The sequence below is a fragment of the Arenibacter sp. F20364 genome, from assembly GCF_023015905.1.
Lineage (GTDB): Bacteria > Bacteroidota > Bacteroidia > Flavobacteriales > Flavobacteriaceae > Arenibacter.
Map to the genome: position 1 here is coordinate 1 of NZ_JALKBD010000020.1, position 98,969 is coordinate 98,969.

The following is a 98,969-nucleotide window of genomic DNA, read 5'->3' on the forward strand; positions in this document are numbered from 1 at the left end:
AGTAAGAAACTTCAATATTTTAAAAATTGCAGAAAAGGACAGATAGCAAATTCAAGTCCAAATATTTTGTAGCGAGTATTCGGAATTATTGGACATTACCTGCCAAGGCCTTAACAGGATGACCAAGAACTATTTGTAATAAGACCATTACCATGTTGGAACGCATTAATAATTTCATTGAAATTAAATATCGTTCCCAGCGAAACATAGAAAATCTATTAATGGTAACTCAATTCACTTCTGAATATATTGAACAAAGGTTAAGGAAATGGAATATGCTTTTAGGTACTAGTTACTAACGTCTATAAGTAACATTCTTAAGCGACACCCTAAACCATATTTTAAGATATTAGAAAATAATACAAGGTTACATTAAGCTTAGCAACTTTATTTAAAGGATACAGAGAATAAAATTAGTAGAATAACTACAAAAGCAATTATGAATTTAAAACTATTATTTCGAGATAGGTAAGCCTACTTTTTTATTCAACAATTAATTCTCTTTAAGTTTTCAGGATAATTGCTCTATCGTTTGCATGACCATATTTCTCAACGGCTATTAGTATTTGCATTATCCGCTGCGTAGTTATCCCTTTATCCTTGTAAATTATGTTGACTCATATATTTTGAAGTTGCCAAATACCTAAGTATAATTAAAATTTATATTCAATTAACATTCGCCTGGTTAATGTTATTTCGCCTAATTTTCCTCTTAATATTTATAATCGTTTCCTGTTCATCTCTGGAAAGGCCTGATATCGTTTTTGATAATTTTGACGGATCAGGTTTGAGCTATGATCAAGGTAAACTAGTTTCCAACCTTTGAAGGTTAGTAGAATATATGTCCATTTTAGGTAGCCGGTGGGAACCATACTACATGACAATGTGTTAATTTGGTTATTAATAATAAGTTGTCAGGGTTGCAACAGGAGCAAATGATAAGACCCTAATTTTTAGCGTAGAAAATATTATTCATACCACCAATGGCGAAGTATTTATAGCCATCACCAAGACTAAAACTAAAACCGAAATAAATTGAATGCCGTTCAGATACAACTTCCATCGCAATTTGTGCAATGTCTTATAAGGGATATTAATATTTAGCCTATTTCAGGAATTCGGATTGGATTTAATATGAAGAAAGGTTTAAATTGTAGTCAAAACATCAATTTACCAAAAACTAAATAGCCAGATAAAATGAATTTATTTAACACAAATACCAGGCCTTTGGTACTTATTTACTTACTAGGAATACTGCTGGTCGGTTGCCAAACTGGGCCCAAGAACAGTGAAAAAGAAATTGCCATATCAACGGAAATCCAATTACCAGATCGACCGAATATTTTGTGGTTGGTTACGGAGGATATGGGGTCCTATATTCCCTCTTTTGGTGATTCCACTATTGTAACACCTAATTTAAGTCGCTTGGCCGCAGAAGGTGTAGTATATCCAAACTTGTATTCAACTTCGGGAGTGTGTGCTCCGAGTAGGGCTGCCCTAATTATGGGAATGTACCCTTCCAGTATTGGGGCCAACCATATGCGTACTACCTCGTATACCGAGGTTACCGGCTTGCCCTCCTACGGCGCAGTACCCCCACCGCAAGCACGGATGGTCAGTGAACTGCTGCGGATGAACGGGTATTATTGCTCCAACAATAATAAGGAAGATTATCAATTTGAAGCCCCAAAAACGGGCTGGGACGAAAGTAGTGCCTATGCCCATTGGCGCAATCGTAATGAAAACCAACCCTTCTTTTCTGTATTCAATTTTACGGATACCCACGAGTCGGGACTGTTTGAGCCTTACGGTCTTAGAAAGGCGGAAACAAGGCATTATCATGAAGGGGACAGAACGTACAAATGGGGTTCCGGTCGTTTGACAGAAGAAGAAACCCCGGTGCACTTGTCAAAAGATACCAATTTTGATATTCCCCCATACCTTCCGGATACTCCGAAAGTACGCAGGGACATGTGGAAATTGTATAACAATATAGCCGAGATGGACAAGCAGGTCGGGGCCGTATTAAAGCAATTGGAGGACGATGGCTTATTGGATAATACCATCATCTTTTTCTACGGAGACCATGGTGGACCCTTGCCTAGGGAAAAGCGGTTGATCTACGATTCCGGTCTAAACACCCCTTTGATTATACGTTTCCCCAATAAACAACTTGCCGGAACAAAAGATACCCAACTTCTCAGTTTCGTTGATTTTGCGCCTACACTGCTATCCCTAATCGGAACAGAGCCTTCCCCCTATATGCAAGGACAGGCTTTTTTAGGGCCATATAAGGCCGAAAAAGAGCGCGAGTACATTCATGCTGCAGCAGATCGTTTTGATGGATTTACAGATGCAATCCGTGCCGTGCGCGATGACCGATTTAAGTATATTAGAAATTACAGGCCGGAACAAGGGTATTATTTGCCTGTAGAATATAGGGAAGGTATACCAACCATGCAGGAATTATTGCGTATGCGAGATGAAGGCACATTGGACAGCGTACAGGCACTCTGGTTTAGGGACCACAAAGACCCGGAGGAATTGTATGATTGTACTACCGATCCGTATGAATTGCATAATTTGGCCCAAAACCCTGATTACAGTGGAAAAATGGAAGAATTACGGACCGAAATGGATAGATGGCTAAAGGAAATTGGGGATGTGCCCAACCTTCCGGAGAAGGAATTGATATCCCAGCTTTGGAAGGGGGCCGAAACCCAACCAATAACAGCAGAACCCGTAATAACCTCCGCCAACAATAAAATTACGATTGACTGTGCTACCCAAGGGGCTTCAATAGGGTATAAAATACAAGGTAAGAATAATGCTGCTACTGAAGTATGGACCGCTTATCAAAAACCTTTTGAAATTCCAGAGGGAAGTAAGGTAATCGCCCAAGCTTATAGGATTGGATATGTGCCCAGTGAAACAGTAGAATCAAGCACGGAATAAATTATTAGCTTAAATAGGGTCGACATAATTCTGTATTAAGTTCAACACGAAATTGCAGCACAGTGCAGGATACGTTCTTTTATTCTAAATACTATTTTTAAATGTCTTTTTCATATCTGGTATCTATACTAGTATGAAAAAACGATTGAAACAATGATCGGATTGCCCATTCATACTGCCTTTTGGCCTATGAGGGGTTTACTTATAATACTTAATTAAAGACAATGTCAGTAAAATTGAACACAAATACTTTTGACGCCATTGTGGTGGGAACAGGAATAAGCGGTGGCTGGGCAGTAAAAGAGCTTTGCGAGAATGGTCTCAAAACACTGGTTTTGGAACGTGGAAGAATGGTAAAACACGTCCAAGATTATCCAACCATGAATCTTGATCCTTGGGATCTGCCCAATGCCGGGGAGACTCCTGCTAAAATAAAGGCTGAGTACCCCAAGCAATCACGTTGGGGTTTCGACGAAACAACAAGGCATTTCTTTAATGACGATTCGGAATATGATTATGACGAAGCCAAACGTTTCGATTGGATAAGGGGTACACAGGTAGGTGGCCGTTCCTTGATTTGGGGAAAACAAACCTATCGTTGGTCAGATATGGATTTTGAAGCGAATTCTAAAGACGGTATTGGGGTGGATTGGCCCATACGTTACAAAGATATTGAGCCCTGGTATGCCCATGTTGAAAAACATATAGGGGTTAGTGGCGAGGCGCTAAACCTCCCCCAATTGCCCGATAGCGTGTTTTTGAAGCCGATGGAGTTGAACTGTGTGGAGGAACATTTTAAAAAGGGTATTTCAGAAAATTACGAAGATCGGGTATTGACCATTGGGAGGGTGGCACATATTACCGAAGGCACCAAACCCGGGGCTGGAAGGATTAGCTGTCAGTATAGAAACCGATGCAAGCGAGGCTGCCCTTATGGTGCCTATTTCAGTTCAAATTCGTCTACATTGCCAATAGCGGAAGCTACAGGGAATATGACCATACGGCCCGATTCTATAGTGTGTGAGGTCCTATACGACAAGGATAAAAAGAGAGCTACCGGTGTAAAAGTTATTGATGCCAACACTAAGGAAGTGATGGAGTTTAGGTCGAAAATTGTCTTTCTCTGTGCCTCATCCATGGCTTCCACAGCCATTTTAATGCAATCCAAATCTGAGGTTTTTCCCAACGGCATGGGCAATGCAAGTGGGGAATTGGGCCACAACATTATGGACCATCAACTGGGTGGAGGTGCCAGTGGAAGCATAGACGGATATGACGATAAGTATTACAAAGGAAGAAGACCCAACGGATTCTATATCCCCAGGTTTAGAAATATAAACGGCAATTCCAAAAATTTGGATTTCATTAGGGGATATGGGTATCAGGGTGGTGCCGGCCGCAATGATTTTAGTACGCTCATCCCTGAATATGCCTATGGAAAAGAACTTAAAGAGGTCATGTTTAAACCGGGAGAATGGCGAATTAACCTCGGCGGCTTCGGAGAAGTATTGCCGTATCATGAGAACCAAATGTACCTCAATTATGATAAATTGGACAAATATGGCCTGCCCACTATTGTTTTTGATGCCGAGTTTAAGGAAAACGAAAAGCGCATGAAAAAAGATTGGATAGAACAAGCTCAGGAAATGTTGGAAAATGCCGGATTTAAGGAGGTAAGGCCCAATAACAGAGAATCGTATATGGGCGGAGGAATACATGAGATGGGAACCGCCAGAATGGGCAGGGACCCAAAGACCTCGGTCTTAAATAAATATAACCAAATCCATGAGGTACCCAATGTATATGTTACGGACGGTGCCTGTATGACCTCTGCGGGCTGCCAAAACCCTTCCTTGACCTATATGGCCTTAACGGCAAGAGCGGCGAATCATGCGGTTGCAGAATTGAAGAAAATGAATTTATGATCCCGTGAAAGTGATACCGGAGTCCGTTCCGGTTATAATATCTTACTTCAATTAAAAGATTTCGATACTGTAAATAGAAAAAACCTTTCTTTTTGAGTTAAACAAAAAATGCGGGACCTTGGCCCGCATTTTTCACATAACCGTGTTTATATATTTTAGTTGGTGTAGGGCACTGTGCCGGTCTCATCTACCGGGTATCCCCACTTTTTAATGTATTCCATTCCTGGGAGAAATTCGTCCCCGGTTTCCTTCAATCGATGGGATAGCTGTTTTTCCAATTCGTCCTGCAGTGTGGTATAGCCCTCATTGCCAACAAGGTTGAAGAGTTGGTACGGGTCATTGATATTGTCGAAAAGCAGCCATGGCCCGTTCAAATCCCGTGCATAAGTATATTGTAGGGTCTTTATGGCCCTATACTCGCGGCCTCCATGTTGCACTTTGTTCCATTGTCCAAAGGGTTGTACACAGGCGAGCAGGGTGGCATGTCCTATACTCTCCTTCCCTTCCATATAAGGCCTATAATCCAATCCTTCCACCGTATCGGGGATGGGAATATTACATAGGCTTAAGAGGGTGGGCATAATATCTTCCGAATTCATTAAAGCGTCCCGTTCTCCAGCAGCGATCTTTAATTTTTCAGGAATATAGTAAAGCATGGGCACCCTGGACGATTCTTCGTAGGGTTGCTGCTTTTTATAGGCACCGTGGGAGCCCAAGAGATCCCCGTGATCTGCCGTAAATACAATGATAGTATTTTCAAATTGCCCGGATTCCTTTAGATTTTTGATGACCTTGCCGATCATATCATCCAGTGCCGCTATATGTGCGTAATAACCTGCCAGATCTTTTTTTGCCCTTTCCTGAAGACTATCCGGTACATTTTTGCGGAGTTGGATCTTTTCCGGATCAAATCGGTTCCTGTATTCCAGTGGGGCCGTATGGTATGGCGCATGTGGTGTACCGTAGGAAAGGATCATCATAAACGGATTCTTGGACGACTTGCGTTCCACAATATAATCTATAGCAGCATCGGTCTGTTCAAAGGTATCATAGCCGTCCCAAATTTTTCTGGTGGGGTCATCGTTGTCATAGTAAACGGATTCGTTGTAATTATGGGTACATTCGTTTCCTTTCCAGAATTGAAATCCTTGCCTTCTTTGGCCAGGGGCTACATTCTGTAACCTTCCATGTCCGTCCAAATGCCATTTTCCGATATAGCCGGTATCGTACCCTTCCTTGTTGAACACTTTTGCAATGGTTACCGCATTGGTGTCCAGCTGCACGTCGTTCATAAAGACCCCATGTGTCAATGGACGTTGCCCCGTCAAGAGCGATGCCCTGAATGGGGAACATACGGGCATGCCGGAAACCGCATTCTTAAAATTAACACTTATGGCCGCCAGACTATCCAGATGTGGGGTGTCTACATTGGGATCACCCGCATATCCAGTGGCCTGGGCCCGCCATTGATCGGTTAATAGTACCAGTACGTTAGGCTGGGAGGTATTTTGAGCTTCTACAGTTTTCTTTTCGTTACAGGCTACAACTGTAACAAGGGTGCATACCAAGATCAGCAATTGACGAAAGGTTATTTGAACTTTGTATTTCATGGATATTCTATTTTTAAAATATTCGAATGTATAAAAAAAGATGTTGTTATGGATAATGAGCACACATAGAAGGCCTGAACATATTTAACGACGCTTCCGACTGACCGTACTGCTTTCTAATGGATTCTAAAAAATTAACAGGGCCATAATATATCGTTCATAAAGGGATTCCACCAAAAACTTACCTTACCCCCTTCACCCTAAAGGAATATGTTCCCGAACCAATTTCAAGAATGGTTTCCTGGTCGTTGGATTCCAAAATAGTAACGGATGCCACCTTTGACAATGTTTTATTTCCTTCCTTAATGTTGGATATCTCCGCAGTGGGAATATGAACTTTGGCTGTGGTGTTTACAGGAATTTCGATCTTCATGAGCACTTCCTTCCCCTTCCAATTCCAAGCAGATGATATGGTGCCATTGATACTTTTATAACTCCCATTCATATAAACCATCTCCTTACTAATGGAAGGTTTTATGATAATGTTGCGGTAGCCTGCATCCTCGGTATCTATACCTACGGCATGTTGAAACATCCATTCTGCCACGGAGCCAAAAGCATAGTGACTAAAGGAATTCATATTGGCATTGAGGTCGGAGTTCTCCGCATCGTCTTTGGTATAACTGTTCCATCGCTCCCATATGGAGGTGCTTCCATTTTCTACGGAATATCCCCAACTAGGATATTCTGTCTGCTGGAAAATTTTATAGGAGATATCGTCAAATCCATATTTGGACAGGGCCAACATAACATGTTTTGTCCCCAAGAATCCCGTTGAGAATTTAAATCCGTTTTTCTCTATTTTTTCCGCCAACCTAGCAGCTCCTTTTTGTGCCAGATCCTTGGGGTACAAATCAAAATATAGTGCCAGCGCATAGCTGGTCTGGGTATCTTCGGAAGTGTAACCGTTATCTAAAATATATTTCTGTGTAAAGGCCTTTTTAATATTTTCAAAGAGCTTGCTGTACTTTGCGGCATCTTCGGTTTTCCCCAATGCTTCTGCCATTTCGGCCATCAGTTTTGCATCATATCCGTAAAAGGAAGCGCCAATAAAATCGTGACTGGTCTCTTCGTTGACGGCAAGCCAATCCCCCCAATTATTTCCTCCGCCAGGCCTTAAATAATCGGTGCTGGCATCTTCCTGAAACTCCATGAATTTTTCCATCCCCTTGTACATATATTCCACAATGCGGGTATCGTTATACACCTTGTACATATTGTAAGGAATAATAACGCCTGCATCCATCCAGGCAGGAGCATATTGATTTGGTCTTGAGTACGGAAAAGGCGCGAAGTTGGGATAGGCCCCATACCAGCGTTGGGCATCATCCAAATCGATCAAAAACTTGGTCATAAAGGCTGCTACATCGGCATTATAGGTAGCAGAACGCATGTAGATCTCGGCATCTCCCGTCCATCCCAAACGTTCATCCCTTTGCGGACAATCTGTAGGTATTTCAAAGAAATTGGCACTTTGGGTGGTTTTGATATTTTTGAAAAGCGTATTGTTCATGGCATTGGAAGAACCAAAAGTACTGGCATTGGTCTCTATAGAACTCAAAACGTGGCCCGTAATGGTCTCCAGAGTTGGCTTGCCCGGGAATCCGGTGACTTCAACATATTGAAAGCCGTGATAGGTGAATTTTGGCTTCCATACTTCAAAGCCATCCCCTTTTAATATATAGGTATCGGTGGCCCTTGCCTTTCGTAGGTTTTCGGTCTGTATTTGACCATCGCTTTTTAAGATTTCCCCAAATCGGAGTTGGACTTTTGTGCCCTTGGGACCCTGCACTTTGAGTTCTGCAATACCGGCAATGTTCTTTCCGAGATCAAAGACATAGGTTCCCGGACTTGGCTCCGTCATGGCTATGGGTTTCAATATCTCCGTATTCTTGACCTGTGTTCCCGGATAGGCTTCCAGTTTTCCATTGGGATAGGTGTAGACTTTAGGCTTTTTCCATTGACTATCATCATAGTTGGGTGTATCCCAACCCGTATTTTCCAAGCGGGCGTCATAGGTCTCCCCCATAATGATATCCGCCTCCCGGATGGCTCCTTCGTTTGTTTTCCATGTTTGGTCCGAAGCAATGGTCTCCGTGCTGCCGTCTTCATATTCAATGTGAATTTGCCCCATAAAGGATGGATTTACCCCATAGAACTCCCGTACTTTATCCAACCTTACCAGAAGAGCGTAACCAATATAGCCTGCATACCAACCATCGGCAATAACTGCCCCTATCACGTTCTCACCTTGGTTTAAACTGTCCGTAATATCGAAAGTTTGGTAGTATAATCGTTTGTTGTAGTCCGTCCATCCCGGTAAAAAATCGGCATCCCCCACTTTGTTGCCGTTTAGATGTAGTTCATAGAGTCCTAGGGCCGTAGTATAGGCGGTTGCCTTTTTTATTTTTTTGTTAAGGCTAAAGGATTTTCGCAGGTAGCGCGCAGGTGGCAGGTAGAGACTATCGTATTTATCAGCTTTGTTATAGCCTACATCATGGCCTATGAAAAGGCCCTTCCAATTTAAAAATTTTAAAAGTCCCATTGACCAGTAGGCAGGAGTGCTCCATGTGGATACCCTATCCGATTCGTCCCAAACCCGTACCTTCCAATAATATTTGGTGGCGGACACCAACGGAATTCCTTCATATGCGATTTGATTGGTATGGTTGGAAATCTCCTTCCCGCTATCCCAGATATCCGCCTGGTCCTGTGAAAGTTTTTCCAAGGAGGAAGCCACAGTAATTTGATAGGCCGATTGTGTCCTATTTCGACCTTCTCCTTTTAAAACCCAACTAAATCTGGGTTGGGCAACATCCAGACCCTCAGGATTTTCGTGATATTCCACCCTAGGCTGATGTATGGAAAGGGCTTTTGCATCCCCGTTTTGGGAATAGGAATTGCCCACTGTAAAGAGGATAATAAAAAGGAACGTAAGTCTGGTCTTCATGGATATTCAGCCTTAAAAATTAAAAAAATGGAAATGTGGTCCTATACCACAATATTACCACCCATTCCAAATATACGCATCCTGTACTGTGCTGTTTTAGCCTACTCCAGTAACCAGGCGGGGTTAAATTATGGCTATTTACAGCACGGTACAGGATAGATAGACTATTATCAAATTCTATTTTTACAAATAATAGGATTTATCGACTTTGTGTTAACCCAATTAAAGAAATGAATAACATACTACCATTATTGATTGCATTGCTATATTTACAATTTGGTTTTGGCCAATTACCTCCTGTATTTGGAAAGGAATATGATGACAAGGCCCAACATTCGGAAATGGTCAAGACCTATTTAACGCCCCAAAGGATTGTTTGGCAGTCCGACGATTCAGGGGAATCCATCAAAAATGCAAAAACCCTCTTGAAAAAGGGAAACGGGCAGGTGGCCGTGAATGAGGATAAGCTGTTTAGATTTACAAGTACAGCGGATAAAAAACCTGGAATCCTGCTTGATTATGGCAAAGAGATCCATGGAGGGATAAAAATTTCAGCGGGAATCCGTAAAGACAAAACACCTGTAAAGTTACGTTTGCGATTTGGGGAATCGGTAGGGGAGGCCATGTCCGATATTGGTGGAAAACAAAATGCCACCAATGAGCATTCCCTTCGCGATTTTATTATTGAAGTCCCTTGGTTGGGAAGTGTAGAAGTTGGTGAAACAGGGTTTCGGTTTTTACGTGTCGATGTTGTGGACGCCGGGATAGACCTTCCTATAAAGTCTATCGATGCGGCCTTTGTTTATAGGGATATCCCTTATTTGGGCAGTTTTAAAAGTAATGATGAGCGCTTAAATGAAATCTGGCTTACAGGGGCTTATACCGTACAGCTAAATATGCAGAATTTCCTTTGGGACGGCATCAAGCGCGACCGTTTGGTCTGGGTGGGGGACATGCATCCTGAAGTAATGACCATAAATACCGTATTTGGAAATCATGAAATGGTCAATAAGAGTTTGGACCTGGCCCGTGACCAGCATCCTCTTCCCCAATGGATGAACGGAATTAGTTCGTATTCCATGTGGTGGTTGCTCATCCATAAAAACATCTATGATTATCATGGGGACCTTTCCTATTTAAAAGAACAGGAAACCTATATGATAGCTTTGTTGGACCAACTGGGCACCTTCATTGATAAGGACAATAAGGAGATATTGGATGGGCATCGATTCTTGGACTGGCCTACCAGCGAAAAACCCGAAGCTATACATGCCGGACTTCAGGCCATGATGGTCATGACCTTTGAGGCTGGTTCCGAAATGATGGCAATTATAGGAAGGAACGACCTTAAATTAAAATATGAAAGGGTGGCCAAACAGCTTAAAAAGCATAGGCCAAAGGATAACACGACCAAACAAGCCGCTGCATTGATGGCTATCGCCAATCTACAGGATGCCGATAAAATCAATAAGGAAATACTGACAAAAGATGGTGTACAGCGCATGTCCACATTTTATGGGTATTATATTTTGGAAGCCATGGCCAAGGCAAACGATTTTAATGGCGGACTTAAGGTAATACGTGATTATTGGGGAGGAATGCTGGATTTGGGAGCAACTACCTTTTGGGAAGATTTTGATATACTCGATGTTGCCAATAGTGGTAGGATCGATGAGTTGATCCCTACAACCAATTCTGACATTCATGGCGACTTTGGTGAATACTGTTATGTCGGCTACAGACATAGTCTGTGTCATGGCTGGGCTAGCGGACCTACTTCCTGGCTTAGCCAACATGTTTTAGGTATTAATCTTTTGGAGGGGGGCGAAAAGGTTAAAATTAAACCTCATCTGGGAGACCTTGAATGGGTAAAAGGAAGTTTCCCCACAAAATACGGAGTACTAAAGGTAAGCCATAAGAAAAACTCGGATGGCACCTTGAAAACAGAAGTCGAAGTCCCTGAAGGCTTAAGTATAATTGAATAGACTATGATTAGAAAAGCATTTAAAATGATGGTCTATCCGGATAGGATAGAGGAATATGCCAAAAGACACAATCCAATTTGGAAGGATCTTGAAGAGGTCCTAAAAAAGCACGGTGTGCACAATTACAGTATTTTTTTTGATAGTGAAAGTCACTCGCTTTTTGGTTATGCAGAATTGGAATCGGAAGAAAAATGGAATGCTATAGCCAATACTCAAATTTGTAAGGATTGGTGGGCACATATGGCAGACCTTATGGAGACCAATTCGGATAACAGTCCTGTTTCTATAGACTTGAAGGAGGTTTTTTACCTGCCCTAAACTTTATAACAACATCAATCTAGCAAGGAATACTTTGATGGTGTTGAAAAAGTCACTACCTTAATATTAAACACGGATCAACAAGGCAATTGATGGAAAGGAGGGTTGTTTTTTTCCTCTGTCAGGCTGTGATATAAATGGAGACTTCCAATGTAGACGATACAGGAGTGTTGCCTAAGTAGCCAATTTGTGAGCACTAATTTTAGAACGCTTAATTTTATCCTATGACCAATACAAATCAAAAAAAGACACTTGGGGAGTACATTTTTGACAACCAAGCCGCATTTCCATATTCCACCGGGGAATTGTCCAAACTTATAAATGCCATAAGGCTTGCCGCCAAAATTACTAACCATGAAGTAAACAAAGCGGGCTTGGTAGATATTTTGGGCGATGCCGGTAACACCAATGTTCAAGGAGAGAATCAGCAGAAATTGGATGTCTACGCCAATGACAAATTTATACAGACCCTTATACAACGTGGAATTGTCTGTGGCATCGCCTCGGAGGAAGAGGACGATTTTATTGCGGTAAACAGCATAGACGGCAATAACAGCAACAAGTACGTTGTTTTGATAGACCCCTTGGATGGCTCTTCCAATATTGATGTAAATGCCTCCGTCGGTACCATATTCTCTATCTACAGAAGAGTAACCCCATTGGGGAGCCCGGTGGAATTGAAGGATTTTTTACAGCCGGGCAAGAACCAGGTGGCCGCAGGTTATGTCATGTACGGAACTTCTACCATGTTGGTCTTTACAACAGGTAATGGGGTAAACGGGTTTACCTTAAATCCGGCTCTTGGTACATTCTATCATTCACATCCAAATATGCAATTCCCTGAAACCGGTAAAATATATTCTGTTAACGAAGGCAACTACGTCCATTTTTCCAAGGGAGTAAAGGCCTATATAAAATATTGCCAAAGGGAAGAGGAAGATAGGCCTTATACTTCAAGGTACATAGGTTCCATGGTGGCCGATTTCCATAGAAATTTAATAAAGGGAGGGATCTATATGTATCCTAGGATCGGACCTTTACAAAATGGCAAATTGCGATTGACATACGAGTGTAATCCCATAGCTTTTTTAACAGAACAGGCCAACGGTAAGGCTACTACGGGGACTATAAGGATTATGGATATCGAACCTACCGAACTGCATCAAAGGGAGGCCATTTTTTGCGGTAGCCGGAAAATGGTGGAGAAATTAGAGGAATATATCCGGAACGAAGAATAGCAAATAATATAATATAGAAATCCATAATATTCTAGATCAATTATTTGATAACCATACTTCTACCTATATCCGCGACTTCATTTAGACTACTTTTCGGTCATGCCAAGAGGCATTTGAAAAATAGCGCCAATATGCCCAATTGGACTTCAAATCCTTCCTGAACTTAAAAGATTTGTTATCTTAGGGATTTAGGATTTTAGGTTGCTTCCTATATCCGCTTTTTCAAATTAATTAAAGAATAAATACACTATGAAAATAAACGACTCTTTTGATTCTGGGCTATATCAGGCCAACGATAAACGTTATGATACCATGCAATATCGGCGCTGTGGCAACAGTGGAATTCTTTTACCCTTAATTTCATTGGGGCTTTGGCATAATTTTGGTCATACCGATAACTTGGAGCTGGGCCGAGACCTATTGCGCTGTGCCTTTGATAATGGGATTACCCATTTTGATTTGGCGAATAATTATGGTCCTCCTTATGGCGCTGCCGAAGAGAATTTTGGACGCATTTTTAAAAAGGATTTTCAGCCCTATCGCGATGAGCTTATTATATCAAGTAAAGCTGGTTGGGATATGTGGCCTGGACCCTATGGGAATTTTGGATCCCGCAAATATTTGATAGCCTCTGCAAATCAAAGCCTTAAACGCATGGGGCTGGATTATGTAGACATTTTTTACCATCATAGACCAGATCCCGATACCCCGTTGGAAGAAACCATGGGAGCTTTGCATCATCTAGTTCAAAGTGGTAAGGCACTATACGCAGGTATTTCCCAGTACCCGGCCGAGCTTACGGCCAGCGCCGCAAGAATAATGAAGAAATTAGGTACACCCTTATTGATACATCAACCCCGTTATAATATGTTCGACCGTTGGGTAGAGGATGGCTTGCTGAACGTTTTGGAAGAAAAGGGGATTGGCTCTATTGCTTTCTCGCCCTTGGCACAAGGGGTTCTTACCAAGAAATATTTAAAAGGTATTCCAGAAGATAGTAGGGCGAGTAAAGATGGTCGCTATTTGAAGGAGGACCAAATAACGCCTGAAATTTTGGATAAGGTAGGTCGCCTTAATAAGCTGGCCGAGCAACGTGGTCAAAGTCTTGCCCAAATGGCCATTGCCTGGTTGCTGAAGGACGAACGTATTACTACCGTGCTGGTAGGTGTTAGTCGTACAGAGCAATTGCTGGATAATTTGGAGGCGCTCAAGAATATAAAATTTAGTGGCGCAGAACTAAAGGAGATAGAAAGAATTCTGGGGTAGTAGGGAAGTCTTGTTTATAAGGCACAGTTAAGGTAATTTGCATTGAATGACAAATAATCCATTGCCTTGAAATGTGTAATTAAAGTAGTATTATTTAAAAACAATGAAACAACATATTGTAAAGATTTTGGAGACCCATTATATTACCCATGACGTAAAACGCTTTGTGGTGGAACGGCCTGCAGGCTATGATTTTATTCCTGGACAGGCGACCGAGGTCTCCATTAACTTGCCCAAATGGAAGGACCAATTGCGGCCCTTTACCTTTACCTCTATAATGGAGCACGGCTTTTTGGAATTGATGATCAAGATCTATAATGATCATGAAGGGGTTACCCATAAATTGGGTAAAACCCATGCCGGGGCAGAACTTATTCTTCATGAGGTTTTTGGGGCCATTCAGTATAAGGGGCCTGGTGTTTTTATTGCCGGTGGAGCTGGTATTACACCTTTCATATCTATTTTTAGGCATCTATATACCCATAAGAACCTACATGGCAATAAATTGATTTATTCCAACAAAACGTCCGAAGACGTTATCATGGAAGAAGAATTGCAACAGATGCTCGGTGGTAATTTTATAAAAATATTTACCCGTGAGAATGTGGTGGGCTTTAGGGGAAATAGAATAGATCGCAAATTTCTTATCGACAATATTTCCGACTTTGGGCAGAACTTCTATTTGTGCGGACCCAAAAAGTTTGTACAAAATATTACAGAACTGCTCTTGGATCTTGGCGCCTCAGCTGAGACGGTCATTATTGAAAAGTAAAGGTCGTCAATCTTAATTGATCTAAAGTAATTAAAAGCGGTATTAAAAAAGGTGGTCTGTACAGACCACCTTTTTTGGTTATAAGTTTTGAGCCCATAGGCTTATTGATGTTAAGCAGATCTATGACAAATCAAAACGATCCAAGTTCATCACCTTGGTCCATGCAGCTACAAAATCTTTTACAAACTTATCTCCAGAATCCTCACAGGCATAAACTTCTGCAATGGCACGCAGCTCGGAATTGGATCCAAAAATAAGATCGGCACGGGTACCGGTCCATTGAAGTTCTCCTGTCTTACGACTTCGCCCTTCAAATACATCTTGGGATTCCGAAGTAGCCTTCCAAGTAGTACCTAGATCCAGCAAATTCAGAAAGAAGTCGTTTGTCAAGGCTTCCGGACGTTTGGTGAAAACACCGTGCTGGGAACCGTCATAGTTGGTGTTCATAACACGCATACCACCTAGTAGTACTGTCATCTCGGGAGCTGTTAAAGTCAATAATTGCGCCTTGTCCACAAGCAATTCCTCTGCGGTAACGTCATATTTTTTATTGTGGTAATTTCTAAAACCATCGGCACGTGGTTCAAGAGCTTCAAAGGATTCTACATCAGTTTGCTCCTGGCTAGCATCGGTACGCCCGGGAGAAAAAGGAACCGTTACTTTCTTCGCGGCATTTTTCGCCGCCTCTTCTATAGCAGCGTTCCCTGCCAACACAATAAGGTCTGCCAAAGAAACCTTTTTGTTACCCGATTGGGTAGTGTTGAATTCCTTTTGAATACCACCTAGTTTATCCAAAACCAAAGCCAATTGCTCAGGGTTATTTACCTTCCAGGTTTTTTGTGGCTTAAGACGGATACGTGCCCCGTTGGCACCCCCTCGTTTATCGGATCCCCTAAATGTGGAGGCAGAGGCCCAGGCCGTTGATACCAACTGCGATATCGAAAGACCCGAAGCCAAAATATTGGCTTTTAAGTCCGCTATATCATTTTCATTGATCAGTTCATGGTCAATAGCAGGTACTGGATCTTGCCAAATTAATACTTCTTTGGGTACTTCGGGTCCAAGGTAACGTGATACAGGCCCCATATCCCGGTGTACCAGTTTAAACCAGGCACGTGAATAGGCATCGGCAAACTCTTCCGGGTTTTCCAAAAAGTGCCTCGATATTTTTTCATAAGCAGGATCCATACGCAACGAAAGATCCGTGGTCAACATAAAAGGCGCATGCTTCACATCTGGATTATGGGCATCTGGAACCGTTCCTGCTCCTGCATTGTTTTTAGGTTTCCATTGGTGGGCTCCGGCCGGACTTTTGGTCAATTCCCACTCGTATCCAAATAAATTCTCAAAAAAAGTATGGCTCCATTTCGTGGGTGTATTCGTCCATGCGCCTTCGATGCCACTTGTAATGGTGTCCGCACCGACTCCGGTTCCATAGTTGTTCTTCCATCCCAGACCTTGAGCTTCAATACCTGCGGCGGCAGGCTCCGCTTCTACATATTTATTGGGATTCGCAGCTCCATGGGTTTTACCAAAGGTATGTCCACCGGCAATAAGGGCTACAGTTTCGTAATCGTTCATTGCCATACGGCCAAAGGTATCACGTATGTAATGGGCAGACTCAACAGGATCTGGATTGGCGTTATGACCTTCGGGGTTTACATAGATCAACCCCATGTGGGCAGCACCTAATGGAGTTTCCAATTCCCCGCTTTCGGAATAGCGTTCCTTATTGCCCATCCATTCCGTTTCCGAACCCCAGTAAACGTCTTCTTCCGATTGCCAGATATCCTCACGTCCCCCGGCAAAACCAAACATTTTTAATCCCATGGACTCGTGTGCGCAATTCCCTGCCAAGATCAATAAATCGGCCCATGATAACTTCTTGCCGTATTTCTTTTTTATCGGCCATAACAATAAACGGGCCTTGTCCAGATTGGCGTTGTCCGGCCAACTATTTAAAGGTGCAAAGCGTTGTGATCCGGAGCCAGCGCCTCCGCGACCGTCTTGAATACGGTAGGTTCCTGCACTGTGCCAAGCCATTCGAATAAAGAAGGGGCCATAATGGCCATAATCTGCAGGCCACCAATCTTGACTGGTAGTCATTAATTTGTAAAGGTCATCCTTTACCGCTGCAAGATCTAGTTTTTTAAACTCTTCGGCATAGTCAAAACCTGGATCCATAGGATCTACCAAGGACGAATTTTGACGAAGAATATTCAATTTTAATTGATTGGGCCACCATTCACGGTTGCTGGTACCACCGCCTGCGGCTTGGTGTAATTCACCATTTAAAAAAGGGCATTGAGCGCTTGAATCGTTTACATCCCATACTTTACCTTTCGATGAATCTGAATGTGTTTTATTTTCCATTGTTGATAGTTTAAATAAGTTTCCAATAAGTGTTCTTTAAATTTACAATAATTTTTTCTGATGGATTTGAAATGCTTATCAATAAAACTTATGGATATTAGGGAAAACTTATGGCTCCAATAAAGTGGCTACAATTCTAGGGTTAAATAATAAAACCGGTCATATTTGGATGTATGTTCCCTTTACAAACACCTTTAATCCAAACTTTAGGAATAGTCATTACTCCAGCTCAAAGTGAAAAAGATTCTTCTGAATTTTTTGGGTGGATAAAATTGAAGATTGAGTATTACTGGGATATAGAGGTATCATCTGTCCTTCATTTTTATATGACCAAAAACATATTATCCATTTATCCATCGAAATAAAAGATTTTTTACCTTAGGAATTAAATCATTGTATGTATCACAACAAGCGGTGAACTATAATTCTAACTTGAAAAAATATGATGAGTAGCGATCATTTGGAAATACATGAGACGGCATTTGTAACCTCTGCCTTTCGTGCTACTGATGTAAACTTAAGTGGGGATCATTTTGCCTATTTATGGAATAATCCAAAAGCAGAAAAATGGGCCGAAGAATATTTGACCAAGGTGTCCTCCGAGGAAACATTTACCCACTGTTTAAGGAACAGATATTTTTTGGATAAGATAAAGGAGAATATCATCAAAAATGGAATTGAGGTTTTGATCAATTTTGGGGCTGGTTTTAGTATGTATCCGTTTTTGCTGGACCAAAAAATTATCCACATTGAAATTGATAAACCTGAGATAGTGGCTCACAAAAAATATAAAATAGAACAATGGCAAAATGAGGATTTACTTCCCAATCGGAATATACAGTTTGTAGGAGTTGATTTTAGTAAGGAATTTAAGGAGGGCTTATTGGCAACCATTGATTCTGTTAAGGGCAAAAAAAAGTGCTTTATTCTTATAGAGGGGGTTTTGTTCTTTTTGGATAGGGAGGAAACGGATAGCTTGTTTCAATTATTCAACCTCCTTCAGGATATTGGAGATATTATTGGAAGTGCATCGTTTCAGGATAATTTGAAACAAACTTTGGCTTTTAAAAGGTTACTTAATTTTTTTGGGGAAAAGGTATCCAAAACTAAGGCGAGCGATTATCAAACCATTCAAGATTCGTATTATCGGGAAATATCCGGGTACCGTTTGGTGGATCATCAAGATCATTTTAGCTTATCTAAAACCTATGGTCATGAAATATTGCAGGACAGGGAACTTATTTTAAATGAGAATTTTTACCTCTTGCGAAAATAAAATCTTAATCAATACTATGCGCCAAAGGAATGAATTAAAATTATGTACCTTGACCTAACATCAAACCCAGACCATGACCGGACATGAAAAAACTAAAATTTCCAACTGCCCAAACCATACTAATACTAATCGCCTTATTGGTGACCATATTAACATGGTTTGTTCCGGCCGGAAAGTACGATAGTCTGGCTTACAATGCCCAAAAAAACAGTTTCACCAAAATAAGTATTGGGGAAAGTATAGAATTACCGGCAACGCAAGGAACTTTAGAAGGGCTGGGAATAAAAATTCCAATTGAAAAATTCATCAATGGCGATATTTATAAACCCATTGGCATTCCCAATACCTTTAAGGAGATGGAGGCTCAACCCCAAGGTTTGGCAGACTTGGCCAAATCGCCCATAAAGGGTATAATTGCTGCGGCCGATATCATTTTTTTGATACTTATTATCGGGGGACTAATTGGAATAATGAACCTCACTGGGGCATTCAATGCCGGAATATCCTGGATGGCCAAAGTACTCAAGGGTAGAGAATACATTCTAATTATTGCCGTAACAACACTCATTGCCCTTGGAGGCACTACTTTTGGACTTGCAGAGGAAACTATGGCGTTTTATCCTATTTTAATTCCCGTATTCTTGGCGGCCAAATACGATGCCATGGTCGGTCTTAGTTGTGTGTTTCTAGGTTCCAGTATTGGCACCATGTGCTCTACAGTAAATCCGTTTGCTACCATTATTGCCTCAGATGCGGCAGGAATAAATTGGACAACAGGGCTCAATAACCGTATCATTATGCTGCTCCTATGTACCACCATCACCATAGTTTATATTCTTAGGTACGCCAAACGGGTAAAAGCCGATCCTTCAAAGTCGATTATTTATGATCAAAAAGAGAACATTGAACATCTTTTTGGTTTGGATTCGATGAATACCAATGTAAAATTCACCCATAGACTGCGGTTGATTACCTTGGTATTTTCATCGAGCTTCGTAATCATGATAGTCGGAGTTTCCTTTTTGGATTGGTGGTTTGTGGAAATGACGTCCACATTTCTTGTTGGGGCCATAATCATTGGTATTATTGCGAGAATTAAGGAAAGCGACTTTGTGGACGCCTTCGCCAAGGGAGCGGCCGATTTGCTCAGTGTGGCCTTTATTGTGGGTATAGCAAGGGGGGTAACCATATTGATGGAGGACGGACTTATTAGTGATACCATTTTGTTTTATGCCAGTAACATCACCGAAGACATGCACAAAGGGGTATTTGCCAACGTAATGCTTTTTATTTACGGGGGTTTATCGTTTTTTATGCCATCTTCTTCTGGTATGGCCGTATTGACCATGCCTATTTTTTCTCCTCTGGCAGATACGGTCCATATAGGCAGGGAAATAATTGTCGACACTTACCAATACGGTATGGGCCTATTCCATTTGATCAATCCCACAGGTTTAATCTTGGCAGCATTGGCCATAGTGAAAATAGGATTCAATAGGTGGTTGAGGTTTGTGATTCCCCTGATGTTGATTTTGGTCCTCACTACTATGATTTTTTTGACTGTTTCAGTGTATGTAAATTGAATGCAGAACTAATGGCTTTTTAAGAATAACCTGCGATTATTTACAAGAATTAAGGTCAAATAACTAACTTTAGTAAATGAAAACGGGAAGGCTATGCCTGCTGTTTTATGTGACTCTGTATGACATGTGAAATTATTATTGGCATACACGATCGCAGCAAATAGAAGTGTTGCCAAGGCTTGCCTATGGGTAATAATTACATCAATAAAAATAAAACGGAAATGGAAAAGACAAAAATAATGGTACAAGCTACCATTTCTGAAGGAATGGATAAGGTTTGGGATTATTATAACAATCCGGAACACATCATAAAATGGAATTTTGCTTCGGACGATTGGCACTGTCCATATGCATCCAATGACATGAGGGTAGGTGGAAAATACTCCGCGAGAATGGAAGCTAAGGACGGAAGTTTTGGGTTCGATTTTGAGGCCGTTTATGATGAAGTAGACCCCAACAAACGGTTTACATATACCATGCTGGATGGGAGGCAGGTTGTTGTTGCTTTTTACGAACTAAATCATATGACAACAGTGAAAGTGAACTTTGACGCAGAAACCGAAAACTCCATAGAAATGCAAAAAGAAGGCTGGCAATCCATCCTTGATAACTTTAAAAAATATACAGAGAGTAATTAAAAAATACAATGGCCTATTACCTGATTGGCTATAATAATGACAGTGTTTGAATTCCAATTGTTAGGTCAGAAAAAAGTTGGGTTTTTGCTATAATCACCCTTTAAGGGAAGAAATTCCTAGTAACCATACCGTTGAAAATATGAACGGCAGAAAGTATATTTATGAAATGATCTCAACAGACAATTTTCAGGAATTGGAAACTAACCGACTCCTCCTGCGGAGGTTGGAGGAGAGCGACTGGCCGATGATTCGTTACCTGCGTTCAGATAAGGAGGTAAACAAGTATGTTAATCGTCAGTCTGCTGAAACCAAGGAAAAGGCACTCGCCTTTATCGCTAAGACCAACAAGGGTATAAGCAATGGACAGTTGTACCAATGGTGTATTTCCTTAAAGAATAGCCCTGCAATGATCGGAAATATCTGTTTGTGGAATTTTTCCCAAGATCGTAAAACGGCAGAAATGGGGTATGACCTCAGTCCCGAATTTCACAGTAGGGGAATAATGGACGAGGCTATGAAAGCAGTGCTGAATTTTGGATTCAACCAATTGAATCTGGGGCTAATTGAAGCCTTTACCAGCAAACGAAATGAGAGCTCCAAAAAATTACTGCTTAGAAATAATTTTGAATGGAATGCTGGCCGAAACGACCCTGATGATCTGGACAATCTTATTTATGAGCTTAATAGACCACTGTAATTCTTAGCGCTTCAGTAGGAGTTGTTGCATTTCTTATTGTATATATTTAGGAAACTACAAACCCTAATGTTAATTCAACTCAAAAGATTTTATATCTTACAGAGATAATAGGGACAGTTCTAGAAACGAAATCCTTTAAAACCATATCCAATGCAGTACTCAAGAAATTCATTTATAAAAACCCTTGGACTAGGTGGTATATTGGCCACCAGTTCCATTTTGTCGGCTAGTCCTCTCAAAAGTATTTTAGGGGAAAGTCGTTTAGGAGAGGAAGCTAGAAGCCTTACGTTGGGATTGGCATCCTATTCCACGCGGAAATTCAGTTTGGATGAAACACTGGCCATGGCCCAAGCCCTAAACCTGGAGCAGATTGCCTTAAAGAGCATGCACATGCCACTGGAGGCAAGTGATAAGGAGATTGCCAAGCTTATGGCTAAATTTAATAAGACAGGTGTTGGTCTTTATGGGGTAGGGGTAGTCTATATGAAAACGCCCCAAGAAGTTGAAAATGCCTTTCGTTATGCCAAGGCCGCCAAGGCCAATGTGATCATAGGGGTGCCCAATCACGATTTATTGCCATTGGTAGAAATGAAAGTGAAGGAGACCAACATAAAGTTGGCCATACATAATCATGGACCTGGAGATGAGGTGTATCCTACGCCCGAAGTAGTATACCGTAAGATTAAAGGACTGGATTCCCGGATCGGACTTTGTATAGACGTGGGCCATATTGAACGCTTGGGGCTAGATCCGGCAGAGAACATAAAAAAATACGCTGATCGCTTATATGATATCCACCTAAAAGATGTCGATAAATCGGAGGCTGATGGGAAGTCGGTCGAGTTTGGAAGGGGCGTCTTAAATATCCCTGCCGTTCTCAAAGCTTTAAAAGAAGTTAACTATACGGGTGTAATGGCTATGGAATATGAAAAGGATTCCGAGGATGTTTTTGCTGGCCTTGCCGAATGTGTGGGTTATGTAAACGGGGCATTGGATGCCATAAAATAGGTAATTCTAAAAAATGGTTGCACTGCAGAGATACCATTGGTTGTTTTTCCTTATTGTGCTCGCATGTGGGGGTACAATAAATGGCCAGCAATCTTTTATACAGGATGTTCAGGGGAGACACCCAGTGGATTCCGATCGCATGTGGTTGTCCCATGAGCACGTTTTGGTCGATTTTATTGGGGCCGACAGCATTCAGTTCCATACTTGGGACCACGATGCCGTAATTGCGGAAGTAATGCCTTTTTTGGAAGAAATACAAGCCTATGAGGTAGACTATTTTGTGGATGCCACCCCGGCCTACTTGGGACGTGATGTTTTACTTCTTGAAAAAATAGCCAAGAAAACAAGAATTAAAATAGTCACCAACACTGGGCTATATGGTGCCGGCAATAACAAATACCTTCCCAATTATGTCCAAAAAATATCCGCCGAAGATTTAGCGGAAAAGTGGATTTCCGAATTTGAAAAAGGAATAGACGGTACCTCCATCAGGCCAGGTTTTATCAAGATCGGGGTAGATACAGCAGATCCGTTGGATACTCTGCACCAAAAATTGGTCAAGGCAGCCGCCATAACCAATTTAAGGACAGGCCTTACAATAGCTTCCCATACAGGAAAGGCCATAGGGCTTTGGCCACAACTGGAGATCCTTGGGGAAATGGGGGTTTCCCCGGCCCAATTTATTTGGGTACACGCCCAGGCAGAAGAGGATAATAGCAATTATCTTAAAGCGGCAACCATGGGCTGTTGGATTAGTTTGGACGGACTTGGTTGGGATTTGGAAAAGCACCTTAACAAATTGATTTTTGCCAAAGAAAATGGAATTCTGGATCATATTCTTATCTCGCATGATGCCGGTTGGTACGATCCACAAAAGAAAGAACAATCCATTACCCCCTATACCGATATATTTACAAGACTCCTTCCGGCACTAAGATCAAATAAATTTACAGAGGAGGAAATTAAGATGTTGATCTCAGTGAATCCGGCCAAGGCTTTTGCTATAGAAAGCAGCAACTAAACATGCAAATTGCCCATTTTGTAATCGTAAATTATCGTTGATTTCTGTTCAGTAGCGACAGCATTCCAGTGGAAGACATTTTAGAAAAATAAATACAATAAAATTCCTAGTCGGTACTCATTATTTTTTCAATAAACTCTTCGGCGTTTTTAATATGATGGCGTTTTTTATCCTGAGACATGCGGTTGTAGGAATGATAAAGCATGGAAGTTCGTGGATTTGATTTAAAAAAATCCTGATGTTCAGCTATAAAACGCCAAAATAGGCCGTCCCAAACCTTTTCCCAATCGCCTTTCGGGTAATTGCTCATTTTATTGACATAGTTGGAAGCTCCCACATATGGTTTGGTGGCAAAGGTGCCGCCATCTGAAAACTGACTCATACCATATACATTGGGAACCATTACCCAGTCAAAGGCATCTATAAATAGCTCCATAAACCATTTGTATACTTCATCCGGATCAAATTCGCACAACAGCATAAAATTACCCAGGATCATCAATCGTTCTATATGATGACAATAGCCTGTTTTCAATACTTGTTTAATGGTCTCGTCAACAGGTTCCACTCCAGTACTTCCGTCATAAAAGCTTTTTGGTATTTTTCTGTCAAAACCCCAAAAATTCTTTGTTCTAGAGTAGCTTCCCTTGCATTCATACATGCCTCTGATAAATTCTCTCCAGCCAATGAGTTGTCTTACGAAACCCTCTGTAGAATTAATAGGAATATTCTCTTTTTCTGCAAAAGAAAGGCTTTTAGTAACCACATGGTTTGGCAATATGAGCCCCACGTTAAGGAGTGGGGAAAGGATACTATGGTTTAAAAAGGACTGTTGTTTTACAATAGAATCTTCATAAATACCGAAATCAAAGAATCGGTACTCTAGAAACTGTACAAACCAATTCTCGGCTTGCTTGTGACTTATGGGATATATAGGATCTTTTGATAACTGCCCGGGATTGTTCTTAAAGTGTTTTCCGGTATATGTTACGGATTCGCTCCAAAAAGAGGTTACCTCTGGAAAATGGATGCTCGGAGGTGTTTTTCCCTTGGGATACTTTTTACGGTTATCTGTATCGTAGGTCCACTTTCCTCCCATGGGTTCTTGCCCATCTTCCATTAAGATATCCAGCTTTTTCCGTTGCTGTTTGTAAAAAGTAGTTTGAAAAAATGATTGTTTATCCGCCCTGAAAAAAGTGGAAAGGTCTTCTTTGGAATTAATAAACAATGGGCTTCCAAAAGAATTGAGCTTATAGTTTTTGGCAATCGTCCCAATTCGCTTTTCAAGCCAATTGTCAACGGGGTCAATAATGTTGATTTCAGTTATGTTTTTAGCCTTTATTTCTTCCTTAAACTTTCTAATGTCCGATAATGGGTGATTGGATTCTATATAATTGACCTTGATTCCTTTTTCTTCCAAAAAATGCTGATAATATTTCATGGAGGCCCTGTGGAAAGCTATCTTCTGTTTGTGAAACATGAATTGTTTAAAGAATAGGTACTCTTCAATTAAATAGACCTCTTCACCATTGTCAATTAGAGGGCTTTCAGCAAAAAGCTGGTGTGGAAATATAAGGTTAATTGCTTTCATCATTATTTTTATTTCGCCTACACCTTTCGCTGCAGTATTTACTCGATAATCGAGATTAAAATGCTCCGACGCTTGCCTGCCCGTTCCATGCAGGCGGGCGTCGAAATGTTATTAGTGGTTTCCTTCTGATGCCTCAAGGGCTTGCCCAGAGGTTTAATACCTTTTATTTAGGCAATATGCTGCTAAGTTGGGTATTCCGAAAGCTATGGCAGTAATATATTACAGACCTTTAGTTTAATGCTCCGGCCATTGGTTTCTTTAAAGTTATAATTCTTTTTTGCATTTTTTCCAGAATGCGAAAAAAGAAGGGAAGTAACCTGTAACGGAACTCATCCATTCCCTTGCTTCTTCCTTGCCTTGGTAATGACGGTTGGTAGGGTGTTCTTTATAAACAATATGATCAGGATTGATGCGCCCTTTTAATTCCGAAAATTCGCCAATAAATATTTTTATGCCTTCAATATTTTTCGTCAGTTCAATGGCAAAATCAATACATTTCTGGTTTACGGGATTTTCTTTGTAGAAAGAAGGCTCCATCAAAAAAATCCGCTGTATCTCCTGCTCCTTATACCAATAGGGATCAATATTGTAATAGTTATAGATCAAAGTTGTTTTGTTCTTGTCCAGTGTGGGGTTTTTAATCTTGGGAATTGTTATTTCAACCTCAAAAGGAATAGTCTTCCTTAATATATTAGGAATTTCAAGATTTTCAAATGCACTGTATTCAACATCCAAAAAAGTATTTTGTTGGCTACTTTTAAAGAAGTTGTTGATGTTGTCTTGGTTGGCATAATACTTCTTATTGGAAAATGCACCTGCTACCCATTGCCAACTTAGAAAGTTGCTGGCGAGATCCCCGTCCAATAAGTGACTGTACATCCATTTAGCGGGTTCAAGCCAATGTGAATTGGCAATGTTGCAACTGATAGATGCCACATACATGCGCATATGGTTATGCATATATCCCGAAGTATATAGTTGTTCTATTGCAATGTCGATTTCTTCAATGCCAGTATTGGCATTTACAACAGCTTGTGGAATTTGATAATTTGAAATGGGGCTTTGTACATTTTTTAGATCTTGTCTGATGGCGTCCTTTTTTGCTACCCAAACTTGTTGCCAATAATCTCTCCAAGCCAACTCTTGAATTAGTTTTTCCGTTTTAGTCCAAGGGAGGTCCAGCGTTTTTATGTACTGATAGACCTGTTTTGTTGATATTACACCTCTGGAGATATAGGGGCTCAAGTGGGTTACCGCCCCATCTTTATGATTTCTGGTTTGGGCATACCTTACGGGGTCTAATTCCCGTAACCTGTTTTCTATTGCCGGTAGATCTGTGGGAAAGTTTATCACTGTGGTATTTCTGATTTTGGAAGATTCATGCCCATATCTCTCTTATTTGGAGTAATCCTAATATTCTATCTCCAGTTCCTCATATTTTACTTCGTCAATAATATTAGCTCTATTGGAATCTATTTTTGGATTGTATAGGTCCTTGCTAATAGGGTAGGCGTTGATGGCCATATCGTCCATATCATCTTCCATAACATTACGAATTTCCTGCTCGCTGAGTTGGTTGTTCAACCATACGTCCACATCCTCATCCCTTAAGATAATGGGTCTCCTATTTTTGGTATTGTGGATTTTCTTAAAAAGGGGAGTGGCCACCTTGGTCAAGATGGTAAAGGTGTTGTAGCCATCCGTAGTGGTAGTGTAGAGTCCGGCCAGACTCATAAGAGCTTCATTTTTTCGTTCAAAATAAAATGGGATCTTAAACTTTTTGGGAGCTGTGTGCGGTTCATAAAATCCGTTTACGGGGATTACGCAACGCTTGGTCATGGCACTGAACCTATAGATAAAATGATCGAACAGTTTTTCTGATCGGGCGTTGAGTCCAGCCCCAAATCTTGCCGCTCCTTTGTAGTAATTTTTAAAATCGGCCCCCATACTGTTCTGTGGCATTATGCCCCACATGGAAGGGGTAATATGATTACTGCTTTCTTGGGGTATGATCCACATTAAAGGGTGTGACCATCCATTGGCATGGTAATAGGTGAGCTCGCCCTCAATTGGGGTTTTGCCCATTAGTTTGGAAACGTTGTAATGTTTTTCCACCTCCTTGGCAGAAGTGGTTACCCTTGTACCGAAACACATAAAAATAGTTTTACCCTAATTTAAGAATTTAACTTTTCTGGACCGACTTCAAAATCAAAAATTCGTAAATTTGGAAAATATCCATAAAATAGGATTATTTCCAATAAATGAAAAATATTGTGTATAGAAATCATGATCGCTATGCAATTAAGCGTCTCTTAATGGAAATAGGTGCGCACCAATTGAACAAGGAATGCGAGTTAATGAAGCTTCCTTTTCCAAAACGCCTTGGTCTTTTCTATATTGAAAGTTCGGATGACTGTGTGTATCTGGTATATAAATATTACGATGGAACGAGAAAGATCATGAAATTGGACCGTTATGAACTTCCTGAAGCAGGATGGGAGCGCGTTTCTTTGGAGTGAAGTTGCAATGAGAAAGGAGTAGTGAGAATCTAGACGCTTGAGTCCAGATTAAATGTACATCCCTTATATACAATGACAACATTAAAATTTTGATGTTCCCTCCCCTAGGGGAGGGTTAGGGAGGGGGCCAACAGAAAGGGGTTTTCGGCTTTGTCCTTATCGTAGCGAGGTAATTTCAATCCCTTCCGTCTTCTCCTCCTATGGTCGGAGAATCCACCTTTCCTTATAATTCGACTCCGCTCAGTACAGGCCACGGGAAGGGGAGTCTTTGTCTCCCCAATGATTAAGATTTTTTTATGGCTTTTGGTACGGATAATCCGGATTATTTTATATCTGGGATAAAGGTTTTATTGAATTGAATTTCAATATCTGCAAAGGCTTTTTTGACAGTACTTCCTTAAACTTTGGTTTTAACCGTTTTTTGTCTCTTTAGCAGAAATATCTGGCAAAATTGTACCGTACTAATTTATGAAAATCGTAGATTTACTGCCTTAGCCTAAAATTGTAATAATTTGATTTGGTATAATTTATATAACCGTTTTAAGCGAATAAAAAGAGTTAAGGAAAGGACACGTCGCGAATTGGAAAATCAGATTGACGAACTTCGAAAACAAAATGAAATCCTTAAATCGGTGATGGCCTTCCAGAGTGAGGAGGAAAAAGATGAAAGTGAGAAATACGCCAATACCATTCTCAATAATATGGGCGATGCTGTATTTGTAAAGGATAGTGGAAGCAGGTTACTTTTGGTCAATGACGCTTTTTGCAATCTGTTCAACCTACCTAGAACTAAGATAATAGGCAAGACACTTGCTGAAAATGTTCCGCCCGATGAGCGGGAAAGTTTCTTGGGGATAGATAAGCAGGTGCTATCGGATGGAATAGACAATATTAACGAGGAGCCCCTAACAGTAGGGATGGACGAAAAGAGAATTATTTCCACCAGAAAATCGAGATTTATTGATGCCGAAGGAAATAAGTTCTTGGTTGGGGTGATACGTGATATTACTGAAAGCAAAAGGGCTGAGGAGGTCTTAAGGGAAAGCGAAATTCAACTGCGGGAACTCAATGCTACCAAAGACAAATTGTTTTCCATTATTGCCCATGATTTAAGAGGGCCTTTTAATAATATTTTGGTGTTGTGCGATATCATGAAGGCACAATTGTCAAAGAAGGAGGATTCAAAATCAGAAGTGTATTTAGAGCTTATACGCTCTACTGCAAAAAATACCTTGGTTTTACTTGAGAATTTATTGGATTGGGCAAAATCACAATCCGGACAAATTAGTTTTAAATCGGAAAAAATAAGAATATCCTATGTTATCCAGGAAATATTGGAACTCTCGAGATCCCTTGCGCAGACCAAGGGAATATCAATACATGTAAATGAGAGCGATGAAATTGAAGTGTATTCCGATAAGAAAATATTGAAGACTATCTTTAGAAATCTAATTTCCAATGCCATTAAATATAGCAAACCAGGTGGCAATATTACTATCTCTGGAATAGAAGAGGAAAATCAAGTTAAGATTACTATTTCCGATTCTGGGGTGGGTATGGACGACCAAACACTGGAAAATTTATTCGGGATAACTACCAATACCCCTTTGCCCGGCACACTAAACGAAAAAGGCTCTGGTTTTGGATTGGTGCTATGTAAGGAATTTGTGGAAAAACTGGGCGGAAAAATTTGGGTAGAAAGCGAAGAAGGCAGTGGGAGCGATTTTATTTTTACAATACCGCGGAATTGATTAACTAAAAATACTTTGGCAAGAACCAGATAATACCTTGGTTAAGGTCCCTTTCTTTTGATGGACTTACGCAAAGAAAAGAAGCCTATACACTTAGCCGTCATTGGCAATATGCATAGGCTTTGTAATATGAAAGGTTGCATTAGTGTTGTGGCTTAACTACCTTATTGCTAATTCCCGTTACTTACCACTTCAATCCTCGCCATAAAGTCACTATTGTACAACTCACTGGTTTATTTATCAGCTGATAACAGTAGCTCCCAATTATCCTTTTTTTACAATTTTGGAGCCAGAGGACAGTTTTTGATGTGCAATAGTGGGATTGCCTTTATAGGATAACACACTATTTCCACTGGCATCGATCGATAGGGAATTGCTTATGGAAAGATAGGCATTGCTATTGCCGGAAAGGTCAATTTTTAGAATATCAACGCTTAGTTCGAAATCGGTTAGTTCACAGTTGCCATCTAGTGCTACGTCCATGGTTTTTACATTGCCCGAGAAATCCATTATACAATTTCCGGTTGAGATGAGATCGAGTTTCTCTACTGCCAGCGCCCCCGAAAAAAAACTATTGCCGCTCAGATTTATTTTTACATTATCCGTTTCCAAGAGGTCTTCCAGTTCCAATTTAGTGTTTCCTTTTATTATATAATTATCGATATTCTTGGTAGTAATAAACACATTTAAGGTTTCCTTGCCCTTTATCTTACGAACCTTGTCCAGTTTTACCATTAACTTGTTGCTTTCCTTGTTTACCAGAATATACTTATGAAGGTTATCGTTGGCCTGCACCCTCAATTTTTCTTCAGTATCCGAAAAGCTTATATAGACCTTAAAATTATCGTTTACTTCAAGGGAAGTATAACCAGAATATTCATAATCTTTGGTTGTGATATCTTCCGAAGCGGTTATAGTGTCCTTTTCGCAGGAGAATAACAATACTGCAAAAGCAATTACATAATTTATTTTTGATGTTGCACCCATTCTTTTATTTTTTTTAGTTCAATCATTTCTTCGCTGTTAATAGTAAATAGATCAGAAAAATGGTATAAATAACGTATATACATCTTCTGTAAAATTCAATGCCGAGATTTTTCATTTTATCATTTTTTAGAAATTTTATTAAATAGGAAGAGCTCTTCAGCCCCTGCTTCAACTCTTTTTTAGCCCACAGTGAAGCGTCTAAGAGCTGACCATTGACTTCTTTTTCCATATTTAATTTGTGAAAAGAAGACATGTTTGTTAGCTTCTGTGGGTATTCTTCTGTAATTATCAAATGCTTTCATGATTATATTATTTTTGATTAATAATGGTATCAAAGGTCGTTTGGAATTCCATGGTCTACAATCGCATATGCATGTGGAAGTTAGATAGCTTACAAGCCTGCTTAAAACGCATATCACATATTAAATCACATTCACAACAGGCAGTCCATTGCGTTGAATATCAGGGAAAGTTCATGCCAATAACTCCTCTCATTTTAGGGTAGGGAAACGTTTCCAAGGGTTAGATCTTCAAAAAGATTCACCATGTTATAATCCGAGTTCATGGAGGTATTGCGGTTTTCAAAGGCAATTCCGTAGCCATGACCATGCGCAATTTTCGAATTTTTTATGGTTAGATTGGCCCAGTAGTCCCCATCCAAGCCAATACTTGCTATTTTAGAGACTCCGGGCATTTCGGTTTTTCCAGCATAGAGTACTTCCGTATGGTCCATTAGGTTTAATGCGCTGGTCGATTGAATTCGGATCCCGTTCCAAAATCCTTTGATAGCACTGGCACCTGTAAACACAATCTTATTATTAGCTGTGCCTTGGGCAATTAAATATCCATTGGGAAATACTCCGAACATCTTATCTTCGGCAAATTTGAAAATAGCCCCTGGAAGTATTTTTAACCCAGATTGAACGCTCAAATTACCACTTACCAAGTAGCTCGCTCCAAAGTGTAGGGCAGGCCAAACAGTTTCACTCTTATCCGGATTCAACAATTGAGAACCAAAAATTTCGACCCCATTATGACCGTTGTCAATAAATTCCATTGCTGTGGCATTATTAAGAGTTTTTACCTGATTGGCAGCCATGGAAATGGCCGGACCTTGGTTTTCGTGGAACCTAATTTGGTCTATGCGTACTAGATCGGCTCCATTTTCAACGTAAATTCCATGGCCGCCACTGGCCACAATTTTGGAGCTAAATAGCTTTAATTTGGCCCCATGGGCCCCTGCCAATCCAATGGCGGTCTTGAACTGTAATCCGTCCATGATTTCGCTTCCGGCATTATGTATTTCTACATTGTCCAATTCGTTTTTCATGTCGGCGGACATTATGGAAATACCTTTCCAATACCCTCCATCAACGGATTCCTTTGAAATGAACTTAATAGGGTATTGAGAGCTTCCAAGAGCAATTATATAACCCTTTTGTGTAACGTTTATTTCTGAATCCTTGTCCATGTATAATTCAAGGCCTTCCAAAATCCTAAGCCCGGAGATCACCTCTATGGTCCCTTTTACCACATATTGCATGTTTTCTGAGCTATTGTAAAGATCGCTCCAAACTGTTTCTCTGGTGGTAGAGATTCGGTCGCCTATAACATCTATAATGTTCTCTGCATTATTTTGGAATTCCGATAAACTGGATAAACTCCCTAATTGCGATGCCGGTAATTGAAGGGTCTTGTTATTGTTCCTATAGACATTATAGGATTCCGTATTCCATGTTGCCCCTACTTCAATAGCTACTGAATATGCAGCGCTATATTGAATAATGGAGGAGACCAGGGTTAGATGTCCTCGTCCTTCGTTGTCCAGGCCCAAGCTAGTGGCGACTTCCATTCCTTGGGCAATTGCCCCACCCGCATATTCAATGGTTACCCGGTCTAATTTGTTTAAAGGACTATTGGAGTTTATGATCAAACCTTTCCAATAACCAGGAACCTTATTCTTTCCGGTGAAGGTGGTAAAGGAGCTTGCAGCGGCTGTGGTAATAATGGCACCGGGGTTGTCTATATACATGGCCGTATTTTCCTCAAAGGCTATGACTACGTTCGGATCCATGGTTAGTAGGTCCGTAACATGAATGTCGCCGGTTACTAAATAATCTATTTTGTTGGGATCATCAAAGACATTGGCCAAGTGGCGACGCGCCGTAATATTCTCCGAGATAATTATGGTTTCCTGTACAGGTGGGGTTTCTACATCCTTTACCGCGATTGCCAATTCATCCGTATCATAAAATTCGGTATTGAAAATCTTTAGTTCCACAGAATAGTTCCCGGCCTTATCCGGAGTAAATTTTGGTTTGGCGGTGGTTTCTTCCGTCAACTCGGATAAACTGCCACCTGGTTTAGCCTTGAATCTCCATAGGTATTGAAAGGGTTTTCCGGCCTTGTCCAAAGACTTGGAACCGTTCAGAATAACCGCTTGACCGGCATAAATATCTCCTTGATTCTCGGTATATGCGTCCGCCTCCAAGGTGTTGGAAGGAATTTCTGTGTAGTCATCATCGGAACATCCAAGGAGCATTAAGAAAATAATTGAAAGAGTGATAAATTTTGTTTTCATTGAGATTGTTTTTTTGTTTAAAATTTTAGTAAAAAAAGTAAGCGTACTATTGAGGTTTCAACTACCCATTCTATTTTATTACTCACGGGTTACTTTACGGTTTTGATGGAATTGACATAGGGCCCTACTTTAATGGTCTCCTTATTATTGGGATCAAGTATTAGTATGCCATCTACTATAAATTGGTACTGCGCAGTACCGGGTAAGCATTCCACTTCTACTTGCCATATATTTCCTTTTTTAATCATTGGGGTATTCTGACTTGCCCAATAATTGAAGTTCCCTGTAAGGAAGACCGTTTTGGCATTTTCAAACCCTTTCAACTCAAATTTCAATCGTTGAAATACAGGAGGATGGGCTTCCAAATCACTAAGAAAATCTTGAAGCCTAAATTTCCATTCTTCATCTTTGGTTGTGGGTATCAGCTGGCGTATTGCCATTTTATGGGCTTCATAAAGAGCAAGGTTAGCCTTTACGGGGATGTCTGGCAGGACACCCACACCCTCCCAATTGGTTTTGGTTATGGGATTTATTGCCTGTCCAAAAGGAATGAAACATTCAAAGTGGTCCGTAATCCTTATACTCCCTCCAGGATTGGCCCCGCCAGCAGTTTTTTCGCCAATAATAGTAGCTTTGTTCAATGCTTGAAGATTATAGGCCAGTTCCTCGGCTCCCGAAAAGGTTCTTGCGCTGTTAATTATGTAGATAGGTTTGTTTAAATATCTTTTCCCGGGTACATGGGCATAGGTCCATTTTTGTTCCAGGGAGTTGTTCCACCTCCACTTGAAATCGTTCAGGTGTACCGGTTCATTAAAGAAATAACTGCTTAAAAAAGGAATGGCATCCTTTCCCATGGCCCCACGACAGTTTCTAAGATCTATAATAAGGGCATCGGTATGGCCTATATAGTTCATCATGGCAGAATAGGTATCCCCTGCATGTTCAGGACCACAAAGCATGCTAAACGCGATGAGGCCTATGTTGCCATTGAGCACTTCTAGCTTATCAATGCCATAATTTCTCCTTAACGCAAAATTCCCCTGTTCCAGATAATGTTCTGGGGACAGTTCAAAGGGATTTAGGGAATCCTTTGGAAGTATTTGATCGGAGTAACTAACTTTTAAATGTCGGTCACCGCTTATCTCAAAAAGATCTAAGGAAAGTTTGTTTGCAAAAGTAGTTTCCTTGCTAAACTCCTTGTAGGCATTAGTGGCCAATTGAGTTTTTAAGTACGAAGCTATACTGGTAGCTACTTCAGGTAAAACATAACATTTTTCCAGGTGCAGACATAGGCTATCTATTACCTGGCGTTGTTGTTCTTGGGACATTTGTGCCCGACTAAGGAAATTACATAGCAGTAGGGCAAAAATGAAAATCCAAACCTTCGATTTCATAGTCCTGATATTGAGTTATATATTCAATTTTTTTCAGGACAAAGGACGAATGCTACCGCAGTTTGTACAATCGCATATGTATGTGAAATTCGAGGATTTTTTTATTGTTTTTAACGGGATATGTTATAGCAATTTATCCTTAAATGCCTTGGCAACGGCTTCGCTCTTACTATTTACATGCAGTTTTTCGTAAATTTTTTTGATATGGGAGCGTACGGTATCAATGGCTATAAATAATTCTGAAGCGATCATTTTGTAGCTATAACCATCCACTAGGAGTTGTAGCACCTCTGTTTCGCGTTCACTAAGGGCATAGTCCTTATTCTTGGTCTGTGGTATAATCTGGAACATCTTTAGAACTTGGGTAGCTATTGACGAGGTCATTGGAGCACCACCCAAGGTGGCGTCCTGTATGTATTCCAATAATTTGGCAGGTGGCGTCTTTTTTAACAAATACCCATTGGCCCCGTTCCTTAGTGCCTCGAAAACATTTTTATTGTCGTCAAAGACGGTGAGCATCAACACTTTGACTTCAGTATTCACTTCCCTTATTCTTTTAAGGCCTTCCAGACCATCGGTTCCAGGCATATTGATGTCCATCAAAATAACATCTGGCAACCACTTTTCCACTTCTTCGGCAACATTGTTGCAATTCTTGTAAGATGCAAGAACTGAAAATCCATCACTACCATTGATCAACATGGTGAGTCCTTCACGAAATTGGGGATTATCCTCATATACTACTACCCTTATCATAACTGTCTATTTTTGTAAATTTAGGCACCAAATCCATGGGACAAAATCACATAAAGATGTTAAAATTATCTTTACCGGACGGGAATGCCCAAACAAATTTCGGTTCCTAGATCTGGCATACTGTCAATTTTTAGATGTCCCTTGAGGACTGTGGCCCGTTTAACCATATTGTCCAAGCCATTGCCGCTATCTACCTTTTCCAAGTCGAAGCCTATTCCGTTATCCATGATCTTCATACATAGCCATCTATCGCGATAAGTCAATTCGACCTCTGCGCGCTTGGCATAGGAGTACTTGGCAGTATTATTGATGGCCTCCTTGAAAATAAGAAAGAGGTCGCGCCGAGCTTCCATATCCAGTTTTAAATCGTTTATTTTATCGTCGACCTTAAAGTAGAACTCTATGTTCCTGGCTTCTAAGATACCGGTTGCATATTCCCTCATTCTTGCAATGACCCTGTGCATGTTATCGTTGTCCGGTTTAATGCTCCACACGATGTCGTCCATGGCCTCCATCATTCTTTGGCTGTTGTCCGTAATCTTGGAAAGGTAATTACTACTGGTTACGGTATCAATGCTCATTTTACTCTTGGCCATGGAACTTAGAATATTTATAGTGCTCAAGGTAGAGCCCATATCATCGTGTAGGTCCCTTGCCACTTTGATCCTTAAATTTTCAACGGCCAATATGCGATTTACCTTCAGTCGATATATAAAATAGGTGACTCCCAATACCGTGCACAGCATTAAGGAAATAAACCACCAGGTACGATAGAAGGGGGGGAGAATCCGGAAATTGATACGGGTAGTCTCATCGGGTTCCAATCCTTGGAGGTTCATGCATTTAACCTCAAAGGTATATGCCCCGGAAGGCATAGTCGTATAGGTCGCAGCAAGATCTCTTTCGGCCTTGACCCAGTCCTGGTTGACCCCAGGAATACGATAATAATATTGAAGTTTTCGTTGCTGGGAAAAGCTCAAGGCAGAAAAATAGAAGGTAAAGGAATTTTGATAATGGTTAAAGACGATTTCCTTTTGAGCCATGATCGAATCTACTGGCATATAGGTGTTGAATAACTTAAAGTCGGTAATACTTACCTTAGGAGGCTTTTGTTTATAGTTGAGTTTTTCGGGTGAGAAACCGAAAACCACATCCTCACCGCCAAACCATATCTCCCCGTTTTGCATCATCCATTTGGAACTGTTGGTCTTTTCCGCATATATTACCCCATGAAGATTGCTATAGGAGCTTATGATATTCTTGTTGTAGTTATAACTGCTAAGCCCATTGCTCGTAATCATCCATGCTATTCCTTCCCGATCCATCATTAGCTGTAAAACCCTTGATCCATACAAGCCTTCATGCGAGGTGATTTTTTTTACTGTGCCATTATGGATATTAAGAATGTTCAATGCCTCGGCCCCGACAAAAAAAATACTGTCGTTGTATTGCTGTATATCAGAAATAGTATTGTCCATTACCCCATAGCTGTCGTTGAACTCGGAGTTGAAATGATATAGGATGTTGTTCGTGTCTACGTCTATCACATATACCCCCTGTTTGTGGGTACCTACCCATAACCTACCTTGATGGTCCACATAAAGTCGGTAAATGATGGTATTGAAATTATGCATTTCTTCAAAACTTTCATCGACAATGGGCTTGCTTTTGTTCCATTTTATGAGGCGTCCACTTTGGGTGCCAAACCACAAGTTTCCATTGTTGTCCTCTTTTAGTTGGCGGATGGTGGAATTTTTAAACACCGGTGGATGCAGCCAATGTAGTGCCTTTTTATTTTTTGCATCAATCACAGCCAATTTGCCTCCTTGACAGACAGACCATATATGTCCGGATTCACGGTGTTGTTGAAGGTCCCAAATTGAGGCATATTGGGGATGGAACTCGGGCCCTATACCTAGGAATGGATCGGCATCCAATTTTATGAAATTCTGATCATAAAATAAGATGCCCTTACCCCAAGTTCCAATCCAATTTTCTTTGGTCTTGGTTTCCAGAATGGCGTTTACCGGGGAGTCCAGTCCAAGGCCATCTATAACCACAAGGCTGTACACGTCCTTTTGATTGGGATTCATCACAAAAAGCCCATTTTCCGTACTTAACCAAATATTGCCTTCCCGGTCTTCAAAGAGATGCCTGGCCTGATTACATTTTATATCGAACTCCAAAGGGTTGGCTTTTAGGTGTTGGTAAAAACCTTGTAAATCTTTGTCATAGCTCAACAGCGAGTTTTCCCCTCCAATCCAGATTTGGCCCGTACTTGTCTCCATAATCTGCCTTAGAACGGTATACTTTTTTGTCGCATTATGGTTTATTATGGTATCCGTCAGAAATTGATTTTTTTTCGGGTCGAAATGCAGGAGAACCGGGTGTTCCCGATGTGGATCATAATCCCAGTAGGTTAGCCACCAAGTGCCGTTTTTGTCCTTAATAAAATCTCCCGAATTGGTGATGTCCCTGTTGTTCAGTAAAGGTATATTCCCAGGATTGTTGAGCCGGTGAAAGACCTCGTCACTAGAACTTCGGTATACCGCTAGGCCCTGTTCACTACAAATCCAATAATCTCCAGTTTCCCTGTCTTCAAAAAGGGAGACAACACCCCACCCTCTGGGGATTTTTATGGGTAAATTGGATTCTACAAAGGACTGGGATTTGTCATCGTACCAGAAAAGGCCGTATTTGGAAGCACATAAAAATACTTGTTTTTTACTGTCCACGTAAAGCTTGAATTCCGATCTTGGGGGAATGGTGCCAAAACTCCTAATGGGAATCCCTGTATAGTGAAAATCTACGGTGTTGAACTGCCCGATCTGCCCTCCTTGCAGTAGCCATAGATTGCCTTTACCGGCATCCAATATTTGATCTACACCTATACTCGGTGGTAGCTGATATTTTTCGGGACCAACAAAGGATAAGAATTTTCTACCGTCAAAACGCTGTATGCCTACCTCAGTACCTACCCAAAGAAACCCCTTAGGGTCCTGCCAAACGCATTTGACTTTGTTGGTGTTTAAGCCATCGGCTAAGGAAAATCTATTAAAAACATAGGAGTTCTGGCCAAAAACATAAGTTTGGAAACATAAAAAGAAACAAAGAATCCTTTTGCTCATGCAACCTAATGGTTTATACTAAAATTACGCAAAGATTCGACATCCCATGTATTAAAAATTTGGAAATGATAGATTGTTATGGCTTCGTATTCTTGGGGCGACGAATTCACCTTATGCGCACAACAATACGGAGATCCATAGATCCAATAATAGATTGATTAGAAATTGAAAAAGTGCTAACATGATCGCTTTTTTAATTGATGAATAAACCCCAATAGTTTTGAATCTGGATTAATCGATTTATTTTTTTAAACCCCATGGGATTGTTAAACTATTGAACAGGACAAATGTAGAGCGAGTTGGGAATTCAAGAAATAGCATAAATATGTGAAAATAGTTTTTTTGATACCCAGAATTAAAATACCACATTTTTATGCGATTGCACAGTATTTCGGTTCCCAAGACCTTTGAATTCTGATATTTTCTCTCAATATGTAATCGATAAGTCTAAGAAAATCCAGTGCCAATGGGTTGCATTTTGGATGTTACTAACAAACAAGTGATGATGAAAACAAGCACATTATTCTTCAGTGTAATTCTTCTGGTCCAGTTCTATAACGGTTTCAAAATGGTGGCCCAAGATATCCTGACACTTCCCCAGCTCAGGGAAGATTTTCTGCTCTTTAGGACCGCCTTGGAAGAGGCGCATCCGGGAATCTATCGCTATGAAACCAAATCATCAATGGATGGAAGTTTTGAGGCAATTGAAAAGGAGCTTCATCAGCCACTTAATCAACAGGAGTTTTATAAAATACTGAACCCGGTATTGGCTAAAATTGGATGTGGGCATACCAAATTAATACCTTCGGAGGATAATGATTTTATGTATTATTACAATACGGAAACTCTATTTCCTCTAAAACTTTTTCTGGACAGGAACAAGGCCTATGTACGCTATAGCTATGATACTGGTAATAAATTGGAACCTGGCACCGAAATTATGGCTATCAATGGCATAGGTATGGAGGAGATTATCCATGGGTTATTGAACAATCTGTTTTCGGACGGACAGAACCAAACCTTCAAGTATTATGAACTCAATAGGTATTTTAACGCCTTATTTTCCAATTTTTATTTGGAGGAGGGCAAGGCCAATAACAAATTTAGTATCACCTATAAGGATAAGAAACGCAAGGGAAGTATGGAACTAGATGCCATTTCTTCCCAAAGGATAAGGGAGATAGATGCCAAAACGGAAAATAGTTTGCCGTATGAGTTGGATTTCAAGAATGCGAACACCGCCCTAATGACTATCCGTACCTTTTGGCCCAATGGGGAGAAATATAATTTTGAGGCTTTTTTAAAAGAATCCTTTGTGGAGATCAATGATAAAAATATTGAAAATTTGATTTTGGATCTGAGGGGAAACGAAGGAGGAAAAGATGCCTTTGGGTCACTACTGTTGTCCTATTTGGTAAATGCCGATTTTAGGTATTATGACAAATTGGTAGTAGCTACCAATGAAAAATTTTCATTTGTAGACCATGCCCAATTACCGGAAGGTTATGATGAGTTAAAGGCTTTAATCACCCAAACCGAGGATGGGGAGTTTCGTTGGGAGCACAACGGAAACCTAACAGTACAAACACCACAGGAACATCCATTTAAGGGGCAAGTATATGTATTGATAGACGGAGCTTGTTTCTCTGTTACTTCCGAGTTCTGTGCAGTGGCAAGCCATCTGGATAGGGTTAGCTTTATAGGGGAGGAAACAGGTGGCGGATATTACGGGAATAATAGTGGTGCTTTTGCCATAGTTACACTCCCAAACTCCAAAATGAAACTGGGGATTCCGTTGATGGCCTATTATACCGCGGTTAAAGATTATGAATTTACAGATAGAGGTATTATGCCCGATCATCCTATTAGGAATACCATTAAGGAAGTGTTGACGCCCGGTGATGAGGTGTTGGATTGGACCTTAGGAAGGATAAACAAAAAGTAGGTTTGGTAATGATCGAAGCTTGAAGATACTTTCCTTTGAAAGGATTTTCACCTTATTTATATATTTACAATTATGGAAAAAAGAAATATGGTGTTTATAGGGGCCAGTTTGGATGGTTATATAGCCGATAGAAATGGCGGATTAAATTGGCTTACCGCAATTCCCAATCCCGAGCAATCGGATATGGGGTATACTGAATTTATGGCCCAGGTGGATGCCCTTGTAATGGGCCGTAAAACTTTTGAAACAGTCTGTGGTTTTGAAGGGGATTGGCCTTATGCCAAACCGATTTTTATAGTGAGCAGGACCTTGGATACAATAGCTGAGGAATATAGGGATAAAGCCGAATTGGTCAAAGGAAGCTTAGTGCAAATCTTGGAGAAAATATATAACAAGGGATACCATAGGCTGTACATTGATGGAGGGGTTACCATTCAGAATTTTTTAAAGGAAGATCTCATTGATGAAATAACAATTACAACCATCCCCATAGTATTGGGAGGTGGAAGTGCTTTGTTTTCGGTACTTCCCAAAGAATTGGAATTTACACTTGTAGAATCCAAGATATTTCTAAATCAACTGGTCCAGAATCACTATCGGAGAAAACGATAAGCTTGGTCGTGGGTTGCACTCTTTATTACCAAATTCAATTCAATGGATATTTCCAGCTGTGTTTTGGCATATACAAGCTAAAGGAAATCTTCAAGTTTCAATTGTAATTTAAACCGCAAATTAGTTTTAAGGTTTTCCTATCTTAGGACCCTAATTTCAATTATTGAATGTGGCTGTCCTAATCTAGCCTCTCTAAAAAACTGTCAATGCGTTTGAATTTTTTTATTGTCCTAATAATTGGTACTCTCCTCGGTACCCAAATTTGTAACTCCCAAGAAGAAATTCTTTATAAAAAGGTGGATACTACCCAGTTGTTTTTGGAAGTACATTATCCCCCCAATATGGAATCTTCCAAGACTTATCCGGCTATGGTTTTCTTTTTTGGAGGCGGTTGGGTAGGGGGCAAAAGGTCCCAATTCCTGCATCAGGCACAATATTTTGCAAAAAGGGGGATGGTTTGTTTTTTGGCGGACTATCGTACCTCAAAAATAAATGGAACAACTCCGTTCGAATCCGTTAAAGATGCTAAGTCGGCCATAAGGTTTATCAGAAAAAATGCGACCAAATTTAGTATAGATGCTACCAAGCTTATTGCTTCAGGCGGCTCTGCCGGAGGGCACTTAGCGGCTGCAACGGCTTTAATAGAAGCCTATAATGACCCAGCCGATGATATGTCTATAGATTGTATCCCGAACGCCCTGGTACTTTTTAACCCTGTTGTAGATAATGGTCCAGGAGGTTATGGTTATGAAAGAATTGGGGAGACTTACAAAGACTTTTCACCGCTTCACAATATTAAAAAAGATGCTCCTTCTACGATTCTTTTCCTTGGAACAAAGGACCACTTGATTCCCGTAGTGACCGCCGAATATTATAAAATGGTTATGGAAAAAGTGGAGAGTAGGTGCGACCTTAAATTATATGATGGCAAGGGCCATGGTTTTTTCAATTATAAGGATTTTGAATCCTACAAAAGTACTGTTGCCGCAGCGGATCAATTTTTGGTGTCGTTGGGATATTTGAAGACCGAACCAAAAGTGAATATCGAGTAATTAAATGTTGCTGTTGGAAAACGATAGAGAATTTTGATCAATAGGCAATGACTAAAGAGAATTTATGAATTGGATTTTTTTAATTATAGCCGGACTATTTGAAGTGGCTTTTGCAGCCTGTTTGGGCAAGGCGAAAGAATCTACCGGAATGGAAGCTTCCTATTGGTACATTGGTTTTTTGTTGTGTTTGGCGATAAGTATGTTATTGTTGGTCAAGGCTACACAGGAATTGCCCATAGGGACAGCTTATGCCGTATGGACAGGGATTGGTGCGGTTGGCACCGTACTGGTGGGGATCCTGGTATTTAAAGAACCTGCCACCTTTTGGAGGATGTTCTTTATTACCACTTTAATTGGTTCCATTATTGGACTGAAGTTTGTATCCAACTAGTTCTAGCCGTATTCCCTTACAAGAATTAGTAGATTGTTTGGGGCAATTATTTTATTAATTTTTAAATGAGTCCAGCGAATCGACTTCTCGTAATCAAATGGGTACACACCCTGATCTGGCTATTTTTTGTAGCTGTGATTTTGTATATTTTGTATTCAGGAATTTTTGATGATGTCGATAAATATACCTGGGTAGGTATAGGCTTAATTATAGGGGAGGGTATTGTTCTTTTGATTTTTAAAATGTTTTGTCCCCTTACGGTCATGGCAAGGAAATATTCGGATTCGGACAAGGATAATTTTGACATTTTTCTTCCCAATTGGTTGGCTAAATACAATAAGTTGATTTTTACCACCCTATACGTTATTGGGCTGATTATAGTATTGATACGAACTGTATTTTAAGATCATTTTTTTTAAGGGCGTGGATAGTTGTATTGGTTATCTTGGAATAAGATTTTAAAAGATAAAAATCCCCTTTTATAAAAATACAACTCATTCTTAGGATTGATAGAAACAGGGAGCGAATTTCTAAACATACAAATCGAAAACACATGATGAATACCAAATTTTTAACAATATGTCTCTTCTTCTTGATCGGGTCTCATTTCCATGGTAAGGCACAAAATTCTTATGAAATCCCCCAAGATGTTAAGCGAATACTTTTTCTGGGGAACAGTATAACCTATTCCGGGCAGTACGTGTCTTATATAGATGCCTATTTTACCTTGAAATACCCGGATCGGGATTTTGAAATTATTAATGTAGGCTTGCCCAGTGAAACGGTTTCAGGTCTTTCGGAACCAGGGCATGCAGACGGTAAATTTCCGCGTCCAGATCTTCATGAGCGCTTAGAGCGCGTCCTTTTGCATACAAAACCGGATTTGGTATTTTCCTGTTATGGAATGAATGATGGTATTTATTTGCCTTTTGATGAAGGGCGTTTCCAAAAGTATAAGGAAGGAATAAATTGTTTGAATGAGGAAGTTATAAAAAATGGTACGCCAATAATTCATATTACCCCTCCTATTTATGATGGGCGTAAGGGAGAAGCCTACGCCAATGTCTTGGATATTTATTCAGATTGGATTATAAGTAAAAGATATACAGATGGCTGGAAAGTTATTGATATTCATTGGCCAATGAAAAAATACTTGGAAGATAAACGACTTTCCGATGACGACTTTTTTTTAGCTAAGGACGGAGTGCACCCCAATGATACGGGTCATTGGATAATGGCCAAGCAACTGCTTCTATACCTTGAGGAAGTGGATGTATCCAAAGCTAACGGCATTGAAGAAGTGGTTTCACAATTTAATCATGGTGCAGAAATATGGAAACTTGTAGAGGAAAGTCAGAAAATAATGAAAGATGCCTGGCTCACTTCCATAGGTCACCAAAGGCCCGGTATGAACGCGGGACTTACTCTTGAAGAAGCTCTGGACAAGACGGATATGCTGCAGAAAGAGATACGTAATTTACAGAAGAAGTAAAGAAGATAATCAACCCATATAATGAACATACTCTATCTACATGGACTTAACGGCAGCCTTAGCGACGAAAAAAGAACAATTCTTGAAGAGTACGGTACCGTTTATTCCCCGGCTATCGACTACGAATCTGACGTTAACAGCATCGAAAATTTAAGAAGGCAATTTGTAGATGGGAAAATAGATGTTGTAATGGGTAGCAGTATGGGTGGTTTTGCAGGGTATTATTTGTCCATTGCATTCAAAAAACCGGCCCTATTGTTCAATCCGGCCCTGGATACGCGTTCCGTTTTTCAAAATATTCCGGATTACAGCAGTTCAGATCGACCCTTTAAGCGTCTGGTCCTAGGGGCAATGGATGAGGTTGTTGATCCAAAGGACACCCTGAAATTTATAGGGGAAAGAATTGCCGAAAATACGGATTACCATATTTCCCTTAGACAGGACCTGGCACATAGGATTCCATTGGACATATTCGAATATGAAGTTCGTTCCTTTTTTAATCATCTATGAGCGTAACGGTCTACCAAGGACAAAGATCCAATTTGTATATGGTAAACGTTAAATACAAGAAAAGCCATTCAGTTGGCTTATACTTTTCTAATTTTATCCAAAATTCAGATAATTAGTGTACGCCATAGTTGAAACAGAAACCACAGGATTGAGGGGAGAGGACAACAGGATTACGGAAATCTGCATCCTGGTTCACGATGGAGAAAGTGTGGTGAAGGAATTCTCATCCTTGATAAATCCAGAAGTATCCATTAAGTACAGGGTATCCCGGCGTAATGGGATTAGTAATGATAAGGTGAACAACGCACCTAAATTCTATGAATTGGCAAAGGAAATTGTAGAACTCACCCAGGACTGTATTTTTATTTCACATCATGTCAATTTTAACTTTAACGGTATAAAAAATGAATTGGCATCTCTTGGGGGTGAATATAAACGCAAGAAGATATCTACACTAAGATTGTCCCGAAAACTAATTCCCGGGCAACAAAGCTATAGTCTGGGGGCTATGTGCAACCATTTGGGCATTAATGCAGGTCATGTGCAAACCGCAAAGGACAAGGCGGAGGCAACGGTTGGCGTACTTGAAAAACTTTGGGCATTGGATACGAATGGGGTCTTTGGTTTTATGTTGGGGCCAAAATCGGGGCAGGCAGGTGTACCACCATTATGGCCTAGATCTGTAGTGACCTCCTTGCCGAACGTTACGGGAGTGTATTATTTTAAAAATGCCCAGGAAAAAATCATTTATGTAGGCAAGGCCAAGGATATTAAACAACGGGTGTTGAGCCATCTCTACAGCAAGGCGCATAAAGAAATGCGACTGTGTTTTGAAACTGCCCATATAGATTATACCCATACGGGAAGTGAGTTGGTGGCTTTATTGTTGGAATCCGATGAAATAAAAAAACACCTACCAAAATTCAATCGCGCTCAAAAACGAATCGGATACCGATATGGGATAGGTGCAAGGATGGATAAAAACGGAATTACAAATCTGTTTTATGATCGATTGGGAAACATAAAATCACCTTTGGCCTGTTTTTACAACCAAGGGGAATGTAAGGCCTTTTTGGAGGAACTGTGCGAGAGCTATGGACTTTGTCCGCGGTTTTGCAGTCTACAGCATATTTCAGGGGCCTGTTTTCATTTTCATATAAAAAAATGCCATGGTATTTGTCGCGATTTGGAAACTGTGGAAGCCTACAATAAACGCGTTGAAAATGCCTTGATGCCTACAGCCGATGATAATAATACTTACATAATCAAGACAGCTGGAAGAAAGGCGAATGAAAAATCGGTAATAGTTGTAGAAAATGGAGTGTACAAGGGTTATGGATATATTCCCGGGAAAAAAGTATTTGGGTCCTTTACGGAATATAATAAATACATTATTCCTATGGTGGATAACAATGATGTTCAAAAAATTCTTAGACGCTATTTAAGGAGATGGGGAGGGAAATCTATTTTAATAAATAACCCGGATGAAGTACCAATCCATAGTGAAGTTCCAAAGCTTCACCTAATATCTTATAAGCTTGAAGGTTAATAGCTATTGGCTCAAGAAGCCTAATCTAAGTTTTTAGGAACGGAGGATCAATAAAATTTTAAAGTATATATTCCCTTGGGGTTTTACCCTTATTAATTTCCCAATCTATTTGTTCATAACATCCCTTTCCATTTTTTAATTGATTACCTTACTTGTGATAACCAATAAATTAATCAATGAAGGCCGTTTATTTGGTGAAATATGGCAAGTCTAATACTGCATTTGAAATTCGGGAAGTCGATACTCCAGAAGTATCGGATGATCAGGTGCTTATTAAGGTGGAAGCTTTCGGAATTAACTTTGCCGATGTCATGGCCAGGTTGGGACTTTATAAAGGGGCTCCACCATTACCTGCTTTGTTGGGATATGAGGTTGTTGGGCATGTTGAAAAATTTGGGAGCAATGTTCAGAATATAAAAGTGGGAGACCGTGTTAGCGCTATGACCCACTTTGGAGGGTATGCGGAATATGCCGTGGCCCAAAAGGAAGTAGCTTGCGTAATACCTGAATCCATGTCTGCAGGAACAGCCGTGGCCTTGGCTACACAATACACTACGGCTTATTTTTTATCCCATAATATGGCCAATATTCAAGAAGGGGATAAGGTACTTGTGCATGCTGCGGCCGGAGGTGTAGGAACCGCCTTGGTGCAAATGGCACTGCACAAAAAATGTCTTGTTTTTGGAACCTGCAGTTCTTCGGATAAAATAGACTACTTAAGGAAAAATGGGGTACATCATCCCATTAACTATTTGGAAAAGGATTTTGTATCCGAAATTAGGACGATACTGGGAACAGGAGGATTGGATGTCATTTTTGACCCTGTTGGCGGTCTTTCTGTACGGAAGGGGTATAAACTGCTAGGAGCTGGAGGAAGATTGGTAAGCTATGGGGTTTCTTCTATGAACAGGACAAAATCGATTTTAGGAAAAATAAGAGTTTTGGCCCAATTTGGAATTTATCACCCACTTCAATTTTTGAGCAATTCCAGGGGGATGATCGGGGTAAATATGCTTAAAATTGGGGAGGATAATCCAGAGAAGGTGGCCATTGCCATGAAGGCCGTTATCGCTATGGCCCAAGACGGCATTATTAAACCCTTTATTGGTGCAGAGTTTGGAGTGGATCAAATGGCCGAGGCACATGAGTATTTGGAATCGAGAAAATCCATGGGTAAAATAGTGGTAAAATGGTAAATCGGAAGGACATGAAGACATGAAGACATGAAGACATGAAGAACCATTCATTAAAGGATAAGGTGGCTTTGGTAAGCGGATCTAGCATGGGCATAGGAAAGGCAATAGCCATTGAGTTGGCTCAAAGAGGTGCAAAAGTGGTCATGAACGGTCGGGAAAAGGATAGACTGGAAAATAGTCGCGAGGAATTGTCCTCAATGGGCTATGATGTAAAAGCTTTTATAGCAGACGTACGTCTTCCGGATCAATGTGCTTACCTTGTTGATGAAACCATTCGTGGCTATGGGCAGTTGGATATCTTGGTCAACAATGCAGGAATCAGTAGTAGGGGTTCCTTGGAGGAAATGGTCACTTCCAATTTTATCATGCTTATGGAGACTAATTTTAATGGCTCCGCCTATCTCAGCAAATATGCCCTTGACCATTTAAAAAAGACTCGCGGACATGTAGTTTTTATTAATAGTGCCGGCGGTTTTAGGGGAATGCCCTATAATTCAGCCTATACCGCATCTAAATTGGCACAGGCGGCCCTAGTGGACGCTTTACGGATAGAGTGGTATGATTACGGTATCCATGTGGGAATTGCGCATGTTGGCTTTACGGTTAACGATCCTGAAAAAAAAATACTGGATATAGATGGTTCATGGATCTATCTGCCGCAAAGAACAAATGTAAACTTGGCATCTCCACAATCCGTTGCCAAAAGCGTTTGTGATATGATCGGGAAAAGAAAAAAGAGAATTACGTTAACACGTTTGGGGGTTCTGGCCAATTTAATAGTCCGCTATTTTCCTATACTTACCGAATGGATAGTATGGACAAATAGGGAAAAGATCAAGGAAGAATTTACTTTAATAGGGGGTGAAAAAGCGTATGAAAACACATCGCCCTCCATCTTTCCTAAGGAAGATTAGGCTTACATTATCATAAAAGATGTCCCTAAGCACGTAAAGGTCTCATATGGTCAATCAACATCCTTTCCCAAAGTTGTTGGGAAAGGATGTTGATTGACCCCCGTTTTAATGGAATTTTATTCAAAGTGTCTATTTAGATTCTATTTGGCTTCCAGTGCTTGAGGTGTGGATAGTATGGCCGCGGGCACTATATTATCAATCGGTTTAATTGTTTTTAAATAGGCAAAAATAGCCTTAAGGTCCTCATTGGAAAAATTCCGATATTCGGTCCATGGCATAGGTGGTAACAAAGGTCTTGTACCGTCCATTCCCTTGAATTTTCCTTCTTTTATTGCCTTTAAGAATTGGGCCTCGGACCAATTTCCGATTCCGGTTTCATCTGGGGTTAAATTAGCAGCAAAAGAGGTTCCCCAGGGCCCTACGGCGGCAGTAAGTCCCATGCTGAACAGCACATAAGATTTTGCAGTTTCCTTATCGTAAGGGGGTAGGTTCTCCTGGGAAGGATGCCCTGAGAGTCTTCTTTCTGGATCAACCTCAGGACCTCTGTCGGTCATGATTTTAGGGGAATGACAATCATTGCAACCTACCGATGCAACCAATTGATGACCTCTCGTAACCTTGTCGCCTGCAGTTGTGGACTCTACTTTTGGTATTGCGGCTTTGGCAATTTCTTTTTGCTTGGGTGAATTACAGGAAATATATATTATTCCCAACATGCTAAATACTAGATAACACTTTTTCATATTTTTTGATTTATAAGTAAAAAACTCAGACTGTCTAGTAGTCCCAATGAAGTTGGATAAATAAGAACTTTGATATGTCGAGTACGAGGTCGACTCGTAATTTACAGATCTGGATTGTCCAGTCTTGTTATGGGATCAAAAATCAACTTGGAATAGACCATGTATATTTGCACAGTGATAATCCAATTAAAAGGGAGCAAGGGGGGTGTTCTTTCTGAAGGTGACAATACATTAAGGATAATAACCCTTATCAATATATTGGAATAGCGTTCTATATGGCGGCCTCTGTTAATGCCTAACAGACTAAAATTAATAAATATTTACATACAAAGTTGAAATATTTTATGGCGCTACATTAAAATGTTTTGACTTGGCGCAGGACGGGGTTGATGTTTGTTGGATAAGAAATAACAAAAAAGCCAATAGAACAAATTCTATTGGCTTGGTAAAGATTGGTTGGTTAATTGGTATTATTTAAAATCGGTTACTTTTAATTGTTTTTCATCCCAGTATTCGTCCTTTCTAAATTCATAATTAGTAGGATCGTAGGAACCTACCAATTCTACGTTGGTCTGCGTTGGTACCGACAGATCAAGTGTCCAATACACTGCATTAACAACTAATCTTCTAGTTCCTTCAATAGTAAAATCTACCGCAGAAAAAGCTGTTGAGGTAAATACCTTTCCTTTTTTTCCACCTGGAATCTGATAGGTTTTTGTCCATGCCACAGGCATAAAAGGCGCACTGACATCTTTTCCATTGTTGTTGGTTTTGGCCACTTCATCATCGCTAGGTCGCATGCCATAAAACATATCATTTTCGTCATATTCGCCCTTTCTGTTCATAACCTTTCCAAGAATTATGGGCTGGGTATCCCCTGGCATCGGTAGGCGTACTTCATAAACGTCGGCGGAGGCCCAAACATCACCGTCAGCAATACTATTGGTAATTCCGGTAGCTTTACCGGCTTCTACAACAATTCCCTTGGTACTTTGGTGTTTATGGTGCCCGTGATGGCTTACCCAATTTTCACCTAGAACAAGTCGACCAAATCCACCATTCCATTCTTCCAAATCCCCCTTATAGGAGTTTCCATAATGTTTATAATTGGAGACATCCTCATCTTTAAAATTAAAGGCATGTGTAGCCGTTCTAAGCCCAATTACAGGTTTACCAGCCATAAGATAATCATCAATGTGTTTCATTTGATCGTCTGGCAAAGCTCTAAACCTCGTAGAAATAATCATTAGGTCCGCACTGTCAAGGGCTTCCAGGCCAGGGATGTTCTTAACGTAGTTTGCATCTATTATTCCTGGGTGGGCCGGATCCTGTGCAAACAACACTGTACACTTAAAACCATGGTGATTGGATAATATTTTAGCCAATTGCGGCATGGACTCCTCGGATCGATATTCCTCGTCGCCAGAAATAAGGACAATATGCTTTGCATTCGTATCACCGCCTTCAAAAGTAAGCCATTGGACAGGTGTTTCTGAACTTACTACAGTTGCCATTTCTGTTGATTGGGCCTCTTTTTTCTCTTTACAGGCAAACATAAATAAGCAAACAAGGATAGGTAATAGATTTTTCATTGGATAATTTTTCATTATTTCATATTGGATAAATGGAACAGGATGTATTATTTAATACCCATTCCTTCTTTGATCAACTTTAAGCCTTTGGTATAGATTTCTTCTGAAGGAGAATAATCCCGCCATACATTAATGGCATTGGCAAACTCCGGAATAATGGTGCTAAAAGCCTCTATGGTCAACCAACCGTCATATTTTATCTCTTTCAAGGCGGCAAAGACTTCATGCCAATGCACTTGTCCACTTCCGGGCGTACCCCTATCGTTCTCGCTGATATGCACGTGCTTTAAATGGTGAGCGATGGTCCTAATGGCTTGGCCCTGACTTTTTTCTTCAATATTGGCATGGTGTGTATCGAACATTGCGCCTAAATTGGGATGGTTTACCTGCTGGACCATACTGCCAAGGTCTGCCATAGTGTTGTATAGGTAACATTCAAATCTGTTCACGGCTTCAGGAGTAAGCATAATATTAGCTTTTTGGGCATATTCGGCCGCTTTATAAAGCATCTCATTGCTCCACTGTTTTTCCTGTAGTGTAGGTGGTTGGCGTGTAAATAGGGCAAAGGTGGAATGAAAAGGACCGCATATCACTTCAACATTGGCCGCTGCGGCCATATCAATGGTCCACTTCAATTGATCCAAGCCTGCTTCCCTAGTCTTTTGATCGGGGCTCGCAATATTTTGTTCTGGTGATAATGCACCAACAGCAGTTACCCCCATATTGATATTGGAGAAATGATTGCCCAATTTGCTATAGTGCTTTTCATCCCCCTCACCTAAAAACAATTCAATACCATCGTAACCTGTTTTTTTTAGGGTATCAACAATATCAAAGTGTTGCTCTGTGACATGGTTAGTCCAGAGCAACATATTCATTCCAATTTTCATGCTTTATTATTATGAATTTTTAATAGTCTGTTACAGGTTGACCACTTGTAGCTTCAGCGGCATTGGTGCTTTTTCGTTTTTTGACCCAAAACCACAGTATGGTAAATAGGACGATCAAAATAGCGGGAAAGGCAACCATAGTTCCCAATGTGGCCTGTCCGGAAACAAGTTCCAATTCATCGCCTGTAAATCCTGCGGCAGCTGCTTCGGCTTTGTCGGCATCGATCCATCCACCAATAATAGGTTGGAATATGGAGGAGGAGAACATACCTACCGCTCCAATAATGGACATTCCCAAGGCACCACTTTTTGGTATTTTATCAGCAATAAATCCAATCATATTTGGCCAGAAATAGGCTATTCCCAGTGCAAAAAAGATGGCCGCAACATAGGCCATGGTTCCAGTTTGGGTGCTGAAAAGATAGATTCCTATTGTGGCTAAAACAGCTGAGCCCAAAAGTACTCCAGTTTGATCGAATTTGTGAACTACCTCACCGCCAAAATAACGGGCTACTGCCATTAGTCCAGTTACCAGGGCCAAAATAATCATAGGTTCTGCACCGCTCTTGGCCAAGATTAGCCCCACCCATTGTTGTGGGCCAAATTCAGATATAGCGGTCAAAGACATACAAACTATCATAAATATGAATAAGGGGGAGACCATGGCTTTTAAATTACCACTAAGTGTGGCAGCTGCTTCAATTTTAGCTTTTGGCCAGGATTGTCCAAAGTACAAATAAGCGTAGATCAAGGTCGGAATCATTATAACCCATATTTGTGTCTCCCAACTTAAGCCTGCATCGGTCATAAATTTGGATACAAGACTACCGATTACAATACCTCCAGGGAACCACATGTGGAAACGGTTCATCATTCTGCTCATCCTTGTGCCTGAGTAGGCGTCGGCAATCATCGGGTTACAAGCGGCTTCGGTACATCCGTTGCCCAGACCGATCAATAGGGTGGAAATAAGCAAGCCCACATAACTGCCAGAATAAATGGTTAAAATAATTCCCAAAGCGTGTGCAAAAAATGCAAACTGCATAATGGCCTTTCCGCCTACCTTATGGTAAATCAATCCTCCGATAACCATGGATATCGGAAAACCGAAAAACCACATTGAATTAATAAATCCCAGTTGTTCGGCGCTTAAACTTAGTTCTTCTCCTAGCTGCGGGAGGATCCCGGCTCTAATGCTAAAAGAAAATGCGGTGGTAATTAATGCAAAACAGCTTCCGTAAAAGAGCCTATTGGCATTAGTTTTTTGTTGATCATTTGAATTTTCCATTGGTTGTAATAGATTTTTAATTAGATGGTGTATTATTTAATTTTTGATTTCAGCGTATAAGTTTAATCTCTTTTTTACAATAATCATAATTTATTTTTAATTGTTTTGTCAAATAGGAAAATAATGACTGACTATTTTGCGCTTTTATTACTGGTCTCCAATCTATTTGTCCACAGCAATTTTAGGAACCTTTCGATTTTAAAAATTAAAAGCTGATAAATTTAAACTTTAAAGGTTTTTAAAAGTTCCTATATCATACTAAATGGTGGTACTTTTTTGTCTTTAGTATAATATACATTCCTCGACCTTGAGTGCTAATTGTTTTATACCTTAATATATGTATATTAAATAGGGACGTACTATTTTGATTTTTGTAGAGAAGAGGAGGTGTTCATTAGGGGGAGGATAAAATATGCTTATAATTTCAGTTTTAATCAATGATAAATTTGGCAGGATAGGCTGTTCTTGGGTGTTCTGGTATCACCTCTAATAAAATAAATGGCAGAGTTCGGCTTTGTTTCCAATATATTTACAAAACTAGGATATGCTGGTTTTTATATTTAAGAACAACTTGCGATATTCATGAGGGCTCATATGCACGATTGCTTTGAACTGTCTGTTGAAATTGGACAAGGCATTAAAACCACATTCATAGCTTATTTGGGAAATATTGAAATTATCTTCCAGTAATAATTTGCGAGAATGCCCGATCCGGATTTCGTTTACAAAACGGGTAAAGGTCTTATTGGCCCTAGGTTTAAAATATCTACAGAAGGATGTGGTGGTCATATTTAGCATTTCCGATATTTCTTCCAAGGATATTTTGGTTTTAAAATTGGTCATGACATAGTCATATACTATACGCATTTTATCCGCGTCATCCCCTTTAAAAACATTGGTGTATCCTGGGCTGGACAGTAGATTGTATTCTTCACTATTGGCCAGTATGTCTATTATTTCAAGTAGTTTTATGATTCTTCGGAATCCTTGCTCGTTATTAATTTTAAGTAAAAGTTTATTTATTTTATTTCGGGTCTCCCCGTAAAATTCCATACCTCTGACCGAATTTTCAACAAACTTGTTTACATTATAAAACTCCTCTTTGCCCAATAACGATTCGCTAAAAAGATCGTGGTCAAAATAAATTACCAAACCTCTGGTAGAGAGTTTGCTGTTCTTGTTAAAATAAACATCATCACTCCGCCATAAATGAGGTAAGTTAGGGCCAGTGACCACTAGATCTCCTTTTTCAAAAGATTGAACATGGTCCCCAACAAAGCGCGTTCCTTTTCCTTCTGCAATTAAGGATATTTGGAAGTCCGGGTGAAAGTGCCAATTTGGATTGAAGTAGGGTCCTACCATATCCTTAAAAATAAAAGTTTCTTTGGTTGTTAGCGTTTTTTCAATGTTGGGGGTACTCATAAATTTCCGGTTTGAATTCTATTTTGGCTAATTTATGACAAAAAAGTGTCATCTTTTAGTAAGATATAGGGAATATTCAAACAGATAGTATTTTAGATTTGTAGAGCTAAGTTTTTATTGTCAAATTTTAGAGCAATAATTTTTATGGATAGTTCATAAAAAGTGATAATAAATTTAGATATTGACAAACAATATGGCTTAGTGGACCCGTTGGAAATGAATGGGATTTTTAAACCTTGATTTTCGCTAACATTGGAAGGTTTGGTGTTGAAAATAGTTCACTTATCGGGTATTTAAGATTTGTAATTTTATGTTGGAATCATTAATTTACGGGTATTCTTTTTTTGTGAAGAACACGAGAAATGCTATATGGTCTATGGTGGTAGTTGGCGTGTCTGTTTCTTGTGGAAATAAAGATAGCAAAACCAGTACAATTTTGGTAGGGGGACCTTCGGAGCAATTCATGGCGCAAGCCGACATGTTGGAATTGGATAATGGTCGTCTTGCTATGACAGGGGAAGATATCAACGGAGAAAGAAGTGCTGACGAATACCGTATAACATACAATGGTATAGAAGGTCCTGGTAAAGGAAAGCATATTGTTTTCATTGCCACGGATCACGAGTATAGGGGAGAAGAAACCTTACCGGCATTGGCTAAGATTTTGGCCAAAAGATATGGTTTCAGATGTACGGTGGTCTGGGCTTTGGACGATAATGGCAATATACTTCCAGGAGGGTCGGACCTTAAAGGCCTCGATGTTCTTAAAGGGGCAGACCTTATGGTCATGTTTATGAGGTTTGCAAATTTTGAAGATTCCCAGATGCAACATATTGATGACTACCTAAATAGAGGAGGGGCTGTAATAGGTTTAAGGACTTCTACACATGCCTTTAAAAATGCGGATAATCCCAGTTGGAAGCACTATGACTATAAATATGGAGGCGAAAAGGAGGCTTGGCACGGGGGTTTTGGAGAGGTGGTTCTAGGGGAGACCTGGGTAGGCCACTATGGTAAGAACCATCAGCAGGCGTCCAAACTGATTATGGAAGAAGAGAATAAGGAACATCCTATAATGCGCGGAGTACAAAATGCATGGGCGCAATGTGGAGGCTATAATGCCTACCCCCAAGGTAAGGATTTGAAGATATTGGCCAGGGGAAGGGTGTTGAACGGAATGACACCGGATGCTGCGCCGGACACTAGCAAGGAAGAACTTCCTGTTGCTTGGGTTAGAACTTACCAATTGGAATCCGGTAAACCCGGACGTGCCTTTACAACTACCCATGGGGCTTCAGAAGATATTCTTAGTGAGGGATTTAGAAGAATGCTTATCAATGCCTGTTTTTGGGGATTGGAAATGGAACAAGAGATTAAAGCGGATAATCCAATAGAGTTTGTGGGGGGGTATGAGCCAACTACGTTTAATTTTGAGGGGTACCAGAAAAATGTAAAACCGTCCGACCTAAAGGGTTGGGAATCGGTAATAATGCCAAGAAAATAATATAACGAATAAAAACTACTGTTATGCCAGAAAACAATTATCCTAAACTCCACAACGCTTCGTGGCCCGGTGTGGTAGGAAAAGGACCTGATTCAGAGCCACCAATCTCCATTGATACCATGATAGAGCTCACGGCCAATGCGGAGGTAAACGGGGTTAAATTTGATGGATTCGATCTTTTTGCTGCAGATCCACATTTGGATATAGATTCCAATGATGATGGTATTAAAAAAATGGCCGATAAGGCGAGATCCAAAAATCTTGAAATCGGAAGTTTGGTAGCCCCGGTCTGGGCAGGAACCGGTGGAGGCTCCGCAATGGGGTCTCGTGAAGAACGAAATCAATTTGTAACCCAGGTTCGCAAGGCTTGTATTATAGGTAAAAAACTGCGTGATCTAGGGATACGTCCCAATGGAGTTATTAGAATAGATTCGTCCGTTGATCCACATAGTTGGGCAGCCGATCCGGTTGCCAATACTAAATTAATTGCACAAACTTTCCGAGAAGCTTGTGATGTGGCCGCCGATTACGGCGAGTCCTTAGCTGCCGAAGGTGAAATTTGCTGGGGAGGAATGCATGGTTGGAAGACCATGGTGAACACCTTAGAGGCCGTTGATAGGCCTAACATTGGATTTCAGGCCGATATGGCGCATACCTTGTTGTATCTATTGGGATATAATAAGGAAGACGAAAGAATATTGCCCAAAGACTTCGATTGGAACGACCGGGCAACATTGACCGAAGGTCTTAAGACCATTACTGCTGCCCTTCGTCCATGGACCATTGATTTTCACGTGGCCCAAAATGATGGAACAGTGTTCGGGTCTGGTTCTCACGACAAGACTGGAAGGCATTGTCAGGCTACGGATCCAAATGGAAAATTGGACATAGCTGTGGATGCAGGCCATTGGCTGCGGGATGAAAACGGTGTCCTGACCAAAAAGATAAGACACATATGCTGGGATGGATGTATGTTTCCCAATGAGGTTATGATGCAGCCCAAGACTTGGAACGATATTTTAGGGGCCATGATAAAAGTCCGTGAAATGCATGGTTGGTACGAGGCACCTTAAGATATGTGGTCCACATTATAATTTTTAAAGCTGAAATTTTAATTTAAAATAAAAATAGAGTATTCATGTCAAGTAAGAAAGAATTACGAATAGGAATGGTAGGTTATGGATTTATGGGAAGAACCCATTCCAATGGCTATCGGAGAGTTGGCAATTTTTTTCCCGAATTGGAATATCAACCTGTATTAAAAGCAATTTGTGGGCGTAATCAGGAAAGGACCCAAGCTTTTGCCGATCAATGGGGCTATGAGACCATAGAGACCGATTGGAGAAAGCTGATTGCCCGCGATGATATTGATGCCATAGATATATGTACTCCCAACAATATGCACGCCGAAATTGCCATTGCTGCGGCAGAAGCCGGAAAAATGGTTTTGTGTGAAAAACCTTTGGCACGTACGGTTGCGGAAGCCCAACCTATGGTGGATGCCATTGAAAAAGCAGGAGTTCCCAATACAGTGTATTTCAATTACAGGAGATTGCCATCGGTGACATTGGCAAAACAACTTATAGATGCTGGTAAATTGGGTAAAATATTTCATTATAGGGCTAATTTCCTGCAGGATTGGACCATTAGTCCAGAACTTCCACAAGGAGGTGAGGGACTTTGGAGATTGGATAATGATGCGGCTGGATCCGGAGTTACGGGCGATTTATTGGCCCATTGTATAGACACTGCCATGTGGCTTAATGGAGGAATAAAGGATGTGTCTGCCATGACCGAAACCTTTATTAAAGAAAGAATACATACCGGTACAGGAGAAAAACAGGAGGTAACTATAGATGATGCCTGTATGTTTCATTGTCATTTCGATAATGGCTCTTTGGGCCTTTTTGAGTCCACCCGCTATGCTAGAGGGCATAAGGCTTTATATACTTTTGAAATAAATGGAGAGCATGCCTCCATAAAATGGAACTTACACGATTTAAGTCGCTTGGAGTATTTTGACCATAGGGATGAATCCCAGGAAAGGGGATGGCGTTCCATTCATGTAACAGATGGTGACCATCCTTATATGGATAAATGGTGGGTACCAGGACTGTCTATTGGGTATGAGCATAGTTTTGTACATCAAATAGCAGATTTTCTCAAAGCCCTTCAGGAAGGGAAACCATGCTCACCTACATTTAGGGAAGCTCAGGAAACACAGAAAGTTTGCGAGGCCGTTTTGGAGTCGGCAAAAACCAAATCTTGGAAAGATACGGGTGTAACATGGTAACCTCAAACTTTCCCGAGTTTGGGAAGTCCATTGTTTAAAAATTGAATTGTCAATTTTTAAACTTTAATTTGAACTGGAAATTAAAATAAACAAATTATTGCTATGAGTAATTCGATAAAAGGCTTTTGTCTTCAGACCAATGAGAAAATATATCCAAATACCGGTCAATCGGTACTTAGTAATTCAGCGGTTGTAGATATGGAAATCCCACCATTAAAGGAGGGGGAAATACTGGCCAAAACATTGTATACCGGAATCTGCGGTTCAGACAATAGTGCAACGATAGGCAAGGCCAATTTTGATTGGGTGCAACGTCCTAGGGTAATTGGGCACGAGTTTAGTGCAGAGGTTTTGGAATTGGGGCCTGGTGACCATGGTGACCTTAAGGTGGGCGACATTTTTACTCCCTTGGCCATGTTGGGTTGTAGGGATGAGGAATGTCCGGCCTGTAGTGTATCCAAATGGAATTTATGTCCTAATAAAGAAATAATCGGTTTTCACAGAAACGGAGGCTTTGGACAACAAGTAGTGTTGGAGTCGGATCGTGTAGTGCCTTTGATGAAAGGTTTAACCCCGGCCCAAGGTGCCTTGGTGGAGCCTTTATCCATTATTACCAATGCGCTATATAACAAATGCGATATTAAACCTGGGCAGGACGTGGTAGTAACAGGCTGCGGAATTATCGGAATGATGTCGGCCGAAGTTGCCCGTGCGGCCGGAGCTAGAGTTGCTGTAACAGGAATTGCCCACGATCGGGATATCAGATTGAAAAGAGCCAAGGAAAGAGGTTTCATTACCATAGAAGTGTCACCGGAAAACTCGTTGACCACCCAATTGAAAAACGGCATTACCGATGATAACGGTGTTCCGTTTGGATCAAATGGAAAGGTAGATTTGCTAATAGAATGTTCAGGTGTTCCACCAGTATTAACAGAAGCGATTGGTGTTGTTAAACCTGAAGGAGATATATGCGTTATTGCCACTTACGGAACGGATGTACAGATAAATGCCACTCACCTTACCCGTACCTCCTTAAATATGAGGGGATCTATGGGGTCTTGTAGGGCAGATTATATGGCCGCCCAAAAATTGATGGTAACCGGTATATTTCCTTCCGAACATTACACCGATTACTATGATTTTAAAGATATCAATCAAGCATTTGAAGATTCTATAAAGGCTAATAATATGAAGGCCGTGGTAAAAATGAACTGATAATTCATTGTACCTTACACGGGCATACAACATAATATCAAATAAAACTAGCATTAAAGATTATGCACAAAATATTCATTACCGGAGGTACCGGCTGTATAGGATCGGTTACTATTTATAAGCTATTACAATCAAAGGAGGTTGGGAAAATTGTTATTGCAACCCGCTCCAATAATGTAGATCCGTTAAAACTATGGCTTCCGGGAGATTTGGATTCCCGCTTGGAGTTCGTTACTCTTGATGTTTCCAATTATCAGGAAATGGAAAGGGTATTGTTAGAAGTGGACCCAACGCATATTATTCATTTAGGGGCGTACCAAAGTCCGGATTGTTCCCGCGATCATATTGGCGGAATGGAAATCAATACTGGAGGTACAATGGCACTTTTTGATGCCGCCGAGAAATTATCCAATCTCAAGAGATTCGTATTTGCCAGCTCTGCGGCAGTATACGGTATGAGGTCTATGTATCCGCAAGATGTTATAGGTGAGGATGTTCCATTGGCACCACCCAACCACTATGGTATTTGGAAATTATCGGGAGAGCATTTGGCCCGTTTGTTTCACGATAATACCAAAGTGCCTACGGTTTGTCTACGGTTGAACACTACCTATGGAAAAGGAAGGGACAAAGGAAAGACCTCTGCCCCTACGAATGCTTTAAAGGCAATCGTCTTAGGAGCCGTGGAAGGAAAGGTAATTCCTTTTGAAATGCCATATCAAGGAAGGGAAAACTATCATTTTGTGGAGGATGTGGGAGCTCAATTTGCTGCATGTGCATTACAGGCTTATGAAGGTTTTGGTGCTTTCAATATACAAGGTGAAACCATTCCTATTACATCATTCCTGGAGCTTATTAAAGAACAGGCTACCTCTTTGGGTATGGGCGAATATGTATCATTGTCTGTTGCTGAAGCTGCCCCACCTAATCTATTTGTTTGCGATCTGGATCACAGTAAAATAGCAAAAACATTCAAGGATTTGCCATTGACCGAAATAGCAGAGGGAATACGAAATTCGTTGATAGAGTTTAAGGCAATGGCGGAAAAGGGCACATTAAAATATTCTACGGCTGCCTCATGAAAAATACAGGAATAGGTTTTATAGGTGCCGGTGATATCGCCAATTTACATGCAGAGGCCATTAATAGTTTGCCAGGGGCGCAACTAGTAGGACTTTGGAACAGAACCTTTGAAAAAGGGGCGAAAAAAGCAAAAATTTTCGGCTGCAAGACTTACAAAACGGAAGATGAATTATTTCAAGACCCGGAAATCGATGCTGTTTTCATATTGACCAATATGGAAACGCATTGCGATTATACCATTAGGGCTGCCAAGGCAGGAAAGCATATTTTGGTAGAAAAACCGGCAGCTTCCAATATAGAAGAACTGGAGTTGATGCAGGAAGCCGTAATTAGAGCTGGCGTTAAATGTATGCCGGTCCATAATTATATATACGAACCTGGGATAAAAAGGGCTAAAGCCATGATTGAAAGTGGAAAACTGGGTGATATATCCCAGTTTTATATGATGTACAATATACATCATGCTGATGATGTTAGGGCCAGATATCCTGGGGTGATCCGGCAGATATTGACCCATCATAGTTATACCATGTTGTATTTGGCAGGACAGCCCAAAACAGTTTCTTGTTTAAAACATACCGTAGATACGACTATAGCCCCACAGGAAAATGTTGCCATGGCCAATATTCAAATGCAAAACGGTACTTTGAGCCATTTATCGGCAAGTTTTGCCAATGATGATCACGCTGGGGATCCATGGACATGTATTATAAAAGTCATCGGTACAAAGGGCAGTACACGTTACAGCTACAGGGATTGGGTAATCAATGAGCGTAATGGCCCGCATTCACAAACCTATTACAGTTATCCTGAATCCATAAAAAATACGGCAACACATTTTATCAACAATGTATTGCGTAATAATGAGGCACCACTTTCCAGCCTAGAAGATGCTATTACTTGCCAGCGAATAATAGAGGCTTGTGAAAAATCTGAAAAGGAAGGAATTCACGTGAATATCAATTAATTATATACTAAGAATGATGAATATCAGTAAAAACGTTGCTTGGGGAAAGATTTTCCCAATGCTTTTCCTAGTCCTTGGCTTTTCCAGCTGTAGCAAAGAGGAAGACAACACTTTAAAAATTACACCTAATTCCCATATTGTATTGGTGGGGAATAATTTGGGATCCCGTATGTTGAACTTTGGGCATTTCGAAACTGAAATGCAACTTCGTTTCCCCAATGATTCCTTGTTTATCCGGAATATGTGCGATGGAGGGAATACACCTGGTTTTAGGCCACATGCCGCAAGAAATTCGCCTTGGGCATTTCCAGGTGCCGAGAAATACGAGCATGAGTCTGGGCAAGCTATCCATTTTGTTGAGGATGAAGGTGGGCATAGAGGAGGTCCGATAGGACACTTTCCTTCTCCAGATGAATGGATTACAAGTTTAAAAGCGGATATCATTATCGGATTTTTTGGGTATCCCGAATCTTTTGAAGGCCCGGATGGGGTAGATAATTATAAGGAGGAACTGCGTGCCTTTATCCAGCATACAAAAAGTCAAAAGTATAATGGTACCACAGCACCTCAATTGGCACTGGTATCTCCAATAGCCTATGAAGATTTATCTGCAAAGATGGACCTTCCCGATGGGAAAAAGGAAAATGCAAACCTGGAACTGTATACGAAGGCAATGCAAGAAATTGCGGCCGAAGAGGGGGTACTTTTAGTGGATGCTTTTGAACCGACCAAGGAATGGTACCAGACAGAAGGTACGGATTTAACACAGGACGGATTTCAGTTGACGGATTATGGATATCAGAAGTTTGCCATGTTGTTGGCCGATAAAGTTTTCGGAACTAATGAAAGCAGGGCTGAAGAGAATCGAGAATTGGTACTTGACGCTGTAAAAGAAAAAAACTGGTTCTGGCACAATGATTTTAAAATTCCAAATAGTGTTCATGTCTATGGTAGACGTTATGATCCATTTGGACCCGATAATTACCCTTACGAAATTGAGAAAATACGTCAAATGACAGCTATAAGGGATACGGCCATTTGGGAGGCCTTGCAGGGTAAAAAAATGGATTTGGCCAAAAGCGATGCCCAAACCAGAACATTGCCAGAAGTTGAGACCAATTATAAGCCCAGCAATAAAAATGGAACCCCGGAATATTTATACGGACAGGATGCATTGAACAAGATTAAGCCGGCACCTGGCTATAAGATAGAACTTTTTGCCTCAGAGGTAGAGTTCCCAGACCTTGCCAATCCCGTACAGGTTTCCTTCGATAACAAGGGAAGACTTTGGGTTGCAGTTATGCCAAGTTACCCACATTACAAGCCAGGTGATAGTAAGCCCAATGATAAGTTACTTATATTGGAAGATACTGACGGGGATAATAAGGCCGACAAACAGACAATTTTTGCAGACGGACTTCATTTGACCATTGGTTTTGAATTTGCACCGGAAGGGGTTTATTTATCCCAGGGTACCAATCTAGTTCTTTTAAAGGATACCGATGGGGACGACAAGGCAGATGTTAAGGAAATTGTACTTAGTGGTTTTGACGATCATGATACGCACCATGCTATAAGTGCTTTTACGACAGATCCTTCCGGAGCCATTTATATGGGTGAAGGTACATTTCTTCATACCAACGTAGAAACGGCATATGGTCCTGTTCGTGGAACCAATGGTGGTTTCTATCGTTACAGTCCCCAACGCCATTATTTGGAGCGTACTGCCCAATTGGCAATTCCAAATCCTTGGGGTATTGCCTTCGATGATTGGGGGCAACCATTTTTTGAACATACATCAGGCCCTTCGGCTACTTGGATGATGCCGGGAACCATAATACCGCGGTACGGGAATAGTTCCCCAATACCTGAAAATCTTATAGAAAAGAAACATTTGGTTAGGCCTACTTCGGGACTTGAATTTGTTTCAAGCCGCCATTTTCCAGAAGCCTCACAAGGCAATATGTTGATCGCAAATACCATAGGGTTTTTAGGGATTAAGGAGCATTCCATGGTAGATGACCCTAAAACGGCAGGTTACTTAAGTAGACATCAAGAAGACCTGATTTCTGCTACAGATAAGAATTTTAGACCTGTAGACCTAGAATTTGCTCCGGACGGTTCCTTGTACTTCATAGATTGGCACAATGTACTTATTGGCCATATGCAGCACAATGCACGTGATCCCCTTCGCGATCATGCACATGGACGGGTGTACCGAATAACGTATCCATCCAGACCTCTGGTAGAACCTGCCAAGATCGTTGATGCCAGTATTGACGAATTGTTGGATAATCTTAAACTTCCCGAATACCGTACCCGATACAGGACCAAAAGGGAATTGCGTGCTAGGGATGCATCTGAGGTTTTATCAAAATTAAAAACCTGGGTAGCGGGATTGGATAAAAATGATGCTAAGTACGAACACAATCTATTGGAAGCCTTATGGGTTACTTGGGGCTTGAATGAAGTTGACGGGCAATTGCTTGAACAGCTGCTCAATTCAAAAGATTTCAGGGCCCGAACAGCTGCTGTTGGTGTTCTACGCTATGCCGGGCACCAGATTCCGAATCAAGCAGATCTTCTTATGATAGCTGCGAAAGACGACAATCCCAGAGTAAGATTGGAAGCCTTGGTTGCCGCTTCCTGGTTGGGTAGGGATGTAGGAATTCCCATTATCACCGAAGCAGGCAAAAAGGGATTGGATAAATGGATGGAAAAGCCTTATGAAGCGGCTATTGCCCATTTAAATGGTCACAAAGTAGGGGAAGAGCCCAAAGAGGTGATTAAGACCGATTTAAAGGGCAAAGACTTGGAACTGCTGGTAGCGGGAAGGGAAATATATATGAGGGATGGTTATTGTGCCACCTGTCACCAAGCCGACGGTCAAGGGCTGGAGGCCTCAGGGTTTCCTCCACTTGCAGGATCGGAATGGGTAACCGGTAATGTGGATAGACTTATTAAGTTGACCACCAAGGGTCTCATGGGACCTATTGAGGTCAATGGCAAGACTTATCCAGGACAAGTACCTATGACACCCTTTGGAAATTTACTTACCGCAGACGAAACAGCGGCCGTGTTGACATATGTTAGAAATACTTTTGGTAATAAGGCTACGCCTGTTTCACCGGAGAAGGTGAAAGAAATTCGTGAGCAGATCAAGGACAAGCAAGGCTTTTATTCTCCAGAGGAATTGTTAAAAGAGCACCCACTCGGCAAATAGGGAGTTGTTTTGGACAATTGTTTAAAGGCTGGTACAAGAACATATCTTGTACCAGCCTTTTTAATATTAATATAGGTTCAGTGCCTATGGGCATCTTTTTGGACAAGTTGTTTTAGTATTTCGGCATGGGCCTGCAATTTGTGCTCCGTGCTAAGTATTCTCCATAATGCAAAAAGTTAAATGTGGTTTTACTCTGGACTTACACTTTTGTATCAAAAGACTCATTTTTGTGCCAAGTTTTTGTTAAATATCTTCGTTTTTTAGGTTTATATCTTAATAAGCCATATTATTCCGGATTAATGTGTTAAGTTTTCATAGGATTAAGCGACTAAGGAAATTTAGGATAGTTATAATTAGTAGTTGAACAGTTAAAATTAGTTATTAAATATGGGAAGGCCGGCGACAAAACCAACGGAACTTAAGGACGGATATTATATTGAAGTTCGAAATAGAAACCAGAAAACTGGTGGTATAAAAATTAGAAGGGACACAGAGGAGCAAATGCTTCTTGCCTTGGAGGAATATAAAAAGAGCAAGGACGTAACAGTACTTGGAGAATTAAAAAATGGTAAAATGCTGGATTTGGCGGGTTAGTCCGACAAAATTCATTATTGTAAAAATAACCCTGCATTTAGATGGCAGGGTTATTTTTTTTGCTTAAAAATGTTTACTTTTTTATTATAAGAGTAATTTGGTTGCCCAAAAGAACCTTGTCTAAAATTTATATGTTAATAGGTTACTTCAATAATTGCGGTGTACAGGGGATTATATGCTGTAAGTATTTCGTATTCATATTATTTTTTTGGTATTAATACCAAATTCGTTAATTAATTAAAACAAAGACCAAGATGCCTGAAAAGTAACCAATCAAGGCCAACCAGGCTATACGGCGCAGGTACCATAAAAAATCAATTTTCAAAATTCCCATGGCTGCCACTCCTGCGGCCGAACCTATGATCAGTACGCTACCTCCCGTACCTGCACAATAGGCTAAAAATGTCCAGAATTCATGATCTTGGGGAAAGGTCTCCATGGAGTACATGCCCATGGCACCTGCCACCAAGGGCACGTTGTCTATTAACGAAGATAAAAGCCCCAATAAGGTATTGGTAATGTGAAAATCATTGAAAGTGGTTTCCAATGCACCTCCCATAAACTCTAACGAGCCATTGGTTTCAATGGCTGCGACTGCCAAAAGGATTCCCAAAAAGAAAAGAATACTAGGCGTATCGATTCTTTGAACTGTAGCGGCAACTGATAAATGGTGTTTCAGTTCAATGGGCTTATTTTTATGTAGTATTTCCGTGATTAGCCAAAAAAGACATAAGCTAAATAGCATACCCAAAAAAGGTGGTAAATGCGTAATGGCTTTAAATACAGGTACCATTAAAAGTAGGCCTACTCCCAAAAGAAGTATAAAATTACTTTCCCCGGGGCTTATCTGTTGAATCTTAGGGGTAGAGGGCACCTTTAGCTCAATAGTTTTACCCTTAAAACTATAGGAGGTAATTACTAAAGGAACCAATAAACAGGCTAAACTAGGAAGAAATACCTCGGTGATTATAACATTTGTGGATACTTGACCTCCATTCCAAAGCATTATTGTAGTAACATCGCCAATGGGTGACCAAGCCCCACCTGCATTGGCTGCAATGATGATAAACCCCGCGAAATACCAGAGGTCCGACTTATTGGACAAAAATTTCCTTAAAATGGCCATCATTACTATAGTAGTGGTGAGGTTGTCCAATACAGCAGAAAGGAAAAAGGTGAGTAAACAAAGTACCCATAGTAGCACTAACATGCTTCGGGTCTTTATGACTCTAAGGATAATTTCAAAGCCGTTGTGGATGTCTATCAATTCAACGATGGTCATTGCTCCTAGTAGAAAGAAGAGAATTTCGGCGATTTCTTCAAAATGTTCCTTTAGGCTTGTTATGGTTTCTGAAAAATCCACACCCGTATGGGCAACAATGACCCATAATACTACGCCTATAAATAGGGCGGTCGCCGCTTTGTCAATTTTAACAACATGCTCCAGAGCTATGACCATATAGCCGGCGATAAAGAAAAGCGCTGTAATTAGCATGATAGTACTTTTGAAAATCTATTATTTGTTCTCATAACATCTTCAGTTTGGCCTGAGTGGGGTCAGGGAATTAATTATTGCAAATTATACTTATGTTTTTACGATTTTATATCCTCGCTGAATTGACTAATGGAGGAATTATGACATGGGAATGGCGTAGTTGCCCATTCTTTTTCTATAAGGCCGAATGGCACAAAATAAATGAAAAGTTATATAGATGCTATATGCATAGGAAAAAATAGTATTACAAGGCGGCACGGAAATAAAAAAAGAAAAGCGATTGGGCCAAACTCTATTTCATCCAATTACCAATTCTAAGGTATAAATAATAATCGTTAATAGATTGTTAAAAATTCATGCTGAGGATCACTGTAATGAAAGTAGGTAATTTGGTTTGGCCTCTTTCAATTCTTAGGGAACTCCAGTTCCATAATGCTGGTTTTCCAAGGCATAAAAATGAAATTCCCCTCTTCCTCTTTTAAAAGAATGCTATAAAAATACAAGGGTTGAAATAGTAGTGTTCAATGATTAAATTGAATATAGTAGGTCCTCACGTATGAAAACCAAAGGGAAAATACAGTCGGTTTTAATTGTTTATTTGGGACCGGAACAATGACTTAAAACAAATATTTTATTTTCTTAACCAATTTCATGGGTAGGTTATATGGTGGATATCGAAGTGGGGCATCCAACCAATTCGCTTTTTTAACTATTGCTTTTTGATGTGAAAAAAGGTCAAACGATCGTTTGCCGTGATAGGCCCCTATTCCACTTGCGCCAACTCCGCCAAAAGGAAGTTTTTTATTCGTGATTTGAATTACGGTGTCATTGATAGCGCCCCCACCGAAACTATACCTATTGATTATTTTTTTTTGGAAGGATTTGCGATTGGAGAATATATAGGTAGCCAAAGGTTTTCCATAATTGGTTAAATGCCTCTCTATATCATCGTCATTTTCGTAGGCAATAATGGGGAGAATAGGTCCGAAAATTTCGCCATGCATCAATTTGCTATCCAAGTTGGGCTCATTGATCAGGGTAGGGGCCAGATAATTATCTTCATCATTGCTATCGCCGCCAAAAAGTATTTCCTCGCCCACAAGCATATCTTTTAGACCATCATAATGACTTTTGCTTACCGTTCTCGAAAAATCTGGAGACTGTTCAATATTTTCTCCGTAGCACTTACTAATATTTTGTTTTAGTGCGTCCACAAGTTTGTCCTTCACATTTTTATGAACAAGTATATAATCCGTAGCAATGCATGTTTGACCGGCGTTTAAAAATTTGCCCCAAACAATTCGTTTGGTGGCGAGGTTAATAGAGGCAGTTTCATCCACTATGGTGGGATTTTTACCTCCCAGTTCCAAGGTAACTGGCGTAAGGTGTTTTGCTGCTGATTCATAAACAATTTGCCCTACCCGTGTGCTTCCCGTAAAAAAAATGTAGTCCCATTTTTTGGACAAAAGCTCTTGGGAAACTTCCACACCGCCTTCCACAACGGCAACATGTTCAGGGACAAAAACCGCGCTGATGATTTCTGAAATGATCGATGCCGTATGGGGCGTGACCTCTGAAGGTTTAACTACAACTGTATTTCCTGCCGCAATAGCAGCGATCATTGGTGCAAATGCCAATTGAAACGGATAATTCCATGGAGCAATAATCAATACTGCACCGTAGGGCTCCTTATAGATCCAATCAGATGAGGGCCAATTGATTAAGGTAGCGGATTTTCTTTCAGGACTAGCCCAGGTGTCAATATTTTTCAACGTCAGTTTTAGCTCTGCCAAAACAAATTGTGTTTCTGCCGCCAAGGTCTCAAACTTAGGTTTCTTGAAATCCTTATAAGTGGCCACTGCAATATCATCCTCACGTGCAATTATTTCTTTTTGCAATCGTTTTAGAACATTTTTTCGGAATGAAATATCCTTGGTTTTTTGGGCAGTAAAAAAATCGCGCTGTTTTTCTAATAGGTTCATGGGCATTAAATTAATATAAAAAACATCCCCAAACATTTTATTTTAGCGATATAATTAAAATTGTATTTTGGATTATATCATTATGATAATAGTTTTTTCCTTAGTGCATTTCCAACGCTCAATGCTTTAATGCCAGGATATATTCGGCTACGGCCATTTTGGCTTCTTCCGATAAATAATCTTGGGGCGGCATTTCCGGATAGTCTTCCCTCAGGTTTTTTGGAGCTGTGATATAGTCTACTATACCCTGAGGGTTATTCTGGTGAATTGCCTGCAGTATTTCCGTTGGCGGACCTATTAATCTTGTGCCAAAGGCATGACAACCGGCACAGACGCCGTAATAGGTAAGCTCCCCCAATTCTTCAGTGGATACCGATCTTGGTGGCACTGGAGTCGGGGTCATCATGGTTGGTATGTCTTGGGTATCCGTAATTTGTGCCATGCCGTAATTATCCAAACCAAAGGTTCTGTATTTGTTCTTATCCCTTATTGTACTTCCGGTTCCACCGCCATATGCAAAAATATCAGGCCCTTTGGTTTCCATTTGGGTAAGCATTACCGCCTTTAATTCACCTGTCGGGGCATTCCCATTGTCGAACATGATATTGTCTAGTATAACCACCCTGTCAGGATTACCTTCAGAATTGGGGTCATTGGCTTTAGGGTCGCCCGTTGCAAGGTCTACAATGGTAATTCCTGTATTGTTATTCCCAGTTATGATATTGTTCTCTACAATTACATCATCGGCGGCCATGATTAAAATACCCGTGCCCGGAGGAATTCCGGAAACCGTTGATCCGGGGGCACCAAAGTTTTCATGGTTGTTGTTTACCACAAAATTGTTGCGCAAGATTACATCAAAGGTGGTTTTAATAGGCAATCCAGGTGTTACAAAGGCTAATAGTCCCCCCGTATTGTTGTGCGCATAATTGTTTTCTACCAAACAGTGCCTGGAATTTTCAATTTCAATACCCGCAACGTTGTCGAATACTTCGTTTTGTAATACGTCAACATTATGGCACATACCAATATATATGGCGGCATCCGCAATTTTACTTAGGACATTATGCTCCACCAATCCGTTTTTGCCATACTGTGGAAAAATGCCATATACGCCGGTATCTATAATCCAGTTGTTGCGTATTATAAAATTGTTACCGGCTTGGCCCATTATGCCATTGCCTTTGTAGTTGATTATTTTAAAATTCTCAATAAGAATTCCATTGCCCGAATATAGGAAGGCATCGTTAATTTCCTTTTTGCCGTCCAAGGTTGGCCATTCTCCGTTGATTACCACTCCCTGCAGGCTAATATTGTCCTTGTCGATATATACGTTCTCCGAATACGTTCCGGGGTAAACACGTATTAGATCTCCCGGATTAGCCTCTTTCACGGCATTTTGAATGGATGAGCCTTTTTTAACTTCAATGATCTTTCCTGTAAATTCTTGAGCGGAAGCCACTTGTGTAGTGTCGTTCGTAAGCCCTGCATTTCTATATTTTATGGTGGATGGTATTGGAACAGTCTCCACATTTTTTTGTCCAAAAAAAGATTTTCCAATGAATATACCTATTCCTATGAGTAAAATAGAGGTGATGATTTTAATAAAAGGCGATTTTTTCTTCATTTCTTAACTGTTATTTTTTAGGTTGATATTTTAAGTCCGGAAGGCAGGACCTCCGGTATTTTGGGTTTAAACGATTCATCGGTCAAGGTTTTAAGAAAATCCACTAAGCGGTCCAATTCGTAATCGGTTAAATTGGGTTCCCATATATGCCAGTGAATTAACAGATTTTCCCCCTCAGGTACGGCATGCCCTCTACCGTCTGTATAAAATTGAACGGTTTCTCGTAGTGTTTTGAATCTTCCAGAGTGCATATAAGGGGCAGTTTGGGCTATATTCCTAAGACTGGGGACCTTAAATGCCCCTCTTAGGCTTTCGTCATTAAAGGGGATTTCGGCCCCGGGATCCAATGGTAAACCATCTGGTTCGGGGGTGCCAATTACAGCAAATTGTTGATTTGTAAATAGGGGAGGGGTATGGCATTCTGCACAACGGGCTACGAAGGACCTAAATATATTGAGTCCTTCAATTTCTTTTTTATTCAACGCTTCGTCATAACCATGTGCATATTGGTCATATTTACTGTTCAGGGAAACCAAGGAAGATTGGAAAGCCGCAATGGCCTTGGTAATTTCATTGAGAGCAATTGGCTGGTCCCTTTCCCTTTTAGGATATGCTTCCGCAAATAATTTTCTGTAATTTTCAATTTCATTTATAGTATTGAGTAAGTTTTCCGGCGTATTTCCCATTTCATCCTTGGAGAACAACGGTTCCAGCATTTGCTCCTCCAAAGAAGAGGCACGACCGTCCCAAAAGAGTTTTTTTAAATAGCCTACGTTATATAGGGAAGGTGCCGCTCTTTTTAATTTTTGTCCATCCTTACCCTGGCTAGTTGCTAATCCATCGCCTAATCCTTTATCGGGATCATGGCACGTTGCACAGGAAACGGTTTGGTCGGCAGAAAGAGCGGGATCAAAAAATAAATACCTTCCCAAATCAATTTCTTGGGGAGAAAAACCATCCCTAATTTCTGGTAAGGCCGATTTTAAACCTCCTACACCGGCCTTGTTGGTCGTGGCATATTGACTATAAAGATTTTTGGCAATACACTCGTTATTTTCGTTCAGCTTAAATCCGGGAGGGCAGCTGCTTTTTAAAAGAGGAACCGGATAGTAGGCAGTAGGTCTTTGGCCGGCAAAAAATGCGACTGCCATGATTCCTAGAACCGCTACCGATATAATTACTTTTAATATGACCCTACCTTTTTCCACCAGATCTTGTATTATCCTTTGGTTATTCCATAACATTTATATAAAGTATATGTAAAAAATCCTGCCCATCAGGCAAGTCAAATACTTTATATTGACACAAATTAACAATGGTGTTTCAACATCCCATTATGTCTTTGGTACTTTGTGATGAAATATCCCTATTTGGGATTAATGGGGCATTTTTTTTAGTTGAAGGGCTTTTTCGAAATCGGTCTTATAACCGAACGAAACGGGAATTTTTTCCTCAGGGATATATTGTATACCAAGGGTATATCCCTTTTTAGTTTTCTTTGCAGTGCTGATGTGTATAGTATTTACCATATAGGACCTATGGATGCGAATTACCTTAGTGTCCTTGATGATATCCTCCAATTCCTTGAAGCTCATTCTTATGAGTTCTTTGTTGATTTTTTCTCCGGTGAAATAAAAAAGTTCCAAATAATTACCCGCAGATTTGATATATAGCAACTGATTATATTTAATGGCCAATACCACCTTGTTGTTTTCTCCGTTCAAAATCAACAATTCACCGTTTCCCTCACCATTTGTACCTTTTGTATTGAATTGAATTTCTTCTTTAAACGAGGATATTTTTTGATTGATCTGGGCATACCATAAAAACAGGGTATAGGGTACCACCACTACAAGACCTATTTGCCAAAAGGTTAGTAGGAATTCCGAAATTTGCTCTTGAAGTGTTCGCATTGGCGGACTATAGGTAAGCTCAAATATAACGGCCATTAATCCCATCTCCATTAGGCCCCAAGGGAGTAAACTATAGATTTTAAATCTTTTGGGTCCAAATAGGGTACGCAATATAAACTGGGTGAAAATAAAAGCACTAAGACCTATTAAGATAAACTCCCAATAATAATTTTCGCCCCATTTGTTGATGTTGTAAGGGGCATATATATTTATGAAAATAAAGGAATACAGGCTAATAAAGCCAATCAATAGAAGTTTGCTCCTTGTGGAATCCATATAAGGGATATCCTGTTTTAATATTGCTTCTATACGCTTCCTCATAGGCCGGACGGGTTACAAAAACAAGACATGGTAATTTTTTTGATTTTAATGGTTGGTTTATTTAGTACATCGAATCTAGTAAAAATACTTTTTATAGGAATGCCCTCATGGAATTATCTTTTTTGAACCAGCTGTTGAATTCATTTTTGAATATCTTATGGTTCTATTCAAGAAATAGCCGCAAAAAAAGGAGACCGATTCAAAAACTGGACTGAAGAAGGGCTAGAATTAGAACTTTACCTACATCTCTTAAATTCTTCTGGGCTACCAGATTCGGTTTATTTCAATTATTGTTGGAATTTTGTCGTAGTGCACTTGTTTTCATGTCGGCATATCTAGGATCCGGAATATAATCTTGTTTTTGCATTTTTATGACTTCTATGCTTAAGAAGCCAAATTCACTGACCACTTTTCCATAAAAACGATATATACCTCTTCCCCTGAAGAAATATTTTGCTGCCACTGGCGGGAAAAGTACAGTGTCAAAAACCTCCCCGTGTTGATCTATTAATGTGGCAAAATTCATACGGGTACCCTTATGGGTCCGAGTATTTTTTACGGTCACCAGATATCCGTAAATATCAATATTTTTTCCTAGGAAGGCTTCCAAGTCCCTTTTGCCATGTTTGTTGTTGGGAGGTTCCGCCAAAATATCGAACGGACTACAAAGGGTAAACCCCATAAGTTCCAATTGGGTAAAGGCCATTTCCAAATCGGTGGTGTAGAGTTTAGGGATTTCAAAATGTTGGTGATTGGTATTGAACAGTTTAGGGTGGTCCAATTTTGAGTTTTTGGATAACGATAAATGGGCCTGCCATAGGAGTTCGTGCTTGTTTACTCCTGTAAACGCAAAGGCATCAATACGGATAAGGATACTCAATTGTTCTATGGATATAAGGACCCTATCCAGAAAATCGTTCAATGATAAAAATGGGCCATTTGTAGTTCTTTCATTTATAAGCTGCTCTACTACCTTTCCTTCCAAATCCCTGAGGTACATATATCCTAGGTACATTTCTTTCCCATAGATACAATTGGCCATAAAGCTTTTGTTTATGCAGGGCGAATGTATTTTGGCTCCACGCGTTCTGGCCTCGTGGATATAGAATTCGGCACTATAGAATCCCCCGCCATTGTTAAGCACGGCCACCATATATTCCAAAGGGTAATACGCTTTTAGGAATAAGGTCTGATAGCTTTCTACGGCATAGGAAGCTGAATGACCCTTGGCAAAGGCGTAGCCAGCGAAACTTGCAATCTGGTCCCAGATTTCAAAAATAAGCTTATCGTCATAGCCCTTCTTTCTACAGTTGTCCACAAACTTATCCTTTACTTTTTGGAACTCTTCCCTGGAGCGAAACTTGCCGCTCATACCTCGCCTTAGAACGTCAGCTTCGCCTAGCGTAAGATCGGCAAAATAGTGGGCTACCTTAATTACATCCTCCTGATAGACCATTACGCCGTAGGTTTCAGGCATAATGGAAAGCATAACCGGATGCGCTCTTTCCTTGGCACGTTTTGGGTCTCGATGGCGCAAGATGTATTCCCGCATCATTCCACTTTTGGCCACTCCCGGGCGTATAATGGAACTGGCAGCTACCAATCCCAAATAATTATCGACCTCCAGTTTCTTTAGCAACATCCGCATTGCTGGGGATTCTACATAAAAGCACCCCATACATTGGGCGCTCTTTACCAAGTTGTTGATGACGGGGTCATTTTTAAACTGGACAACATCATGAATATCAAAGCTACCTATTTCTGCTGGTTGGTTATACCCAATGATTTCCAAGGTCTCTTCAATTTTGGCCAAACCGCGTTGAGATAGGATGTCAAATTTAAAAAGGCCAATATCTTCAGCAATCACCATATCGAACTGGGTGGTAGGATACCCCTTGGGAGGGAGGTGGGTAGCTGAAAAATAATGAATGGGTTTTTCGGTTATAAGGATACCACCGGCGTGGATACTCAGATAATTGGGCATTCCCTTAAGCAATTGTCCGTACTTGAGGACCAATAAGGCTACCTCATCCAATTCGGAAACAATGTATTTTCTATCGCATAAAATATCTATTTCCTCTTTGGGGAGTCCAAACACCTTGCCCAATTCACGTACTACCCCTTTTTCCTGAAAAGTAACATAGGTGCCCAAGAGTGAAACGTTGGGAAAGCGTTCAAAAATATATTGGGTCATGGCTTCGCGGTCCTTCCATGAAAAGTCTATGTCAAAATCGGGTGGGTTTACACGGTATAGGTTAATGAAGCGTTCAAAATAAAGATCTAGTTCAATGGGATCCACATCGGTAATGTGGAGCAGGTAAGCTACTATACTGTTCGCTCCGCTTCCTCGGCCCACATAAAAGAAGCCCTGCTTCCTAGCATGGGAAACAATGTCCCAATTAATTAGAAAGTAGGATACAAATCCCATTTTCTTGATCAAGTCCAATTCCTTTTTAAGCCGATCCAGTATTACCGCATCTATTTTAACGTGTTTATATCTTTCCGGTAGGCCTTTTTGGCACAATTCTTCCAAAAGAGCCTCGTCCTTTTTAGTATCACCAAGGTAAGTGGCAAGATTTTGAGGCTTTCTGTCTTCTGAAAAATCAAAATAAATATTACAGGATTGTATTAAGCGCTCGGTGTTTTCCAAAATAAACTGATATTCGGAAAAGGCGGATAATAAATCATTCAAAGGAAGCATTTTTTCTGCCGGATCGGCTTCCTCGGTTTGGGTCAGTTTACTCAAGAGAATATTGTTGTCAATGGCGCGTAGCAGGCGGTGTGCATTAAAATCACGTTTATTGCGAAAGGTAACAGCTTGCTGTACCACCAATTTGTCCTTATGGGCCATTATTTCGCTAAAGGGTAACCGCCTTAGATCTCTAATGGAAATTCCTATAAACTCATGCTCCAAAAAGGATTCCTGCCTATTTGTTAATGCTTTTTCGAAAGGATATATAACAAAGACGTCATTAAATACAGGAGCTCGGGATTCAATTTTTTTCTCATGGTGCAGGTGTTCGGACAAGAAATTGTTCAACTCCTGATATCCATTATTGTTTTTGGCCAAACCAACAAAACATTGGTCTACCCCGTTTCTGAAGTCGATTCCCAAGATTGGTTTAATGCCGCTTTCCTGCGCTGTTCTTACAAAGTTTAATCCTGCCGAGGTGTTGTTGATATCCGTAAGGGCCAAGTGACTTATATTGTTCTTTTTGGCCAATTCCAAGAGTTCTATCTCGGATAGGGTTCCAAAACGTAGACTGTAATATGTATGGCAGTTTAAATACATGTTAGGATTTACTGTATCCCCAATTCCAATACCTAAAATACAACTTGGGATAAGGCGCTTATTACCCCGGTATTAGGTTTGGGCAATTTGTAATTTTTAAATTGATATTTTGGCATATCACCTATAATATAGTGCGGATATACCAATAAAATTTCTATTGCTAAAGATAAGGCTTATTGACCCATCTCGTTCTCCATAGAGTTATTTTGTTGAGCCCAGTTGTAAGATCTATGGCAACAAATACGGTTGAAAATTATTTGGCCAAGTTGAAGTAATGGTGGACTGCTGCTAATGGTTGTTTGGCCACAACTAGTTGCGTTTGCTCCTATTTTCCCATTTAAGGTCTTGTAGAATGGAACTCTTTATTCCTATGAAGAAATACCAACGTTTGTAGGTGCCAAAGGGAGTCCAGTTAAAGTTCATTCTAAAACTTTTAAGGTCTCTCTCAAAACGCAATTGTGTTAGGGTAAAACCTTTGTTCTTGAAATCATAACCCGATGAACCTCCAATTTTCCATCTCGGGGAAAGTTGAATGTTTCCCGAAAACATTAAAGAATGGCTGCCAATGGTGTTTTGCCTATTGGAATTGCTATAATTAACGGCATAGGCGAGTCGTAGATCCCAGGGCAATTTTGTTCCATAAACGGGGTTTTCCACATCGTCCGAAACCTTGTCCCTTTCGTCTTCCGGTCTATTTTCGTTAAAGTCGTTGGCCCTGCCAAAAAGGTCGTCATCCCTACCTCCACTTGCTGCTACATAGTCATATTCATCCTTGTCATCTTCCTTCTTTTCGTCTTTCTTTTTTCCAAAAGTTTCGCTGCTAAGGGAGTAGCTAAGGTTGGCTCTTGCGGTTGTAAGCCTAAATAGGCTACCGCCGTTGTCCACATTGAAGGTGTTTATTCGGGTTCCGTTATTGTCTATGGCGTATGGATCCAAACTGGCACCAAAGTTAATGGCCATTTTATTGTTGAGGATGTTAGTTCCACCACTAAGGTTCAAAGGACTTAGCTTTAAAGAATCTGCTTCAAAATTATATCCGGTCGAGAGGTTAAGATTGCTCAGGAGCGATATTTTTTTGGGTTTCGTTGCCGTTGAATCTTTATCGCGCACCTTGGCTTCAAATTGATTGCCAAGGGAAAAACTCATTGAACTGGATTTGTTGAGCCCAGGGGCACCGTTTAAAGTTCCCTCAAACCTGCTGTATAATTCCAGTTCATCATCGGCACCGATATAGCTGTCATAATATTGATCGAAAGATGGGGTATAGCCATAACTAACAGATGGCCGCATAACGTGCCTGATGGCCTGAATTTTTTTATCCTCCCCAAAGTTTACCAGACCGTATAAAGTGGTCCCGATACTAGCGCTAAAATTATATGTACCATAGCGATCAAATCCATTAATGGTATCCGTAACCACTTCACGTTTGGTGTCCAAGTCATAACCCCTCTCATAGGTTTCTATGGCCCAAACGTCTTCATAGGAACCACCTACACTTACGCTAAAATGTTTGGCTACTTTAAAATTGGTGCTTAGGGGAATGGAGTTTCTGGCGCCGAAACGTGAATTTTCGAACATTCTACTCGTCAAGAAATCATCTTCCGTAGTAGAAATACTATTTCGTGCGTTTAGGTTATACTGAAAGTTTACATTTTGAATAATTCCCTTTTTTATGCCTTCGCGGGGAGCAAAAGGAAATATACGCTCCATACTAGCTTGCAAGGTGGGTAGGGTTACATCAACTATCCCCGTATTGGTGTTTTGGTTATGAGTGGCCGTTAAACTTAAGTTTACGGACGGATATTCAGGGAATGTCTTGGAATAGGATATGGAGGATGATAAATTGTTTACCTGGGTATTGGGTAGGTTCTGTTGCAACAAGGAATTTCTGTAATAGGAACTACTCCCGAGGTTTACCGAGGCCTGAAACCTGGAATTAGGATTGCTTTTGGCATCTTGGGCATGTGAAACCTGAATATTGTATATGGTAGATCTACTGTAATCGCTAAACCCTTTCTGACTGGTGACCAGGTTTTCATATCTAAAATTTACATTCCCTCTATACTTATATCTTTTACTGTATACAGATTGGGTTCTAAATCCATAACTACCATTGGTATAGAGATCGCCCGTAAGGGTAAGATCTACATAATCGTTTATGGGAACATAGTAACCACCGTTCTGCAAAAAATATCCCCTGTCAGGGTCGCTCCCAAAAGTGGGCATCATTACTCCTGCCGTTCGGCCAACGGTCAAGGGAAAATAAGCAAAAGGAAGTGCCACAGGGGTGGGTACATCGGCTATATATAGGTTGCTGAACCCGGCAATTACCTTCTTTTGTGGTACAAATTTGGCCTTTTTTACGCGGATATAATAATCTGGGTTTACGGTATCCTTGGAGGTAGTTAGCTTGCCTTCGCTTAGAAAGTAAACAGAATCATTTTCTTTTTTGGTAATCTCGGCGTAGACCTTCATGGCATCACTGCCCAATTGGCCCAGACCGGCCTGTTGTTCCGTTCTGGAATTCCAAATAATCGCTTTTTGGGTGTCAAAATTAAATCGTATGGAATCCGGAATTACTTCATTCGTTCCTTGTTTAAAAAAAGGCAGTTGCGTATAATTTCCCAAAGAATCCTTTAAACGCCCTGCGTAGACTTCATTTTTTATGTAGTCCATTATAATTATCCCGGCCTTTAATTCGGTATCTTGGTAATAGAGTTCAGCCTCGTTATAAAGGTATATTTTTTGGTCTTTTTGACTCATCTTCACATAATCCTTTGCCTTGTATTTTATTTTGTCCAAGAGAAGCGGTTTTTTACCGTTTAAAGAGTCTACTTTTGTAGTATCCGTTAAAAGGGTATCCTTCAATTTGGGGTCGGGCAATAATGGCGCTTTTATAGTATCCCTAAAGGCAACAATGGGCAGGGACTTGATTTGGTCTTCTTGGCCAGATGCAGTAAATGCACCAAATAATAGGAGCAATAGGAAAAGTACATGATGTTTATTTGATTGCAAAGCTATATATCCTATTTTTGTAACGGTTTAGCTACATTTTGGGTTCAAACTTACATATATTTTTTGTACTGCCTGTAGGGTATTGCGATAAATTTAACCTAATTAAAAGATCAAATTATCTCTTGTGATATGAATATGAAACGGTTTTATATTATTCCTTTAATTATTTTAACATTTTTTCTGACTTCCTTTGATAAATATATGGAAGCCAATGACAATGACGGAAAATTTGTCGTGGTTTTGGATGCCGGTCATGGGGGGCATGATCCAGGAAACTTGGGGAACGGGTATTTGGAAAAAAATATAGCCTTAAAGATTGTACTTAAGGTGGGAGAAATTTTGGAAAAGAATCCCAATATCAAGGTTATTTACACACGCAAGGACGATACCTTTGTGGATTTGTACCTTAGGGGGGAAATAGCCAATAAGGCCAATGCTGATTTATTCGTTTCCGTACATTGTGATTCGCATAGTTCCGATGCCCATGGGGCAGGCACTTTTGTCCTTGGATTACACGCTAATAAACAGAACTTTGAAATAGCAAAAAAGGAAAACTCGGTAATATATCTGGAAGATAATTATGAAAGTAGATACGCTGCCTACGATATTAATTCCCCTGAATCCATAATTGGTCTTACCATTATGCAGGAAGAGTTTCTAGATCAAAGTATCAATCTTGCCAAAATGATGCAAGATAATTTTTCAATCAAGTTAAAAAGAACTGATAGAAAGGTAAAGCAAGCCGGTTTTATAGTGCTTCACCAGACTTTTATGCCCAGCGTCTTGGTGGAAACAGGTTTTTTGACCAATAGGGATGAAGGGGCCTATTTAAATTCATCAAAAGGGCATGCTGAAATGGGCAAGGCGATTGCCGATGCCATTTTGACCTATAAGGAAGAGATGATATCCGGTAGAGATCAGATTGCTATGAACACTACCCCTGTTGCTCAGGAGCCGGTCAAGGAACCGGCCGAAAAATCAGTATCTAGTGCAGGGGCAAAGGATAAGAAATCCGAACAACTTGTTCTTGAACAAAAACCGGTAAAGAACATTCCGAAGACCGTTCTTGTGGTAAAGAATGAATCAGACAATACAACAAAGGAAATTGTAAAAGAACCTGTTGAGAAAGAAACTGTTGAGAAAGAAACGCCCAAGGTAGTTGAAAAGGCACCCAAGAAAACTGAAAATATATTTTTTAAGGTACAAATTTTTGCCAGTTCTAGAAACATTCCATTGAATTCAGAGAACTTTAAAGGGCTAAATACCTTATCCAAAGAACCTTACAATAATTTGTACCGTTATATGTATGGTAATACGGATTCCCATTTCCAAGCCACACTTCTAAAGAGCAATGCAGATGCCAAAGGGTATGATACATCTTATATAGTAGCCTATAAAGATGGGGTACGTATTTCTGAAACGGAGGCTCTTAAATACGTTTCGGAATAATAGTCGCTCTTCTAAAAATTATTTCTAATTTTGTTAGGAACTGAAAACAAAAGCTTTTGAAAATATCTAGGGAAATAAAAACGGGTATTATAGTCTTGGGGGGGATTCTTTTATTCATACTTGGTTTTAGTTATTTAAAATCTACGCCTCTTTTCGATAATAGCAAAACTTTCCATGCAGTATATCATCATGTGGGAGGTTTACAGTCCGGGACTCAGGTTACCATCAACGGCTTCTCCGTGGGAAAAGTTAATGATATTAAATTCAATGATGCCTCAGGGAATCTATTGGTGACCTTTACGGTGGACAACAGCTTCTCATTTTCCAAAAACAGTAGTGCAGAATTGTATGATACTGGAATTATCGGGGGAAAGGGAATACAGATCAAGCCCGTTTTTGATGATGCCGACATGGCTAAATCTGGAGATACATTACCTTCCAGCACCAGACCTGGCCTTACGGAACTGGTACAGCAACGCTTGACTCCATTGCAAATGAAAGTGGAAGGAGCCGTAACCAATGCCGATTCCCTTTTGATGAACGTTAATGATATTTTGGATCTAAAAACTAAAAAGGATTTAAGGGAGAGTATTGCAGGTCTAAACATTTTGGTGAAAAGTTTTCAGGGCAGCGCCAATTCTCTAAATAGTCTTTTAGCGGACAATCAAGATAACCTGAACAAATCCCTTTCGAATTTAAGTGTCATTACCGAGAATTTTAATAAGCTTTCGGATACGCTGGCCAACGCTGGTTTGGGGGAGACCATAAAAAATTTGCAATCCACTATGGGCAACATTAATAATATGATGGCTAAAATTGAAGGCGGTGAGGGTTCCTTGGGAAAATTGGTTAATGACAAAGTGCTGTATAACAATCTAGCTGACGCTTCTAGGGAATTGGATTTATTATTGCAGGATTTTCGTTTAAATCCAAAGCGGTATGTAAATGTTTCCGTATTTGGTAAAAAGCAAATAGATTACGCTGTTCCTGAAGAAGACCCGGCAGAAAAATAGAGAACCACAATATGGATTTTATCCCTAATATTATTTTTGCAATTATACTTTTTGCGGGAATTGGATTTTTTGCAAGAAATATTAAAAAACTCTCCCGAAATATTAAATTGGGTAAAGAGGTCGACACCAGTGATAATAAATCCCAACGATGGAACAATATGTTCAGGATTGGACTGGGACAGACCAAAATGGTAGTCCGTCCTATTGCGGGAATTCTTCATATTATAGTCTATCTAGGTTTTATCATTATCAATATTGAGGTCCTCGAGATTATTATAGATGGTCTTTTTGGGACCCATAGGATATTTGCCTTTTTGGGTGGACTTTACAGTTTTCTAATAGGATCTTTTGAAATACTGGCCTTACTGGTCATTATTGCGGTGGTAATTTTTTGGATTCGTAGAAATGTAATTAAGTTAAGGAGATTCTTGAATCCTGAGATGAGTGGCTGGCCAAAAAAGGATGGGAATTTAATTCTGTATATAGAATTGGTCCTGATGATACTTTTTTTGACTATGAACGCCGCGGATTATCAATTGCAGCAAATGGATGCCGTGCATTACACCAAGGCTGGGGCTTTTCCTGTAAGCCAGTTTATAGCTCCCTTGTTTCAAGAAATGTCGATGTCTTCCATTATTTTGATAGAAAGATCGGCATGGTGGTTACATATCGTTGGTATTCTAATGTTCTTGAATTATTTATATTATTCCAAACACCTACATATTTTATTGGCATTTCCAAATACGTATTTTGGAAAACTAAGACCTAAGGGACAGTTCGATAATTTGGAGGCGGTGACCAAGGAAGTAAGGTTGATGATGGATCCCAGTGCCGATCCATTTGCTGCCCCAGATGAAAATGCCCCCATACCTGAAAAATTTGGTGCTTCGGATGTAATGGACCTTAAATGGGTGCAATTGCTTAATGCCTACACCTGTACGGAATGTGGGCGATGTACCAGTGAATGCCCGGCCAACCAAACGGGTAAAGAGTTGTCCCCTCGTAAAATTATGATGGATACTAGGGATAGATTGGAAGAAGTTGGCAAGAATATTGATGCCAATAAGGGAGAGTTTGTTGCAGATGGCAAACAGTTGTTGGGAGATTATATAACCCATGAGGAGCTTTGGGCCTGTACCTCCTGCAATGCTTGTGTAGAGGCCTGCCCCGTAAGTATCGACCCTTTGTCTATTATAATGGATATGCGTCAATATTTGGTAATGGAGCAATCGGCCGCTCCATCGGACCTAAATAATATGATGGGAAATATAGAAAATAATGGAGCCCCTTGGCCGTTTAACCAAATGGATAGGCTCAATTGGTCCAAGGAATCATAAAGAAATTACCGTACCATGGAAAATGAACTGAAAGTGCCTACAATGGCAGAACTTTTTGCAGCAGGCCAACAACCGGAAGTATTATTTTGGGTAGGTTGCGCGGGAAGTTTTGATGATCGGGCAAAAAAAATAACAAAGGCCTTTGTTAGAATTTTGAATAAGGCGAATGTTAGCTTTGCCGTTCTGGGCACCGAAGAGAGCTGTACGGGAGATCCTGCAAAAAGGGCAGGTAATGAATTTTTGTTTCAAATGCAGGCAGTGACCAATATTGAGGTTTTAAACGCCTACGAGGTAAAGAAAGTGGTTACGGCTTGCCCTCATTGTTTTAATACCCTAAAAAACGAATATCCGAGCCTTGGAGGTAGTTATGAGGTGGTGCATCATACCCAATTTCTAAAGCAGTTGTTGGATGAAGGACGTATAAGTATGGAAGGGGGGCAGTTTAAGGGTAAAAAAATTACTTTTCACGATCCCTGCTATTTGGGGAGGGCCAACAATGTGTATGAAGCTCCGCGTGAACTGATACGCAAGTTGGATGCCGAACTGGTGGAAATGAAGAATTGTAAAAAACGGGGATTGTGTTGTGGTGCCGGAGGGGCTCAAATGTTCAAAGAGCCCGAAAAAGGCAGTAAGGATATTAATGTGGAACGTACGGAACAAGCCTTGGACACCAAACCAGAAATAATCGCCGCAGGATGTCCATTTTGCAATACTATGCTGACCGATGGTGTTAAGAATAAGGAAAAAGAGAGCTCGGTGGCGGTAATGGATATTGCCGAGTTGATCGCCAGCGCGGAAGATTTGTAAATTTGTCGAAACAATAACCAAGATATCCTTGGCTTACTCGCAATGAGTATGCATAAGGATATTGGAATAAAAGCAAATAACCACACTTTATAATTTGACCAGCCAAGATAAAGACCAGGTAGAATTGAACCAAACGATTAACTAAATGTACAGTCGTTTGGAGGAACATTAAAAATTTAATAAATGCTCGTAGAATTTAACACATTGCCGGATGAATCTAGAGTTTGGATCTTTCAAGCCAGTAGAAGTTTTTCTGAAGAAGAATTGCAGCAGCTAAGGCAGGAACTGGATACCTTTATCGCGGATTGGACCGCTCATGGCAGCGATTTGCGCGCTGGCTATGAAATTAGGTATAAAAGATTTATTATTCTAGCCTTGGACCAAACCTTAAATGTTGCTTCCGGTTGCTCGATCGATGCTTCGGTTCGTTTCATACAGCAGTTGGAGAAGAAATACAATGTGGAACTTTTGGACAAAATGAATGTTTCTTATAAGCAGGGCGATTTTGTGGCATACAAATCTTTGGTCGACTTCAAGAAAATGGCCAAGCAAAAAGCGGTTTCCAAAAACACCATTGTCTTTAATAACTTGGTTACCAATAAGCACGAATACCAAAATCATTGGGAGGTGCCGGCAGAAGAAAGCTGGCATGGTCGTTTTATGTAAGGAACGTCCGCTGAAAATACAGCTCAACCATGGGTTTGGGTCGTATTTCGGATAAGTACAATAATTCAAATAATTCTTAGTTACCATCAAAGATGGATTTTTTTATGCGCATAAATCATATAGTCTTACTATTTTTTATATCAATTTATACTATTCAAAGTCAAATAAACCCATTGGTTACCAAGGATACTTTGTCTCAACGTAACTGGGTAGAGACTACATATAGTCAAATGTCCCTTGATGAAAGATTGGGACAGTTGTTTATGGTTATGGTTACTTCTGATCAGGATAAGGCAAGTACGGAAAAAACCAAAAAGTTGATCAAGGATCATCATATTGGGGGTGTCATCTTCTCCACTGGAGGTCCTGTCCGCCAAGCACAATTGACCAACGATTTTCAAAGGAATTCAAAAATTCCATTGATGGTCGGTATGGACGCCGAATGGGGACTGGCTATGAGATTGGATTCTACCTATGCCTTCCCTTGGAATATGACTTTGGGGGCAATCAAGGACAATGCCATAGTTGAAAAAGTAGGAAACCGGATAGGTAAACACGCCAAAAGATTGGGGGTGCACATTAATTTTGCCCCTGACATTGATATCAATATTAACCCAAAGAATCCAATAATAGGGAATCGTTCCTTTGGTGAGGACCGGGAAAATGTGGCTCAAAAAGGGATTGCCTTTATGAAAGGTATGGAAAACGCCGGAGTATTATCCAGCGGGAAGCATTTTCCAGGACATGGGGATACCGCGGTGGATTCGCACAAAGCTTTGCCCGTAATCGACTTTACAAGGGAGCGTTTGGACAGTATTGAACTGTATCCCTATAGGAAACTGATCAAGGAGGGCTTAAGTAGTGTCATGGTGGCCCATTTAAGCGTACCCAGCTTGGAAATTAAGGAAGGTTACCCATCGTCCTTATCCGAACAGATTATTGGAGATGTTTTGCAGGAACAGCTTAACTTCAAGGGATTGGTATTCACCGATGCACTAAATATGAAGGGAGTATCCAATTTTGCTAAGGAAGGCGAAGTAGAGCTTTCGGCATTTTTGGCGGGTAATGATATTCTCTTAATGCCTTTGGATGTTGCCAAGGCCAAGGTTAAACTTTTGGAAGCCTATAATAGAGGTAGGATTACCGAAAATAGGTTGGCTACTTCCGTTAAGAAGATTTTGATGGCAAAATATAAGGTAGGACTAAACAACTATAAACCTATAGAAACTAAAAACCTATATGAAGATTTAAATTCATTGGAAGATGATATACTTTATGAGGAGGCTATGGAGAACGCCATTACCGTGGTTAAAAACGATTTTTCTTTGATGGCCATCAAGAAGTTGGAAAACAAGAAAATTGCCTATGTAAAATTCGGGGATGCAGAAAGTGATCCCTTTCTGAAAGAATTGAACAAATATGCTACTGTAACACAGATAAACGGTAAGGATATAACCACCTTAAAACAGAGGTTAAGTGATTATAATTTGGTAATCATTGGCCTTCATAAGAGTAATGAGAGTCCATGGAAAGCCTATAAATTTACCAAAAATGAACTGTCCTGGTTAGGGGAAATAGCGAGGGAGCGTACCTCCAATCTTATTCTGGCCGTATTTGCAAAGCCCTACGCTCTTTTGGATGTGACGTCTTTTGAAAGTATTGACGCGGTGATCGTAGGATATCAAAATAGTACTATAGCCCAGGAAAAAACGGCGCAGATAATTTTTGGGGCTCTTCCAGCAAAGGGGATTTTACCTGTAACCTCCAATACAGACTTTCCTGTTAATACCTCCATTTCTTTAGAATCCTTAATGCGCTTGGGATACAGCTTTCCGGAGAGGGTGGGTGTAAGTTCTACAAAATTGGCAAAAGTGGATGAAATGGTTAAAAATGGAATAGACTCCCTGATGTTTCCTGGTGCCCAAGTCGTTGTAGCGAGGAAGGGAAAAGTAATTTACAATAAAGGGTTTGGGCACCCAACTTATCAATCCGAAGAAAAGATAACACCCCATCATATTTATGATCTGGCATCGATTACCAAGATATTGGCAACCTTGCCCATGGTAATGAAGATGGAGGAGGAGGGGAAAATTGCCTTGGACAATACTTTCGAGGAACTTATACCGGCATACTCCAATTCAGATCTAAAAAATGTCACAGTCCTTAAGGCTTTGTCGCATTATGGCAGATTGCCGGCCTGGATAGCTTTTTATATTAATACTTTGGATGACAAAAGAAAACCTTCCAATGAATTTTACCGGCAGCAGCCAACCAACGGCTATTCCGTTAAGGTGGCAGATCAACTATACATAACGGATGTGTATAATGATTCCATCTATAACAGAATTGGAAGGCAACACCTTAAATCCAATAGATATCGCTACAGTGATATAGCCTATTATGTGATGAAAAAGTACATAGAGGATACGTATAAAGAACGCTTGGATAGTTTGGCAGAAGAGTTTATATATAAGCCCCTTGGGGCCACGCATACAAGTTTTAATCCCCTAAACAGGTTTTTAAAAGGAGACATTGTTCCTTCGGAGGAGGATAATTATTATAGGTACCAGACGGTCCAGGGTTATGTACATGATATGGGGGCCGCAATGCAGGGCGGAGTAGGGGGGCATGCCGGACTTTTCAGTAATGCCAATGATGTTGCTAAGATTATGCAGATGTATTTGCAAAATGGTTTTTATGGGGGACAACAGTTTTTCGAGGCCAGAACGGTAAAGAAGTTCAATACCTGTTACTTTTGTGATAGAAATGTAAGGCGTGGTATAGGTTTTGATAAACCAGAACCACATGGGGGTGGCCCCGCCTGCAGTTTAGTTTCCAGGAAAAGCTTTGGGCATAGTGGCTTCACAGGAACTTATACCTGGGCCGATCCCGAAAAGGATTTGGTATATGTTTTTTTATCCAACCGAACCTACCCTTCGGCTTCCAATACGCTATTAGTTAAATCTGGGTTAAGAACACGGATTCAAAAGGCCATTTATGAAGCGATTATAAATTAAACCTTTTCTTTGTAAAAACATAAACCAGTATTCGTTAGGGGAAGAATATCATTTTTTTTGTTAAGCTGCTTGAAATTTTCTCCGAACTCGTTCGACTAAACTGATTATGAAGAACCGCAGTAATAGGATGATCGAGTATTGGTGGAAGTAGCTTGGCTTTGATATTTGATATAAGGGAATTGATGGAAATATGGCATTTACCGTAGGGCAATGATTGTTATAATAGTAAATGTTGGTTGTTTTCCGCTAAATGCAATAAAAATAAATAGATGAAAATAGCTATAGTATGTTATCCTACTTTTGGAGGTAGCGGAGTGGTGGCAACTGAATTGGGAATTGCCCTGGCCAATAGGGGACATGAAGTTCATTTTATTACTTACCGCCAACCAGTGCGTTTGGAATTGTTGAGCAATAAGATATACTTTCATGAGGTACACGTACCTGAATATCCCCTGTTCCATTATCAGCCCTATGAGTTGGCTCTTTCCAGTAAATTGGTAGATACTATTAAGTTATTCGGTATTGAATTATTGCATGTGCATTATGCCATTCCGCACGCCTATGCCGGGTATATGGCCAAGAAAATGTTGGAGGAGGAAGGAATTTATATCCCTATGGTAACCACATTGCACGGTACGGATATAACCTTGGTGGGCAAGCACCCCTTTTATAGGCCAGCGGTTAATTTTAGTATTAATCAATCAGATGTGGTTACCTCTGTTTCCCAAAACCTCAAGGAGAGCACTCTGGAGTTGTTCGATATAAAAAATGAAATAGAGGTTATCCCTAATTTTATAGACAAAAGGAAATACAGCATGCACTTCACGGACTGCCAGCGTTCCCTGATGGCTTCGGAAGAAGAAAAAATTATAACGCACATCAGTAATTTTAGGAAGGTAAAACGTATTCCGGACGTGATAAATATTTTTAATAAGATTCAAAAGCAAATACCCGCCAAGTTGATTATGGTTGGCGAGGGCCCAGAAAAGGAAGGTGCAGAGCGTTTGTGCGAGGAGCTTGGGATTGTCGATAAGGTTATCTTTTTAGGAAATAGTAATGAAATAGATAGGATTTTATGCTTTTCGGATCTGTTCCTTTTGCCATCGCAAACGGAAAGTTTTGGATTGGCGGCCTTGGAGGCAATGATCAATAGGGTAGCCGTTATTTCAAGTAATACTGGAGGAATACCAGAAGTTAACCGTCAGGGCATCACTGGCTATTTAAGCGATGTGGGCAATGTGGATGAGATGGCTGATAATGCCCTCAGGATATTGAGCGACGACCAAACTTTGGAAATGTTCAAAAACAATGCGGCGAAGGCGGCTATGGACTTTGATATCTTGAAGGTATTACCATTGTATGAGGCAATATATGAAAAGGCCCTTTTGGCGAGACACGAAAGTATATAGTAGAATTCATGAGATCATTACTATTATTCTTATTCCTTTTAGGAGTTTCCTGTTCTGGGCAAAAAAGGTTGCCAAAGGATAGGGATGTTAGTTCTTCACAAAATTCAAAGGAACTTCAATTGGTACTTCAAGATAATTATAGTGGGGTGGAACAAACGGAATTTCAAGTAATTCGTGATTCAAAAGCGTTAAAGAATTTTTTCCTGCAAATAAATAAAACCAGAAAACCAGGACTTCCAATTCCCGAGGTAGATTTTAGCAGGGAATTACTCTTGGTATATTGTGCAGGAACTAGCTTAGGTATAGATAGATCGGAGTTGGTCATTGTTGAAGATTCCGAGGATAATATCGTAATTGGACTAAAAGAGCACACCTCAGTCGAGAAAGAATACCCCAATGTAGCCACTATGCCCTTTTGTATTTACAAAATGCCCCTTACCCCAAAAAAAATTAGTTTTCAGAAATTGAAATAGAGCCTTGTGAGCTCTGCTGGGTAATTAAAATCCTGATTTTGGATATTTGTACAGTCACATTTTTCTCCCAGTACAGGTTTTCCTTTCAATGATACGGAAAGCCAATTATATCGGTTAAAATGCCGTTTTCTTGGATGAAAAAATATTGGAAATTAGAATTTCCAGAAACAAGTTTTGTAGGAAACCGCTTATCGATTTTCGGGGCTTTTTATAGAATTTAAATGGAGTCCATTTAACATTGCCATAGCTTTGGACAAAGATTATAAAGAATCCCAAAATTACAATGCTATGAAAACCTACGCGTTTGCTATTACTTTTTTATGTGCTATTTCCTTTAATTATAGTGGTGCCCAAGAATTACAACTTAATGCCAAGGACAGTGTCGTTACCAGTTCATGGGTCTTGGGAGTCGGATACAATATTGTGGACGATTCCGCTACTCCATTTGGTGATGATTTCCTAAATATTAAGGATACATGGAATGCACTTCCTTATCCTTCTTCTATAAGTATAGGTAGATTTTTTAAAAATGGACTTGGAATAAAGGCTATAGGCTCTTACAATAAATATGATATCGGAAAGAAAGTGGACGGAGCAATTAATACTGTTGAGAGGGATTATTACGCCATTGATGGTATGATAAGCTATGACCTGAACAAGATTATAGGCGAAACGGGCTGGTTTGATCCATTCCTTCAGGTGGGAGCCGGTTATAGTGACATTGGTTCTGTAGGAAGGGCTACTGGTAATGCGGGTTTTGGTTTTAATACTTGGTTCAATGATAGATGGGGATTAAACTTTAATACCATGGGAAAATGGGGGCTGAAGGAAGGATCCACCAAACAGTTGCAGCATTCCGCTGGAGTGGTATACAGGTTTGGAATTGAAAAGGAATTGTCCAAAAAAGGACTGGAGAAATTGGCGCTGATCGAAGAAAACCAAAGGGTTTCAGATTCTATTGCAGCGGCTAAAAAGGCAGAGGAAGAGGCCAGACTTATGGCCGAGCGATTGGCTCAGGAAAAGGAAAAGGCGCGTTTGGCAGCAGAAGAGCAGGCTAGAAAAGATGCAGAGAACAGAAGGAGGACAGAGTTGGAAAATAAAATTAAAGATTTGGGCAATGTGTACTTCAGTCTCAACTCTTCGTACCTTAGCAAGGAATACAAGGAATTGTTGGACAAATTGTCCATGTTGATGGAAGAAAATCCAGCTTTGACCTTAAAAGTAGGCTCACATGCCGACTCTAGAGGAGCTGAGAAATACAACCAATGGCTATCAGAAAAGAGGGTAAAACAGACCCTGGATTATTTGATAGCTAAGAAGGGAATTGATGCTTCAAGGTTAACTGGTGATGGATATGGAGAGACTCAATTAACGAATGAATGTGACAATAACACCTACTGTCCAGAATCAAAACACAAACTAAACAGAAGATCTGAGTTTGAGGTGGTTGAATTTTAAATAAAATTTCTAAGCCATTCAGAATAGTTGAAATGGATTATTAATTCTTTGGGCCAATAAAACAATTTAAAACATCCTAGGTAAATGCTCAGCTTTTATCTAGGATGCATTTGTGAACCGGATTACATTTTCACATATATTTTATTTAGATATAATTAATTGTAATAAAATAAAGGAAGTTATGATTAACAGAAGGCTTCAGAAATTTAATTTTTTTTTCGAATTTTTTGAAAAAAGTTCTATGTTACCGTTTTATGAAAGCATAACCAATAATACAAATGGAGGAATTGTTATTAATACAAATTCCGAAGAAATAGGGCGAAATAAAAATAAAGTAAGTGTGGTGAATTTTATTCCTCCCTATTTGGATGCAAAAATAAATATTCAAAGCAGCCCTTATAGAGCATTTCAAGTTAAACCTAGAACTGGGTTTATTATGGATTTAAGTCCATTTTCCAATGCCGATGATTACCTGAAGTCACATTTAGGGTCTAAAAACAGGAGAAATATTTTAAGCCGATTAAAAAGACTGGAAACCTGTTTTGACATAACATATAAAAGTTACTTTGGTGAAATTGAAAAAGTGGAATATGACTTTTTGTTTGGGGAGTTTGAGAGAATGATCAGTAATAGGTTTGAACAGAGAGGGGACGAGCACGTTGGTTTTCAAAGATGGGACGATTATAAAGAAAGTGTTTATGATCTTATTCGGAACAAAAGAGCTTCCCTTTTTGTAATATATGATCAGAATAAACCTATAGTAATAAATTTGAATTATCATTATCAAAATATCTTGGATATTGCCATTCCGTCCTATGATATCGATTATTTTAAATTTGGTTTAGGACAAACTGCCTTAGTAAAGCAATTGGAATGGTGTTTTCAAAATAATTACGTTAGAGTAGATTTGCGTTGGGGAGAGTTAGCCTATAAGCGTCTATGGTGCAATGCCATAATGAAGTACAAATGCGACATTGTCTATAATAAAAATATCCCAACCTCTATATTGCTTGCTTTTTTTATTTCTAAAGGAGTTAATATGAAAAGGGCACTGGAAGACCGCAAAATGTGGCCAATAAATTTAAAATTTTTATTCAACGGTAAGGATAATGAAAATTCAGGAAAACACGTTGATGAAGTAGCTGTTGCCAGATTCGAAGAGTTGGAGGCGCTTCCTTCCCAAGAAGAAATACGTATATTGGACGTAAATAAAGAAGAGTTCCGATTTTTACGTAATCATGTATATAATTTCCAATATGCCAAAAATGAGCATACTGGGAATATTGGGGTTTACAGCATCAATACTGAGAAAATGAGCTACATAATCCAAGGGAAGTCCAAATTGCAAAAACTTATTTTGTAAATTTGCTTCCAAACATTGGTATAAGTTTTTGTAAATTATTATCACTGGTGGTCATAGTATTATGCCCATAAAAATATAGGAGCTATTATTGGTTTGGTTATTTGTATAATTTTAATTTACCTATTATTCTATAGTCTAAATCAGCTTTAATAGACCTATCATGCCACAAAAGGATATTTCATTAAATTCCTTTAGTTTAAATAAAGTTTCCCATGCTTAGAAGATTGAATTTCTTTTTCGAATTTTTTGAAAAAAATTCGATTTTACCGTTTTATGAAAGTATAACTAATAATATTAATGGGCATATCATTAATAATGAAAATTCGGAGGCATTAAAAGCATATGAAACTGGTCTATGTGTATGCGTGGTAAACATGATTCCGCCCTATTTTGATTTAAAAATAGGCGGGCAAAATAAATTATATAGGGCATTTCAGGTTAAATACAGAACTGGTTTTATAATGGACTTAGGTCAATATTCAAATGCCGAGGAATATTTAAAATCACATTTGGGTTCCAGGCATCGGAAGAATATTTTAAGCAAGTTAAAAAGGCTTGAATCCTGTTTTGATATTAGCTATAAAACTCATTTTGGAGATATTGATGATTTAGAGTATAAGTTTTTGTTTGAGGAGTTCGAACGAATGATAAGGGATAGGTTTAAACAAAGGGGAGAGGAGCATGTTGGTCTAAAAAGGTGGAATCTATACAAGGAAAGTGTATATGAATTAATTTTAAAGAAAAGAGCCTCCCTTTTTGTTATTTATGATGGTAAAAAACCTATATCAATAAATCTTAATTATCACTTTGAAAATATTCTGGATAGTGCCATAACATCTTATGATATTGATTATGCCAAATTTGGTCTTGGGAATATTGCCGTTTATAAAAAAATGGAATGGTGTTTTCAAAATGATTACCAAAGAATAGACATGCGTTGGGGAGAATTATATTATAAGCGACTATGGTGCAATGCCATTGAAGAATATAAGTGCGACGTTGTGTATAACAACTTATTTATTGCCATGCCTATAGCATTTATGGTTGCTAAGCTCATCATTTTAAAGAAATTCTTACTTCAACATAAAATATTACCCTTTAATCTTAGTTATGGAAGCAGGCATAAACCCAGTCAAAATGTTGAAAGTACTAGTGCACCATCTTTTAAAATTGAAAATCTAACCAATCTTCCTAGTAAGGACAGATTAAGTTTGCTGAGTTTAGATGAAAATAAATTGGATTTTTTGCGGAATCCAGTGTATAATTTTCAATACTATAATATGGAACATACTAACAATATAAATATTTATCAAGTAAACAATGATAAGACGACTTATATAATTGCAGGAAAATCGCAATTACAAAGGCTTGTTTTTTAAACCATTTTTCTTCTATGCCATAGAATCATTGAGGTTGTGATTTTTCTTGGAGTAGAGATTGGAGTTAAAATATGATTATTTATGAGATCCATTTTACAGCATGTATATTTAAAAATACAGTTGATGCCACAATAAACGTTTATGATTGATTAAAATTACAGAAAATTGTAAGAAAATGAAATTTTGTCAACATCAAATTGTATTTAATAAGTTTCCCCATGCTTAAAAAATTGAATTTTAGTTTTGAGTTTTTCGAAAGGAATTCTGTATATCCATTTTACCAAAGTGTCTATAATAGAACCAATGATAGTAAATTGGTCAATAAGAGTACAGAAAATGTGGGAAGATATTTAAATGACATATGTATTGTACAATACATCCCGCCATATTTTGAACTTGAAGTTGATAAGGAGAATTCTCCCTTTGATCTACTTAAAATTTATGCAATACCTGGTTTTAGGGCGGATTTGGAGACTTTTGTTAATGTGGAGGAGTTCATGAAGAGTCAGTTAAAAAAGGGAGTGATCAAAACTATCAAAAGTCGCCTCAGAAGATTGGAAAACTGTTTTGATATTACCTATGAAATGTACTGTGGTTCAATAACCAAAGAAAAATATAATTTCCTGTTTGATGAACTGGAATTAATGATAAACAGGAGGTTTTCTCAAAGGAATGAAGCTCATTCTGCATTAAGGAAGTGGACATTTTATAAGGAAAATGCCTATCAGTTAATATTGGATAAAAGGGCAACTTTTTTTTTAGTTTCTGATGGTGAAAAACCAATTGTGATCGGCCTAAATTTTCTATATGAAAATATTTTTGACAGTGCCATTACATCCTACGATATTGATTATGCTAAATTTGGACTAGGTAATTTAGCTGTTTTGAAAAAAATGGAATGGTGTTTTAATAATGGATACAGTAAGTTTGATATGCGATGGGGCGACTTGGCTTACAAGCGTATGTGGTGCAATACTATAGAGCAGTATGAGTGTCACGTATTGTACAATAAAAAAAATATTATTAAAAGAGTAATGGCCAATATGGTAGCCGTTGTAATAAAGTTCAAAATATATTTAAGAGAAAAAAATATTCTTCCCATAATGCCCAAAATTAGATCAATATTTAAAAAAAATACAGAAAAGAGGTCCGCATCATCAAAATCTGGGGCTTCTAAAATTGAATTGGTCGATTTGGTTGAGAATGTACCATTTAAGGATCACCTTGTGGTAGATACAAGTACGGACGAATATTCTTTTTTACGAAAAATAAAATATGACTTTCAATACACTAATTCAGAGCATTCCAATACTCTCAATGTCTATAAGATATTGGACAGAGAAAATTCCTATATTATTGCTGGAAAAAATAAAGCCCAACAAATAATCTATAAATAGCAATTACTTGAATAAATTGGTTGATATTAGTTTAGTTCATAGGTTGCAATTCTTTAAAATAATATGAGTAAAAGTGTCATTTTTGATTCGGTGTACTTTGAGAAAAAGACCGAGTGTTCTGTCATTAACAAGGTATATTTAAAAAATAGTCCAGAAAATATCATTTATGCTCAGGAGAGCACTGGGAATAATTCCAAATCGGGGATTCATATTTTGGAAGATGTACCCTCTTATGTGAATATTGAATTACATGAAAACTATAATGGCTATAATTTTCTGAAAAGTAACGTTTTGGGTTTTTACGTAAATCTTGAAGGTTATTCCGATGTTCAAGAGTACTTAAAAACCCAAATGGGAGCAAAAAGTAGATCTAGATTAAGAGGGTTGGTCAATAGATTGGAAAAATGCTTTGATATTACCTATAAAATATACTTTGGAGAAATATCAAAGGAGGATTATGAGTTGCTTTTTGCATATTTGAAAAAATTTATCGAGGAAAGATTTTCTCAAAGGGGAGATAAGCATCAGGCGATGAAGGAATGGAATTTATATAAGGAGCGCACCTTCGAGATGATTTGGAAAAAAGAAGCTTCCTTATATGTTATTTATAATGAAAACAGACCTATTGATATATGCCTCAACTATCATGTTGCCGGTGTGTATGTCAACAAAATTAGGTCATATGATATTGATTATTCTAAATTTAGGCTAGGCTATATAGATATTATAAAGCAACTGGAGTGGTGTCTTGAGAATAATTATACCATATTTGATTTAATGAAGGGCGATCTAAGATATAAGCGAGAGTTTTGCAATGTTATAACTAATTTGGAGCGCTATATATTATATCCAAAACATAATTTTGGGGCCAAATTATGGGCCAACATTAAAAAGGAGGAATTGTTGTTGAGACCGAAATTAAGATTTATAAAGGACGCAACCAGGAAAGTATTAAAAACTAATACATCAGAGGACACTGTTCAGGAAAACAAGGAGCCGGAAATAAAAATAGTAGAATTAAAGGTGTTCCCAACAAATATTAAGTTAGAACTGATTGATTTGGATCAAGAAGAATTTAACTCATTAAGAAAAAGTGTAAATGAATTTCAATATAGTACTTCCGAGCATTCAAAAGATATTCAGATATATAAATTGACCGATGAGCCCGGCTCCTTTATTGTAAAGGGCACTTCCAAAATCATAAAATTCAGTTTATACTAGTACTAGTCAAATAGGTTGCCATGAGTATATAAATAGCTGTTGGAGTAACGAAAAAACGGGCTCAACCATAAAGAGTTGAACCCGCTGAAATAACTGAATAAAAATTTAGGATAAGGTAAATCTATTTATTGTTAATTATTAGTTTTTCAAGTTTATCCAACCGACTTGTCAATAATTCTAGAGACTCCTTATTGCCTTCCAATTTAGAATTGGCAAGTTTCAACGCTTCAATTTCTTTTTGTTGTTGAATTACATATAGGGTCAATTCCTCTATTTTTTGCAATAGTTTGGAATTCATTTCTCCCAATTTAATCCCGTTCAGCTCAACTTGTGCGGCACTTGGGATATTCTCTAAATGTCCTTTATCTAAAATATGCCTCTCCACCTCCTCCAGAGTTGGGAGATCATAAGATTTAGTAAAGACATAATCCGGCCAATTTTGTGATAATTCTACTTTAATTTCTTCTGCCACCATATTACCATCAACAGCCAATCTATAGCCTTGGGTATTTGAAGTGCCAATTCCCACATTACCTGTATTATAGAATGTGTCATTTCCGTTAACGGACCAAGGAGAGCTGGTAAGTAGTGCCCCGTTGATACGCAGTTCATTGGCGTTTATGGTTCCTTCAACGTCGAGCTCAAAATCAGGAGTGTTGGTGCCAATACCCACATTGCCAGCGCTATAAAAGGTGTTGGATCCGGAAAGGGACCACGGAGAACCTGGAAGCGGGGCTCCGTTGATCAAAAGATTTGTTGCGTTTACCGTACCTGCCACATCCAACGCGAATCCTGGATTGTTGGTGCCTATGCCTACACGTCCTGCGTTATAAAAGGCATTAAGGCCGTTAAGGCTCCAAGGCGATGCTGGAAGTGGACTTCCGTTAATCAATAAATTTGTTGCATTGACCGTACCTGCCACATCCAAGGCAAAACCTGGATTATTAGTGCCTATACCTACTCGGCCAGCGGAGTAAAAAGTGTTGGAGCCATTTAGGGTCCACGGGGAACTTACAAACTCCGTTCCATTTACGATTATTTCAGACGCGCTAAATGTTCCGGCCACCTCTAGGCTATAATTTGGCGTTAGTGTGCCTATCCCTACATTGCCTGAAGCAGGGTAGTAATTTCCTTGACCATAACCACAAAGGGCGAAAAGTAATGCTATGGGTATAATGTATTTTTTCTTCATGATTATATAATTTAAGGGAGGATTTAGACCTGCTCTATTCATATTGCCTTAACTCAAACGACAGGTTGGTGAAATTATCCATAAAGGCATTAATGCCATTTTGAAGTTCAATTCTGACTTGATTATCGCCGATTATTTCCCCTCTTACCCCGGTATGGGTTGTTGGTGTGGTATAAAAAATAACGGTTTTACCAATGGTAATCGTTTTGTCGAGGGTGCCCACATATTTTCCCTGAGACTCCCTGACCCAACTAATGTTTAAATCCAAAGTATTTTCCAGAACGCTGGAACTTGGATTCTCCGTCCCCGATTGACTAAGCAATGAAACATAGGATTGATAAGTAATATCAGCATTGTCTCCGTTGCACAAATATTCCGTACTTGTCACTTCATTGGCATCCAAAGTTCCATTGGCATTGGCATCCAATCCTGATTGAACACTGAATCCACCATTGGAACAATTTGCCCCTGGTTGCTCTACAAGCGTTTTGATCAATCCATTGAATCCATTACTGCCGTCAAGGCCATTAATACCATTAGAACCATTAAGGCCGTCTGCGCCATCTTCTGGACTACAGCCTACAAAACCAGCCAAAAAGACGAGTGATATAGCAATTTTAAAAAGCTGAGTGTTACGCATAAATAACAATTGAGTAAGATTTAATTAGTTAAAAATACAAATAGGGCATAACAATATATTGAACTTTAGTCGAAAGAATAAATATAATCGACAAATGTAACATATTTCCCAATAAGGGAATAGGTTTTGGATACTTCTTAAATAGAATACTTTGATAAAAGGTTTTTTAGAATATAGAATTAACTTCATTTTGATGGGGAAATACATATTTAATTATGAAGGGTGCAACTTATATTGAAACTACTTCTATTCCGGAATTGGCAGTCAACTATTAAAAAAAGATTTTAAATAACCTTGTTAAGATAGATTTACATTATTTTTTACCATTGATAGGGAATTAAGTGCAGTTCATAGATTATAATACTTTAAGGTCTTAAAATATGTTAATTTTACGACAAATTCCCTCCCTATGTTCTTTCAATTTTAACAAGCTTTTATATGAAAAAAGTACTACTATTATTATTGTCATTTTCTTTGATGTTTTTGGATGGGGCAATTGGCCAAGATTTACATACCCAATCCAACGCAGCTTCTATTGCAAATGAAGCGAATTCCACAGCAGGATGGTCGGGCACGGCGGTAATCAGCTCGGATAATTCAAACCCCCAGCTTGGAAATTTTGCCATAAGAATGGTTTCCAATACCGGTAACAGATATCGTATGGATTATTTTTATAATGCAACGGTAGGTACGGATTATGTTATCAGGATTTGGGCAAGGCAAGGGCCACAAGTCACAGTTCCGGCAGCTCCGGCTTTTGCCAATTGGTCAGGCGTCACCGGATTTTCCACCACTGTAATTTCAGAGACGGATTGGACGGAATACGTTTTTAATGTTACTGCAACTTCCTCCAATCCCCGAATAACTATTTATAATGGAACCTCTTCATCAGGGAATACTGCTGGAAATACCGTATTTATAGACAATGTCTCAATCCTTCCTGCTGGTGGCGATACGGCACCACCTACTGCACCGACCAACCTAGTAGCCAGCGGAACAACTTCCACTAGTACTACTTTAAATTGGAACGCTTCTGCGGACAATGTTGGAGTAACGGGATACACCATATTTCAGAATGGTGTCAATATAGGGACCACCAACGGTGCTACTACGTTTAACGTAACCGGTCTTTTTCAAAACACGACATATGCTTTTACGGTAACGGCTAGGGACCAAGCAGGGAACATTTCACCCGTTAGTAATACGGCAAATGTTACAACTTTACCTCCAGTCGATGGCCAGGCGCCAACGGCACCGAGTAATTTAAATGCCAACGGAACCACAACAACGACCACAAACCTTTCCTGGACGGCCGCAACGGATAACGTTGGGGTAACAGGTTACACCATCTTTCAGGACGGTGTCAGTATCGGGACCACTACGGGAGCCCTTACTTTCAATGTAACGGGACTTGCCCAAAATACAACCTATGCCTTTACGGTAACGGCAACGGATGCAGCAGGGAACGTTTCACCGGTCAGTAATACGGCAAATGTCACCACCTTGACGGCCGCTGATGGTCAGGCGCCAACTGCACCGAGCAATTTAGCGGCCAATGGCACCACCACTACTACCACGAACCTTTCTTGGACCGCTTCTACGGATAACATAGGGGTTACTGGATACACCATCTTTCAGGACGGTGTCAGTATCGGGACCACTACGGGAGCCCTTACTTTCAATGTAACGGGACTTACCCAAAATAC

The 98,969-nt window shown here is 39.9% G+C and carries 72 protein-coding genes; 47 read left to right on the plus strand and 25 right to left on the minus strand.

Going from position 1 to position 98,969, the window contains the following annotated elements; genetic code table 11:
- Window positions 1–1,197: 1,197 nt before the first annotated feature.
- Window positions 1,198–2,955 (plus strand): sulfatase-like hydrolase/transferase, encoded by a 1,758-nt coding sequence (locus MWU84_RS15995; protein ID WP_246903405.1) that lies wholly within the window; start codon window positions 1,198–1,200, stop codon window positions 2,953–2,955.
- Between the two features lie 224 nt (window positions 2,956–3,179).
- The gene (locus MWU84_RS16000) at window positions 3,180–4,880 is read left to right on the plus strand and encodes a GMC family oxidoreductase (protein WP_246903408.1); all 1,701 of its coding nucleotides are present in this window, start codon (window positions 3,180–3,182) and stop codon (window positions 4,878–4,880) included.
- Between the two features lie 155 nt (window positions 4,881–5,035).
- Here MWU84_RS16000 and MWU84_RS16005 read toward each other — a convergent pair whose 3' ends face one another.
- Together MWU84_RS16005 and MWU84_RS16010 are read right to left on the minus strand one after the other, a co-directional pair.
- Window positions 5,036–6,490: a sulfatase gene (locus tag MWU84_RS16005; RefSeq protein WP_246903411.1), complete on the minus strand. Its 1,455-nt coding sequence runs from the start codon at window positions 6,488–6,490 to the stop codon at window positions 5,036–5,038.
- 181 nt (window positions 6,491–6,671) lie between these two features.
- Window positions 6,672–9,440, minus strand: a complete 2,769-nt coding sequence (locus MWU84_RS16010) for an alpha-L-rhamnosidase (protein WP_246903414.1) — start codon at window positions 9,438–9,440, stop codon at window positions 6,672–6,674.
- A gap of 230 nt (window positions 9,441–9,670) precedes the next feature.
- Between MWU84_RS16010 and MWU84_RS16015 the strand changes: the two genes are divergently transcribed.
- The 5 genes from MWU84_RS16015 (at window position 9,671) to MWU84_RS16035 (ending at window position 15,019) form a co-directional block, all read left to right on the plus strand.
- The gene (locus MWU84_RS16015) at window positions 9,671–11,425 is read left to right on the plus strand and encodes an alpha-L-rhamnosidase C-terminal domain-containing protein (RefSeq protein WP_246903416.1); all 1,755 of its coding nucleotides are present in this window, start codon (window positions 9,671–9,673) and stop codon (window positions 11,423–11,425) included.
- Between the two features lie 3 nt (window positions 11,426–11,428).
- Entirely contained in the window at window positions 11,429–11,743 is a 315-nt protein-coding gene (rhaM, locus tag MWU84_RS16020; RefSeq protein WP_246903419.1) for an L-rhamnose mutarotase, read from the plus strand.
- A 224-nt stretch (window positions 11,744–11,967) separates the two neighbouring features.
- Window positions 11,968–12,981 (plus strand): class 1 fructose-bisphosphatase, encoded by a 1,014-nt coding sequence (fbp, locus tag MWU84_RS16025; protein ID WP_246903422.1) that lies wholly within the window; start codon window positions 11,968–11,970, stop codon window positions 12,979–12,981.
- A gap of 249 nt (window positions 12,982–13,230) precedes the next feature.
- Window positions 13,231–14,247 (plus strand): L-glyceraldehyde 3-phosphate reductase, encoded by a 1,017-nt coding sequence (gene mgrA / locus MWU84_RS16030; RefSeq protein ID WP_246903425.1) that lies wholly within the window; start codon window positions 13,231–13,233, stop codon window positions 14,245–14,247.
- Between the two features lie 103 nt (window positions 14,248–14,350).
- Window positions 14,351–15,019 carry an FAD-binding oxidoreductase gene (locus MWU84_RS16035; protein WP_246903428.1) on the plus strand — a complete coding sequence of 223 codons (669 nt, stop codon included), beginning with the start codon at window positions 14,351–14,353 and terminating at the stop codon, window positions 15,017–15,019.
- Between the two features lie 120 nt (window positions 15,020–15,139).
- Here the strand turns inward: MWU84_RS16035 and katG are convergent, their stop codons facing one another.
- The gene (katG, locus tag MWU84_RS16040; protein WP_246903430.1) at window positions 15,140–17,392 is read right to left on the minus strand and encodes a catalase/peroxidase HPI; all 2,253 of its coding nucleotides are present in this window, start codon (window positions 17,390–17,392) and stop codon (window positions 15,140–15,142) included.
- A gap of 442 nt (window positions 17,393–17,834) precedes the next feature.
- Between katG and MWU84_RS16045 the strand changes: the two genes are divergently transcribed.
- The 6 genes from MWU84_RS16045 to MWU84_RS16070 all read left to right on the plus strand — a co-directional run bounded on the left by MWU84_RS16045 (window position 17,835) and on the right by MWU84_RS16070 (window position 23,615).
- Window positions 17,835–18,668 carry a class I SAM-dependent methyltransferase gene (locus tag MWU84_RS16045; RefSeq protein WP_246903433.1) on the plus strand — a complete coding sequence of 278 codons (834 nt, stop codon included), beginning with the start codon at window positions 17,835–17,837 and terminating at the stop codon, window positions 18,666–18,668.
- A gap of 83 nt (window positions 18,669–18,751) precedes the next feature.
- Window positions 18,752–20,251, plus strand: a complete 1,500-nt coding sequence (locus tag MWU84_RS16050; protein ID WP_246903435.1) for a YfcC family protein — start codon at window positions 18,752–18,754, stop codon at window positions 20,249–20,251.
- Between the two features lie 221 nt (window positions 20,252–20,472).
- Window positions 20,473–20,889, plus strand: a complete 417-nt coding sequence (locus tag MWU84_RS16055; RefSeq protein ID WP_246903437.1) for an SRPBCC family protein — start codon at window positions 20,473–20,475, stop codon at window positions 20,887–20,889.
- A gap of 139 nt (window positions 20,890–21,028) precedes the next feature.
- Window positions 21,029–21,586 carry a GNAT family N-acetyltransferase gene (locus MWU84_RS16060; RefSeq protein ID WP_246903439.1) on the plus strand — a complete coding sequence of 186 codons (558 nt, stop codon included), beginning with the start codon at window positions 21,029–21,031 and terminating at the stop codon, window positions 21,584–21,586.
- 150 nt (window positions 21,587–21,736) lie between these two features.
- Window positions 21,737–22,594 (plus strand): sugar phosphate isomerase/epimerase, encoded by an 858-nt coding sequence (locus MWU84_RS16065; RefSeq protein WP_246903440.1) that lies wholly within the window; start codon window positions 21,737–21,739, stop codon window positions 22,592–22,594.
- 13 nt (window positions 22,595–22,607) lie between these two features.
- A complete protein-coding gene (locus MWU84_RS16070) occupies window positions 22,608–23,615 on the plus strand; it encodes a phosphotriesterase (protein ID WP_246903450.1) in 1,008 nt (335 codons plus the stop codon).
- Between the two features lie 106 nt (window positions 23,616–23,721).
- Here MWU84_RS16070 and MWU84_RS16075 read toward each other — a convergent pair whose 3' ends face one another.
- The 3 genes from MWU84_RS16075 to MWU84_RS16085 form a co-directional block, all read right to left on the minus strand.
- Entirely contained in the window at window positions 23,722–25,209 is a 1,488-nt protein-coding gene (locus MWU84_RS16075; protein WP_348647878.1) for a cryptochrome/photolyase family protein, read from the minus strand.
- 261 nt (window positions 25,210–25,470) lie between these two features.
- Window positions 25,471–26,559, minus strand: a complete 1,089-nt coding sequence (locus tag MWU84_RS16080; RefSeq protein WP_246903452.1) for an FAD-binding domain-containing protein — start codon at window positions 26,557–26,559, stop codon at window positions 25,471–25,473.
- A 57-nt stretch (window positions 26,560–26,616) separates the two neighbouring features.
- Window positions 26,617–27,360, minus strand: coding sequence for an SOS response-associated peptidase family protein (locus tag MWU84_RS16085; protein WP_246903454.1), 744 nt, complete (start codon window positions 27,358–27,360; stop codon window positions 26,617–26,619).
- A 107-nt stretch (window positions 27,361–27,467) separates the two neighbouring features.
- On the opposite strand from MWU84_RS16085, the gene MWU84_RS16090 reads away from it, so the two are divergent.
- Entirely contained in the window at window positions 27,468–27,725 is a 258-nt protein-coding gene (locus MWU84_RS16090) for a hypothetical protein (RefSeq protein ID WP_031443259.1), read from the plus strand.
- 512 nt (window positions 27,726–28,237) lie between these two features.
- Window positions 28,238–29,476: a PAS domain-containing sensor histidine kinase gene (locus tag MWU84_RS16095; RefSeq protein ID WP_246903457.1), complete on the plus strand. Its 1,239-nt coding sequence runs from the start codon at window positions 28,238–28,240 to the stop codon at window positions 29,474–29,476.
- Window positions 29,477–29,740: 264 nt separating this feature from the next.
- Here MWU84_RS16095 and MWU84_RS16100 read toward each other — a convergent pair whose 3' ends face one another.
- The 5 genes from MWU84_RS16100 to MWU84_RS16120 all read right to left on the minus strand — a co-directional run bounded on the left by MWU84_RS16100 (window position 29,741) and on the right by MWU84_RS16120 (window position 38,322).
- Complete coding sequence (locus tag MWU84_RS16100) at window positions 29,741–30,463, minus strand: DUF2807 domain-containing protein (RefSeq protein ID WP_246903460.1); 723 nt, start codon at window positions 30,461–30,463, stop codon at window positions 29,741–29,743.
- Between the two features lie 496 nt (window positions 30,464–30,959).
- Window positions 30,960–33,044, minus strand: coding sequence for a right-handed parallel beta-helix repeat-containing protein (locus tag MWU84_RS16105; RefSeq protein ID WP_246903466.1), 2,085 nt, complete (start codon window positions 33,042–33,044; stop codon window positions 30,960–30,962).
- An 89-nt stretch (window positions 33,045–33,133) separates the two neighbouring features.
- Window positions 33,134–34,438, minus strand: coding sequence for a S41 family peptidase (locus MWU84_RS16110; protein ID WP_246903469.1), 1,305 nt, complete (start codon window positions 34,436–34,438; stop codon window positions 33,134–33,136).
- Between the two features lie 123 nt (window positions 34,439–34,561).
- Entirely contained in the window at window positions 34,562–35,194 is a 633-nt protein-coding gene (locus MWU84_RS16115; protein WP_246903471.1) for a response regulator transcription factor, read from the minus strand.
- Between the two features lie 71 nt (window positions 35,195–35,265).
- Entirely contained in the window at window positions 35,266–38,322 is a 3,057-nt protein-coding gene (locus MWU84_RS16120) for a sensor histidine kinase (protein WP_246903474.1), read from the minus strand.
- Window positions 38,323–38,824: 502 nt separating this feature from the next.
- Between MWU84_RS16120 and MWU84_RS16125 the strand changes: the two genes are divergently transcribed.
- The 10 genes from MWU84_RS16125 to MWU84_RS16170 all read left to right on the plus strand — a co-directional run bounded on the left by MWU84_RS16125 (window position 38,825) and on the right by MWU84_RS16170 (window position 47,983).
- A complete protein-coding gene (locus MWU84_RS16125) occupies window positions 38,825–40,267 on the plus strand; it encodes a S41 family peptidase (protein ID WP_246903476.1) in 1,443 nt (480 codons plus the stop codon).
- 72 nt (window positions 40,268–40,339) lie between these two features.
- Entirely contained in the window at window positions 40,340–40,879 is a 540-nt protein-coding gene (locus tag MWU84_RS16130) for a dihydrofolate reductase family protein (protein WP_246903478.1), read from the plus strand.
- Between the two features lie 206 nt (window positions 40,880–41,085).
- On the plus strand, window positions 41,086–41,931 hold the full coding sequence (locus MWU84_RS16135; RefSeq protein WP_246903480.1) for an alpha/beta hydrolase: 846 nt from the start codon (window positions 41,086–41,088) through the stop codon (window positions 41,929–41,931).
- Window positions 41,932–41,995: 64 nt separating this feature from the next.
- A complete protein-coding gene (locus MWU84_RS16140; protein WP_031443270.1) occupies window positions 41,996–42,322 on the plus strand; it encodes a multidrug efflux SMR transporter in 327 nt (108 codons plus the stop codon).
- A gap of 65 nt (window positions 42,323–42,387) precedes the next feature.
- Entirely contained in the window at window positions 42,388–42,726 is a 339-nt protein-coding gene (locus MWU84_RS16145; RefSeq protein ID WP_246903483.1) for a hypothetical protein, read from the plus strand.
- 149 nt (window positions 42,727–42,875) lie between these two features.
- The gene (locus MWU84_RS16150) at window positions 42,876–43,814 is read left to right on the plus strand and encodes an SGNH/GDSL hydrolase family protein (RefSeq protein WP_246903484.1); all 939 of its coding nucleotides are present in this window, start codon (window positions 42,876–42,878) and stop codon (window positions 43,812–43,814) included.
- A gap of 21 nt (window positions 43,815–43,835) precedes the next feature.
- Window positions 43,836–44,324, plus strand: coding sequence for a YqiA/YcfP family alpha/beta fold hydrolase (locus tag MWU84_RS16155; RefSeq protein ID WP_246903486.1), 489 nt, complete (start codon window positions 43,836–43,838; stop codon window positions 44,322–44,324).
- A gap of 115 nt (window positions 44,325–44,439) precedes the next feature.
- Window positions 44,440–45,873: an exonuclease domain-containing protein gene (locus MWU84_RS24435; protein WP_246903488.1), complete on the plus strand. Its 1,434-nt coding sequence runs from the start codon at window positions 44,440–44,442 to the stop codon at window positions 45,871–45,873.
- A gap of 176 nt (window positions 45,874–46,049) precedes the next feature.
- Window positions 46,050–47,069, plus strand: a complete 1,020-nt coding sequence (locus MWU84_RS16165; protein ID WP_246903490.1) for a zinc-binding dehydrogenase — start codon at window positions 46,050–46,052, stop codon at window positions 47,067–47,069.
- A 35-nt stretch (window positions 47,070–47,104) separates the two neighbouring features.
- Window positions 47,105–47,983, plus strand: a complete 879-nt coding sequence (locus MWU84_RS16170) for an SDR family oxidoreductase (protein WP_246903492.1) — start codon at window positions 47,105–47,107, stop codon at window positions 47,981–47,983.
- Between the two features lie 140 nt (window positions 47,984–48,123).
- Here MWU84_RS16170 and MWU84_RS16175 read toward each other — a convergent pair whose 3' ends face one another.
- The 5 genes from MWU84_RS16175 to MWU84_RS16195 all read right to left on the minus strand — a co-directional run bounded on the left by MWU84_RS16175 (window position 48,124) and on the right by MWU84_RS16195 (window position 53,918).
- A complete protein-coding gene (locus MWU84_RS16175) occupies window positions 48,124–48,726 on the minus strand; it encodes a c-type cytochrome (protein WP_246903494.1) in 603 nt (200 codons plus the stop codon).
- Between the two features lie 470 nt (window positions 48,727–49,196).
- A complete protein-coding gene (locus tag MWU84_RS16180) occupies window positions 49,197–50,318 on the minus strand; it encodes a hypothetical protein (protein ID WP_246903497.1) in 1,122 nt (373 codons plus the stop codon).
- Between the two features lie 47 nt (window positions 50,319–50,365).
- Entirely contained in the window at window positions 50,366–51,208 is an 843-nt protein-coding gene (locus MWU84_RS16185) for a sugar phosphate isomerase/epimerase (RefSeq protein WP_246903500.1), read from the minus strand.
- Window positions 51,209–51,227: 19 nt separating this feature from the next.
- Window positions 51,228–52,496, minus strand: coding sequence for an MFS transporter (locus tag MWU84_RS16190; RefSeq protein ID WP_246903503.1), 1,269 nt, complete (start codon window positions 52,494–52,496; stop codon window positions 51,228–51,230).
- A gap of 537 nt (window positions 52,497–53,033) precedes the next feature.
- The gene (locus MWU84_RS16195; RefSeq protein ID WP_246903506.1) at window positions 53,034–53,918 is read right to left on the minus strand and encodes an AraC family transcriptional regulator; all 885 of its coding nucleotides are present in this window, start codon (window positions 53,916–53,918) and stop codon (window positions 53,034–53,036) included.
- Window positions 53,919–54,228: 310 nt separating this feature from the next.
- Here MWU84_RS16195 and MWU84_RS16200 point away from each other — a divergent pair, with 310 nt between their 5' ends.
- The 8 genes from MWU84_RS16200 (at window position 54,229) to MWU84_RS16235 (ending at window position 64,797) form a co-directional block, all read left to right on the plus strand.
- Window positions 54,229–55,422: a ThuA domain-containing protein gene (locus MWU84_RS16200; RefSeq protein WP_246903509.1), complete on the plus strand. Its 1,194-nt coding sequence runs from the start codon at window positions 54,229–54,231 to the stop codon at window positions 55,420–55,422.
- A 23-nt stretch (window positions 55,423–55,445) separates the two neighbouring features.
- Window positions 55,446–56,495, plus strand: a complete 1,050-nt coding sequence (locus MWU84_RS16205) for a TIM barrel protein (protein ID WP_246903520.1) — start codon at window positions 55,446–55,448, stop codon at window positions 56,493–56,495.
- Between the two features lie 65 nt (window positions 56,496–56,560).
- Window positions 56,561–57,715, plus strand: coding sequence for a Gfo/Idh/MocA family oxidoreductase (locus tag MWU84_RS16210; RefSeq protein WP_246903527.1), 1,155 nt, complete (start codon window positions 56,561–56,563; stop codon window positions 57,713–57,715).
- A 102-nt stretch (window positions 57,716–57,817) separates the two neighbouring features.
- Window positions 57,818–58,930: an alcohol dehydrogenase catalytic domain-containing protein gene (locus tag MWU84_RS16215; RefSeq protein ID WP_246903531.1), complete on the plus strand. Its 1,113-nt coding sequence runs from the start codon at window positions 57,818–57,820 to the stop codon at window positions 58,928–58,930.
- A gap of 62 nt (window positions 58,931–58,992) precedes the next feature.
- On the plus strand, window positions 58,993–60,012 hold the full coding sequence (locus MWU84_RS16220; protein ID WP_246903534.1) for an NAD(P)-dependent oxidoreductase: 1,020 nt from the start codon (window positions 58,993–58,995) through the stop codon (window positions 60,010–60,012).
- A complete protein-coding gene (locus MWU84_RS16225) occupies window positions 60,009–60,980 on the plus strand; it encodes a Gfo/Idh/MocA family oxidoreductase (RefSeq protein WP_246903537.1) in 972 nt (323 codons plus the stop codon). Before MWU84_RS16220 ends, MWU84_RS16225 begins: the two co-directional genes overlap by 4 nt.
- A gap of 13 nt (window positions 60,981–60,993) precedes the next feature.
- Complete coding sequence (locus MWU84_RS16230; protein ID WP_246903540.1) at window positions 60,994–64,203, plus strand: PVC-type heme-binding CxxCH protein; 3,210 nt, start codon at window positions 60,994–60,996, stop codon at window positions 64,201–64,203.
- A gap of 387 nt (window positions 64,204–64,590) precedes the next feature.
- Entirely contained in the window at window positions 64,591–64,797 is a 207-nt protein-coding gene (locus MWU84_RS16235; RefSeq protein WP_031443295.1) for a hypothetical protein, read from the plus strand.
- A 229-nt stretch (window positions 64,798–65,026) separates the two neighbouring features.
- Here the strand turns inward: MWU84_RS16235 and nhaD are convergent, their stop codons facing one another.
- The 7 genes from nhaD to MWU84_RS16270 all read right to left on the minus strand — a co-directional run bounded on the left by nhaD (window position 65,027) and on the right by MWU84_RS16270 (window position 78,442).
- Complete coding sequence (nhaD, locus tag MWU84_RS16240; protein WP_246903542.1) at window positions 65,027–66,292, minus strand: sodium:proton antiporter NhaD; 1,266 nt, start codon at window positions 66,290–66,292, stop codon at window positions 65,027–65,029.
- Between the two features lie 617 nt (window positions 66,293–66,909).
- On the minus strand, window positions 66,910–68,274 hold the full coding sequence (locus MWU84_RS16245; protein ID WP_246903545.1) for an aldehyde dehydrogenase: 1,365 nt from the start codon (window positions 68,272–68,274) through the stop codon (window positions 66,910–66,912).
- A 118-nt stretch (window positions 68,275–68,392) separates the two neighbouring features.
- Window positions 68,393–69,901, minus strand: a complete 1,509-nt coding sequence (locus MWU84_RS16250; protein WP_246903548.1) for a parallel beta-helix domain-containing protein — start codon at window positions 69,899–69,901, stop codon at window positions 68,393–68,395.
- A gap of 17 nt (window positions 69,902–69,918) precedes the next feature.
- Window positions 69,919–71,145, minus strand: coding sequence for a cytochrome c peroxidase (locus MWU84_RS16255; RefSeq protein ID WP_246903551.1), 1,227 nt, complete (start codon window positions 71,143–71,145; stop codon window positions 69,919–69,921).
- A gap of 132 nt (window positions 71,146–71,277) precedes the next feature.
- Window positions 71,278–72,135 carry a LytTR family DNA-binding domain-containing protein gene (locus MWU84_RS16260; protein ID WP_246903555.1) on the minus strand — a complete coding sequence of 286 codons (858 nt, stop codon included), beginning with the start codon at window positions 72,133–72,135 and terminating at the stop codon, window positions 71,278–71,280.
- 283 nt (window positions 72,136–72,418) lie between these two features.
- Window positions 72,419–75,427 (minus strand): DNA polymerase III subunit alpha, encoded by a 3,009-nt coding sequence (gene dnaE / locus MWU84_RS16265; protein ID WP_246903559.1) that lies wholly within the window; start codon window positions 75,425–75,427, stop codon window positions 72,419–72,421.
- Between the two features lie 309 nt (window positions 75,428–75,736).
- The gene (locus MWU84_RS16270) at window positions 75,737–78,442 is read right to left on the minus strand and encodes a putative LPS assembly protein LptD (RefSeq protein ID WP_246903562.1); all 2,706 of its coding nucleotides are present in this window, start codon (window positions 78,440–78,442) and stop codon (window positions 75,737–75,739) included.
- A gap of 129 nt (window positions 78,443–78,571) precedes the next feature.
- On the opposite strand from MWU84_RS16270, the gene MWU84_RS16275 reads away from it, so the two are divergent.
- From MWU84_RS16275 to MWU84_RS16335, 13 genes are all read left to right on the plus strand, one after another.
- Window positions 78,572–79,891, plus strand: a complete 1,320-nt coding sequence (locus MWU84_RS16275; protein ID WP_246903564.1) for an N-acetylmuramoyl-L-alanine amidase — start codon at window positions 78,572–78,574, stop codon at window positions 79,889–79,891.
- A gap of 56 nt (window positions 79,892–79,947) precedes the next feature.
- Window positions 79,948–80,904, plus strand: a complete 957-nt coding sequence (locus MWU84_RS16280; protein ID WP_246903566.1) for an MlaD family protein — start codon at window positions 79,948–79,950, stop codon at window positions 80,902–80,904.
- A gap of 11 nt (window positions 80,905–80,915) precedes the next feature.
- Window positions 80,916–82,241, plus strand: a complete 1,326-nt coding sequence (locus MWU84_RS16285) for a (Fe-S)-binding protein (protein ID WP_246903568.1) — start codon at window positions 80,916–80,918, stop codon at window positions 82,239–82,241.
- A 15-nt stretch (window positions 82,242–82,256) separates the two neighbouring features.
- Window positions 82,257–83,048: a (Fe-S)-binding protein gene (locus tag MWU84_RS16290; protein WP_246903569.1), complete on the plus strand. Its 792-nt coding sequence runs from the start codon at window positions 82,257–82,259 to the stop codon at window positions 83,046–83,048.
- Window positions 83,049–83,231: 183 nt separating this feature from the next.
- Window positions 83,232–83,714 (plus strand): ABC transporter ATPase, encoded by a 483-nt coding sequence (locus MWU84_RS16295; protein ID WP_246903571.1) that lies wholly within the window; start codon window positions 83,232–83,234, stop codon window positions 83,712–83,714.
- Window positions 83,715–83,818: 104 nt separating this feature from the next.
- A complete protein-coding gene (locus tag MWU84_RS16300; RefSeq protein ID WP_246903583.1) occupies window positions 83,819–86,731 on the plus strand; it encodes a glycoside hydrolase family 3 N-terminal domain-containing protein in 2,913 nt (970 codons plus the stop codon).
- Between the two features lie 269 nt (window positions 86,732–87,000).
- Window positions 87,001–88,140 carry an N-acetyl-alpha-D-glucosaminyl L-malate synthase BshA gene (bshA, locus tag MWU84_RS16305; protein WP_246903586.1) on the plus strand — a complete coding sequence of 380 codons (1,140 nt, stop codon included), beginning with the start codon at window positions 87,001–87,003 and terminating at the stop codon, window positions 88,138–88,140.
- Between the two features lie 8 nt (window positions 88,141–88,148).
- Window positions 88,149–88,613, plus strand: coding sequence for a hypothetical protein (locus tag MWU84_RS16310; protein ID WP_246903588.1), 465 nt, complete (start codon window positions 88,149–88,151; stop codon window positions 88,611–88,613).
- A gap of 288 nt (window positions 88,614–88,901) precedes the next feature.
- Window positions 88,902–90,071, plus strand: coding sequence for an OmpA family protein (locus MWU84_RS16315; protein ID WP_246903591.1), 1,170 nt, complete (start codon window positions 88,902–88,904; stop codon window positions 90,069–90,071).
- A 181-nt stretch (window positions 90,072–90,252) separates the two neighbouring features.
- Window positions 90,253–91,434 carry a GNAT family N-acetyltransferase gene (locus MWU84_RS16320; protein ID WP_246903598.1) on the plus strand — a complete coding sequence of 394 codons (1,182 nt, stop codon included), beginning with the start codon at window positions 90,253–90,255 and terminating at the stop codon, window positions 91,432–91,434.
- 212 nt (window positions 91,435–91,646) lie between these two features.
- Window positions 91,647–92,813, plus strand: coding sequence for a GNAT family N-acetyltransferase (locus MWU84_RS16325; protein ID WP_246903601.1), 1,167 nt, complete (start codon window positions 91,647–91,649; stop codon window positions 92,811–92,813).
- A 218-nt stretch (window positions 92,814–93,031) separates the two neighbouring features.
- On the plus strand, window positions 93,032–94,210 hold the full coding sequence (locus MWU84_RS16330; RefSeq protein ID WP_246903604.1) for a GNAT family N-acetyltransferase: 1,179 nt from the start codon (window positions 93,032–93,034) through the stop codon (window positions 94,208–94,210).
- A 63-nt stretch (window positions 94,211–94,273) separates the two neighbouring features.
- Window positions 94,274–95,431, plus strand: a complete 1,158-nt coding sequence (locus tag MWU84_RS16335; protein WP_246903606.1) for a GNAT family N-acetyltransferase — start codon at window positions 94,274–94,276, stop codon at window positions 95,429–95,431.
- A gap of 121 nt (window positions 95,432–95,552) precedes the next feature.
- Here MWU84_RS16335 and MWU84_RS16340 read toward each other — a convergent pair whose 3' ends face one another.
- Entirely contained in the window at window positions 95,553–96,623 is a 1,071-nt protein-coding gene (locus MWU84_RS16340; protein ID WP_246903607.1) for a hypothetical protein, read from the minus strand.
- Between the two features lie 34 nt (window positions 96,624–96,657).
- Entirely contained in the window at window positions 96,658–97,263 is a 606-nt protein-coding gene (locus MWU84_RS16345) for a hypothetical protein (RefSeq protein WP_246903608.1), read from the minus strand.
- A gap of 438 nt (window positions 97,264–97,701) precedes the next feature.
- Here MWU84_RS16345 and MWU84_RS16350 point away from each other — a divergent pair.
- On the plus strand, window positions 97,702–98,969 hold a 1,268-nt coding region (locus MWU84_RS16350), incomplete at its 3' end, for a fibronectin type III domain-containing protein (RefSeq protein ID WP_246903609.1).

What these genes read in the sequence shown, in the direction of transcription:
- dnaE (WP_246903559.1), bottom strand. Translation starts at nt 75,427, where the DNA reads ATGTATTTAAACTGCCATACATATTACAGTCTACGTTTTGGAACCCTA.
- MWU84_RS16015 (WP_246903416.1), top strand. Translation starts at nt 9,671, where the DNA reads ATGAATAACATACTACCATTATTGATTGCATTGCTATATTTACAATTT.
- MWU84_RS16085 (WP_246903454.1), bottom strand. Translation starts at nt 27,360, where the DNA reads ATGTGTTTCGGTACAAGGGTAACCACTTCTGCCAAGGAGGTGGAAAAA.
- MWU84_RS16165 (WP_246903490.1), top strand. Translation starts at nt 46,050, where the DNA reads ATGAAGGCCGTTTATTTGGTGAAATATGGCAAGTCTAATACTGCATTT.
- MWU84_RS16000 (WP_246903408.1), top strand. Translation starts at nt 3,180, where the DNA reads ATGTCAGTAAAATTGAACACAAATACTTTTGACGCCATTGTGGTGGGA.
- MWU84_RS16060 (WP_246903439.1), top strand. Translation starts at nt 21,029, where the DNA reads ATGAACGGCAGAAAGTATATTTATGAAATGATCTCAACAGACAATTTT.
- MWU84_RS16100 (WP_246903460.1), bottom strand. Translation starts at nt 30,463, where the DNA reads ATGGGTGCAACATCAAAAATAAATTATGTAATTGCTTTTGCAGTATTG.
- MWU84_RS16220 (WP_246903534.1), top strand. Translation starts at nt 58,993, where the DNA reads ATGCACAAAATATTCATTACCGGAGGTACCGGCTGTATAGGATCGGTT.
- MWU84_RS16035 (WP_246903428.1), top strand. Translation starts at nt 14,351, where the DNA reads ATGAAACAACATATTGTAAAGATTTTGGAGACCCATTATATTACCCAT.
- MWU84_RS16140 (WP_031443270.1), top strand. Translation starts at nt 41,996, where the DNA reads ATGAATTGGATTTTTTTAATTATAGCCGGACTATTTGAAGTGGCTTTT.
- MWU84_RS16200 (WP_246903509.1), top strand. Translation starts at nt 54,229, where the DNA reads ATGTTGGAATCATTAATTTACGGGTATTCTTTTTTTGTGAAGAACACG.
- nhaD (WP_246903542.1), bottom strand. Translation starts at nt 66,292, where the DNA reads ATGCTAATTACAGCGCTTTTCTTTATCGCCGGCTATATGGTCATAGCT.
- MWU84_RS16325 (WP_246903601.1), top strand. Translation starts at nt 91,647, where the DNA reads ATGCTTAGAAGATTGAATTTCTTTTTCGAATTTTTTGAAAAAAATTCG.
- MWU84_RS16145 (WP_246903483.1), top strand. Translation starts at nt 42,388, where the DNA reads ATGAGTCCAGCGAATCGACTTCTCGTAATCAAATGGGTACACACCCTG.
- MWU84_RS16320 (WP_246903598.1), top strand. Translation starts at nt 90,253, where the DNA reads ATGATTAACAGAAGGCTTCAGAAATTTAATTTTTTTTTCGAATTTTTT.
- MWU84_RS16125 (WP_246903476.1), top strand. Translation starts at nt 38,825, where the DNA reads ATGATGAAAACAAGCACATTATTCTTCAGTGTAATTCTTCTGGTCCAG.
- MWU84_RS16050 (WP_246903435.1), top strand. Translation starts at nt 18,752, where the DNA reads ATGAAAAAACTAAAATTTCCAACTGCCCAAACCATACTAATACTAATC.
- MWU84_RS16250 (WP_246903548.1), bottom strand. Translation starts at nt 69,901, where the DNA reads ATGAAGAAAAAATCGCCTTTTATTAAAATCATCACCTCTATTTTACTC.
- bshA (WP_246903586.1), top strand. Translation starts at nt 87,001, where the DNA reads ATGAAAATAGCTATAGTATGTTATCCTACTTTTGGAGGTAGCGGAGTG.
- MWU84_RS16205 (WP_246903520.1), top strand. Translation starts at nt 55,446, where the DNA reads ATGCCAGAAAACAATTATCCTAAACTCCACAACGCTTCGTGGCCCGGT.
- mgrA (WP_246903425.1), top strand. Translation starts at nt 13,231, where the DNA reads ATGAAAATAAACGACTCTTTTGATTCTGGGCTATATCAGGCCAACGAT.
- MWU84_RS16215 (WP_246903531.1), top strand. Translation starts at nt 57,818, where the DNA reads ATGAGTAATTCGATAAAAGGCTTTTGTCTTCAGACCAATGAGAAAATA.
- MWU84_RS16345 (WP_246903608.1), bottom strand. Translation starts at nt 97,263, where the DNA reads ATGCGTAACACTCAGCTTTTTAAAATTGCTATATCACTCGTCTTTTTG.
- MWU84_RS16300 (WP_246903583.1), top strand. Translation starts at nt 83,819, where the DNA reads ATGCGCATAAATCATATAGTCTTACTATTTTTTATATCAATTTATACT.
- MWU84_RS16010 (WP_246903414.1), bottom strand. Translation starts at nt 9,440, where the DNA reads ATGAAGACCAGACTTACGTTCCTTTTTATTATCCTCTTTACAGTGGGC.
- MWU84_RS16075 (WP_348647878.1), bottom strand. Translation starts at nt 25,209, where the DNA reads ATGATGAAAGCAATTAACCTTATATTTCCACACCAGCTTTTTGCTGAA.
- MWU84_RS16260 (WP_246903555.1), bottom strand. Translation starts at nt 72,135, where the DNA reads ATGAGGAAGCGTATAGAAGCAATATTAAAACAGGATATCCCTTATATG.
- MWU84_RS16115 (WP_246903471.1), bottom strand. Translation starts at nt 35,194, where the DNA reads ATGATAAGGGTAGTAGTATATGAGGATAATCCCCAATTTCGTGAAGGA.
- MWU84_RS16330 (WP_246903604.1), top strand. Translation starts at nt 93,032, where the DNA reads ATGCTTAAAAAATTGAATTTTAGTTTTGAGTTTTTCGAAAGGAATTCT.
- MWU84_RS16150 (WP_246903484.1), top strand. Translation starts at nt 42,876, where the DNA reads ATGATGAATACCAAATTTTTAACAATATGTCTCTTCTTCTTGATCGGG.
- MWU84_RS16170 (WP_246903492.1), top strand. Translation starts at nt 47,105, where the DNA reads ATGAAGAACCATTCATTAAAGGATAAGGTGGCTTTGGTAAGCGGATCT.
- MWU84_RS16130 (WP_246903478.1), top strand. Translation starts at nt 40,340, where the DNA reads ATGGAAAAAAGAAATATGGTGTTTATAGGGGCCAGTTTGGATGGTTAT.
- MWU84_RS16310 (WP_246903588.1), top strand. Translation starts at nt 88,149, where the DNA reads ATGAGATCATTACTATTATTCTTATTCCTTTTAGGAGTTTCCTGTTCT.
- MWU84_RS16275 (WP_246903564.1), top strand. Translation starts at nt 78,572, where the DNA reads ATGAATATGAAACGGTTTTATATTATTCCTTTAATTATTTTAACATTT.
- MWU84_RS16120 (WP_246903474.1), bottom strand. Translation starts at nt 38,322, where the DNA reads ATGAGCAAAAGGATTCTTTGTTTCTTTTTATGTTTCCAAACTTATGTT.
- MWU84_RS16185 (WP_246903500.1), bottom strand. Translation starts at nt 51,208, where the DNA reads ATGAAAATTGGAATGAATATGTTGCTCTGGACTAACCATGTCACAGAG.
- MWU84_RS16225 (WP_246903537.1), top strand. Translation starts at nt 60,009, where the DNA reads ATGAAAAATACAGGAATAGGTTTTATAGGTGCCGGTGATATCGCCAAT.
- MWU84_RS16335 (WP_246903606.1), top strand. Translation starts at nt 94,274, where the DNA reads ATGAGTAAAAGTGTCATTTTTGATTCGGTGTACTTTGAGAAAAAGACC.
- MWU84_RS16135 (WP_246903480.1), top strand. Translation starts at nt 41,086, where the DNA reads ATGCGTTTGAATTTTTTTATTGTCCTAATAATTGGTACTCTCCTCGGT.
- MWU84_RS16180 (WP_246903497.1), bottom strand. Translation starts at nt 50,318, where the DNA reads ATGAAAAATCTATTACCTATCCTTGTTTGCTTATTTATGTTTGCCTGT.
- MWU84_RS16175 (WP_246903494.1), bottom strand. Translation starts at nt 48,726, where the DNA reads ATGAAAAAGTGTTATCTAGTATTTAGCATGTTGGGAATAATATATATT.
- MWU84_RS16290 (WP_246903569.1), top strand. Translation starts at nt 82,257, where the DNA reads ATGGAAAATGAACTGAAAGTGCCTACAATGGCAGAACTTTTTGCAGCA.
- MWU84_RS16315 (WP_246903591.1), top strand. Translation starts at nt 88,902, where the DNA reads ATGAAAACCTACGCGTTTGCTATTACTTTTTTATGTGCTATTTCCTTT.
- MWU84_RS16155 (WP_246903486.1), top strand. Translation starts at nt 43,836, where the DNA reads ATGAACATACTCTATCTACATGGACTTAACGGCAGCCTTAGCGACGAA.
- MWU84_RS16245 (WP_246903545.1), bottom strand. Translation starts at nt 68,274, where the DNA reads ATGAACCTATTAGAAAAACAGCGCGATTTTTTTACTGCCCAAAAAACC.
- MWU84_RS16105 (WP_246903466.1), bottom strand. Translation starts at nt 33,044, where the DNA reads ATGAAAACAAAATTTATCACTCTTTCAATTATTTTCTTAATGCTCCTT.
- MWU84_RS16190 (WP_246903503.1), bottom strand. Translation starts at nt 52,496, where the DNA reads ATGGAAAATTCAAATGATCAACAAAAAACTAATGCCAATAGGCTCTTT.
- MWU84_RS16045 (WP_246903433.1), top strand. Translation starts at nt 17,835, where the DNA reads ATGATGAGTAGCGATCATTTGGAAATACATGAGACGGCATTTGTAACC.
- MWU84_RS16285 (WP_246903568.1), top strand. Translation starts at nt 80,916, where the DNA reads ATGGATTTTATCCCTAATATTATTTTTGCAATTATACTTTTTGCGGGA.
- MWU84_RS16110 (WP_246903469.1), bottom strand. Translation starts at nt 34,438, where the DNA reads ATGAAATCGAAGGTTTGGATTTTCATTTTTGCCCTACTGCTATGTAAT.
- rhaM (WP_246903419.1), top strand. Translation starts at nt 11,429, where the DNA reads ATGATTAGAAAAGCATTTAAAATGATGGTCTATCCGGATAGGATAGAG.
- MWU84_RS16230 (WP_246903540.1), top strand. Translation starts at nt 60,994, where the DNA reads ATGATGAATATCAGTAAAAACGTTGCTTGGGGAAAGATTTTCCCAATG.
- MWU84_RS16295 (WP_246903571.1), top strand. Translation starts at nt 83,232, where the DNA reads ATGCTCGTAGAATTTAACACATTGCCGGATGAATCTAGAGTTTGGATC.
- MWU84_RS15995 (WP_246903405.1), top strand. Translation starts at nt 1,198, where the DNA reads ATGAATTTATTTAACACAAATACCAGGCCTTTGGTACTTATTTACTTA.
- fbp (WP_246903422.1), top strand. Translation starts at nt 11,968, where the DNA reads ATGACCAATACAAATCAAAAAAAGACACTTGGGGAGTACATTTTTGAC.
- MWU84_RS16090 (WP_031443259.1), top strand. Translation starts at nt 27,468, where the DNA reads ATGAAAAATATTGTGTATAGAAATCATGATCGCTATGCAATTAAGCGT.
- MWU84_RS16070 (WP_246903450.1), top strand. Translation starts at nt 22,608, where the DNA reads ATGGTTGCACTGCAGAGATACCATTGGTTGTTTTTCCTTATTGTGCTC.
- MWU84_RS16210 (WP_246903527.1), top strand. Translation starts at nt 56,561, where the DNA reads ATGTCAAGTAAGAAAGAATTACGAATAGGAATGGTAGGTTATGGATTT.
- MWU84_RS16195 (WP_246903506.1), bottom strand. Translation starts at nt 53,918, where the DNA reads ATGAGTACCCCCAACATTGAAAAAACGCTAACAACCAAAGAAACTTTT.
- katG (WP_246903430.1), bottom strand. Translation starts at nt 17,392, where the DNA reads ATGGAAAATAAAACACATTCAGATTCATCGAAAGGTAAAGTATGGGAT.
- MWU84_RS16235 (WP_031443295.1), top strand. Translation starts at nt 64,591, where the DNA reads ATGGGAAGGCCGGCGACAAAACCAACGGAACTTAAGGACGGATATTAT.
- MWU84_RS16005 (WP_246903411.1), bottom strand. Translation starts at nt 6,490, where the DNA reads ATGAAATACAAAGTTCAAATAACCTTTCGTCAATTGCTGATCTTGGTA.
- MWU84_RS16065 (WP_246903440.1), top strand. Translation starts at nt 21,737, where the DNA reads ATGCAGTACTCAAGAAATTCATTTATAAAAACCCTTGGACTAGGTGGT.
- MWU84_RS16340 (WP_246903607.1), bottom strand. Translation starts at nt 96,623, where the DNA reads ATGAAGAAAAAATACATTATACCCATAGCATTACTTTTCGCCCTTTGT.
- MWU84_RS16055 (WP_246903437.1), top strand. Translation starts at nt 20,473, where the DNA reads ATGGAAAAGACAAAAATAATGGTACAAGCTACCATTTCTGAAGGAATG.
- MWU84_RS16255 (WP_246903551.1), bottom strand. Translation starts at nt 71,145, where the DNA reads ATGTTATGGAATAACCAAAGGATAATACAAGATCTGGTGGAAAAAGGT.